The organism is Azospirillum aestuarii (genome assembly GCF_016632405.1).
In the GTDB taxonomy this organism is placed as follows: Bacteria; Pseudomonadota; Alphaproteobacteria; order Azospirillales; family Azospirillaceae; genus Azospirillum; species Azospirillum aestuarii.
Genome location: NZ_JAEPIV010000011.1, coordinates 57982 through 172704, shown reverse-complemented (window position 1 = coordinate 172704; position 114723 = coordinate 57982). Strand labels below are relative to the sequence as shown.

General features: G+C 69.8%; 96 protein-coding genes and 1 pseudogene (2 of these 97 cut by a window edge). 39 read left to right on the top strand and 58 right to left on the bottom strand.

Translation table 11 applies throughout. From position 1 onward, the window contains the following. From JJL56_RS19510 to JJL56_RS19475, 8 genes are all read right to left on the bottom strand, one after another. Window positions 1-641 carry the 5' portion of a hybrid sensor histidine kinase/response regulator gene (locus JJL56_RS19510; RefSeq protein ID WP_345772609.1) on the bottom strand. It extends 883 nt beyond the left edge of the window, so 641 of the gene's 1524 nt are visible here — the first part of the coding sequence; its start codon is at window positions 639-641; the stop codon falls past the left edge of the window. 149 nt (window positions 642-790) lie between these two features. After that, a complete protein-coding gene (locus JJL56_RS19505; RefSeq protein ID WP_200485996.1) occupies window positions 791-1606 on the bottom strand; it encodes a response regulator in 816 nt (271 codons plus the stop codon). Further along, on the bottom strand, window positions 1603-2715 hold the full coding sequence (locus JJL56_RS19500) for a chemotaxis protein CheB (RefSeq protein WP_200485995.1): 1113 nt from the start codon (window positions 2713-2715) through the stop codon (window positions 1603-1605). The genes JJL56_RS19505 and JJL56_RS19500 overlap by 4 nt, the downstream gene beginning before the upstream one ends. Then, complete coding sequence (locus JJL56_RS19495; RefSeq protein ID WP_200485994.1) at window positions 2712-4967, bottom strand: hybrid sensor histidine kinase/response regulator; 2256 nt, start codon at window positions 4965-4967, stop codon at window positions 2712-2714. Before JJL56_RS19495 ends, JJL56_RS19500 begins: the two co-directional genes overlap by 4 nt. A gap of 61 nt (window positions 4968-5028) precedes the next feature. Further along, window positions 5029-6708: a methyl-accepting chemotaxis protein gene (locus JJL56_RS19490; RefSeq protein WP_145626964.1), complete on the bottom strand. Its 1680-nt coding sequence runs from the start codon at window positions 6706-6708 to the stop codon at window positions 5029-5031. Further along, the gene (locus JJL56_RS19485) at window positions 6705-7343 is read right to left on the bottom strand and encodes a chemotaxis protein CheW (protein ID WP_200485993.1); all 639 of its coding nucleotides are present in this window, start codon (window positions 7341-7343) and stop codon (window positions 6705-6707) included. Before JJL56_RS19485 ends, JJL56_RS19490 begins: the two co-directional genes overlap by 4 nt. Then, a complete protein-coding gene (locus JJL56_RS33725) occupies window positions 7343-8758 on the bottom strand; it encodes a CheR family methyltransferase (protein ID WP_200485992.1) in 1416 nt (471 codons plus the stop codon). The genes JJL56_RS19485 and JJL56_RS33725 overlap by 1 nt, the downstream gene beginning before the upstream one ends. Beyond that, window positions 8755-9249 carry a chemotaxis protein CheW gene (locus tag JJL56_RS19475; protein WP_345772608.1) on the bottom strand — a complete coding sequence of 165 codons (495 nt, stop codon included), beginning with the start codon at window positions 9247-9249 and terminating at the stop codon, window positions 8755-8757. Before JJL56_RS19475 ends, JJL56_RS33725 begins: the two co-directional genes overlap by 4 nt. Window positions 9250-9565: 316 nt before the next feature. Between JJL56_RS19475 and panD the strand changes: the two are divergent. From panD to JJL56_RS19460, 3 genes and pseudogenes are all read left to right on the top strand, one after another. Continuing rightward, window positions 9566-9964 (top strand): annotated as a pseudogene (gene panD, locus JJL56_RS19470) (aspartate 1-decarboxylase); the annotation flags it as partial. Between the two features lie 218 nt (window positions 9965-10182). Next, complete coding sequence (locus tag JJL56_RS19465) at window positions 10183-10425, top strand: hypothetical protein (protein ID WP_040134698.1); 243 nt, start codon at window positions 10183-10185, stop codon at window positions 10423-10425. Between the two features lie 70 nt (window positions 10426-10495). Next, on the top strand, window positions 10496-11065 hold the full coding sequence (locus JJL56_RS19460) for a hypothetical protein (RefSeq protein ID WP_200485990.1): 570 nt from the start codon (window positions 10496-10498) through the stop codon (window positions 11063-11065). On the opposite strand, the gene JJL56_RS19455 is transcribed toward JJL56_RS19460, so the two are convergent. From JJL56_RS19455 to dacB, 4 genes are all read right to left on the bottom strand, one after another. Next, on the bottom strand, window positions 11020-12042 hold the full coding sequence (locus JJL56_RS19455) for an endonuclease/exonuclease/phosphatase family protein (protein ID WP_145626969.1): 1023 nt from the start codon (window positions 12040-12042) through the stop codon (window positions 11020-11022). The genes JJL56_RS19460 and JJL56_RS19455 overlap by 46 nt on opposite strands. Next, complete coding sequence (locus JJL56_RS19450; protein ID WP_200485989.1) at window positions 12039-12860, bottom strand: class I SAM-dependent methyltransferase; 822 nt, start codon at window positions 12858-12860, stop codon at window positions 12039-12041. The genes JJL56_RS19455 and JJL56_RS19450 overlap by 4 nt, the downstream gene beginning before the upstream one ends. 5 nt (window positions 12861-12865) lie before the next feature. After that, window positions 12866-13498, bottom strand: a complete 633-nt coding sequence (locus tag JJL56_RS19445) for a chemotaxis protein (RefSeq protein WP_145626971.1) — start codon at window positions 13496-13498, stop codon at window positions 12866-12868. Between the two features lie 93 nt (window positions 13499-13591). Then, the gene (gene dacB, locus JJL56_RS19440) at window positions 13592-15055 is read right to left on the bottom strand and encodes a D-alanyl-D-alanine carboxypeptidase/D-alanyl-D-alanine endopeptidase (protein WP_200485988.1); all 1464 of its coding nucleotides are present in this window, start codon (window positions 15053-15055) and stop codon (window positions 13592-13594) included. A 299-nt stretch (window positions 15056-15354) separates the two neighbouring features. Between dacB and JJL56_RS19435 the strand changes: the two genes are divergently transcribed. After that, on the top strand, window positions 15355-17076 hold the full coding sequence (locus JJL56_RS19435; RefSeq protein ID WP_345772607.1) for an FHA domain-containing protein: 1722 nt from the start codon (window positions 15355-15357) through the stop codon (window positions 17074-17076). Here JJL56_RS19435 and JJL56_RS19430 read toward each other — a convergent pair. Further along, a complete protein-coding gene (locus JJL56_RS19430; protein WP_200485986.1) occupies window positions 17066-17779 on the bottom strand; it encodes a 4'-phosphopantetheinyl transferase family protein in 714 nt (237 codons plus the stop codon). The two genes, JJL56_RS19435 and JJL56_RS19430, sit on opposite strands and share 11 nt — an antisense overlap. A gap of 96 nt (window positions 17780-17875) precedes the next feature. Between JJL56_RS19430 and JJL56_RS19425 the strand changes: the two genes are divergently transcribed. From JJL56_RS19425 to mnhG, 9 genes are all read left to right on the top strand, one after another. Next, the gene (locus JJL56_RS19425; RefSeq protein ID WP_145626975.1) at window positions 17876-18859 is read left to right on the top strand and encodes a phosphoribosylaminoimidazolesuccinocarboxamide synthase; all 984 of its coding nucleotides are present in this window, start codon (window positions 17876-17878) and stop codon (window positions 18857-18859) included. Further along, entirely contained in the window at window positions 18859-19803 is a 945-nt protein-coding gene (locus JJL56_RS19420) for a D-2-hydroxyacid dehydrogenase family protein (protein WP_200485985.1), read from the top strand. Before JJL56_RS19425 ends, JJL56_RS19420 begins: the two co-directional genes overlap by 1 nt. Window positions 19804-20308: 505 nt before the next feature. Continuing rightward, the gene (locus JJL56_RS19415) at window positions 20309-20797 is read left to right on the top strand and encodes a PTS sugar transporter subunit IIA (RefSeq protein ID WP_200485984.1); all 489 of its coding nucleotides are present in this window, start codon (window positions 20309-20311) and stop codon (window positions 20795-20797) included. Window positions 20798-20900: 103 nt separating this feature from the next. After that, window positions 20901-23882: a monovalent cation/H+ antiporter subunit A gene (locus JJL56_RS19410; protein WP_247890420.1), complete on the top strand. Its 2982-nt coding sequence runs from the start codon at window positions 20901-20903 to the stop codon at window positions 23880-23882. Beyond that, window positions 23882-24226 (top strand): Na+/H+ antiporter subunit C, encoded by a 345-nt coding sequence (locus JJL56_RS19405; RefSeq protein ID WP_014197933.1) that lies wholly within the window; start codon window positions 23882-23884, stop codon window positions 24224-24226. The genes JJL56_RS19410 and JJL56_RS19405 overlap by 1 nt, the downstream gene beginning before the upstream one ends. Continuing rightward, window positions 24223-25854, top strand: a complete 1632-nt coding sequence (locus JJL56_RS19400) for a monovalent cation/H+ antiporter subunit D (RefSeq protein ID WP_345772606.1) — start codon at window positions 24223-24225, stop codon at window positions 25852-25854. Before JJL56_RS19405 ends, JJL56_RS19400 begins: the two co-directional genes overlap by 4 nt. After that, window positions 25851-26339, top strand: coding sequence for a Na+/H+ antiporter subunit E (locus JJL56_RS19395; protein ID WP_200485983.1), 489 nt, complete (start codon window positions 25851-25853; stop codon window positions 26337-26339). The genes JJL56_RS19400 and JJL56_RS19395 overlap by 4 nt, the downstream gene beginning before the upstream one ends. Further along, window positions 26336-26617, top strand: coding sequence for a K+/H+ antiporter subunit F (locus JJL56_RS19390; protein WP_145626980.1), 282 nt, complete (start codon window positions 26336-26338; stop codon window positions 26615-26617). Before JJL56_RS19395 ends, JJL56_RS19390 begins: the two co-directional genes overlap by 4 nt. After that, entirely contained in the window at window positions 26614-27006 is a 393-nt protein-coding gene (mnhG, locus tag JJL56_RS19385) for a monovalent cation/H(+) antiporter subunit G (protein WP_145626981.1), read from the top strand. Before JJL56_RS19390 ends, mnhG begins: the two co-directional genes overlap by 4 nt. A 46-nt stretch (window positions 27007-27052) precedes the next feature. Here mnhG and JJL56_RS19380 read toward each other — a convergent pair whose 3' ends face one another. The 30 genes from JJL56_RS19380 to JJL56_RS19235 form a co-directional block, all read right to left on the bottom strand. Next, window positions 27053-27475, bottom strand: coding sequence for a VOC family protein (locus JJL56_RS19380; protein WP_149166111.1), 423 nt, complete (start codon window positions 27473-27475; stop codon window positions 27053-27055). 145 nt (window positions 27476-27620) lie between these two features. Further along, window positions 27621-28805, bottom strand: coding sequence for a porin (locus tag JJL56_RS19375; protein ID WP_247891151.1), 1185 nt, complete (start codon window positions 28803-28805; stop codon window positions 27621-27623). A gap of 61 nt (window positions 28806-28866) precedes the next feature. Then, a complete protein-coding gene (locus tag JJL56_RS19370) occupies window positions 28867-29697 on the bottom strand; it encodes a hypothetical protein (protein ID WP_200485982.1) in 831 nt (276 codons plus the stop codon). Then, entirely contained in the window at window positions 29694-30113 is a 420-nt protein-coding gene (locus tag JJL56_RS19365) for an SET domain-containing protein (protein ID WP_200485981.1), read from the bottom strand. The genes JJL56_RS19370 and JJL56_RS19365 overlap by 4 nt, the downstream gene beginning before the upstream one ends. 24 nt (window positions 30114-30137) lie before the next feature. Next, a complete protein-coding gene (locus tag JJL56_RS19360) occupies window positions 30138-31304 on the bottom strand; it encodes an SDR family oxidoreductase (RefSeq protein WP_200485980.1) in 1167 nt (388 codons plus the stop codon). 82 nt (window positions 31305-31386) lie between these two features. Then, the gene (locus JJL56_RS19355; protein WP_200485979.1) at window positions 31387-33051 is read right to left on the bottom strand and encodes an ATP-binding cassette domain-containing protein; all 1665 of its coding nucleotides are present in this window, start codon (window positions 33049-33051) and stop codon (window positions 31387-31389) included. A 7-nt stretch (window positions 33052-33058) separates the two neighbouring features. Next, window positions 33059-34387: a prohibitin family protein gene (locus JJL56_RS19350; protein WP_145626987.1), complete on the bottom strand. Its 1329-nt coding sequence runs from the start codon at window positions 34385-34387 to the stop codon at window positions 33059-33061. 1 nt (window position 34388) lies between these two features. Next, window positions 34389-36110: an ATP-binding cassette domain-containing protein gene (locus JJL56_RS19345; RefSeq protein ID WP_200485978.1), complete on the bottom strand. Its 1722-nt coding sequence runs from the start codon at window positions 36108-36110 to the stop codon at window positions 34389-34391. Between the two features lie 9 nt (window positions 36111-36119). After that, window positions 36120-36881 carry a substrate-binding periplasmic protein gene (locus tag JJL56_RS19340; RefSeq protein ID WP_200485977.1) on the bottom strand — a complete coding sequence of 254 codons (762 nt, stop codon included), beginning with the start codon at window positions 36879-36881 and terminating at the stop codon, window positions 36120-36122. Continuing rightward, complete coding sequence (locus JJL56_RS19335; RefSeq protein WP_014197919.1) at window positions 36878-37048, bottom strand: hypothetical protein; 171 nt, start codon at window positions 37046-37048, stop codon at window positions 36878-36880. Before JJL56_RS19335 ends, JJL56_RS19340 begins: the two co-directional genes overlap by 4 nt. Window positions 37049-37090: 42 nt before the next feature. Next, complete coding sequence (locus JJL56_RS19330) at window positions 37091-37591, bottom strand: YcjF family protein (RefSeq protein WP_145626990.1); 501 nt, start codon at window positions 37589-37591, stop codon at window positions 37091-37093. Between the two features lie 381 nt (window positions 37592-37972). Next, window positions 37973-41221: a type VI secretion system protein gene (locus tag JJL56_RS19325; protein WP_247891150.1), complete on the bottom strand. Its 3249-nt coding sequence runs from the start codon at window positions 41219-41221 to the stop codon at window positions 37973-37975. Beyond that, the gene (locus JJL56_RS19320) at window positions 41209-41937 is read right to left on the bottom strand and encodes a DotU family type IV/VI secretion system protein (RefSeq protein WP_200485976.1); all 729 of its coding nucleotides are present in this window, start codon (window positions 41935-41937) and stop codon (window positions 41209-41211) included. The genes JJL56_RS19325 and JJL56_RS19320 overlap by 13 nt, the downstream gene beginning before the upstream one ends. Continuing rightward, window positions 41934-42407, bottom strand: a complete 474-nt coding sequence (locus JJL56_RS19315) for a hypothetical protein (protein ID WP_200485975.1) — start codon at window positions 42405-42407, stop codon at window positions 41934-41936. Before JJL56_RS19315 ends, JJL56_RS19320 begins: the two co-directional genes overlap by 4 nt. A 1-nt stretch (window position 42408) precedes the next feature. After that, a complete protein-coding gene (locus JJL56_RS19310; protein WP_211111914.1) occupies window positions 42409-42783 on the bottom strand; it encodes a hypothetical protein in 375 nt (124 codons plus the stop codon). A gap of 14 nt (window positions 42784-42797) precedes the next feature. Next, complete coding sequence (locus JJL56_RS19305) at window positions 42798-45881, bottom strand: ABC transporter substrate-binding protein (RefSeq protein WP_200485973.1); 3084 nt, start codon at window positions 45879-45881, stop codon at window positions 42798-42800. Window positions 45882-46080: 199 nt separating this feature from the next. Then, window positions 46081-47469 (bottom strand): HlyD family type I secretion periplasmic adaptor subunit, encoded by a 1389-nt coding sequence (locus JJL56_RS19300; protein WP_200485972.1) that lies wholly within the window; start codon window positions 47467-47469, stop codon window positions 46081-46083. Beyond that, entirely contained in the window at window positions 47466-49163 is a 1698-nt protein-coding gene (locus JJL56_RS19295) for an ATP-binding cassette domain-containing protein (protein WP_200485971.1), read from the bottom strand. The genes JJL56_RS19300 and JJL56_RS19295 overlap by 4 nt, the downstream gene beginning before the upstream one ends. After that, entirely contained in the window at window positions 49160-50494 is a 1335-nt protein-coding gene (locus JJL56_RS19290; protein ID WP_247891149.1) for a TolC family protein, read from the bottom strand. Before JJL56_RS19290 ends, JJL56_RS19295 begins: the two co-directional genes overlap by 4 nt. A gap of 197 nt (window positions 50495-50691) precedes the next feature. Then, window positions 50692-58410, bottom strand: a complete 7719-nt coding sequence (locus tag JJL56_RS19285) for a hypothetical protein (protein ID WP_200486013.1) — start codon at window positions 58408-58410, stop codon at window positions 50692-50694. Between the two features lie 334 nt (window positions 58411-58744). Continuing rightward, window positions 58745-59965 carry an ABC transporter ATP-binding protein gene (locus JJL56_RS33720; RefSeq protein ID WP_200485970.1) on the bottom strand — a complete coding sequence of 407 codons (1221 nt, stop codon included), beginning with the start codon at window positions 59963-59965 and terminating at the stop codon, window positions 58745-58747. Window positions 59966-60025: 60 nt separating this feature from the next. Continuing rightward, window positions 60026-60847, bottom strand: a complete 822-nt coding sequence (locus JJL56_RS19275; RefSeq protein WP_145626998.1) for a carbohydrate ABC transporter permease — start codon at window positions 60845-60847, stop codon at window positions 60026-60028. Window positions 60848-60851: 4 nt separating this feature from the next. Continuing rightward, window positions 60852-61790, bottom strand: a complete 939-nt coding sequence (locus tag JJL56_RS19270) for a carbohydrate ABC transporter permease (RefSeq protein WP_109469572.1) — start codon at window positions 61788-61790, stop codon at window positions 60852-60854. Between the two features lie 203 nt (window positions 61791-61993). Beyond that, a complete protein-coding gene (locus JJL56_RS19265) occupies window positions 61994-63259 on the bottom strand; it encodes an ABC transporter substrate-binding protein (protein ID WP_145627000.1) in 1266 nt (421 codons plus the stop codon). Between the two features lie 100 nt (window positions 63260-63359). Then, the gene (locus JJL56_RS19260) at window positions 63360-64940 is read right to left on the bottom strand and encodes an aldehyde dehydrogenase family protein (RefSeq protein ID WP_200485969.1); all 1581 of its coding nucleotides are present in this window, start codon (window positions 64938-64940) and stop codon (window positions 63360-63362) included. 31 nt (window positions 64941-64971) lie between these two features. Continuing rightward, the gene (locus tag JJL56_RS19255; RefSeq protein WP_200485968.1) at window positions 64972-66156 is read right to left on the bottom strand and encodes a fumarylacetoacetate hydrolase family protein; all 1185 of its coding nucleotides are present in this window, start codon (window positions 66154-66156) and stop codon (window positions 64972-64974) included. A 31-nt stretch (window positions 66157-66187) separates the two neighbouring features. Continuing rightward, window positions 66188-66985 carry an enoyl-CoA hydratase/isomerase family protein gene (locus JJL56_RS19250; RefSeq protein ID WP_051140522.1) on the bottom strand — a complete coding sequence of 266 codons (798 nt, stop codon included), beginning with the start codon at window positions 66983-66985 and terminating at the stop codon, window positions 66188-66190. Between the two features lie 10 nt (window positions 66986-66995). Continuing rightward, on the bottom strand, window positions 66996-68147 hold the full coding sequence (locus JJL56_RS19245) for an ABC transporter substrate-binding protein (protein WP_200485967.1): 1152 nt from the start codon (window positions 68145-68147) through the stop codon (window positions 66996-66998). After that, window positions 68129-69376 carry a CaiB/BaiF CoA transferase family protein gene (locus JJL56_RS19240; RefSeq protein ID WP_200485966.1) on the bottom strand — a complete coding sequence of 416 codons (1248 nt, stop codon included), beginning with the start codon at window positions 69374-69376 and terminating at the stop codon, window positions 68129-68131. Before JJL56_RS19240 ends, JJL56_RS19245 begins: the two co-directional genes overlap by 19 nt. 69 nt (window positions 69377-69445) lie before the next feature. Continuing rightward, on the bottom strand, window positions 69446-70210 hold the full coding sequence (locus JJL56_RS19235) for an SDR family oxidoreductase (protein WP_200485965.1): 765 nt from the start codon (window positions 70208-70210) through the stop codon (window positions 69446-69448). Window positions 70211-70540: 330 nt separating this feature from the next. On the opposite strand from JJL56_RS19235, the gene JJL56_RS19230 reads away from it, so the two are divergent. The 8 genes from JJL56_RS19230 to JJL56_RS19195 all read left to right on the top strand — a co-directional run bounded on the left by JJL56_RS19230 (window position 70541) and on the right by JJL56_RS19195 (window position 79820). Further along, window positions 70541-71602 (top strand): LacI family DNA-binding transcriptional regulator, encoded by a 1062-nt coding sequence (locus tag JJL56_RS19230; protein ID WP_145627010.1) that lies wholly within the window; start codon window positions 70541-70543, stop codon window positions 71600-71602. 281 nt (window positions 71603-71883) lie between these two features. Next, window positions 71884-74367, top strand: coding sequence for a TonB-dependent receptor (locus JJL56_RS19225; protein ID WP_247891148.1), 2484 nt, complete (start codon window positions 71884-71886; stop codon window positions 74365-74367). Window positions 74368-74394: 27 nt separating this feature from the next. Continuing rightward, window positions 74395-75123, top strand: a complete 729-nt coding sequence (locus tag JJL56_RS19220) for a cobalt ABC transporter substrate-binding protein (RefSeq protein ID WP_200485964.1) — start codon at window positions 74395-74397, stop codon at window positions 75121-75123. Then, the gene (locus tag JJL56_RS19215; RefSeq protein ID WP_200485963.1) at window positions 75120-75401 is read left to right on the top strand and encodes a DUF3649 domain-containing protein; all 282 of its coding nucleotides are present in this window, start codon (window positions 75120-75122) and stop codon (window positions 75399-75401) included. The genes JJL56_RS19220 and JJL56_RS19215 overlap by 4 nt, the downstream gene beginning before the upstream one ends. Window positions 75402-75414: 13 nt before the next feature. Next, a complete protein-coding gene (locus tag JJL56_RS19210) occupies window positions 75415-77049 on the top strand; it encodes a PepSY-associated TM helix domain-containing protein (RefSeq protein ID WP_345772605.1) in 1635 nt (544 codons plus the stop codon). Window positions 77050-77051: 2 nt separating this feature from the next. After that, entirely contained in the window at window positions 77052-77339 is a 288-nt protein-coding gene (locus tag JJL56_RS19205) for a DUF3325 domain-containing protein (RefSeq protein ID WP_145627015.1), read from the top strand. A 144-nt stretch (window positions 77340-77483) separates the two neighbouring features. Continuing rightward, a complete protein-coding gene (locus JJL56_RS19200; protein WP_200485961.1) occupies window positions 77484-79550 on the top strand; it encodes a carbon starvation CstA family protein in 2067 nt (688 codons plus the stop codon). 66 nt (window positions 79551-79616) lie between these two features. After that, window positions 79617-79820: a YbdD/YjiX family protein gene (locus JJL56_RS19195; protein ID WP_014197888.1), complete on the top strand. Its 204-nt coding sequence runs from the start codon at window positions 79617-79619 to the stop codon at window positions 79818-79820. A gap of 140 nt (window positions 79821-79960) precedes the next feature. Here the strand turns inward: JJL56_RS19195 and JJL56_RS19190 are convergent, their stop codons facing one another. Together JJL56_RS19190 and JJL56_RS19185 are read right to left on the bottom strand one after the other, a co-directional pair. Beyond that, window positions 79961-80488 (bottom strand): cyclase dehydrase, encoded by a 528-nt coding sequence (locus JJL56_RS19190; RefSeq protein ID WP_200485960.1) that lies wholly within the window; start codon window positions 80486-80488, stop codon window positions 79961-79963. Between the two features lie 14 nt (window positions 80489-80502). After that, on the bottom strand, window positions 80503-81675 hold the full coding sequence (locus JJL56_RS19185; protein WP_200485959.1) for a zinc-dependent alcohol dehydrogenase: 1173 nt from the start codon (window positions 81673-81675) through the stop codon (window positions 80503-80505). A 366-nt stretch (window positions 81676-82041) separates the two neighbouring features. On the opposite strand from JJL56_RS19185, the gene JJL56_RS19180 reads away from it, so the two are divergent. The 5 genes from JJL56_RS19180 to JJL56_RS19160 all read left to right on the top strand — a co-directional run bounded on the left by JJL56_RS19180 (window position 82042) and on the right by JJL56_RS19160 (window position 85678). Then, window positions 82042-82719 (top strand): GntR family transcriptional regulator, encoded by a 678-nt coding sequence (locus JJL56_RS19180; protein WP_145627020.1) that lies wholly within the window; start codon window positions 82042-82044, stop codon window positions 82717-82719. A 47-nt stretch (window positions 82720-82766) separates the two neighbouring features. Then, on the top strand, window positions 82767-83558 hold the full coding sequence (locus JJL56_RS19175) for a transporter substrate-binding domain-containing protein (RefSeq protein ID WP_094305081.1): 792 nt from the start codon (window positions 82767-82769) through the stop codon (window positions 83556-83558). 80 nt (window positions 83559-83638) lie between these two features. After that, window positions 83639-84310 carry an amino acid ABC transporter permease gene (locus tag JJL56_RS19170; protein ID WP_200485958.1) on the top strand — a complete coding sequence of 224 codons (672 nt, stop codon included), beginning with the start codon at window positions 83639-83641 and terminating at the stop codon, window positions 84308-84310. Continuing rightward, window positions 84307-84966, top strand: coding sequence for an amino acid ABC transporter permease (locus JJL56_RS19165; protein WP_200485957.1), 660 nt, complete (start codon window positions 84307-84309; stop codon window positions 84964-84966). The genes JJL56_RS19170 and JJL56_RS19165 overlap by 4 nt, the downstream gene beginning before the upstream one ends. Continuing rightward, window positions 84944-85678 (top strand): amino acid ABC transporter ATP-binding protein, encoded by a 735-nt coding sequence (locus JJL56_RS19160; RefSeq protein ID WP_040134624.1) that lies wholly within the window; start codon window positions 84944-84946, stop codon window positions 85676-85678. Before JJL56_RS19165 ends, JJL56_RS19160 begins: the two co-directional genes overlap by 23 nt. A 52-nt stretch (window positions 85679-85730) precedes the next feature. On the opposite strand, the gene JJL56_RS19155 is transcribed toward JJL56_RS19160, so the two are convergent. Beyond that, window positions 85731-86486 (bottom strand): SGNH/GDSL hydrolase family protein, encoded by a 756-nt coding sequence (locus JJL56_RS19155; protein WP_200485956.1) that lies wholly within the window; start codon window positions 86484-86486, stop codon window positions 85731-85733. A gap of 395 nt (window positions 86487-86881) precedes the next feature. Between JJL56_RS19155 and JJL56_RS19150 the strand changes: the two genes are divergently transcribed. Both JJL56_RS19150 and JJL56_RS19145 read left to right on the top strand, forming a co-directional pair. After that, window positions 86882-88375: a carbon-nitrogen hydrolase family protein gene (locus JJL56_RS19150; protein WP_200485955.1), complete on the top strand. Its 1494-nt coding sequence runs from the start codon at window positions 86882-86884 to the stop codon at window positions 88373-88375. Then, window positions 88372-88875: a hypothetical protein gene (locus tag JJL56_RS19145; protein WP_200485954.1), complete on the top strand. Its 504-nt coding sequence runs from the start codon at window positions 88372-88374 to the stop codon at window positions 88873-88875. Before JJL56_RS19150 ends, JJL56_RS19145 begins: the two co-directional genes overlap by 4 nt. 3 nt (window positions 88876-88878) lie before the next feature. On the opposite strand, the gene JJL56_RS19140 is transcribed toward JJL56_RS19145, so the two are convergent. The 7 genes from JJL56_RS19140 to JJL56_RS33205 all read right to left on the bottom strand — a co-directional run bounded on the left by JJL56_RS19140 (window position 88879) and on the right by JJL56_RS33205 (window position 97486). Beyond that, window positions 88879-90954, bottom strand: coding sequence for an NAD(+) synthase (locus tag JJL56_RS19140; protein ID WP_200485953.1), 2076 nt, complete (start codon window positions 90952-90954; stop codon window positions 88879-88881). A 144-nt stretch (window positions 90955-91098) separates the two neighbouring features. Next, entirely contained in the window at window positions 91099-92793 is a 1695-nt protein-coding gene (locus JJL56_RS19135; RefSeq protein ID WP_145627031.1) for a methyl-accepting chemotaxis protein, read from the bottom strand. Between the two features lie 30 nt (window positions 92794-92823). Beyond that, a complete protein-coding gene (locus JJL56_RS19130) occupies window positions 92824-93810 on the bottom strand; it encodes an ornithine cyclodeaminase family protein (protein ID WP_200485952.1) in 987 nt (328 codons plus the stop codon). Next, the gene (locus JJL56_RS19125; protein WP_200485951.1) at window positions 93807-94655 is read right to left on the bottom strand and encodes an alpha/beta hydrolase fold domain-containing protein; all 849 of its coding nucleotides are present in this window, start codon (window positions 94653-94655) and stop codon (window positions 93807-93809) included. Before JJL56_RS19125 ends, JJL56_RS19130 begins: the two co-directional genes overlap by 4 nt. A gap of 35 nt (window positions 94656-94690) precedes the next feature. After that, window positions 94691-95461 (bottom strand): ABC transporter ATP-binding protein, encoded by a 771-nt coding sequence (locus JJL56_RS19120; RefSeq protein ID WP_200485950.1) that lies wholly within the window; start codon window positions 95459-95461, stop codon window positions 94691-94693. A gap of 133 nt (window positions 95462-95594) precedes the next feature. After that, on the bottom strand, window positions 95595-96599 hold the full coding sequence (locus tag JJL56_RS19115) for an ABC transporter substrate-binding protein (RefSeq protein WP_145627037.1): 1005 nt from the start codon (window positions 96597-96599) through the stop codon (window positions 95595-95597). 65 nt (window positions 96600-96664) lie between these two features. After that, on the bottom strand, window positions 96665-97486 hold the full coding sequence (locus JJL56_RS33205) for an ABC transporter permease subunit (protein WP_200485949.1): 822 nt from the start codon (window positions 97484-97486) through the stop codon (window positions 96665-96667). Between the two features lie 157 nt (window positions 97487-97643). Between JJL56_RS33205 and JJL56_RS19105 the strand changes: the two genes are divergently transcribed. Then, the gene (locus JJL56_RS19105) at window positions 97644-98318 is read left to right on the top strand and encodes a GntR family transcriptional regulator (RefSeq protein ID WP_211111913.1); all 675 of its coding nucleotides are present in this window, start codon (window positions 97644-97646) and stop codon (window positions 98316-98318) included. Between the two features lie 20 nt (window positions 98319-98338). On the opposite strand, the gene JJL56_RS19100 is transcribed toward JJL56_RS19105, so the two are convergent. After that, complete coding sequence (locus JJL56_RS19100; RefSeq protein ID WP_186452984.1) at window positions 98339-98515, bottom strand: hypothetical protein; 177 nt, start codon at window positions 98513-98515, stop codon at window positions 98339-98341. 99 nt (window positions 98516-98614) lie between these two features. On the opposite strand from JJL56_RS19100, the gene JJL56_RS19095 reads away from it, so the two are divergent. Then, a complete protein-coding gene (locus tag JJL56_RS19095; RefSeq protein WP_200485948.1) occupies window positions 98615-99094 on the top strand; it encodes a VOC family protein in 480 nt (159 codons plus the stop codon). 17 nt (window positions 99095-99111) lie between these two features. On the opposite strand, the gene JJL56_RS19090 is transcribed toward JJL56_RS19095, so the two are convergent. Further along, a complete protein-coding gene (locus JJL56_RS19090) occupies window positions 99112-100554 on the bottom strand; it encodes an MFS transporter (RefSeq protein ID WP_211111912.1) in 1443 nt (480 codons plus the stop codon). Between the two features lie 81 nt (window positions 100555-100635). On the opposite strand from JJL56_RS19090, the gene JJL56_RS19085 reads away from it, so the two are divergent. From JJL56_RS19085 to JJL56_RS19045, 9 genes are all read left to right on the top strand, one after another. Then, on the top strand, window positions 100636-101577 hold the full coding sequence (locus JJL56_RS19085) for a LysR family transcriptional regulator (protein ID WP_345772604.1): 942 nt from the start codon (window positions 100636-100638) through the stop codon (window positions 101575-101577). Window positions 101578-101766: 189 nt separating this feature from the next. After that, the gene (locus tag JJL56_RS19080) at window positions 101767-103671 is read left to right on the top strand and encodes an ATP-dependent nuclease (RefSeq protein WP_200485946.1); all 1905 of its coding nucleotides are present in this window, start codon (window positions 101767-101769) and stop codon (window positions 103669-103671) included. A gap of 422 nt (window positions 103672-104093) precedes the next feature. Next, on the top strand, window positions 104094-104978 hold the full coding sequence (locus JJL56_RS19075) for an AraC family transcriptional regulator (RefSeq protein WP_200485945.1): 885 nt from the start codon (window positions 104094-104096) through the stop codon (window positions 104976-104978). A gap of 196 nt (window positions 104979-105174) precedes the next feature. Beyond that, window positions 105175-107328: a TonB-dependent siderophore receptor gene (locus JJL56_RS19070; protein WP_200485944.1), complete on the top strand. Its 2154-nt coding sequence runs from the start codon at window positions 105175-105177 to the stop codon at window positions 107326-107328. A gap of 234 nt (window positions 107329-107562) precedes the next feature. Continuing rightward, a complete protein-coding gene (locus JJL56_RS19065) occupies window positions 107563-108354 on the top strand; it encodes an ABC transporter ATP-binding protein (RefSeq protein WP_200485943.1) in 792 nt (263 codons plus the stop codon). Then, the gene (locus tag JJL56_RS19060) at window positions 108342-109247 is read left to right on the top strand and encodes an iron-siderophore ABC transporter substrate-binding protein (protein WP_211111911.1); all 906 of its coding nucleotides are present in this window, start codon (window positions 108342-108344) and stop codon (window positions 109245-109247) included. The genes JJL56_RS19065 and JJL56_RS19060 overlap by 13 nt, the downstream gene beginning before the upstream one ends. Continuing rightward, window positions 109240-111228, top strand: a complete 1989-nt coding sequence (fhuB, locus tag JJL56_RS19055) for a Fe(3+)-hydroxamate ABC transporter permease FhuB (protein ID WP_211111910.1) — start codon at window positions 109240-109242, stop codon at window positions 111226-111228. The genes JJL56_RS19060 and fhuB overlap by 8 nt, the downstream gene beginning before the upstream one ends. 41 nt (window positions 111229-111269) lie before the next feature. Further along, window positions 111270-112946 carry an ABC transporter ATP-binding protein gene (locus JJL56_RS19050; RefSeq protein WP_200485942.1) on the top strand — a complete coding sequence of 559 codons (1677 nt, stop codon included), beginning with the start codon at window positions 111270-111272 and terminating at the stop codon, window positions 112944-112946. A 95-nt stretch (window positions 112947-113041) separates the two neighbouring features. After that, the gene (locus JJL56_RS19045) at window positions 113042-113545 is read left to right on the top strand and encodes a hypothetical protein (protein ID WP_200485941.1); all 504 of its coding nucleotides are present in this window, start codon (window positions 113042-113044) and stop codon (window positions 113543-113545) included. Between the two features lie 35 nt (window positions 113546-113580). Here JJL56_RS19045 and JJL56_RS19040 read toward each other — a convergent pair whose 3' ends face one another. The 3 genes from JJL56_RS19040 to gyrB form a co-directional block, all read right to left on the bottom strand. Continuing rightward, window positions 113581-113802: a hypothetical protein gene (locus tag JJL56_RS19040; RefSeq protein ID WP_200485940.1), complete on the bottom strand. Its 222-nt coding sequence runs from the start codon at window positions 113800-113802 to the stop codon at window positions 113581-113583. 216 nt (window positions 113803-114018) lie between these two features. Beyond that, window positions 114019-114531: a GNAT family N-acetyltransferase gene (locus tag JJL56_RS19035; RefSeq protein WP_200485939.1), complete on the bottom strand. Its 513-nt coding sequence runs from the start codon at window positions 114529-114531 to the stop codon at window positions 114019-114021. 167 nt (window positions 114532-114698) lie between these two features. Further along, window positions 114699-114723, bottom strand: partial view of a DNA topoisomerase (ATP-hydrolyzing) subunit B gene (gene gyrB, locus JJL56_RS19030; protein WP_145627056.1) — the end only. 2459 nt of this gene lie beyond the right edge of the window; 25 of the gene's 2484 nt are visible here — the last part of the coding sequence; its start codon lies off the right edge, out of view — the gene reads right to left on this strand; it ends in the stop codon at window positions 114699-114701.

The window sequence follows — 114723 nt, the reverse complement described above, 5'->3', positions numbered from 1 at the left end:
AGCTCGTCCAGGGAAACCGTCTGCGGGTCCGGCGTCACCGTGCCGGCGTCCAGCGTGGAAATATCGAGCAGCGCGTTCAGCAGCCGCTCGCCCGCCGTCATGGCGTTGCCCAGCATCTCCGCGGTGCTCAGCGCCTTCTCGTCGCTGATCTGGCTGCACAGCGCGTCGAGGAACAGGCGCATCGCCTGGAAGGGCTGGCGCAGGTCGTGGCTGGCCGAGGCCAGGAAGCGGGAGCGCGCGGCGGTGGTCCGTTCGATCTCCGCGCGCATCGCCCGCTCCATGCGGGCGACGACCCGGTCGTCGGGCGCCGCCTGGGTGGCCAGGGCCAGCATGCCGACCGTTCGTCCGTCCTGAGTCAGCGGCACGCCCTCGAACGCCGCGGGGTCGGCGTCGCCCACGGGCAGAAGCTCGATGCCGACCGGCTCCTCGGTGTCGCCGGAAAACAGCGGATCGACGGCGCCCAGAACCGCCGGCCAGACCGGTCCGAACCAGGCCGGGGCCGACTGCCCGCCCGCCGCCGGCTCCTTGCCGAGCAGGGTGCACAGCGCGTCGTTGGCGAAGAGGGTGGCGGCGTGCGGCGGTCCGGTCAGGACGAAGGCCGGCAGCGCGGCGGCGCGGCAGATGCGCAGCGCGTTCTCCACGCACTCCGTCTCCGCTGGCGCGGCGTCGATGCTGGTCCTGTTCCTGTGCCGAGGCGTCACGTCGGTCTCTCTAACCGCTGGAGCTGAAGGTGTAGCACCTTAACCTTTGGTGTGCTGGGGATGAAAGCACCTGAAAGCCCTATCCGCTCCTATGCGGAAGGCATTGGGGCCGAAGGCATTGGCGGGGACAGGCGGGCGAGTTGGTCCTCCACCATGTATTTCCGGCGGAGCAGGGCCATCAGGCGGATCTTCAGGATGTCCATCGGCTGCGACTTTCCGACGAAATCGTCGGCGCCGGCGGTCAGGCTGGCGGTCAAACGATCGTCACCCTCCTGACTGGTCAGGATGACGATATGGAAGAACAGGCCGCGGCGCCGGCGGAAGCGGTCGAACCGCTCACACAGCTGGGTGCCGCTGGTGCCCGGCATCACGAGGTCGAGGATCACGCAGTCCAGCCCGCCGTCTTCCAGCGCCGCCACCGCCTCGTCGGCGTTGCGCGCGGCGACGACATGACAACCGTCCTCCTCCAACTCGGCGCGCAGGAATTCGCGGTAGGTCGCGCTGTCGTCCACCACCAGGATGCGCGCCCGCCGCAGGATGTCGGACACGGTCGGCGGCGCGTTGCGCCGGTCGAGCAGCGCCATGGCCTGCTGCACCACGCCCTGGGTATCGGCGGAGTCCACCCAATGCACGTCGGCGGGAACGCCGGCTTCCGCCACCCGTTCCGCCGAACCCAGCAGCATGGCGGGGGCCGGGCAGCGCCGCCGCAGCTCCGTCAGGGTGCGGGCGGCCTCGCCGTCGGCCTCCACCATCAGCAGGTCGAAGGGACGGCGCGACAGCTCCGCGACGGCGGGTTCCACCGTGTCGACGCAGCTCGCCTCGATGCCCTGCTCCTCCAGCATCAGCTTCAGGAGAAGTCCCTGCGTTTGCGAGGCGATGACGATCAGCGCCCGGGGTCCACTCATGAGGGCTCCACTCCCGTCGAAACCAGTTCCAGCAAACGGGCCGCCACCTTGTCGATGGGCAGCTCCTCGGTAACGCCTCCCAGCCGGACCGCGGTCCCCGGCATGCTGTGGATGACCGCGGTGGAGGCGTGCTCCGCGATGGTGTAGGCGCCCGCCCGGTGCATGGCGGTGAGGCCGCGCGCCCCGTCCTCCCCCATGCCGGTCAGCAGCACGCCGATGGCGGCGGCGCCGAAGGCCGAGGCCAGAGAGGAGAACAGCACGTCCCCGGACGGCCTCTGGCCGCAGACCGGATCGCCGTGGACCAGCCGCATCCCGCCGGGTTCGGCGGTCAGATGAAGCTCGCCGGGGGCGACATAGACGTGGCCCGGCCGGTGCGGCGCGTCGGAGGCCAGCGCCACCGGCAGCGGCGTGACCGACCCCAGCCAGGAGGAGAAACCGGCCACGAAGGGCGCGCCGATGTGCTGCACGACGAAGACGGGCAGGGGGAAATTGGTTGGCAGCCCGCGCAGCAGCTTGACCAGCGCCGCCGGACCACCCGTCGAGGCGGTGATCCCCAGCGCGCGGAATTGCCGCTTCGCCATTGACGGCGGCAGGGGCGGCGGCAAGGGCGTTGTCGTTGGGACGGCGGCGCCCCTGCGGCGGTCGGTGGGGCCGCCCGGCTCCTCGTCGCCGTTCCGCGGGCGCCCGCGCTGCCGGATCACCTTCACCTGGCTCATGATGGTGAGTTGGGTGCAGAGATGCCGGGCGACGGTCTGATAGTCGGCGCGGGCCATGCTGCCCGGCTTCTCGACCACCGCCAGCGCCCCGGCCTGGAGCGCCCGCATGGGGATGTCCAGGTCGCGCACGTCGGAGGCGACGACGACGATCGGCACGGGATGGTCGCGCATCAGCCGCTGGGTCACGGCGAAGCCGTCGATCCCCGGCAGGCGGATGTCGAGCGACACCACGTCCGGCTTCAGCGACTCGACCATGCGCAGCGCCTGTTCGCCCGACGCGGCGATGCCGGCCAGCTCCAGCCGCGGGTCCTCGCCGATGACGTGGGCGAGCAGCTGCTGGACGACCGGCGAGTCCTCCACCACCAGGACGCGGATCTTGCGGGAGCCGGTCACAGCAGCCGCCGGATGCCGGCCAGAAGCTCGTTCTGGTCGAAACGGGTCTTGACGATGTAGGCGTCGGCGCCGAGGTCCAGCCCGCGCTCGCGGTCCTCGTCGCTGGCGCGCGAGGTGACCAGGATCACCGGCAGGTCGGAGGTCATGGGGTTGCCCTTGACGGCCTGGAGCAGGGTGAACCCGTCCATCCTCGGCATCTCCACGTCGCTGATGATCAGGTTCACATCCTCCAGTTCGCCAAGCGTTTCGACCGCCTCGCGCCCATCCACGCACAGCGTGACCCGGTAACCATGGGCTTCCAGGATGCTCTTTTCCAGGGTTCGCGTGGTGATGGAATCGTCCACCACCAGAATATGCGGGCGCCGCCGCGCCGTCTCGTCCACCGGGCGGACCAGCGGGGGCAGGGCCATGCCGGGGCGCGGCGACAGGGCGGCGGGATTCAGCACCAGGGCCGGCGATCCATCGTCCATCAGCACGGTGCCGAGGAAGCGGGCGGCGTCGATTCCCACCTCCTCTGCAGGGGTGACCACGGAGTCGCGGGTGGCCATCAGCGCGTCCACGACCAGCGCGATCCGCCGCCCGGCGGTGCGCAGGATGACGAGCGCCAGCGGCGCGCCGTTGCCCTGCGGCATGGCGCCGTCATAGCCGAGCAAGGCGGCCAGCGGCGTCACCGGAACGTCCTCCTCCTCCAGCCGGATGGTCGGGGCGGCGAGGTCGGTGAACAGCGTGTCCGCCGGGACGCGCAGCACGCGCGCCACGTCGTTGCTGGGGATCGCCAGGATGTCGTCCTGAACCGCCACAAAGACCAGCCGCTGGCTGAGCAGGCTGAGCGGCACCTCCACCGTGACGACGGTTCCGCCGCCCTCGCGCGCGGCCAGCGTCACCGAGCCCTGGAGCCGGGTGACCTCCCGCCGCACGATGGCGAGGCCCATGCCGCGCCCGGCATACTCGTTCGCGGTGGGGGCGGTGGAGAAGCCCGGCTCGAAGATCAGGTCGAGGAGCCGCTCCTCCGGTGCCGTGTCGGCCTCCTCGGCGCCCAACAGGCCGCGCTCGACGGCGTGGCGGGCGATGGCCGCGCGGTTCGGGCCGCGCCCGTCGTCCTCGATGCGCAGGACGAGGCGGCGGCCGACCACCGAGGCTTCGAAACGGACGGTCGCGGCGGCGCGCTTGCCCGCCGCCACCCGCTCCTGAGGGGTTTCGACGCCGTGGCTGACGGCGTTGCGGGCGATGTGCAGCACCGGGTCCTTCAGCCGTTGCAGGACCACCCGGTCGGCCTGGGTTTCCAGCCCGCGGATGTCCGCCTCGACCTCCTTGCCCTGGGCGCGGCTGATGTCGCGGATCATGCGGCCGAGGTTGCTGAACTGCGATTCCGCCGGCAGCATGCGGAGCTGCCGAACCTCGTCCTGGAACCCGCTGCCCCAGCGGCGCAGCGACCAGAGATGGCGGTCATGGGCGCGGTGCGCCGCGTCCAGCGAGGCGCCGAGCGCGCGGAACCGCCGCTCGAAGGAGGACAGGCGCAGGGCCGTCTCGTCGCCGGCGAAGCTGGTGGCGCCGGCCCCCGAGACATCGTGGGAGCCGCGGAGCAGGCGGGGCCTCATGGCGTGCCAGCTCCGTTCCAGTGCGCGCCATTCGCCGCGCAGCTCGCGCAGCTCGGCAACCAGGGCGGACTGGTTCTCGATCTCCGGCAGGAGGCCGGCGGCGGCGGTGAACAGCCGTTCCAGCCCGGTGGCGCGGATGCGGACCAGGGCCGCGCTCTCGGCGGGACCGGGGGAGCGGACCGGGCGCGACGCCCCGGCCGGAGGGGTGGCCGGAGGAGCGGCTCCCGCCTCCGCTGCGGCGGGGCGGCGCTGGACCGGCTCCGGCCCGCCGCCTTCGCCGCCCATGCGGGTCAGTTCGGCCAGAATCTCGGCGATGTCCACCGCACCGCCGCCGCGGGTCGCCCAGGCGACCACGTCCTCGATGGCGTCGAGCGCGCGGCGCACCACGTCGCGGGCCGCCGCGTCGAAGGGCACCGTGCCGCGCTGGATGGCCAGGAAGGCGGCCTCCAGCCAGTGGGACAGCCGCTCGACCTCCGGCAGGTCGACGGCGCGTGCGGCACCCTTCAGGCTGTGGGCGCGGCGGTGGATCTCCACCAGATCGGGGAGGTGCGCCGGGTCCTTCTCCACCGCGCGCAGGGCCTCGCGGATGGCCGCGAGATGCTCCTTGTGCTCCAGGTCGAAGGCGGCGAGCAAGCGCGTGCGGATGTCGTTCATGGCGCCCGCGCCTTCCGTGCGTCCTTGTCCGTGCCCTCGCCGCCGCGTGCCGTCGCCATGGTCACACGCGGTAGTTCCGCACGGCCTCGACCAGACCCTGGCCGAGATCGTTGAGGTTGGTGGCGGCCCCTTCGAGCTGGCGGGTGCCGGCGGCGGTCTGGCTGCTCGCCTCGCGGATGTTCTGCAGCGCCTGGATCACCTGCTCCAGGCCGATCTGCTGCTGGTTGGTGCCGGCGACGATCTGCTGGAAGGCGAGCACGCTCTCCTGCACGCTCTCGGCGAGGTCGCGGATGGTCGACTGGGTGGCGTCGGTCTGCCGCTTGCCGGCGCCGACGCGCTTCACCGCCTCCTCCGTCAGCATGACCGAGGCGTTGATGCCGTGCTGGATCTCGCTGAGGTTGGAACGGACCTGGGCGGTGGCCTCCTTCGACTGGTCGGCGAGGCTCTTGATCTCGCTCGCCACGACGGCGAAGGTCCGGCCGTGCTCCCCGGCGGCGGCGGCCTCGATGGCGGCGTTCAGGGCCAGCAGATGGCAGCGCTCGGCGATGTCGTTGACGGTCAGGATGATCTCGCCGATCGCCTGGGTGCGCTCCGACAGGATGACGATGTTCTCGGCGACCGCCTCCGCCTGTTCGCGGATGGCGTCCATCGCCTGGTTGGTGTCCTCCACCGCCTTCAGGCCGGTCTCGGAATTGGACGCGGCGACCTGGGCGTTCTGCGCCACGTCCTGGGCGCGGCGGTTGATCTGCGCGCCGGATTCGGTGATCTCGCTGAGCGTCGCCGTCGTCTCCTCGACCGCGGCGAGCTGCTGGGCGACGCTGGCCGCCTGCTGCTGGGTCGAGGCGCGGATCTGCGCGGTCGCGGCGTGCATGCTCTCCGCCGTGGCGCGGGTGGTCCTGGCCATGCTGCGCAGGTTGCCGGTCATCTCGTTCAGATGCGTGCCGAGTTCGGCCAGCTCGTCGTCACCCGGCACGACCACCGTCTTGGTCAGGTCGCCGCTGCCCACCTGGGTGACGTAGCCGATGGCGGTGCCGAGCCGCTTGGTGACCGAGCTGCCGATCAGGATGGCGATGGCGACGGCCAGGGCCACCACGATGACCAGCGCCAGGATCGAGGAGCGCACGGCGTCGTCGTAGAGCGAGCGGATGTTCTGGCGCCCGGCCTCCGACAGGCGGCTGATGTCGCTGTGCAGGCTGGCGAGCTGGCCCGCCATGGCCACCCGCATCTCCTCCACACGGGTCAGACGCGCCAATGACTCCGGCTCGTTCCCGGCGGCCACCCGCTCCATCAGCGTGTTGGCTTCCTCCAGCATGCGACGCGAATGCTGGTCGAAGCTGTTGATCTGGGCGACCAGCTCGCCCCAGATGCGGCGGCGGTCCTCCGTGGTGCCGTCCTCGGCCCGCGCGCCGGCGATCCTCTTGAGCTTGTCGATCTGCTCGAACATCACCGCCGAACCGTCACGATAGCGCTGGCGCAGCTGCGTGATGTCCGGCGCCGCCGCGCCTTGGACCTGGGCCAGCGCCGCGGCGTGGGTCGCCGCCTCGCGGTAGCTGCGCAGGTTGCTTTCGGTCACCTCGATCTCGCGCACCGCCTCCGACACCTGGATGTCGTAGGTGGCGATGCCCATCATGACCTTCATGCCGTCCGCGAAGCGCATCATCTGGAACGCCGCCAGCAGCCCGGTCAACAGGCAGACGACCCCGAAGCTGAGCATCAGCTTGTGCTTGACCTTCAGTTTCATTCTTCTTTCATGCTCCTCAGCGTCTCCAGGATCGCCGGTGCGTCCAGCACGGCGACGCGGCTCCGGGTGATGGCGGTGACGAAGGACCCGGCCTCCGGTGGAGCCTTCATGTCGGTTCCATCCAGCTCCATCACCGTGTCCACGGTGCGCAGGCGCAGCGCCACCGGACGCTCTCCGCCGCGCAGCACGACGGCGAAGCCGCCGCCGGCGGGAACAGCGTTGCGTCCGCACAGCCGGTCCACGTCGAACAGGCGCATCACCCGCCCGTCGATGGCGATCAGCCCCAGCAGTTCCGGCGGCGCGTGGGGCACGCGCGCCACCCGCGGCAGCGGAACGATGCGGGACAGGTGGCGCAGGTCCAGCCCGTACGACCCGTCCGCGCCGCGTCCGACCAGCAGGGTTACCGGCGCCTCCGCCTGCGCCGCGGCGTCGGCCTCGTCGGCGGAGGGGACAAGCGCCAGATCCTCGGCGCGGCTGCGCAGCAGCGCATCGGCCCAGGCGCCGCCCGGCGACGCGGCCGCTTCCAACTCCCCGCCCTGGCGGGCCAGGCGCGCACGCACGGCGTCCCAGTCGATGCCGGCTGTCTCCCTGGCCGTGTCCTTGGCCGAATCTCCGGTTCCGGTCCGGCTGTCCATCACGGCTCCTCACCCGAGAACCAGAGGTCGATCATGCTGCGCAGCTCGGCCACGGTCAGGCCGCCGCCCTCGGCCACCAGCTCCGTCGCGTCGTGGGCGGCGACGGTGGCGCGGGCGTTGCGGAAATGGCGCTGCGCCGGAGCCAGCTTGCCGCGCCGCCAGTAAGCCAGGGCGAGATGATAGTCGGCCAGCGCGAAGTCGGAATCCAGATAGAGCGCCCGCTTGAAGGCGGCGATCGGGTCGCCGACCCCCAGCTCCTCCTCCAGCAGGCCCAGCCGGAAATGGACCACGGGGTCGAGGCGGTTGCGCTCCGCCAGGGCGATGCAGGCGTCCAGCGCCGCCGCCCGGTCGCCGTCGGAGGTGGCCATGGGGGCGGCCGGGGATGGTGTCGGCTGCTGCGGCTGCGGGGAGGGCGCCGGCTTCGCCGCGGTGGCGCGCAGCCGCGCCACGGGGGGCGTCGCCGTGCTCCGCTTCTTCGCGGGCTTCGGCTCGGCGGCGGGGAGTGGTTCGACGGCGATGGTCGGCGTGAAAACGGGCGGGGCCGCCGCGGGGGCGCTGCCGGGCCGTGGCTTGCGGTAGATCGTGGCGCCCGGCACCGGCACGGGGGTGAACAGGCTGTTGACCTGCTGCCCCGTCTCCGCATGGCCGACCACCAGCCAGCCGTTGGGCACCAGCACCTCGTACAGGTTGTCCAGCAGACGGGTGCGCGTCGGCTCGTCGAAGTAAATCATGACGTTGCGGCACAGCACGACGTCCAGCGCGCCCAGGCCCCGCGGATAGTTGGGCAAAGGCCCGTCCACGAGGTTGAAGACCGAGAAGCTCGTCCATTCGCGAAAGCGCGGCTTCACCGCCCACAGTTCGCCCTGCCGGTCGAAGCATTCCGCCAGGACCGCGGGGTCGAGCCCGCGCACCGCCCAGTTCCCGTAGACGCCGCGCCGCGCCGTTTCGATGAAGCTGGCGTTCAGGTCGGTGCCGACGATGCTGACCTGCCAGTCGCGCAGCTGGTCGGCGAAATGCCGCTTCAGCAGGATCTCCAGCGTGTAGGCCTCCGGCCCGATCGAGCAGCCGGCGCTCCAGATGCGCAGCAGTCGGCTTTCCCGGTTGCGGCGCAGGCATTCCGGGATGGCGACGGCGCACAGCGCCTCGAACTGCTCGGCGTAGCGGAAGAAGAAGGTCTCGCCGACCGTCAGCTCGTTGATGAGCGCCTGATACTCCGGCCCGGTGGGGCCCTCCCCGGCGAGCTGCGCCAGATAGGCGGCGAGGCCGAGGGTCGGCTTGTCCGACAGGCGGCGGTTGATGCGCTCCGCCAGGGCGGCGTCCTTGTCGGCGTAGTAGGCCAGCCCGGTCGCTCCGATGACGGCGGCCTTGATCCGGGGAAAGACGGGGTCGCGCAGGATGGCGTCGATGCGGTTCATCGGGCCGCCTCCCCGGTCTTGGAATCGGGGGCGCCGAGCCGGGCCAGACGCTCGTCGGCCATGGCCTGGAAGGCGGCGAGCAGCCGGCCCTCGGCCTCGGTCAGCAGGCGGGACGGGTCGATCACCGTGGCCGTGCCGGCGCCGTGGGGGATGGTCGCCACGGCGCAGCCGTTGAAGGTCAGGCCGGGGTCGGCCGCCGTCCGCTCCGCGTCGGGGATCGGCAGGATGTTGAACACCCGCTCGGCCAGCAGGGCGAGCGGACGGCCGTCCCAGTCGGTCAGGAACAGCGGCGCGTACAGCTCCGGCGGCGCGGCGTCGAAGCCGAACAGAAGGTCGAGGCGCAGGACCGGGACGGCGCGGCCCTGGTAGCGGAACAGGCCGGCGACCACGGCGGGCGCCGCCGGCGGGCGGTCGAGCCGGGGCAGCGGCAGGAACCGGCGCACGGCGTCCGCCGGCAGGGCCAGTGTCCTGCCGGAAACGGAAAAGATCACGTACCGTGTCGCGGATGCCGTCGCAGCCATCGCGGGCGCACACCTTCCTATGTCGTCAGTCCGTTGCCGGGTCCGGGAAGCGCAGCCGGGCCCCGGACCCTATATCATCGGGTGGCGCCGGGGGCATGAAACCGGCGCAGAACATGCCGCATCGCACCTGGGATGGAAATACCACCAAAGGCAAAAGCCCCAGCCCAAGGTAGCGGTATGACGCCGGTCATACGGTGGGCGCCGGAACGCTTGCTGTTTTCGCAATTGCGGTTACAAACATCCCCCGGCCGCCGTCCGGCCCGCGGCCACCGACCGGAGGGGCTTCATGATCAAGGTTGTTCGAGCGAAACTGCACTGCCTGCGCGTCACCGACGCCAACCTGAACTATCAGGGGTCGATCACGCTCGATCCGGAGCATTGCGAGGCGGTCGGGATCTACCCGCTGGAGTTCGTGGAGATCTGGAACAAGAACTCCGGGGCGCGGATCAGCACCTACGTGATCTATGGCGAGCGCGGCTCGCGCTGTTGCGTGCTGAACGGCTCGGCGGCGCGGAGCTGTCAGCCGGGGGACGAGGTCATTATCGCCGCTTCCTGGTACTGCCAGCCGACGGAGCTGGCGACACTGCGGCCGCGCGTGCTGACCTTCAACGCCGACAACAGCGTCGACCGCTCGCTGACCTACGACGTGACGGCGCTGGACGGCGGGCGCTTCGATTTCGCGATTCGCGAGGGTGCCTTCCTGGAACCGGAACCGGCCTGACCCGTCGGCACCGACGTCCCGCAAACAAAGGAAGCGGTGTTGGGCGAGTCCACGCGCAAAGCGAGCGCATCGGTGACTTGCGCGTGTCTTGCGAGGGATAGGCGGTGAGTCCCACTTGAACGCGCGGCAATTTTTGCCTACTCTACCTGGGTGGGAGTGCGGACAGCGATGGAGTGCGTGTCATGGGCGTCAGCGGCATAGGGGGCTATCAACAACAGCCTTTCACGACACCGTTAAGCAGCGGGCCGGCGGCCCTGCAGCAGACACGGGGAACCGACGCGAACCAGCAGGCCCAGAAGGCCGAAGAGGATCGCCGTCAGCAGGTCCAGGCCCAGGACCAGCAGGCGCAGCAGAGCCAGCAGGCCCTGGCGTCGGGCGGCAACACCACCCCGACCCGCGGACAGAACCTCAACATCACGGTCTGATCGCGCGTCGTCCAATCGGGGCCCGCCCGGCTGGTCCGGGGCCGGGCCCGCAGGGGAAAGGCGGCCAGCCATGGACATCCGAAGCGTTTCCGGCATCCAGGCGAACCGGCCGACTCCGGCCTCGGCGGTCCCGACGCCGCAATCCGTGGCCGATGCCACGGCACAAACTTCCCAAACCGCCTCCAGTGTTGCGGACCAATCCGCTTCGGCGGCGTCTCCGTCCGACCCGGTGGTGGTGGCCGGCGGCTACATCAGCCCGGTCCTGCGCTACGACCAGGGCGCCCGGCTGGCCGTCATCTATTTCCGCGACCGATCCTCCGGCGAAACCCAGAACCAGATCCCGGCACAACAGGTGGTGGAGGAATACCGCCGCACCGCCAGCCGTCTGAGCGGCGCGACTGCGGAAGGTCCCGGCACGGGTAAAGGAGGCGTCGCATCCAGCGGCACCACCACGCCGGACGGCGCCGGACGGAGCGCTGGTCCGGGATTCGGTCCCCCCACGTCGAGCGGCGCCCCGTCCACCGGAACGCCGCCCGCGACGGACGCCGGTCCGACGGGAACCACCTCCACCGCCGTTCCCGGTGTCGCGGGGTCCTACGGCGCCGGTTCGCCGGGCGCCATCGTCTCCGTGACCGTCTGATCCGGCAGCTCGAAGCGGGCGACCAGCGGCGCGTGGTAGCTTTCCGGGGAATGGCTGACCGTGGCGTGGGCGACCAGCTCGTCGCCCAGCGCCTCGTTGTGGATTTCGGCGGAGCGGAACCAGCCCAGCAGGGCGCGCGACACCAGCAGATGGTCCAGCATCACCGCGTCGCCGCCGTGCAGCACGGTGAAGCGCCGCTCCTCTGGGACGGAGCGCTCCAGCGGCACCAGCGAGCGCCCGGCGAGATGCCCGTTGCCGGTCTCGTCGAGGTCGGCGCGGATGATGCGGACAGGGGTCTGCTCGATCTCGGCGTTCAGGTCGCCGGCGACCAGGATCAGCGCCTGCGGGTCGGCGTCGAACACCCGCTCCACCGCCAGCCGGGCCTCCAGCGCCTGCCCGGCCCGCTTGATCGAGGCCAGATAGAAGCCCTCCGCCCAGCCGCCGACGCTCTTCCAGGTGGAGGCGTTCTTCTTCTGCCCCGGCACCGGCGCGGCGATCGGCGCGCGCAGATGCAGGTTGAAGACGTGCAGGCGGCGTCCGCCGGGCAGCTCGATCTCGCCATGCAGCACGGGGCGGTCCCAGGTCACGGCGTCGCCGCCGGGCTGGGCGGGGTCGGCGGTGATCATGCGGACCTGCGGGGACGGCACCAGATCGTGCCGGTACTGCCGCGCCGCCAGGATGGGCCAGCGGCTCACCAGCACGAGGTTGTGGCGGTCGGCCAGCTTGGTCCCCTCGCCGCCGGAGGTCCGGTGGAAAGCGGCGTAGGGTCCGCCCTCCAGCAGCCGGGCCAGCGCGCGCAGGGTCCTCGGCTCTCCCTTCGCCGCGCGCTGGCCGTTGACCTCCTGAAGGCACAGGATGTCGGCGTCCAGCCGCTCCAGCTGCGGGCGCAGCACGGCGGCGCGCTCCTCGAAGGACAGGTCGCCGGTGTCGTCCAGGCTTTCCAGGTTGAAGGTGGCGATGCGGATGCTGCGGCTCATGACCCCTCCCCGGACGCCCGGCCCGCCGCGGCGCGCGGGCGCGCCAGGAACAGGTGGTTGCGGTTGATGCGCCGCCGCCGCCGCCGGTGTGCGCTCAGCATCGCCGTGGAGGCGACGAGCGTGGCGTCCAGCCCGGCCTCGGCCATGCGCTGGGGGGTATCCGTACCATAAATCCGGTAGTGATAGGGATGGCCGAAGGCGGCCAGCCGCTTGGCGGGGGTGTCCATCGCCGGGTCCTCCCGCGTCGGCCCCTTGGGGTCGTAGGGGAACAGCAGGACGGCGCGGCCGGAGGGCTTCAGCACGCGGGCGATCTCGCGCAGCGCGGCGCGGTCGTCGGGGACATGCTCCAGCACATGGCTGGACAGAACGAGATCGAAACGGCCGTCCGGGAAGGGCAGGTCGGTCAGGTCGGCCTGTACGTCGGCGGCCGGGTTGAAGCGGTCCAGCGTGACGTAGCGCCGGCCGTGCCGCGCCCGCAGCAGCGGCTCCAGGCAGGGTTCGGGGGCGGTGTGCAGGATGCGCAGCGAGCGGCGCAGCACGTCCGTCCGCTCCGCCAGGAAGCTCCACAGGAAGCGGTGGCGCTCCAGCGACCCGCAGTCCGGGCAGCGGGCGTTGCGCCGCCCGCCCAGTCCGAAGGGCAGGAAGCGCGCCGCCTCCCGCCCGCAGAGCGGGCAGAGCAGAGGACCGGCGGCGGGGATCAGGCCGTGGGCGCCCTCGTAGCGTGGGCGTTCGTAGAGCGACTCCCGCCGGTAGACGGCGGCCTCGTCAAGGTTCTGGTCCGCGATGGCGGGCAGCAGGCGGGACAATCCATGGAGCATGGGGATCAGAACAGTTCCACGTCGCCATCGATCCCGGTCTTGCGCAGCCGGTCCATGAAGGAGGTCTCGGACCGCGCGATGTCGCGCACCGTCTCCTCCCCGATCAGGCGGCGCTGAGTGCGGCCCGAGGTGGGGTAGAAGCGCACCGCGCGGGCCGCCGTGCCGCCGACGTCCCAGCTCATCGTCGGGATGCCTTCGGCCGCCAGATACTCCATGACGAACTCGACGTTGCGCTGGCCGATGCCGGCGCTGCGCGGGGCGCCGTTCACGCTGGCGCCGCCGAAAATCTTGGCGCGCAGCCGGTCGCGCCGCCCGGTCGCCGCCAGCAGCCGGTTGATGAGCTGCTCCATGGCCGCACTGCCGTATCGGGAGGAGATGGACAGCCGGTCGCCATTGTGGTCGGGCAGCAGGAAGTGGTTCATCCCGCCGATCGCCGCGACGGGGTCGAACAGGCAGGCGGCGATGCAGGAGCCCAGCGTGGTGGTGATGACGACGTTTGCGTCGTCGCTGACCACGCAGCCGCCGACCACGATGTTGACCACCTCCGCGCCCAACTGCCGGTCATGGTAGCGGTTGGCCGCGATGTCCGGCGTGTCGGAACCCTGCTGATATCGGCGCGCGCGCGGGCTGATCGGCATCCAGAACCTCGGTGGGACATTCAGTCGCAGTGTACAACCGTCCCTCGCCCTCCGCCAAGCGTTGTGGTTGCGGACCCCTGCAATCGGCGGCCCTTACAAGCCGGCAATCCACACCTCAAGCAGATCGGCCTGGAGCTTGCGGGCGCGGGCCAGCCAGGCGCGGGCCTCCGCCGGGATCTCGGCGATGCGGCGGTCCATCGTCCGGTCCATGGCGGCGCGCTGCGGCTCGTCGGTGACGAAGAAGGCGAAGCCGAGCGTGCGCCCGCTCGCCGTGGTCAGCGTTCCGGCCAGCGCCTTGGCGTAGGCCAGCGTGCCCGATTTGGCGCGCACGCCGGGGGGCAGGGCCTTGCCCTCGTCCTCGCCGGGGAGAAGGGCCAGCACCGCCGGGCCGGCGCCGCGGATCAGCGCCATGGTCTGGGCCGGGGTGATCCGCGACGCGGTGCTGAGGCCGGAATGGTTGAGCAGCCGCAGCCCCGTCCAGTCGGTGCGCGGGGCCGCCAGCATGGCCGGCGCCGTCAGCACCGCCGCCGACTCCGGCAGCGTCCGCACCGCCGGGTCCAGCCGCCGGGCGGCGGTCAGCCCGATCAGCTCCGCCGACAGGTTGTTGGAGTAGCGCAGGACCTGCCGGGCCAGGACCTCCAGCGGCTCGCTGCGGTGCAGGGCGGCGAGCGTGGCGGTCGGCGGCGCCGCGCCGGGGACCGGGGTGGGCAGGGCGATCCCCGCCTCCGCCGCCAGCCGGCGGAAGACGTGCGCCGTCGCCAGACCGGGCCGGGTGACCGGAAGCCACAGGCTGGCCGCCATGCCCGGCTGCGGGGCGAAGCGCCAGCGCTCGCCCTCCGGTTCTCCGTTGGCCGGTTGCCCGTCCGCGGCGACGAGCGGGGTGAAGGCGGCCCCGGACCCGGCGCCCAGTTGCACCGTCACGCTGTCCAGCGGCACGCGCCCGGTGTCGGACACCGACCAGGCGCTGACCCGCACCGGCTGTCCGGCGGCGGGGCGCGCCCAGTCGAAGCGGAAGCGGTTGAAGTTCAGCGAGAGCGCCCCGACCCCGGTGTTGTAGCCGGCGGTCCAGGGCTGTCCGGCGTCGATCTCCGGCATCTCGGGCAGGGCGGAGGTGTCGTAGAGGAAGCGCCCGGTCACCCGCGTGACGCCCAGCGCGCCGAGGTCGCGCAACAGCTCCGTCAGCCCTTCGCTGGACAGCGACGGGTCGCCGCCGCCCTTCAGGATCAGGTCACCGTCGAGCACGCCGTCTCCCAGCCGCCCAGTGACGTGCAGCGTGGTCTCGAACCGGTGCTCCGGCCCCAGCACCGCCAGGGCGGCGGCCATCGCCGGCAGTTTGGCGACCGAGGCCGGGGCGAAGGGCTTGGCCGGCTGCCGCTCCGCCAGCACGGCACCGCTGCCCGGATCGAACAGCACATAGCCGACGTCGTCGGGGGAGAAGCCGCTGCGGGCGATCGCCGCCCGGTCGTCCGGACCGGTGGCGGCGCTGGGGGACGCGCAGGCCGACACCGCGGTGACGCAGGCCAGCAGGAGCAGGATGGAGAAGGTCGGAAGCCGCATGATGCACAGTCTAGCGCAAAGCCCCCCGGCCGCATCTGCGTCAATCCGGGGATGGGCAGGAATCTTGATGCGCGGACAGTCCGCTTCCCCTACCATAATGTCCGGAAACGACGCCAAACCCTTGGGAAAGAGCCGTAAAACCCATGATGTCAGGGCGCCGGAGCGTCACGTTCGAAGTGGTTGTCGAACAGGGCGGAAAACCCAACATCGACGGCGTCTTTCCCGACGAGGCCGCGGCCCGGGAACGCGCGGCGTATCTGCTTCGTCTTGCAAAATTTCCGGTTGTCCGAATTTTAAAGGTGAATCAGGCGGGCAAGGAAGAAGTCATCTTCCAGAAGTCCACCTCCGGCGGCGGGAAGCCGACCACCATCTCCACGATCGACGAGACCGACGTCGGCCCCGCCAATCTCTGCACCGACGCGCTCCAGCTCTTTTCCTACGAGAGCCGGATGCTGCTGCTGCGCCTGCTGCGCGGCTATTGGGACGATCAGGCGGTGATCCCGGCCGAGCAGCTCCACCGCTATTACCCGCTGCGCTATTTCGAGCGGGAGGCGCTGCTGTTCAACCCAGCGGTCAGCCGGCTGGCCACCCTCCAGGCGCCCTTGCTGGGCGTGAAGCCGTTCGACCGGCACGACCAGCTCCTGCGGATGTTCACCCGGCTGAAGGAGATGGCGCAGGCATCGGACACGCTGGCGCCCTTCGACGCGGCGCTGGCCCGCGGCGGGGTGGACGGCCTGCTGGCGGCGGCGGCGGAGCGCCCGCCGGAGGAGCGCGACCGGCTGGTCACCCACGCCTTCGCCGCGGTGCTGGAGCCCTGCCGCGACTGGCCCGGCAAGGTCAAGGCGCTGCTGCGCTTCCACCGCGAGGACGGGGAGGAGGAGGCGAACCGCCGCCTGCTCGACCAGATGCTGGCGGAAACGGTGGACGGGCGGGAGCCGGTGCGCGCGCTGATCGGCTACGCGCCCGATCTGGGGGCGGCGCTGCACAGCCTGATCGCGGCGGTGCACGGCGATCTCGACGACCGGCTGCCCCACACGGATGAGTTGCTGGCCCTGTCCAACGCGCTGGGCGGCGGCGGCTTCGACGAGACGCGCAAGGCCCTGCTGCGCCGCGTCCAGGGCGGTCTGACCGGCCTGACCCCGCTCACCCGTACCGGCACCGCCGCGGAGGGCAAGGCCTTCGGCCTCATCGTCGATCGGCTGACCAACTTCGACGGCTTCCTGGGCGGCGCCGGCATGGCCGAGGCGCTGACCCGGCGCGCCAAGACGGTGTGGAGTTCGGGCGGGCAGGATGCATCCTTCGACACGGCGGTGCAGCGTCTGGCCACCCGCCTGCCGGCGCCGGCCCAGCGCATCGGCTATCTGCTGGACCTCGCCACCAGCCCCTTCGGGCGCAACAAGCTCAGCGTCCTGATCCGGCAGGTCGCCACCGAGTTCGAGAGCATCACCTCGGCCCGCGAATTGGTCGCCCCCGGCGTCAGCACGGATGACGTGCGCAGCGGCCTGGGCCGCCGCCTGCGCGCCGCCGGCATCCCCCGCGCGCTGGCCGAGGGGCTGATCGCGAAGATCGCCGCGATTCCGGACGGCGAGCGGTCGCTCGGCATCCCCTTGCTGGCCGCTCCGAGTGGGGGGACCGTGACGCGGGCGACCCAGGAGACGATTCTGATCGACGTCCCGAAGGTGGCGGCGGAGCGGCTGGTGCTGTTCTGGCGTGGCCAGACGCGGGCGATTCCGGAGGACGGGACCCAGCTCGTCATTGGGCGCTCGTCGCAATGCCAGTTCGTCCTGGACATCGCCTCGGCCTCGCGCCGGCACGCGGCTGTGTCCCGTCAGAACGGAGTCTTCCTGGTGGAGGATCTCAGCCGCAACGGCACTTACCTTGCAGTGCCTGGGGTGGCGGAGCCGCGGCGGCTCAAGTCGGGCGAACCGCTGCCGCTGCCGCCGAGGGGCGAGATCGTCATCGGCTCCGCGGAGCTGGGCGAGGAGCCGGCGCGCATCGCCTGGGAAATCGTCAAGCGCTGAAGACTTCGTCCAGCGGACGGAACACGGGGCGCCAGCCGTCGCCGCGCACCGCCAGCGCGCCGACCAGCCCCGGCGCCGGGCGCAGGTCGAACAGCGACCAGTCCGTGGCGTTCCCGGCCTTCAGCCCGCCGTCCAGGCTGAGCAGGCGGGCGGGGCGGCCCGGCGTCAGCTCCACCGCGAAGCGGTCGAGCGGCGTCGACAGGCCCTGGCCGGTCGCCTTGATGAAGGCCTCCTTGCGGGTCCAGCCGTTCAGGAACGCCTCGTCCCGCAGCGCGTCGGGCAGGGCGGCGAAGGTGTCGCGCTCCTCCGGCGCGAAGAAGCGCTCGGCGATCCCGGCGGCGTCCGGCAGGCGGCGCAGCCGTTCGATGTCCACGCCCAACTCCACCGTTTCAAGGGGAGCGATGGCGATCAGCACATGATCCTTGCAGTCGGCGAGGTTGAAGGCCGGGCCGCCGGGAAGGAAGGGCTTGCCCATCGGCCCGTAGGCGAAGACCAGGGTCGCCGGGTCGCGGCCCAACACCCGCCCGAGGCGATGGCGCAGCAGCCCGCGCCGCAGGACGCAGCGGGTGCGCAGCTCCTCCGTCGCGAAACGGGCGGCCCGCGCCGTCTCATCGGGGGAGAGCAGGGCGCGGAACGCCTCCAGCCGGTGCGCCAGCCCGCGCAGGTCGGCATAACAGAGTTGAATTTCTTCCGTTTCCCGCATCGGATGTCCCCATTCCCCGGATTCGGGACTATAACCGCGCTGGCCCCGCGCGGCGATTGCGCTATCATGCGCCTCCCTTTTGCCGGATCTGGAACCATGGTCGATACCGCTCAGCTTGCTCCGCATCTGTCCAACGTCGTCAAGGACGCCGCCATTCCCGAGCTGCCCAACCACTACCGGGGCAAGGTGCGCGAGAATTACGACCTTCCTGACGGGCGGCGCGTCATCATCGCCACCGACCGGCTGTCGGCCTTCGACATCATCCTGACCGCCATCCCCTTCAAGGGGCAGGTGCTGACCCAGATCGCCCGCTACTGGTTCGAGGCGACCAAGGACCTCTGCCCGAACCACGTCCTGGAATACCCGGACCCCAACGTGGTGGTCGCCAAGCGGCTGACCATCATGCCGGTGGAGATCGTGGTCCGCGACTATCTGGCCGGCACCACCGGCACCTCGCTGTGGACGATGTACAAGAAGGGCCGGCGCGAGATGTACGGCCACGTCTTCCCCGACGGGCTGCGCGAGAACCAGAAGCTGCCGGACACCATCATCACCCCGACGACCAAGGCGTTCGACGCCGGCCATGACGAGGAGCTGACCGCCGCCCAGATCGTGGAGCGCGGGCTGCTGACCCAGGCCCAGTGGGACGAGGTGACGGAGAAGGCGCTGGCCCTGTTCGCCCGCGGGCGCGAGATCGCGGCGGCGCGCGGCCTGATCCTGGTCGATACCAAGTACGAGTTCGGCTTCGACGAGGCCGGCAACATCATCCTGGCCGACGAGATCCACACGCCGGACAGCAGCCGCTACTGGTTCGCCGCCAGCTATCCGGAGCGGTACGAGGCCGGGCAGCGTCCGGAGAGCTTCGACAAGGACTTCGTGCGGAGCTGGGTGACCCAGCGCTGCGACCCCTACAAGGACGCCATCCCGGAAATCCCGGCGGAGGTCGTGCTTGAGGCCGCCCGCATCTACATCGAGGCGTTCGAGACCATCACCGGCCAGACCTTCCAGGTCCCGGCAGAGGTCACGCCGGCGTTGGAGCGCATCCGGGCCAATCTGGCGCCCTATTTCGCGAAGCCGTGATGAAGATCGCCATCCTCGACGATTACCAGAACGTCGCGCGCGATCTGGCGGAATGGCATCGCCTGCCCAATGGCAGCGCGCTGACGGTGTTCGAACGGCCGATCCCGGCGGCGGAGGTGGCGGGCACGCTCGCCCCCTACAGCGTCCTGGTGATCATGCGGGAACGCACGCCGTTCCCCGCGTCGCTGATCGACGCGCTGCCGAACCTGCGGCTTCTGGTCACCACCGGGGGGCGCAACAACGCCATCGACCTGGAGGCCTGCAAGGCCCGCGGCATCACCGTCTGCGGGACCGGCATGGTCGGCACCCCGACGGCGGAACTGACCTGGGGCCTGATCCTGGCGCTGACCAAGCGCATCCCGCAGGAGGAGCGCGGCCTGCGCGCCGGACGCTGGCAGGCCGGCCTGACGCAGGGGCTGGCCGGCAAGCGCCTCGGCCTCGTCGGGCTGGGCAAGCTGGGCACCCAGGTGGCGAAGGTCGGTCAAGCTTTCGGGATGGAGGTGACGGCCTGGAGCCCCAACCTGACCGACGAGCGGGCGGCGGCGGCCGGCGTCACCCGGCTGGACAAGCGCGACCTGTTCGCCACCTCCGACATCGTCAGCGTCCATCTGGTGCTGGGCGAGCGGACGCGGGGCGTGGTCGGGGCGGACGACATCGACGCGATGAAGCCCTCCGCCTTCTTCGTGAACACCTCGCGCGCCGGTCTGGTGGATGGGGACGCCCTGCTGGCGGCCCTGCATGAACACCGCATCGCGGGCGCCGGGCTGGACGTCTTCCCCGTGGAGCCGCTGCCGGTGGACAGCCCCTGGCTGGAGGCGCCGAACACGGTGCTGACGCCGCATCTGGGCTATGTCACCCGCGAGAACTACGACGTCTTCTACCGCGACGCGCTGGACGACATCCTCGCGTGGCACGCGGGCGAGCCGGTGCGGATGCTCGCCTAGGAACCGGAGGGAGCCGCCCCGCCCTCGACCCATGGCATTGGGCGGGGCGGGCGTCCCGAATGGGCTCAAACCCCTGAAAGTTTTCAGGCTTCCACGCCTTGTCCGCATCGGCCATCGGTGCGGCGGCGGGCTGGTTTCGCCCCGCATCGCCCGTCCGTTTTTTCGCCCCCGCAACATGGATTGTGGGATTACAGCCGCGGCCAAGACGTAGATGGATGGCAACCCCGCCACTTGCGGGGCGCGATTCCATTCCCAAAATGGGTGTGAAGGCTGAGGCAAGGGCGGAGATGAACGAGTTTCGTTGCGAGGCGCGGGCCCTGCCGGGACTGCGTGTCCGTGGGGTGGGGCGGCCACCGGTCCCGGCGGCGATTGGCGCTGTGGACAAGGCGTGCCGAATTTGATTGGCCGAATTTGATTGGAAGTCTGTTTGGTTCACGGCCATCCCGGTACGGAACGCGGACGGCCGGGACAGGAGACGGAAGGTTTGCCACCCATGGAGACAGGAATGAACATCTCGGACCTCTTGTCCGCACACAACGTCATTCTCGATGCCGGGCCGGCCAACAAGGAAACCCTGCTCGACCTTCTGGCCGGCGAGGCGTCCAGCCGCATCGGGGCTCCCAAGGAGGACATTCTCAAGGCCCTGCAGGCGCGGGAGCACATCGGTTCCACGGCGCTGGGCAAGGGTGTGGCGCTTCCCCACACGGAGCTGCGCGGGACCGAGAGCCCGCTGGTGCTGTTCGCGCGGCTCCGCAAACCCATCGATTTCGAGGCTCGCGACGACGAGCCGGTGGACCTCTTCTTCCTCGTGCTTTGGCCGACCGCGACCCGCAAGGGCCTGCTGCCCGTCATGGGCGAGATCTGTAAGGCCCTGCGCGACCCGCAAGCCCTGCGCAAGCTGCGTCAGGCGGAGACGCCCGACGCGGTGGTCCAACTCGTCCGGCAGGCGCTTCCCCCCAACGCCGAACGGGAGCCTGACGACGAGGATTTCTGACCGGACGACGTCCGGCTGGCGCGGCGAGGGACCTCCATCCTTCCTATATTCGTAAAGCCGACAGTTCTCAGCATTTTGGCCCCTCCGATTGCCCGAGACCCCCTTGTCACAGACCATGTCCGACGCCCTGTTGCTCCTGGCCGCCACCGGCCTTCCGTTCGTCGGCGCGATTGTCGCCGGGATGCTGCCGACGCACGCGCGCAACACCGCGGCGTGGCTGGCCGGTGCGATCGCGATCATCGGGCTGGGGTTGGTGTGGGCCGCCTATCCGACGGTGGCGGCGGGCGGGGTGATCCGCCATTCGATGGCCTGGATGCCGTCGCTCGGCCTCGATCTCGTGCTGCGGATGGACGGCTTCGCGTGGCTGTTCGCCGGGCTGGTGTTCGGGGTCGGCGCGCTCGTCGTGCTGTACGCGCGCTATTACATGTCGGCGGACGATCCGGTCCCGCGCTTCTTCGCGTTCCTGCTGGCCTTCATGGGATCGATGACAGGGGTGGTGCTCTCCGGCAATCTGATCCAGCTCGCCTTCTTCTGGGAACTGACCAGCCTCTTCTCCTTCCTGCTGATCGGCTACTGGCACCACACGGCGGCGGCGCGCGACGGCGCGCGCATGGCGCTGACCATCACCGCGACGGGCGGGCTGTGCCTGTTCGCGGGCGTGCTGTTGCTCGGCCACATCGTCGGCAGCTACAACCTCGACGTCGTTCTGGCCTCGGGCGACAAGATTCGCGGGCACGCGCTCTACCTGCCGGCGCTCGTCCTCATCCTGATGGGCGCCCTGACCAAGAGCGCGCAGTTCCCGTTCCATTTCTGGCTGCCGCACGCCATGGCGGCGCCCACCCCCGTCTCGGCCTATCTGCATTCGGCGACCCTGGTGAAGGCCGGCGTCTTCCTGATGGCCCGCCTGTGGCCGGTGCTGGCGGGGACGGAGGCGTGGTTCTGGATCGTCGGCAGCGCCGGTCTGGCCACCCTGCTGATCGGCGCCTATGTGGCGATCTTCCAGAACGACCTGAAAGGACTTCTGGCCTATTCGACCATCAGCCATCTCGGGCTGATCACGCTGCTGCTCGGCCTCAACAGCGAACTCGCCATGGTCGCGGCGATCTTCCACATCCTCAACCACGCCGCCTTCAAGGCGTCGCTGTTCATGGCCGCCGGCATCATCGACCATGAGACGGGAACCCGCGACCTCCGGCGCCTGTCCGGCCTGAACCGCTTCATGCCCTTCACGACCCGGCTGGCGATGGTGGCTGCCGCCGCCATGGCGGGCGTGCCGCTGATGAACGGCTTCATCTCGAAGGAGATGTTCTTCGCCGAGACGCTGACGGCCCAGGGGTCCGTGACCTTCCTGCTCGACATCCTGCCCTTCGCCGCGATGGTGGCGAGCGCCTTCGCCGTGGCCTATTCGCTGCGCTTCATCCATGGCGCCTTCTTCGGTCCCGACCCGGTCGACCTGCCGCACCTGCCGCACGAGCCGCCGGCCTGGATGCGCCTTCCGGTCGAGATCCTGGCGCTGGCCTGCATCATCATCGGCCTGCTGCCCGCGGCCACCGTGGGGCCGTATCTGAACATGGCGGCGCACGCCGCGCTCGGCGCCGCCACCCCCGAATACAGCCTGGCGGTCTGGCACGGCTTCAACACGCCGCTGGTGATGAGCCTGCTCGCCCTGGCGGCCGGTGTGACGCTCTACTTCCTGCTGCAGCCGCTGTTCCGGCGGAACATCGAAGGCCCGCCCTTCATCAGCCGCCTGGAAGGCCGCCGCATGTTCGAGCGCAGCATGGTCTTCCTGTCCTGGCGGCTCGCCCGGTCGTTGGAAGGGCTGCTGGGCACCCGGCGTCTGCAGCCCCAGCTCCGTCTGGTCGTCTGCGTCGCCATCCTGGCCGCGGGCTGGGCGGTCTACCGGCGCGGCCTTGGCCCCGGCAATCTGGTGCCGCAGGGCATCGACCCCGTGCTCGCCCTGATCTGGGTGATCGGCGCGGCCTGCGCCCTGGGCGCCGCGTGGCAGGCCAAGTTCCACCGCCTCGCCGCGTTGATCCTGCTCGGCGGCACCGGGCTGGTCACCTGCGTCACCTTCGTCTGGTTCTCCGCCCCCGACCTCGCGCTGACCCAGCTTCTGGTCGAGATCGTCACCACGATCCTGCTGCTGCTCGGCCTGCGCTGGCTGCCCAAGCGGCTTCCCGGCACCGGCACGTCGGAAGTGATGCGGACGGGCCGCCGCCTGCGCGACCTCGCCATCGCCATCACCGCCGGCCTCGGCATGGCGGGGCTGGCCTTTGGCGTGATGACCCGCTTCCCGCCGGAGATCCTGGCGCAGCATTTCCTGGAGCGCGCCTACACCGAAGGCGGCGGCACCAACGTCGTCAACGTGATCCTGGTCGACTTCCGCGGCTTCGACACGCTGGGCGAGATCGCCGTTCTGGGCGTGGTGGCGCTGACCGCCTACGCGCTGCTGCGCCGCTTCCGCCCGGCCCCCGACAGCGTGGACGTGCCGGAGCAGCAGCGCGACCAGAGCGCCTACGACATCGCCCGGCCGGAGCGGCGGGAGGGCGACACGGTGGCCGACTGGCTGCTGATCCCGTCGGTGATCGCGCGCCTGCTGTTCCCGGTGGTCGGGATGGTCGCGCTGTTCCTGCTGCTGCGCGGCCACGACCTGCCCGGCGGCGGCTTCGCCGCGGGGCTGATGGGCTCGATCGCCATGATCCTGCAATACATGCTGGGCGGGACGCAGTGGATCGAGGCGCGTCTGCGCGTGCTGCCGCTGCGCTGGATGGGCCTCGGGCTTCTGCTGGCCGCCGGTACGGGCCTGGGCGCCCTGCTGTTCGGGCGGCCCTTCCTGACGACCTATTTCGCCTACGCGGACCTGCCGCTCATCGGGGAGATCCCGACGGCCAGCGCGCTGCTGTTCGACATCGGCGTGTTCGCTCTGGTCATCGGCGCCACGATGCTCACCCTGATCGCGCTGGCCCGCCAGTCGGTCCGCGGCCATCGCGCCGCAGCACCCCGCGCAACGGCGGCCGCGAGCGCGCCGCCCGCGTCCGCTCCGGTCCCGACCGGCGCACAGACCGCCGCAACCGGAGACGACTGATGGAACTTATCCTCGCCCTCGGGATCGGGGTGCTGACGGGCTCCGGCGTCTGGCTGCTGCTGCGTCCCCGCACCTTCCAGGTCATCATCGGCCTGTCGCTGCTCTCCTACGCCGTCAACCTCTTCATTTTCTCGACCGGCGGCCTGCGCACGGGGGCGGCCCCGGTGCTGGAGCGCGGCATGGCCGGCAGCCTCGCCACCCACGCCGACCCGGTGCCGCAGGCCCTGGTCCTCACGGCCATCGTCATCAGCTTCGCGACGACGGCGCTGTTCCTCGTCCTGCTCCTCGCCGCGCGGGGCCTGACGGGAACCGACCATGTGGACGGTAAGGAGAAGTCCCGGTGAACGGGTGGATGGATCATCTGGTGATCGCGCCGATCATCATCCCGCTGCTGGTCGGCGCGCTGCTGATGCTGATCGACGAGCGTCGTCGGGCGCTGAAGGCCACGCTCGGCGTCGCGTCGGCGTCGGCGCTGCTGGCGCTGGCGGTGCTGCTGCTCTATCTGACGGACCACACCGCCACGGGGGCGGACGCCACCGTGCGCGTCTACCGGCTGGGCGACTGGCCGTCGCTGTTCGGCATCGTCCTGGTGCTCGACCGGCTGTCGGCGATGATGCTGGTGCTGACCGGCATCCTCGGGCTGTCCGCCCTGGTCTTCGCGCTGGCGCGCTGGCAGAAGGCGGGGGCGCATTTCCATTCGCTGTTCCAGTTCCAGCTGATGGGTCTGAACGGCGCCTTCCTGACCGGCGACCTGTTCAACCTGTTCGTCTTCTTCGAGATCATGCTGGCCGCCTCCTACGGGCTGGCCCTGCACGGCTCCGGCCTCGCCCGCGTCCGCGCCGGGCTGCACTACATCGCCATCAATCTGGCGGCCTCCCTGCTCTTCCTGATCGGGGTGAGCATGATCTACGGCGTGTCGGGCACGCTGAACATGGCCGAGCTGGCCGTGCGCATCGCCGCGGTGGCGCCGGAGGACCGCGGGCTGCTGGAGGCCGGGGCGGCGATCCTCGGCGTCGCCTTCCTCATCAAGGCGGGCATGTGGCCGCTGGGCTTCTGGCTGCCGAACACCTACACCACGGTCGGGGCGCCCTCCGCCGCGATCATCTCGATCCTCAGCAAGGTCGGCATCTACGCCATCATCCGGATCTGGCTGCTGGTCTTCGGCGACAGCGCCGGGACCTCGGCGGGGTTCGGCGGGCACTGGCTGCTGATCGGCGGGGTGCTGACCATCGCCTTCGGCTCCATCGCGGTGCTGGCGACGCAGAATCTGGCGCGGCTGGCCGGGGCCAGCGTGCTGGTGTCCTCCGGCACGCTGCTGGCCGCCGTCGGCGCCGGGCAGGTGGCGGTGACCGGCGGCGCCCTGTTCTACATGTCCAGCTCCGTCCTGGCGATCGCCGGGCTGTTCCTGCTGATCGAACTGGTCGAGCGCGGGCGCATGGTCGGCGCCGACGTGCTGGCGGTGACGCGCGAGGCCTTCGGCGAGGGCGAGGACGAGGAGTCGGACGACGACGACGCCATCGGCGTGTCGATCCCGGCGATCATGGCGATCCTGGGCATCGCCTTCATGGCCTGCGCGCTTCTGCTCGCAGGATTGCCGCCGCTGTCCGGTTTCCTCGCCAAGTTCGCCATCCTGGCGCCGATGCTCGCGCAGGGGGCGGAGGGGCTTCCCTTCACCACCTGGGCGCTGATGGCGGCGCTGATCCTGTCCGGGCTGGCGACGGTCGTCGCGATGAGCCGCACCGGCATCGACGTCTTCTGGGCGTCGCCCGCGGGCGAGCTGCCGCGCGTGCGACTTGTCGAACTCGGGCCGGTCATGATGCTCCTGGCGCTCTGCGTGGCGCTGACCGTCCAGGCCGGGCCGGTGATGCGCTACATGGAGGACACCGCCCGCTCGCTTCACGGGCCGGAACGCTACGTCCAGGGGGTGATGACAACCGCGGCGCCGGGGACCGGCAAGGGGGTCGCGCCATGAAGCGCTGGTTGCCCTTTCCGCTGCTGACCGCCGCGCTCGTGGCGATGTGGCTGCTGCTGACCGAGAGCGTGGCGCTCGGCTCCATCCTGATGGGGGCCATTCTGGCGACCGTCACGGTCTGGGGCTTCAAGGCGCTCGACCCGCCGGGCGGACGTCTGAAGCGGCCGCGCGCCGCCTTCGCCCTCGCCGCGCTGGTGTTCGCCGACATCGCGCGTTCCAACCTCGCGGTCGTCAAGATCATCCTCAACCCGCGGAAGACGGAGCGGGTGTCCGGCTTCCTGCACATTCCGCTGGACATGCGCGCCCCCTATGGTCTGGCGACGCTGGCCTGCATCATCACGGGAACGCCGGGGACGATCTGGGTGGAGTACAATTCCGCCAACAACACCATCCTTCTCCACATCCTCGATCTGGTCGATGAGAGCACCTGGATCGACACCATCAAGGGACGGTACGAGAAGCGCCTGATGGAGATCTTCGAATGACCGCCACGCTGCTGCTCTGGTCGATCTTCCTGGCGCAGATCCTGCTGGTCGCCGCGATGGCCTGCGCGACCTATCGCGTGCTGCGCGGGCCGCGGGCGCAGGACCGGGTGCTCGGGCTCGACACGCTGTACGTCAACGCCACGATGCTGCTGCTGACCTTCGGCATCCGCACCGGCAGCACGCTGTATTTCGAAGCCGCGCTGATCATCGCGCTGCTCGGCTTCGTCGCGACGGCGGCGCTGGCGAAGTTCCTCATGCGCGGAGAGGTGATCGAATGACCCATCTGGCCGACCTGCCGGTCTGGGCGGCGATCCCGGTGGCGCTGTTCCTGCTGCTCGGCTCGGCGCTGGCGCTGATCGGGTCCATCGGATTCGTGCGGCTCCGCAGCTTCTACGAGCGCGTCCACGCCCCGACGCTGGGCACCAGCATGGGCATCGGCTTCGTCCTGCTGGCCTCGATGCTGTGCTTCACCGTGCTGCAGTCGCGGCTGGTGCTGCACGAGATCCTGATCGCGGTCTCCATGCTCGTGACCACGCCGATCACGCTGATGCTGCTCGCCCGCGCCGCTCTCTACCGCGACCGCAGCGAGGGCAGCGACGACGTGCCGGCGGCCCCGCCGGTCCACACCGCTGCGCCGCCGGCCCAGGATTCCGCTCCGCCGGTGTAAGGTTTCCGGCGGCGCCGTCGCGTCAGGTCGCCTCGACCTTTGGCAATCAGGTCGCCTCGACCTGGGCGAACATGCCGGATTCGCTGGTGAAGCTCTTGAACTCCAGCCCGTTGCCGGAGGGGTCGAGGATGAAGAAGGTTCCCTGCTCCGACGGCTTGCCGGGGTAGCGGATCTGCGGCTCCAGGAGGAAGGTGGCGCCGGCCGCCTCCAGCCGTTCCCGCAGCGCGTCCCAGACCGGGCGCGGCAGCACCGCCCCGAAATGATGCAGCGGCACCGCCTTGCCATCGACCATGCTGGTCTCGGTCGAGCGCGGCTCGGACGAGCGGTGGGCGGAGATCTGGTTGCCGAAGAAGTCGAAATCGATCCACCGCTCGGTGGAACGCCCTTCGCGGCAGCCCAGGACATCGACGTAGAAACGGCGGGTTTCCTCGATGTCCCTGATGGGAAAGGCGAGATGAAACGCGAACACCGGCGCACCCTTCTGACGTTGGTTCGGGCGGCCAGGGTAGACCGTGATCCGCGGCGCCAACAAACGATTTAAGCGTGGGCCACGCGCGCAAAAACGCTGCGGCCCCGGTCCGGAACGCGAACCGGGGCCGCAGTGATCAGCGTGGTCAGAAGGCCAGACGGGTGTCGAGCATCAGGATGTGCGCGCGGTCCTTCAGGTCGCCGCCGTCGGGACGGCCCGCCTGCAGGGTGGATTGCACGTAATCGTATTCCAGCCCGGTGGTGAAGCCGGGGGCGACGGTCCAGGTGACGCCGCCCTGCCAGATGCCCGCCTTGCTCGGCGTGGACATGGTCGCGCTGTCGTTGCCCAGAGCCCGCAGGTAGTTGGCGGCGAACAGCATCGGCCCGGCGGTGTACTGCGCGCCGAAGATCCAGTTCTGCTGCGCCCGCGTCTGGGCGAGGCCCTCGGCGTAGCCGCTGTCGCCGCTGTAGGCGTAGCTGGCCCCGACCTTCACCGGGCCGTAGCCGACGTTGGCCCCGACATGGACGGAGTTCAGATCCTCGAAGGACTGGCTGACGACGCCGTCGGTCTGGCGCACCGCCTTGCCGGTCGCGTAGAAGGCGCTGCCCTCGATGCTGAAGTCACCGACCGCCGTTTGGAAGGCGGCGCCGGCCTCGACCACGTCGCGGAAGGACAGCAGGTCGCCCAGCGTGTCGGTCGTGCGGCGGTTGACCGACGTGTTGGAGTCGCCGCTGCGCGGCATGTAGGACACCGCCGCCGACAGGCCACCGAAGCTCGGCGTGATGTAGACGAACTTGGTCCCGGTGTCGTAGGCGATCAGCGTGCGCATGCTGGTGGCGGCCAGCGGCAGGGCGGCGAAGGTGGTCGAGCCGTTCAGGAACAGGATGCCGTTGCTGTCCGGGCTGCCGGCCACCCCCTCGACGTTCGGGCCGATCATCCCGTACTCGTCCGACAGGCCGTTGATGACGCCGGCCTGGATCGTGCCGAAAGCGCCGTTGGCGAAGAGGAAGGCGCGGTCGTTCTCGATGTTGCGGGTCGAGACGGTCGGGTCGCCGTTGCCCGCCACGATGCGCAGCCGCGCGCCGTAGGTCAGTCCGTTGTCGGCGGTGGCCGTCGGGGTGACGACCAGACGGTAGCGGTTGGCGAACTCCCGCGAGCGCAGGCCGTCGTCCTGCTGCTGGCGGATGTAGGCGCCCTGGAAATAGGCGTCGCCGCCGAGGATCAGGTCGAAGCTCGGCTCGGCCAGGGCTGGAGCCGACGTCAGGGCGGCGAAGGCGGTGCCGGCGAGGGCGGCGGCGCGAAGGGAGAAGGCGTTCATGGGCGTCGTCATTCCAGGGTCGAGGCTTGCGGGGGCGATGTTTTGGTATCCCCTCTCCCCTCCGGGGAGAGGGTTAGGGTGAGGGGGTTGCGCGTGGCGCTGTGTCCGGCAAAAGCGCAACCCCCTCACCCGCCCGCTTCGCGGGCACCCTCTCCCCGGAAGGGAGAGGGTTGTTAGGAAACCAGCGGCGGCCGAAGGCGGTTAGGTTGTCGTCCTCCAACCGGGCGAGGCAGAGGATCTCCACGCTGTCGGCCCAGCGCGGGTTGATGCGGCGGAACTGGGCGACCGCCGGGCTGTCCAGCTTGGCCTCGCTGATGGCGCGGGCCTCCTCGGTCAGGCCGTAGCCCTGCCACTGCCAGTCCACGGTGCCGGTGTCGGGGTCGTAGTACTGGGCGAAGCACTCCCGCCCGATGTGGTCGCGGAACGCCCGGTCCAAATCATCCGGGGGCAGGTCCGGATGGGGCGTGTGGCGGACGAACAGCATCGGCATGTAGCGGTAGGAGCGGTAGCCGACCGCGCTGTAGCTCCAGTACCACAGCCGTCCCGAACGGTCGGCGCGGGCGCGGGCGACCATTTCGGCGACCATCGAGCGCACCAGCTCGTTCGACCCCCAGAAGCGGCGCTCCAGGATGCAATGGGCAGTGTGGAAGGCGCCGACGGCGGTGCCGCCGATCTCCGTCGCCTGCCGGTAGACGGTGGCGAAGCCGACCAGCTCCCCGGTCCCGGCGTCCTCCTGCAGCACGCAGTGGTCGAGGTCTTCCAGCTCCTCGTTGAAATAATCCTCGCCGTAGCCTTCGAACCATACGCTGAGCAGGGCGAACATCGCCGCCCGCCGCTCCGGCGTCAGGGCCGCCGGCGCGACGAAGCTGGTCCGCAGGGGAGGGCGCGCCGCGGGCGTGGTCATCCCTCGGCCCCGGCCCCGGTCAGGTAGAGCGCCGCCCCGGCCTCGCGCACGTCGGCGCAGATGTCCTCATAGTTGCAGGTGATCTCCTCCCCGGCGGCGATGTCGCGGCGGGCGACGAAGCGCCGCCAGTCGCCGGGATCGGCCCGCCCGATGGATGGACCATCGGCGTGGTTGAGGAACCGGGCGTCGTCCCCCGGCAGAAGGACGCCGCCCCCCTCGATCACGCAGCCGTGGAAGTCGATCAGCCGGGCGACCTGCGGAAAGTCGGTCAGCACGGCGGCGTCGGGCTCCAGCAGGCGGTCGATGCGGGCGTCGAACGCCCACACCGGCGTGCCGGCGGCGACCGCCTCCTCGGCGAAGAGCCCCAGCCCGTGGATCGGGCTGGAGGCGAGGCGGGTGGCGATGAGGAGCGGCATGGCGTCCTTCTCCGGCGATGGGGCTTAGGCGGCGGCGGTGGCCGGCGACCCGGCCGGGGCCAGCGACTCGTCGAACTCGAAGCTGGCGGCGTCGTCGACGAACTGCTCGGCGATGGTCGTGCCGGGATTCGTCAGGCAGACGCCGATGTAGTCGGCGAACCGCGGCGGCGGGGCGAAGCCCTCGGCCAGCAGGCGGCTGTTGTCGAAGGCGATGTCCTGCGCGGTGAAGCGGTGGTACTTGCGCCCGCCGGCCATCATCGTGCGGTGCAGGATGTCGCGCTGCGGGAAGGCCAGCCGGAAGGCGCGGTCGAAGGGCTTCCAGCCCTCCGGCCCCTTCGGGTCGAAGAAGCTGTAGGGGCGGGTGCCCTCATGGCCGTGGGCGGCGAAGGCGGCCTGGAAGTCGCTCCACATCGTCCGGCTGCCGAGGCCGGCGGAGATGTGGTAGAGGTTGTGTTTCAGCTCGGGCTTGCGCAGCAGGTCGTGCAGCCGGGCCGAGGCCCAGTCCACCGGCACGATGTCGATGAAGCCGTCCGGCGAGCAGGGCAGGACGCCGGTGCGGTCGACCAGACGGAAGAACCAGAAGATGCTGGCGCTCGGGCGCACGCCCATCGCGGTGTGGCCGACGACGATGGACGGGCGGCAGACGACGATCGGCAGGTCGGGGAAGCCGGCGGCCAGGGCGCGCTCCGCCGCGGCCTTGCTGCGGGTGTATTCGACGATGTGCGGCGTGTCGTGGCCGGGGGCCGGGGCCTCCGCGACCATCTCCAGCCACGGCGTCTCGCCGCAGCAGAAGGCGGTGCCGATGTGCAGGAAGCGCTGGAGGTGCTTCATGCGCCGGGCGCGGGCGGCCAGCGCCAGCGTGCCGTCGACGTTGATCTGCCAGACCGAATGGCGGCTGTCGAAGGAGGTGTCGGCGGCGACGTGGACGATGTGGGTCACCGCGTCCAGCCGCGGGTCGGCGCTGGTCGCCAGCGACTGCAGGTCGCCCGGAAGGATCTGGCAGAGGTCGGCGTAGGCCTGGGCCGTGGCGCGGTCGACGCAACGCATGAGGTTGGTGGCGAGACGGGCGCGGCAGGCGGCCTCGTCGGCGCCGCGGATCAGCAGCAGGCAATCCGCCGCGGTCCCGTTCTTGACGGCGTCGAGGTAGAAGGAACCACCGAGAAAGCCGGTGCCGCCGGTGAGAAGGATCATGGTGTGCCTCGGTCTCGCGTCTGGGGGAGGGGAGGGTTCGGTTGGTGGCTCCGATCCGCTGGCCCCGATCCGCTGGTCTGGATCAGGCGGGCAGCAGGTCGGGGGCCGGAAGGGCGGGGGTGTCGAGCCGGCGGATACCGCCCTGCTCGACCTGGATCTGCACGTCGGCGGCGTCGAAATACGCGTCGTCGTGGGTCACGGCGATCACGGTGATGCCGCGCGCCTTCATCCAGGGAATGATCTCGCGGTAGAATTTCCGCCGGAAATAGGGGGACTGGTCGGCCGCCCATTCGTCGAGCACCAGCACGGGCTTGCGCTCCAGCAGGGCGGCGGCCAGCGCGAGGCGCTTCTTCTGCCCCTGCGACAGGTCAACCGTCGTGAAGGCGCGGTCCTCGACCGCCACCTTGTCGGACATCTCCAGCAGGTCGAGCAGCTCGTCGGCGAAGCCGTCTTCCAGCGACACCGCGCCGTAGAGCTGGCGGGTGACGTGGTTGTCGGAAAAGACGACGGAGAACAAGTCGCGGTAGGAGCCCAGCGTGTCCGCCGTCACCACCGTGCCGTCCACCGTCAGGCTGCCGCGCTGCGCCGGGTAGAGGCCAAGCAGCATGTGGATCAGCGTGCTCTTGCCGGCGCCGTTGTGGCCGGTGACGAAGACGACGTCGCCGCGCTCCACCGTCAGGTTGATGGGGCCGACGGTGAAGGAGCCGGTGCCGTCGCGCCCGGCGTGGCGGTACGACGCGCCGTCGAGCGCGATGGTGGCGAAGTCGGTGAAGCCGGTCGGCGGCGCGTCCTTGGCCCGGCGCTGCGCGGGGCGGGGCGGCGCCTTCAGCTCCGCCTCGACCGCCAGATAGGAGCGGGCGGCGGTCTCGGCGCTGATGTAGGAGGGGTAGGAGGCGACGATGGTGATGACCGGGTAGGCGATGAAGGCGGCGGCGTGGCCGGCCAGCACGACGGTCGCGATGTTGGTGCTCGTCACCGCCGGCAGCAGGAAGATGATTCCGGCCAGCGCCGCGTAGTAGGTCAGCTCGCTCAGCGTGAAGTAGTGGCTGTACTCGGCACCGAAGCGGTGGCGCTCCGTCCGCAGCGCCTCGGCGCAGGTGGTGGCGTCGGACAGCGCGTTGGCGGCGCGGCGGCGGTTCAGCTTGCACTCGCGCAGGGTCTGCAGGATGTGGTCCGACCGTTCGGACAGGGCGCCCTCGGCCTCGTGGATCGTCTCCGACAGCCGTTCCAGCCGCAGGACGGAGCGGGCGATCAGAATGCCGCCGATCGTCAGGAAGCCCAGCACGATCAGCACCGCGGCGTTCGACAGGGTGGCGAGGTAGAGCAGGCAGAGGATGATCGCCGCGACCGACTGGAAGCTGATGACCAAAGTCGGCACCGCCTGCGCGAGAAGCTGCAGCTCCGGCCCGGCGACCTGGGCGAGGCGGGCGGAGCCGACCGCCATGGCGTCGGGCAGGTCGGCGGCCACCGCCCGGCGCAGCAGGTCGACGCGCAGGATCGCCAGCGCCGCCTGCATCCGCTTGGACGCCGCGTTCATCATCCAGCCCTGGGCGAACCGCCAGGAGAAGGCGGACAGCAGGAAGATGAACAGCAGACGCTGCAGCCCCTCCGGATCGTCCATGATGACCAGCGCGCTGTTCAGCGAGGTCAGCAGGGCGAGGTTGAGGGCCGCCGCCAGCACCGCCAGCAGCAGCAGCGGCTGCATGTTGCGCAGGGCGTCGCGTCTCAGGATGCGCCAGAGATCCATCGCCGGCTCACTTGGACTGGATGAGGTCGAGCAGGCGGGACGGCGACATGGTCGACAGGATGGGGGCCGCGGCCGCCTTTCCGTCCTTGGCCGGTCCGCTGGCGGCCCCCGCCGGCTCGGGCTTGACGCCGGGAACCGGCGCGGTCGGCGAGCGGTGGGCAGCGGGTTCGGCCCCGGCGGTGTTCAGGCTGGGCATCTGGGCGACCGGCACCTGTCCGGGCGTGCCGTCGCCGCTCAGCGAGGGAAGCTGCGAGGCAGGCGGGACCGGCAGGCTGCTGGGCGGCAGGCTGCTCTGCGGCAGGGTCACGGTACCCGGCGCACCCGCGTGCGGCGCGCCGGGGGCGGGGGGGGCCGGCATCGGAAGGGTGGCGCCCTGGCCCGAGGCGGCGTCGAGGATCAGCGGCAGCCCGCCGCTGGCGGCGTTGCCGATGACGACGATCTTGGCGTTGGGCGAATGGGCCAGCTCCAGCGTCGCCTCGATGCCCCGCCAGCGCAGGTAGTTCTCGGTCAGGTTGGCCTGTACCGTCTCCTGGAAGGCGCGGATGCCCTGGCCTTCGAGCTGCTTGCGCTGGCTCTCGAACAGCTCGCGCTGCAGGCGGAACTGGTATTCCTGGGCGGCCTGGTCCTGCTGGATCTTGCGCTCGATCGACACCATGATCGCTTCGGGCAGCGAGACGTTGCGGATCAGGATGTCCTGGATCAGGACATAGCCGGTCTTGGTCCGCCCGTCCGGCTTCGGCGTGTCCTCGGCCCCGATGATCTGGGCGTACATCACGCGGTCGGCGACCTGCTCGAAGGTCTCGGTCTGCACGCGCAGGCGGCGGTGGGCGTAGAGTTCGTCGGCCTTGAAGCGCGACACGATCTCGCGCGACACCGACCCGACCTCCGGCACCAGCAGCACTTCCAGGTAGTTCGGCCCGACGTTCTTGTGCAGGGCGGCCAGCATCTCCGCGTAGGGGCGGTAGCGCACCGTGATCTCGATGCTGACGTTCAGGCCGTCGTTGGCGATGGCGGAGTAGGAGCGGGTATCCTCCTGCAGGCGCAGGTCGTAGACCTCGATCTTGTCCCAGGGGAAGATGACGTGCACGCCCTCGGCCAGGGCCGGAGCCATCTGGGTGCCCTGGTGGAAGCGCTTCCACAGCACGCCGCCGTGGCCGGCCGGGATGAAGACGACGATGGACGGGGCGAAGTAGAGGAAGATCAGGACACCGACCAGCAGCGTGCACAGCAGCGACCGGCGGTGCTCCTCGTACCAGTTGCCAAGCAGCGCGCGCAGGCGCGACTTCGGCTGCGGCGTCGCGTCGGCGTCGTCGTAGGTGAAGGCCTGGTCAGCCATGTCACGCGGTCTCCTGGAGCAAAGCCGTGGCGGGGCGCGGGGCGTCCGTCCGCTCATCGGTCATTTGGCTGTTGGTCATCTGGCCGTTGGTCATGTGAATGGTCACGTCGCAGACCGACGAGACGTTGCCGTCGTGCGATACGAAGATCACGGTGCGGCCCAGCGACCGCAGCTTGCCGATGATCTCGTTGGTGAAGCGGGTGCGGAACTCGGCGTCCTGGTCGGACGTCCATTCGTCGAGAATGATGATCGGACGCCCCTCCGCGACCGCGACGGCCAGGGCGACGCGGCGGCGCTGGCCCTTGGAGAGGTCGCGGTTCAGCAGGCCGTCGCCGGTCTCCGGAACCAGATGGTCGATCTTCAGATAGGCCAGCATCTCGCGGAACAGCTCGGCGTCGAAGGTCGGCCCCTGCGGCAGGCGGGTGAACAGGTGGTGGTCCTGGAACACCGCGCAGAACAGGTCGCGGTAGGATTCCAGCCGGTCGCCCTCCACTTCCTGCCCGTCGAGCAGGACCTGCCCCTCGTCCGGGCGGAACAGCAGCGGGATGACGCGCAGCAGGGTGGACTTGCCCGACCCGTTGGCCCCGACGATGCCGACGACGCCGCCCGCCGGGATGGTCATGTCGATGGGGCCGATCACGAAGGGCTCGGGCCGCAGCCCGGCGCGGTAGGCGAAGCGCACGCCGCGCAGCTCGATGGCGGAGAAGCGGCGCGGCGCGCGGGCCAGCTTCGACGGCGCGTACTCCGCCGCCGGCATGGCGGCCAGCAGGGTGGTGAGCTGGTTCGCCGCATCCTCCGCCGCGATGTAGTCGGGCACGGCGTTGAGGAACTTCGACAGCGGCCGGGCGAGGAACAGGATGACCGAGGTCACCAGCGGAAGCTCTGCCGCCGACAGCGCGCCCATGCGCGGGAAGATGAAGACGAAGACCGCGGAGAAGCCGATGACGATGGTGGCGATCCAGGAGAACAGCTCCCCCAGATTGCGCCCGTGGCGCCGCTTCAGATCCTCCCAGCGGGCGACGTCGGCCTCGACCGCCTGGGTCAGCTCGTCGCGCCGCGCCTTGCCCAGCTTGATCTCGGCGTTGCCGCCGACGATCTCGGAGAAGCCCTGGAGCATCCGCACCTCGGACTCCTTGGCTTGGCCCAGCAGGGCGCGGGTCCGCTGCGCCTCGCGCACGTACCAGCCGCCGATCATCGCGCCGGCCACCAGGAGCAGCGTGGCGCCCACCGTGGTCAGCGTCCACAGGTAGAGGTAGGCCACGACCGCCACCAGCATCATGTTGGCGGCGATCGACAGGTTGGGCAGCAGCGCCGCGATGCGCTCCAGATGGTGGTTGCCCAGATCGAAGGAGCGCCGGGCCTGCATGTCGAGGATGTCGGCGTGGTTGCCCAGCGTGACGGTCTGCAGGAAGCGCCGCCGCACGCCGGCCAGCGCGCTGAAGGCGGTGGTCAGCACCAGACCGACGAAGCGCTTGCTGAAGGCGTAGGAGACCAGCAGCGACAGGCAGAAGATCAGGAAGGGGGTGTCCAGCACCTCGCCGCGCATCCAGCCGTTCAGCTCCGCGCTGAGGCTCATCAGGCTGATGAGGTTGGCGGCCGCGGCGACGCAGCCGGTGACCACCAGCCGGGTCAGGATCTCACGGTCGGCCAGCCCGATCAGGGGCAGCAGGGCCGAGACCGGCCGGCTGGGGGCGACGCGCTTGCTTGTCTTGCTTTTGCTCATCGATCCGCCTCACTCCGCCAGCCAGGAGTCGAGGATGCGGGTGATCGTGCCGTTGTCGCGCAGCTTGACGAAGGCGGCCTGCAACCGTTCCGCCTTCTCCTTGCGCGCCTTGGGCATGGCGATGTAGCGGGGGATCAGGCCCAGCGGCTTGGGCAGGACGCGCACGTCCTTCAGGCGCCCGTCCTGCTTGGCCATGTGGTTCAGCACATGCAGGTCGCCGACGATCACGTCCACCCGGCCCAGGATCAGGCGGCGGAAATTGACCACGTTGCTGCTCGACGGGACCTTTTCCAGATAGGTCGCGGCGTCGAAGTCCGGCGCGTAGGCGAAGCCGTCGACCACGCCGATGCGGTAGGGGGTCAGATCCTCCAGCCGCTCGAAGGCGATGGGGGAGTCCTTGCGCACCATGAAGACGGTCGTGCCGGTGCGGAACGGCCCGATCATGTTGTACTGCGCGAAACGGGAGGGCGAGGCGATGAACTGGAACCCGACGTCGGCGGTGTTCTCGTCCATCGACCGGACGACCTCGGTCCAGGACAGCGGCCGGTGGACCGGGGTGATGCTCAGCTCCTTCAGCAGGGCGACGACGATCTCGGTGTCGATCCCCGTGCGGGTGCCGTTGAAGGAGTAGTTGTAGGGCGGAAAATGGTCTTCCGACGCGATGGTCCAGTATTCGGCGCGCGCCGGAAGGATCGCGGCGCACAGCGCCAGCAGGACCGGCAGCAGGAGCCGCAGGACCGGACGGAGGATGGACGCCGTCGCCGCCGTCATGCCTTCGCCCGCTTCTTGCCGCGGGTGGTCAGCAGGATCATCACGAGAAGGGCGCCCGGCGGCGTCAGAACCACCGCCAGGAAGGCGTAAAGCAGGAAGCCGCCGCGGCGGCCGATCCCCAGAAACCCGACCAGCAGGCAGAGACCGATGTAGATCAGCTCGAACACGGCGATGCTTCCCTTGTTGCCCGGCGCCCCGGCGTCGTGCCCTTAGCCGGCCTTCTGGACCGGCTGCTCTTCCATCTGCGGCGCCGCGGCGGGAGCCTCGCCAGCGTCGCCCTTGGCGGCCTCGAACTCCTTGCGGAAATGCTCGCGCATCGTCTCGACGTCGAAGTCCAGCAGCGTGCCGCCGGTCTCGAAATGCTGCGCGAACACGCGGCCGAGCGCCTGGGTGGCGGCCAGCGACAGGGCCGGCATGACGGCGACGCCCAGCGCCGTGCCGATGAACGGAACGGCCTTCACGGCGGAGCCGAGCACGCTGGAGCTGAGGGCGCCGGGCATGACGCCGCCCATCAGCGCGCCGACGATGGCGCGGGTGCGCTCCTGAGCGAACTCGATCTCATAGAGCTTGGCGAGCTTATGGATCAGGTTGAGCTGGGCCACGCTGACCGCGGCGACGTCCGCGCCGGGAACGGGGATGAGTCCGAAGGCGCCCGAGGCGTAGCTGTGATACTTGATCAGTTCCTGGGCGCGCTTCTTGCGGTCTACCATGATCCGAAACCTTTCGAGGGTCAGGTGAGGTTGATTTCAGGTGGAAACGGGGAGCTTTGACACACGTCAGAGGACGTTATTCGTCGCAAATTTGGCATTCCGAAAGAAACAAAGCATCGCCAATCAACCGCTGTCTAAGCGATTGGTAAAAGAATGCCCCTATTGTCGCTGGTAAATTACGCGGTGGTCTTCAGGACTGGCGTCGAGCAGAGAATGACTGCCTAACGATCCAATATGCCCCAACGACTTGATACATTTTCAGTACTTAACAACGCATTAAATGCCTATGACCGTCGTCAGTGTTTTTGTCGGAACGTGCGTCATCTTTCTGCGAATTGTAACAAAGTTCATCATGAGCTTTTCTTTGTGTATTGAACGCCGCTACCTTTGCGGGAAGCGCGCCGGCAGGTCGAGGGCGCGCGCCGGAAGCTCGTTGCGCGCCCCGGCGCTGACCGCCGCGCCCAGCACCAGGACGGTGTCGCGCACGGGTTCCCCGTCGATGGTCTGCGTGGGCAGGGCGACGCGCAGCAGCAGGCCGTCCCGCGACGACGACGGGGCGTGGCCTTTCAGCAGGCGCAGCAGCGCCCACGGCCCGCGCTCGGCCAGGGTGATGGTGTCGCCGGTCGCCGCGGCGGTTCCGCCCGCCGGCGCACCTTTCGGACGGAAGGGCGACCCGGCGGCCCAGCGGGCGCTCAGCAGGACCGGCTGGCCCGGCGTCCAGGCGAGGGTCCCGCCGTTGGCCGTCGCCCCCACCGCGCTGGCGCCGGAACGCACCGACCAGTCGATGATGTGCTCCGCCCCGACCTCCTGCGCGCGGTTCGCGCCGTAGGTGAGGCGGACGCTGACGGGGGCCGGGCGCGCGATGGCCTCCAGCAGGGGGCGGGCGGCCTCCATCCGCTCCATGAAGGCGGCGACCTCGGGGGTCGCGGTCCGCATCACCGCCGCGCGGTGCTCGTCGAGCTGCCGGAAGAAGCGGCGGACGTCCTGCGGGTCGGCGTCCGGCGCGCCGCGCGCCTGTTCGGAGCCGACGAAGGGGAAGCGCCCGGCGAGGGTCTGCGCGAAGGCGCTGGACAGCTTCGACAGGGCGGCGTCGCTGTCCGGGACCGGGGCCTCCACCGGCATTCTGGGCAGGATCGGCAGATGCGCGACGACGGCAGGCGCTTCCACGACGGCGGGCGGCGGAGCCGCGGGTTCCGGCGACGGGGCCGGGCGCGGGGGAGGCGGGGGGGCTGCCGCGACCGGCTTGGCCGGCTCTGGTTTTGGCGGCTCCGGCTTTGGCTCACCGGGCTTTGGCTCGGCCGGCATGGCGGCCTCGGCGGGTGGAGCGTCCGGAACCGGCGCGGGCAGGGCGGCGGCCAGGGCGTCCGGCAGCGCGGTCACCGCCGGGTTGAGAACCAACGCTCCGCCGTCACCCACCGCGAACAGGGCGCCGGTCTGCGGCGCGTCCAGCGCCAGGACGGCGGCGCGGGCGCCGGTCGCGGCGGTGGACAGGGCCTCGGTGATGCGGTCGGTGGTGTCGCGCCCCGGCAGATCGGCGATGGCCGCCTTCTGAAGCATCACCCGGATCGCGTCGGGCAGGCCGCGGGCGGGGTCCTGCAGGGCGCCGGCGATCGGCCAGGCGACGGCTTCGGCGACCGCTCTGGTCAGGCGGCGGACATCCTCGACATCCTCGGCGGTCGGCGTCTCCGACAGGCCGCGCAGCCGCTCGGCCAGGGCTTCGGCGCGCTGACGCAGCGGGTTGCGGCCGTACAGCTCCTCGGCCAGCGGGGCGGCGAGCTGCACCGATTCCGCACGCACCGCCGCGGCGATGGTCCGGGCGTCCAGGTTGGGCAGGTCGGCGCCCGCGGCGATGCGCGTGATGTAGCCGTCCGTCGCCGTCATCGGCGACTTGGGAACGGCGCCGTAGACGCTTTCGGCCAGCGCGTTCAGCTCGTCGAAACCACTGTTGCGGCGGAAGCGGTCGTAGCGTTCCAGCGCGTCGCGCCGCCCGCCGATGCGGTCGAGCTGCTCGGCGAGCCGGCGGAAGGCCGGAAGATCCTCCACGCGCTGCGGGTTGGCGACCGGCGGCAGGTCGGCCATGGTGGCGCTGGGCAGCAGGGCGTCGCGGATCGGCCGAAGCACCGAGCGGCGCAGCGTGACCGAGGCGAGCCGCTTCTTGTCCTCGTCGAAGCCGCTGAACAGCGAGGTCGGCAGCAGCGGCGTGGCGAGGGGACTGCGCTCCATCACCGCCGTGGCGGCGATCACCCGACCGGCCAGAGCCCCGTCGGTGACGGCGTCGCGCGCCAGCAACGCCCGGCGCAGGTCGGCGGTGGCGGCGGCGACCGGCGGGCTGCCGGCGGACACGCTGGAGACACCCTGCCAAGCGGCGACCGACAGGCCGGCGACCGAGGCGGCGAGCGCGGCCTGGGCCATCCGGCGGCGCTTGTGGGCCTGCTGATAGGCGGCGTCGGACGGCCGCCCGTAGCCCGCCTCGGCGAAGGCCCGGCCCGGCAGCAGGTTGCGGGCGAAGACCGGGCGGCGCCCGCCGGTGGCCGGGGCGTAGGCGCCGGTCAGGGCGATGCCGCGCAGTGGGAAGGGCTCGCTCTGGTTATCTCCTCCCAGGGCGCCGTCGAGGAACAGCGCCAGCGGATGGCGCAGCGTGTCCAGGGCCGAGGGAAGCAGCGGCAGGCGCACCCCGGCGGTGCCGGCGGCGAAGGCGTCGGCCTCCAGCATGGCGATATCGGCGGCGATGGCCTCGAACGCCTCGTCGATGCGGCGCGGCTCGAAGGGCTTGGCCCAATCCTGGGGGTTGGTCCATCCCAGCACGCCGTCCAGCAGGGCGGAGGGCACGGCGGCGCAGAGGTCGGTGAAGCCGTCCAGGGCCTCGGCGCGGACCACGACCACATGCACCGGGCCGACCACGCCGAGATCGTCGCGCAGCGTCCGCAGACGCTCCCGCAGGGCGGCGCCCCGCTTGGCCAGCGCGTCGCGCGGTCCGGGGCGTTCGGCGGCGGCGCGCAGCTCGTCGGCGCCGACCATCAGCAGGATGCCGTCCAGCGGGCGGCGCATCGGCCGCTTGCGCATCGCCGCGACCAGCGCCGGCCAGGACGCGCCCAGCCGGGAGCCGTCGGCGGAGTCGGAGCCGGCATGCAGGATCGCCGCCCCTTCGCAGAACCACCAGCAACCGTTCTCGCCGTTGCCGTTCTCGGGCCAGCGGACATGGGTCGGGTCGGTGGCGAGCAGGGCCGGACCACCGACGCCGAAGGCGAGGAACCAGGGGATGTCGCCGCGGCGCAGGGGACCGCGCATCTGCCGCGTCAGGATGTCCAGCCCCTCGCCGTAGATGCGGGCGTTCGGCAGCGCGTTGGCGGCGGCCTTCGTGGGGGGAGGCGCTTCGGCGCGGACGCGCAGCGGCGCCGGCGGGGCGGCCCGGCGCGCGGGCGCCTTCCGGCCGGCGGCGGCCTTGGCGGCGGGCTTGCGCCGCCAGCCGCGCAGCGTCGGCCAGACCATCCGGCCGAGGCGGTAGAAGATGTAGAGCGGCAGCGCCAGCAGCGCGTAGGGCGCCAGCGTCACGGCGAAGGACAGCAGGTAGACGATGGCGGAGCCGATGGCGGAGAGCACCAGCTCCAGCGTGAGCATCAGTAGGACCATGACAGCCCCATGTCCTCGACCGCGGCGCGGGCGCCACTCAGATCGCGTTGAATGCCGCCGACGGCGCCGGCCCACAGCAGGTGCGAAACCACGAGGAACAGCACCGCGGTCCCGCCGACCGCCCACCACCAGCGCCGCCCGGACGGCGCGAGGTAGCCGGGCACGGCGCCGTCTGGCGGTTCGCAGGCGCGCGGGCTGGGATGGCTGGCCGCGGCGCGCTCGCCGACGACGATGCGGTGCAGGGCCGGGCGGCGGGCGGTCGCCTGGGCGTCGTCGGGAAAGCCCAGCGCCAGCGCCGCAAGATAGACGGCGGCCAGCCCGCGGTCGGCCTTGGCGCCCTGACGGATCAGGTCGTCGGCCTGGACGAACAGGGTTTGCAGCGTGGCGTTCGCGCCGAACAGGCGGCTGGAGAGCACGGCGTCGGCGGGCCGCGTCTGGGCCAGCGCGCGGTCGGCCAGCATGGCCATGGCGAAGACCGCCTTGACCACGGTGCCGTGCGCCCCCGGCCCCTGCGAGACGGCGCCGCCGCTCATCCCATGGAGCGTGGCGGTCAGACGGTCGGCAACCGTCCCTGCCGGGGCCTGCGTGTCGGCGCAGCCGGCGAGCAGATCCTCCTGGAAGGCGCGGAACAGGGCCAGCGTGCCGGCGGGCTTGGCCCCTGTGGGCGCCATCTTCGGCGCCGGAATGGGGTGGGCCGGGGCGAGTTGGGCGGTCACGGCATTCCCTCCGTCAGCGGGGCCACGGTGAAGGTCTCCCGTCCCAGCCGCACGTCCAGGGCGCCGGCGCCGTCCAGCGTCTGCCGGTGGGTGCCGGGCGCGCCGTACAGCGCGTAGACGAGGGTCCGGGTCGGGGTGCCAGGAGATGGGGCGAAGGGGGGAAGGCTGTGCAGGAGCACGCTCTGGCCCGGCACCATCTCCCAGGAGGCGATGGCGATCCGGTTCCCGGCCTCTGCGCTCAGCGCCTCGCGGTTGCGGAACCAGCCAGCGGCGTCGAGCCCGGCGAGCCGTCCGGCCACCGCCGGATCGGCGACCCGCACCACGTCGACCGCCACCGGGCGGCGCCCGTTGGCGTCGGGCTCGGCGACGATGCGGAGCACCGGCGCGTCGGCGCGTCCCGCGCCGGGGGCGGGCGTGCCCGCGGCGCAGCCGGCGAGCGTCAGGGCGAGGAGCATGGCGAAGCGCTTCATCTCAGCCACCCGTGCCGGGCGCCGATTGGCCGACGCAGACGTAGCCCGCCGGGGTGTGGCGGTACCAGTTGCCGGTCGCCTCGGCGCAGGGGGCGAGCACGCGGTCGTTGCGCTGGGGCGCTGCCACCGGTGCCGGGGCGGTGTCCACCTCGCGGGCACCGGCGGGACGGTTGGTCACGACGAAGCCGTCCTCGTCCTCCTCGACGATCATCACGTAGCGGGCGCGCTTGGCGGGGTAGCGGATGCCGACGTCGTAGTCGCCGTCGGCCACCTTCTCCAGGATCGCGCCGGGGCGGTCGCTGCCGAGCGGCGCGCAGCCCGTTCCGGCGAGCAGAACCGGCAGCAGCGCCGCCGCGGCGATCAGGGTTCGGATCATCGGAATGTTCCTGCTCATGCCGGGATCGCCTTGCGCTGGGCGTTGACCGCGGCGGCGGGGCCGGCGGCCTCCATCAAGTCGGGCGGGGTCGGCTCGATGCCGGCCTCGGCCAGCGTGCGGTAGACGGACCGCCAGACCAGCTCCGGCACGACGAAGCTGGCGTCGTAGTCCTCGACCCAGAAGAACAGGTTGTATTTGCACAGCCATTGGCCGTTGACGCCGCGGATGCCGTCGTAGCGGACGAAGGCCGGGCCGCCGGTGGCGCTGGGCAGCACCTTGTCGGCGTTTTGCAGGGCGGTGGTCAGCAGGCCGCCCATCCGGCCGGGGTCGTGGCGGGCGTCGGCGTAGTATTCCAGCTTCATCGACACCCGGTCGACCGCGCTGAAATTGACGACGGTCGCCTCCGACACCTTGGCGTTGGGCATGGCGACGATGAAGCCGGCGACGTTGCGGATGCGCACCGTGCGCCACGTCATGTCCACCACGACGCCGCGCACCAGATCGGTGATCTGGATGCTGTCGCCGATCTGGAACGGCCGCTCGATGTTCAGGACGATGCCGGAGAAGACGTTGGCGATGTTGGCCTGGATGGCGAGGCCGATGACCATGCCGACGAGGCCGGAGGCGGCGAGCAGGCTGGTGATCGGCTGCTTCAGCACGAAGGCGATGATGCCGCAGCCGGCGAAGCCGAAGACGATCAGGGTGGAGAAGCGGCGGACGATGCCGGGGATCTTGCGCTGGGTGCGGATCTCCAGCGGGGTCCAGACGAAGCGCTCCAGCGTGCGGTCGACCAGGATGGCCGGCACGATCCACCACAGCACGTTGACGCCGTTCACCACCATGGCGATTCCGCTGGCTGGCAGCGTCGCCACTGCCTGATCCAGCACGATGTTGCCGGCGGACATCAGCAGCAGCGGCCAGGACAGGATGCGCATGAACAGCGTCTGGATCTTCCAGAACTGGCCACGGTCGCGGCGGTCCATAAAGGCGGCGAAGACCGCCAGAACGGCGCTGAAGATGGCGATGTAGACGAAGAAGTCGCGGTGGATGAAGTCGCGCGCCGCCGGGGAATCCGCTGCCGCGACCACGCCGAAGTCGACGCGCGAGAAGTCCGGCTGCGGACGGCCGAAACCGACATAGTTGGGATCGCCTTCGCTGCCGACCGAGGCGACGTCCTGCGAGATCCAGGCGCGCGACAGGCGCCAGCCGGGCGACGGCGCCAGCACCCGCTTGGCGCGGAGCTGGTCGAGCAGGGTGGAGCTTTCGCTCTCGCCCTCCAGCGCCCGGCGGAAACGGTCGGCGAGGCCGGGATCGGCGGCGGACGCGGTCTCCGCCGCGGCCATCGCCTTCAGCTTCTCCACGAAGTCGTTGGTGTCGACCAGCGACATGCCGAGCACGTCGGTGACGAACATCACCGTGTTGCGGTTCTGCGTCCGGTGGCGGAAGCTGACGCCGACCGTCTGGCTGCCGTAGGGCGGGCGCTGGTCGAAGACGTTCAGGGCGAAGCGCCCCTCGATCCGGTAGGCGACGTAGGTGGTGACCTCGCCGCGCTCCTCGCGGTAGGGCTTGCCCAGCTCGACCGGCTTGACCGCGTTGGTGAAGACGACGTCCGCCGGGTTGAAGGCGCCGCGGTAGCGGAACCAGATCGTCAGGTTCAGCGTCGCCTCGTTGGCGTCCGGATTGAGGTCGCGGATCTCGTGGAGCTGGACGCCGGTGTAGATGACGTCCGTCTTGTACATGAAGCGGTCGTTGACGTAGAGCGCACGGCCCTTGGTGACCTCCTCCAGGAAGTTGGAGACGCCGGCCTCGCGGATCGGCTGGAGCTGGGTCAGCGCCGCCACCGGGTTCAGGCCGTTGTAGGAGGCCATCATCACCGGCAGGGTCGCCTGTCCGCGATTGTCGAAGGTCCAGGTGCCGACTGTGCCCTGGAAGGCGGTCTCGGCGCGGTCGTGGTCGGCGATGGCGCGGCGCAGCGCCTCGCCGTCCGGCTTGCCGGTGGTGACATTCGTTCTGGCGATCGCTCCGGCGATGAGGTCCACGCCGTCGGCGCCCAGCGCCGCCGCCCAGTCGGGCACCGCGTTGAAGCGCTTCACATACTGGCCGTAGAAGCGCTGCGCCCGCTCGTTCGCGGTGTCGAACAGCACGGGCGAGGACACCAGCAGGCCGTGGCCGTAGGCTTCCGGGGTCAGCGCCTTGGGGTTGGCCTGCGCCTGGGCGACGATCTCGGTGCGGAAGGCCGAGCTGGCCATCTCCGAGCTGCCGGCGATCAGGTTGCGCACCCCGGCGTCGCGCAGCGCCACCACCACCCGCGCGCTGTCCACCGCCGACCCGATGACGACGACGGCGCCGGTCGGCATTTTCTCTTTCACCGCCTGGGCCAGCGCCGGCAGGGTGGAAGCGCCGCTGCGGCCCGGCGCGAAGGTCCATTGGCCGACCAGCCTGGTGCCGAAGCGCTGGAGGATCGCGTCGAACTGCCCGGCCTGGGCCGCCGCCTGCTCGCTGTCCTCGCGGACGATGGCGACGGTCGGCTCGCCCACCACGTTGCGCACGTAGTTGGCGAGGAAGCGCGTCTCGTGCGTGCGGTCCAGCGTGATGCTGAACAGCCAGGGGCTGGGGGCGGCTTCGGCCGGGCGGACCAGCGGGCGCGGCGCGATCAGCGGGATCTGCCGCTGGGCGTAGATCGCCGTCGCGCTGTCGGTGGCGTCCGGCGTGTGGCCGATCACCGCGAGGATGGTGGGATCGTTGGAGACGCGCCGGGCGATCTCCAGCGACTTGCCCTTGTCGCCCTCGTCGTCGAAGGGCTTGACAACCACGGGACGGCCGGCGATGCCGCCCGCCGCGTTGATCGTGTCGGCGCGCAGCGCCGCCCCCTTGCGCAGCGCCAGCCCGAGCGCCGCGTCCGGCCCGCTGAGCGGCCCGACGACGGCGACGGTCAGCGGCTCGCGCGCGCTGTCGCCGAGGAAGCCGGCGCGGACGACCAGGGAGACCAGCACGGTGACGAGCATCGCCGCCGCCAGGATCAGCGCGAAGCGCGCCTTCTTGGTCAGGTGCGACCAGCGCAGCGGCGGCCGGGAGCGGGGCTGGAGCGAGCTCAGCATGGGGTGGGCCTCGGGCGGTCCGTGTCGGGGTGGAGCAGGGCGAGGGGGATGTAACCCTCTCCCCTCTGGGGAGAGGGTGCCCGCGAAGCGGGTGGGTGAGGGGGATGTGCGTGGCGGTTCGTTCGGCACACGCCCACCCCCCTCACCCCAACCCTCTCCCCAGAGGGGAGAGGGAGAAAAGCAATCGGGCCGGCCATCCTCATTGCTCCTGCATCGCGTGCTGGAGGCCGTTGAGGACCGGCGAGAACACATAGTCGAGGATGGTGCGCCGCCCGGTCAGGATGCTGCAGGTCACGCGCACGCCGGGGAACAGCTCGTAGGTCTTGCCGCCGTAGTCGAAGCGGGTCACCGGCAGCTCGACGCGGACCTTGTAGTAGGACTGTTTGTTGGCATCGAGCAGCGTGTCGGGGCTGATCGTCCGCACCCGCCCCTCGATGTGGCCGAAGCGCGAGGCGTCGCCGCCGGCGAGCGTCACCACCACCGGCTGGTCGGGGCGGACATAGCCGATGTCCTGCACCGGCAGGCGGGCGTCCACCACCAGCTTGCCGTCGCGCGGCACCAGTTCCACCACCGTCTCGCCGGCCTTGACCACGGCGCCCTTGGTGGAGACGGCCAGCGTCTTGACGATGCCGTCCATCGGCGCCCGCAGGCTGCTGCGGTCCAGGCTGTCCTGATAGCGGGTCAGCCGCTGCGACAGCTCGTCGTGGTTGCGGCGGGCCTCGTCGAGGGCGTTGCGGCTCTCTTCCTCGTATTTGCGGCCGATCCACACCAGCTTGCTGCGTGCCTCGGCCAGCGCCGCCTCGGCCTGGGCGAGCGTGGCGCGGTCCTCGGCGATGGCGCTGCTGACGCGGGCGTCGTCACGCAGCAACTCCAGATGCTTCATGCGGTTGGTGATCTCGCGCTTCAGCAGGGTCTCGCTGATGGAGAGCTGCTCGCGGATCAGGCCCTGCGCCACCTGGGAACCGCCGATGCGCGCCCGCACGGCCGCCGCCTGCTGCTCGCGCTGGGCGATGTCCTGGCGCTGGATGTCGAGGTCGGAGGCCAGCCGGTCGCGGCGGGCGCGGAACAGGTCGCGGGTCTGCGTCACCAGATCGGGCCGCTCGCGCAGGAGCCGTTCGGGGAAGATTATGGCCTCGCGGCGCCCGACCTCCGCCTCCAGCCGCGCGGTGTCGGCGGACAGCGAGCCGAGGCGCAGCTTCAGCTCCTCCAGGTCGGCGCGGATCTTGGTCTGGTCAAGCTCGACCAGCGCTTGGTCGGCGGTGACCGAATCGCCTTCCTGCACCAGGATGTCGCGGACGATGCCGCCCTCGAAATGCTGGACCGACTGGTTGTAGGACAGCGGCACCACGTCGCCGGGCGCGCTGCTGGAGACGTTCAGCTCGGCGATGGCCGCCCAGCCGAGTGCGGCGAGGAAGGCGGCGATGCTGACCGCGAACAGGCCGTCGCCGAAGCGGCTTTCCGTGTCCGTGGGCTGCGAACCTGTCAGAGAGGCCGGGAGGACGGCCGGGATGCCTGTCGGAATGGCGGGCGGCACGGCCGCGGCGGGTGCGGCGGTGGGCTTGCGGGTCAGCAGGGGAAGCGGCTTCATGGCGTCACCAGCCCCGCCGGGTCGCGGACCATGGCCGCGCCGTTCGGCACCGCGCCGTTCGGTTGGTCGAGGTCGAGCACCAGCGAGGCGCCCTGGAGGATGCGCGGGTCGTGGGAGGCGATGATCACCGTGTGGCCGCTCCGCGCCAGCTCGATCAGCGTCCGGTAGACGGTGGCGGTACCCTCGGAGTCTAGCCCGTCGGTCGGCTCGTCGAGCAGGATCAGCCGACCGCCGACCGCCAGGGCGCGGGCCAGCGCCAGCCGGCGGCGGTGGCCGGTCGGCAGCTCATGGCCGAAGTTGCGCAGCGGCGTGTCGAGCCCCTGGGCGCAGTCGGCCACCGTGCGGTCGGCCCCGGCGCGGTGCAGGACGGCGTGCAGCTCCGCCTCCGACAGGCGCGGGTTGGCGAGCAGCAGGTTCTCGCGGATCGTCCGGTTGAGGAACACCGGCTCCTGCGGCAGCAGCCCGATCTGCTGGCGCCACCAGGAGGGGGCGAACTTGCGGATGTCCACCCCGTCGGCCAGCACGGCGCCCTCCTGCGGGTCGGCCAGCCCGGCGATCAGGCGGATCAGCGTCGATTTGCCCGAGCCGTTGCGGCCCTTCAGCACCAGGATGTTGCCGGCGGGCACCGACAGGTTCAGCCGGCGCAACAGCGGCGTGACGCCGCCCGGCGGGGTGAAGGTCAGGTCGCGCAGCTCCAGCGTGCCGGCGTAGCGGGGCAGGCTGGTGCCGCCGGTCGGCTCGACCGCGGTGCGGGCGAACTGCTCCAGCCGGACCTGCGCCTGCCGGGCCATCGCCAGGGACTCGCCGATCTGGGCCAGCCGGGTGAAGGGCGCCAGCGCGCGGCCGACCAGCAGGTTGATGCCGATCAGCGACCCGACGTCCAGCTCGCCGCGCACCACAAGAACGGCGCCGGTGGCGATCACCGCCACGCCCTGGAGCGCCTGGAGGCTCTGCGCCGCCGACTGGGCGCGGCCCTGGCGCATCGACATGCGCTCGCGGACCACGCGCAGGGCCTTGGCCGCGCGCTGCCAGTCGCCGAGGAGCGGCTTGGCGCCGCCGAACAGCGCCACCGCGTCGCGCCCGACGATGGCGGTGGTGACCAGCCCCTGGGCGTCGGCGCCGGCCTGGGCGAGGTCGCGCCCGACCGCCCGCATGTCCGCCTGGGCCAGCAGCCCGGCGGCGATGGCCAGCAGCGTGAAGACGAGGCAGATCGCCGCCAGCGGCCAGGAGATCAGCGCCACCACGAGGATGAAGCCGAGCGCGAAGGGCAGGTCGAACAGAGTCGCGAGGTTGGCGGAGCCGAGCGCGGAATCGATCTGCTCCGGCGCCCGCAGCGCCTCGCGCCGCGCGGCGTCGCCCTCCGCCGAACCGGCACCGCTGCGCGCGGTCATCAGGATGCCGAAGGCCCCGGTGGTCAGCCGCTCGTGCTCGGCGCGTCCGATGCGCCCGGCGATGCCCAGCCGGACGTGGCGGAACAGATGCTCGAAGGCGATTGAGAGGACGACGCCGACGGTCAGCGCCGCCAGCGTGGAGTCGACGCCGTGCGTCACGTACCGGTTCAGCACCAGCATCGTGTAGAAGGACGAGGCCAGCCCGAGCAGGTTCGCCGCCAGCGACGCCGCGAAGACGCGGGCGGTCAGCCGCAGGTTGGCGCGCAGCCGTTGGATCAGCATCCCGATGGCGCCGCCGCTCATCGCTGGTCTCCCGTGCCGCGTCGGCCTGGATCGCGCCCACCCTGATCGCGGAAGGCGCCGCGGCCCATCGGGGCCAGCTTCGGCATCGGCTTGGTCTGGATGTCAGTCGCGTTCAGCCGGCCCATGGCGGCGAGCAGGCGGTAGCCGGCCAGCACCAGCTCCGTCTCCGCCGCGGCGGCGTCGCTGCGCGCGTTGATCAGCGTCGTCTCGCCCGACAGGATATCGATCAGCGACCGCGTGCCCAGCTCGCGCTCAGACCGCGCCACGTCGAGGAAGCCGGCGGCGAGGCTCGCCTGATCGTTCAGCAACTGCACCTGGGTACGGGCGCTTTCCAGGCGGTTCCAGCTGTTGCGGACGGTCTCCAGCACCGTGCGCTCCTGGTCGGCCCAGGTCGCGTCGGCGGCCCGCAGGTCGGCCTCGGCCAGCCGGATGCTGTTGAGCGCGGTCAGGCCGGTGTTCAGCGAGAAGGTGACCTGGAGCTTGAACAGCAGCTCGTTCTGCCGTCCGGACTGGCCGGCGACGTCGCGCTTGATGTTGTGTTCCACGAAGCCGTCGATCCGCGGGTAGAGCGTGCGGCCGCGCACCGAGGTCACCGCCTCCTGCGCCGCCGCGGTGGTCAGGGCCAATTCCTGGAGACGCGGGTTGTGGCGGCGCGCTTCCTCCACCGCCGCATCCATCGAGACGGGCAGGCCGGCGCGCGTCATCGCCAGGACCTGGGCGTTGCTGACCTGGAAGGGGACATGGCCGAAGAAGGCCTGGAAGCGGCTCTGCGCGTTCTGCGTTGCCTCCTCCGCCGCGACGCGGCGCGCCTGGGCGCCGGCCAGCTGGCTCTTGGCCTGGAGAACGTCGGTGGAGAAACCGAAGCCCTCCTGAAGCCGCACCTCCTCCAGCCCGGTCTGGCGGCGGATGTTGTCCTCGGACTGGCGCGCGAAGGCGAGGAGCTGGTGGGCGCGGACGAGGCCGGCGTAGGCGGTGAGTCCCTCCACCAGCAGCTCCTGCCGGGTGCGCTCGACCCCGATGTCGGCGCGGACCAGCGTCACCTGGGCGCGCCGGATGTCGGCGTTGGTCGCGTCGAAGTCCCAGATCAGCTGCGTCGCCCGAGCCGAAAATTGCGAGGCGTTCATGTCCGTGTTGGGCAGGCCGGCTGGCTTGGTCGTGCTCTCGCGCCCGCCGTTGGCCGACAGGCTCAGCGTCGGGAACCAGCCGCCATGGCTGATCCGCAGGGCGTTGCGGGCCCCGTCGGCGACGGCCTCCGCCCCGCGCAGGCGGTCGTGGGTCTCCGTCGCCTTGCCGATCAGCGCCACCACCTCGTCGCGCGGTGATGCAATCAAAGGTTGTGGCGCTCCGGTCAGGAGCGGAAGCGCAACCGTGGCGATAAGACAAAACTTGTGCATGAGGGTCCTGGAGATCGCCGCATGTTTAGGCCGTTCGACCTACAGCGATGATGATCTTAGTCGAGAACTCTCATATTCATTTAGGACAAAACAGTATCCAAATACCTAAAAATGCGTCGAATTCTGTCGGTCGATCATGAATTTTCTGCGACCGGCACAATCGTTGATGCATGGGTTGTGACGTGGTGTGTGTCGGCGGTGTGGGCGGTCATGGCCCAATCGCCGCTGTGCGCATCCAGGCTGTTTTGCACAACCGGAACGGTGTCCGGCAGGCCCAGGCCGGAGGAGAGAAGCGCCGCGTAGTCGAAGCGCCCGTGATCGGCCTGAGACGACGGAGATGGCGACGCGGCCAGCGGCTGGCTGTGCAGCTGCCCCGCGGCGGTGGCCTGCGCGTCGAAGGCGACGCCGGCCACCAGGCGGCTGCTGCCGTCGGCCATGGTCATGCTGGTGGTGCCGAGGACGTGGTTGCCGGCCAGCGTCGTGTCGGTCGGGGTGGCCGTGGTGGCGATGGACAGGATTCCGGCCTCGGACAGCGTGCGCAGTTCGCCCTGCTGGCTCACCCCGTCGCCGTCGGCGTCCTGCCAGACCTGGAGCGTGGCGAAGCTCTCGTCCGCGGCGTCCAACCGCCCGTCGTGGTTGCTGTCGAGCGAGGCGAGCGCCTCCAGGCTGCTGTTGAAGCCCTTTCCGAAATGCTCCGACACCAGCTCGCGCCCGTCGTCGATCTGCCCGTTGTGATTGTCGTCCCGCACCAGCAGCGCGTTGCCCTTGCCGACCCAGCCGGTCCGGTCGGCCACGCCGTCGCCGCTGACGTCGAACAGGACGCCGTCGGTCAGCGCCCGCAGGGCCAGCCCGTCGCCGGCCATGTCCAGCACGATGGGGTCGCTGGCGACGGTGGTCAGCTTGATGTTGTCGACGCGCAGGATCGGGTTGACGCTGTTGTCGCTGGTGTCGGAGGTGCCGAAGCCCAGCGACAGGGTGCTGTTGGCCGCGATCACCACGCTGAACTTGCCGCTGGCGCTCGCGTCCTTGGCGAGCAGGGTCACCACGCCGTTGACGCTGACGAAGGCGAAGTCGTGATAGCCGGGGTCGGAGAAGATGAAGGTCCAGTCGAAGGTCAGGATCGTGTCCTTCGTCACCGTGACGGTGCTGGCCAGCTTCATCGCGTTGCCGAAGGACGGGATGGTCCCGGTCGCCGTGGCGATGGAGCCGTGGGCGAGGCCGAGGAAATCCTCGAGCTGCGTCGGCGTCCGGCCGCCCGCGGAGGTCAGGGTTCCCTCATGCCCGTCGCCGGTCGCGCCCACCGTGGCGCCGCCGGTGTAGCTCCAGCCGGTCAATCCCTTGTCGAAGGAGCCGTTGGGGATCAGCACGCCGGGATGAAGGGTGACGGTGTCGGTGGCGGCGGAGAAGGCGCTGCCGGCGCCGAGGGTGACGGCGGCCTTGGAACCGGCGCTGCCCGTGGTCTGGTCCCAGGCGCGGATGGTCAGGGCGCCGTTGACGGTGGCCGGCACCGCGGCGTCGGGCTGGAAGTACAGCCGGTCGGTGGCGCGCAGCAGAAGGGCGGAATCGCTGTCGTTGACCGCGCCGACGAGGCTCCAGCTGGCGCCGTTGTCGGTGGAGAACCACCAGCGGCCATAGCTCTCGCTGGTGCCGGTCAGGGCGATGCCGGTGAGGGCGCCCGCGTCGGCGTCGGTGACGTTCGCCGGGCCGCTGCCGTTCAGCCCGACCAGCTTGGACACCGCGAATCCCACCGTGCCGGCGGTGGGGGCGGCCAGGGCCTCCGCCGCCACGGTCACGTCGAGGTTGGTGTCGATCAGGACGGGCGAGGCGTTCGGCGGCGCCACGGTGACGCCGATGGTCGCGGTGGCGGTCAGCGGCCCGCCGGCCCCGCCGTTGCCCAGGTCGTTCACGACGATCCGGATGGCGTCGGCCCCGGTGTAGGCGCTTGCCGTGTAGACGAGCCCGTTGGCGGCGCCGAGCAGCCCGTTGATGGTGGCGAGCGTCGCGCGGATGGTGACGCTGTCCGTTCCGTTGCCGGTGATGACGGCGTCCCACCCGGCGTCGGCCAGAGTCAGCGTGCCGTGGCCGGCGCTCAGCGTAACCAGCATCGGCAGCGCGCCGGCGTCGACGTCGGACACCGACAGGCCGGTGACCGCCACGGCCACGCCCTTCACCGTCGCCAGCGCCGCCGTGCCGGCGGTGATCTGCGGCGCGTCGTTGACGGGGGTGACGGTTCCGGTCAGGGCGATGGTGTCGGCGCTGTAGACGGTGCTGCCGCCGACGCCAGCCGTCAGGTCCACGCGGCCGCCGGTGACGACGGGGGCGCCGCCGTCCTCGATCAGCCGGACGGTCAGGGCCGGGGTGGTGCCGTTCCAGTCGGCGGCGGGAACGAAGCGCAGCAGCGCGCTGGCCGCGACGACCAGCGCCGCCCCCTCCGCCACCGCGCCTACGGTGATCCAGGCGGAACCGGACCAGTATTGCCAGACGCCCTGCGCGGCGGTCGCCGCGTTGCCGACGATGGCGACGCCGGCGAAGCCGTTGGCGGCGGACCCGCCGCTCACCGCGTCCGCCGGGTCGGAGAACAGATGGCCGAACAGGGCGGTGACGGTGGTTCCCGCGGGGTTGGCGGTGTCCTCGGCGATGGTCGGCAAAGTGGCCGTCGTGCTCGTCGCCACCGGGGCGTCGTTGACGGAGGTGATGGTTCCGGTCAGGGCGATGGTCCCGGCGCTGTAGCGGCTGTCGCCGCCGACGCTCGTCGCGTCGATCCGCTCGCCGCTGGCGATCGGGCCTTGCGACGTGTCGACCAGCCGGACGGTCAGGGCCGGGGTGGTGCCGTTCCAGTTGGCGGCGGGAACGAAGCGCAGCGCGGTGTTGGCGGAGAGCAGCAGGCCGCTGCCGCCGCTGACCGCGCCGATGTCGGCCCAGGCCGTTCCGGTCCAGTACTGCCACGCCCCCTGCGCCGCGGCGGCGTTGCCGACCACCACCACGCCGGCCAGCGTGTCGGCGGCCGACCCGCCGCCCACCGCGTCGGCGGCGTCGGAGAACAGGTGGCCGAACAGGCTGGAGACGGTGGCGCCCGCCGGGTTGGCGGTGTCCTCCGCGATGGTCGGCAGGGCGGCCGCCGTGCCGGTGGCGACGGGGGCGTCGTTGACCGCGCCGACCGTGGTGGTCAGGGCGACGGTGCCGGCGCTGTAGCGGCTGTCGCCGCCCACGCTCGCCAGGACGGCCCGCCCGCCGCTGGTCACGACCCCTTGCGAGTCGTCGATCAGCCGGACGGTCAGGGCCGGCGTCGTGCCGTTCCAGTTGGCGGCGGGAACGAAGCGCAGCATCGCGCTGGCGGCCAGCAGCAGGGTGTTGCCGTCAGAGGCCGCCCCCACGGCGGTCCAGGCCGTGCCGGTCCAGTATTGCCAGACGCCCTGCGCGGTGGTCGCCGCGTTGCCGACAATGGCGACGCCCGCGAAGCCGTTCGCGGCGGACCCGCCACTCACGGTGTCCGTCGCGTCGGAGAACAGGTGGGCGAACAGGGCGGTGATGCTGGCACCGGCCGGGTTGGTGGTGTCCTCCGCGATCGCCGGCAGGACGGCGGTCGCTCCGGTGGCGACCGGTGCGTCGTTGACCGGGGTGACGGTTCCGGTCAGGGCGATGGTCCCGGCGCTGTAGACGGTGCTGCCGCCGACGCCATCGGTCAGGTCAACCCGCCCGCCGGTGACCAGCGGCGCACCGCCATCCTCGACCAGCCGGACCGTCAGGGCCGGGGTGGTGCCGTTCCAGTTGGCGGCGGGAACGAAGCGCAACGCGGTATTCGCCGCCAGCAGCAGCCCGTTGGCGTCGCTCGCCGCGCCGACATTGGCCCAGGCCGTGCCGGTCCAGTACTGCCACGTTCCTTGCGCCGCGGTGGCGGCGTTGCCGACCACGACCACGCCGGCCAGCGCGTTGGCCGCCGACCCGCCGCTCACCGCGTCGGCGGCGTCGGAGAAGAGGTGGCCGAACAGGCTGGAGACGGTGGCGCCGGACGGGTTGACGGTGTCCTCGGCGATGGTCGGCAAGGTGGCGGTCGTGCCGGTGGCGATGGGGGCATCGTTGACCGCGCCGACCGCGGTGGTCAGGACGATGGTGCCGAGGCTGTAACGGCTGTCGCCGCCCGCGCCCGTCACGTCCGCCCGCCCGCCGCTGGTCACGGCCCCTTGCGAATCGTCGATCAGGCGAACCGTCAGGCTCGGCGGCACGCCGTTCCAATCGGCGGCGGGAACGAAGCGCAGCTTGGCGTCGGCGGACAGCAGCAGGGCATCGCCGTCCGAGGCCGCCCCTACGGCGGTCCAGCTCGTGCCGGTCCAGTATTGCCAGACGCCTTGCGAGGTCGCCGCGTTGCCGACGATGGCGATCCCGGCGAAGCCGTCCGCGACGGAACCGTCCGTCACGGCGTCCGCCGGGTCGGAGAACAGGTGGCCGAACAGGGTGGTGACCGTGGCACCGGACGGATCGGTGGCGTCTTCCGCAACCGCCGGCAGGAGCGCGCTCGTTCCGGTGGCGACCGGCGCGTCGTTGACTGGCGCGACGGTTCCGGTCAGGGCGATGGTCCCGGCGCTGTAGATGGTGCTGCCGCCGACGCCGGTCGTCAGGTCCACGCGGCTTCCAGTGACCAGAGACACGCCGCCATCCTCGACCAGCCGCACGGTCAGGGCCGGGGTGATGCCGTTCCAGTTGGCGGCGGGCAGGAAGCGCAGCGCCGTGTTCGCCGCCAGCATCAGCCCGTCGGCGTCGCTCGCCGCGCCGATGCCGGCCCAGGCCGTACCGGTCCAATACTGCCACGTCCCTTGTGCCGCGGTGGCGGCGTTGCCGACCACCACCACGCCGGCCAGCGTGTTGGCCGCCGAGCCGCCGCCCACCGCGTCGGCGGCGTCGGAAAAGAGATGACCGAACAGGCTGGAGACGGTGCTTCCCGCCGGGTTGACGGTGTCCTCCGCGATGGTCGGCAAAGTGGCCGCTGTGCCCGTTGCCACTGGGGCGTCGTTGACCGCGCTGACCGACGTGTTCAGGGCGATGGTGCCGAGGCTGTAGCGGCTGTCCCCTCCCGCGCCCGTCACGTCCGCCCGCTCGCCGCTGACAACCGGTCCTTGCGAATCGTCGATCAGGCGCGCCGTCAGGCTTGGCGGCACACCGTTCCAGTCGGCGGCGGGAACGAAGCGCAGCTTGGCGTCGGCGGCCAGCAGCAGGGCGTTGCCGTCCGACACCGCTCCCACGGCAGTCCAGGCCGTGCCGGTCCAATACTGCCATTGCCCCTGGGTGGCGTCCGCGGCGTTGTCGACCAGCGCCACGCCGGCGAAGCCGTTGCCGGCGGAGCCGAACAGCGCGTCGGTCGGGTCGGAGAACAGCCCGCCGAACAGCGACGCCACGCTGGCGCCCGCCGGGTCGGCGCTGTCCTCCGCGATGGTCGCCAGGACCGCCTGCGGGCCGGTCGCCACCGGGGCGCCGTTCACCGGGGTCACCTCCAGCGCCAACGGGGCGACGTCCGCCGACAGCGGGGTGGTGCCGCCGACGCCGGTCAGCGTGAACAGCCGGTGTTCGGCGCCGCTGAAGCCCTCGGCCCATTCGCTGTTCACCGCCCGCAGCCCGAGCGACGGCGCGGTGCCATTCCAGTTGGCGGCCGGCAGGAAGCGCAGCAGGGCGCTGCCCGGAAGAACGAGGGCCGCCCCGTCGCCGACTGTGCCCACCGCCAGCCACGCGCCGCCGTCCACGCTGTACTGCCAGACGCCGAACGGGGAGTCCGGATTCGCCACCACGGCGACGCCGGTCACGCCGCTGCCGGCCTCGCCGGGCCGGAACATCGCCTCGATCAGGGAGAAGACGGCGAAGCCGGCCGGGGCCGCGGTGCCCTCGGCGATCGCCAGGGCCTTCGCGAAGGCCGCCGCGTCGAAGCCGGCCGCGAGGGTGGGGGCCGCCACCGGCGGCACCGTCGCGGGCAGGGCGTTGGCCGCGCTCTCGATGGCACGGACCACCTGCTGCTGGATTTGCGCCGCGACGGCGAAGGGATCGCTGGTCAGCGATTTGGTGACCGGCGGGGCGGCGGCGGGCGCGGTGCTGGTGGATGGCGCGGGAGCCGTGGCGCTCGGCGTGGCGGTGTCGGCGCTCTTGGCGGTTCCGGCCGCATCGAAGCTGATCGGCTTCAGCGCGGGTTCGCTTCCCATGCTGGATTTGGCCGCGGCCGGAGACGCCTCACCCTCCACCGAGGACGTGTCGGCGGTGACCTTGTCGCCGGCTTCGCCCTTTGCCTCCTCCTTGGCTCCATCCTCCTTGGCGCCTTCCTCTTTGGCGTCGTCCTTCTCGCTGCCCTCCTCCTTGCCCTCGGCCGGGGCTTCGGCGACCTGCTCAGCGGCCTTCTCCCCGCCGCCCTTGTCGCCGTCTTCCTTGGCGCCGTCCTTGGCCGCCTCTCCCGCGGGCGGCGGGTTGGCGAGATCGGCCAGCGCCTTGTTCTCGGCGGAAACCGGAACCTCGCTGCCCTGGGCGTTCTGCTGCACGGTCTCCGCGGTCTGGCGGGCGGCGGCGAGCGCCGATCCGGGGGCGCGCCCGTCCGCCAGCGCCTGACCCAGGGCGGCGTTGAAGGCGGCGCCGGACCCGCCCAGCGCCTGGACCGCCTGCTGCACGTTCTGCCCGCTGGCGAGCGCCGCGATCAGCCCGTCGCTCTTCACGCCCTTCGTCGTTTCCGCCGACAGGGCCATCGCGGTGGACACGTTCTGCTGCGCCGACCCCAGCGCGCCGGACATCTCCTGCCCGGTGGACAGGGCGCGCCCCAAGGCGTCGCCGAAGCCGCCGGACGCCGCGCCGTCGAGCCCAGCGGCGGCGGCGAAGGTCTTGACGGTGGCCGCCACATTCTGGCCCGACGACAGCGAGGCGACCAGCGCGTCCGCCGGCTTCGCCGGAACTGTGGCGGCCTCCTGGCGGGCCGCCATGTCCGTCTGCGCCCGGGCTGAGGCGCCGAGCGCCGCGTCGGGCGGTGCGCCCTGCGCCAGCGCGTCGTTCAGGACGCTGGTGAAGGCTGGGTTGCCGGCCAGCGCGCCGCTTGCGCCGTCCGTCTTTCCGGCGGCGAGGGCGCCGAGCAGGCGCGCGCCGTCGGTCTGCTCGACCGCGACGGAATTGGACTGGACCGCGCTGGCGGCGCTCTGTGCCTGTGCCTCGGCAATGGCGCCGGCGGCGTCGGCGCCGCTGGACAGGGCGTGTTCCAGCGCTTCGGCGAAGTGACCGCCCGGAGCGGGGCCGAGCGCCGTCACCGCATCCTGCACCCCGACGCCCGAGGCGAGCGCCGCGGCGAGCTTGTCGGACGGCGAGACGGGAACGGCGTCCGCCGCCGCGGGGGCGGTTGGGGGAGCGATCAAGGCCTGCGACAGGGCGGCGATGGGGTCGACGGCGCCCGCGGGGCGGGCCGCCGGGTCCATGACCCCGTTGAACAGCGCCGCCGACAGGTCGGACGCCGCCTTGGGATCGTTCGCGCCAGCCGGCCCCAATCCCTGCCCCTGGGCCAGGGCGACGGCCAGGCGCTGCTCGCCGGTCAGCGCCGCGGTTTCCTGTGCGGCTTCCGCCATGCGCGCCGCGGTGCCAGCGGCGATCCGGCTCGCCTGCGCAATGGCGTCGTCGGGCGTGGCGCTGGCGCCGACCCCCGCCGCAACGTCGCGCATCCAACCGTCCGCCACGCTGCCCGCGGCGCCTTCCGGCAGGCCCTGTCCGGTCAGCGCCGCCGCCAGCTTCTCCTGCACGGCTTTCAGCGCGCCGGGATCGCCGCCCAGCAGCACCGCCGCCGCTTCGGACGCCAGGGCATCGGGGATGGTCAGGAGCGGGGCGGTGGCGTCCAGGGTGTCCGGCATAGTGGCCCTCTCGCCATCGCGGCGGTCGCGTATCGGGAAGGCCAATAACAAAGGGATTTATTAAAGAAATTCTGAATGCTGCCGTTCTTTTGGTCGATCGGAAGTTAATTTTGCTTGGATCGGCGGTCATACAACAACGAAATCCCCGCAGAGCGGCGATGGTTACTGCATGAATTTTGGTTCATGCGGCAGCAAATTGTCGATTATTGATACATTTGAGGATCGGGTTGTAAAAGTGATGAATGTGTCTTTCTGAAAAGTGGTGTTCGGGAACGGCGCCGCACCCGCCAACCCACCCTGGGATGGAGGGGAGGCGCCGTTCGCACGGATGGCGTCAGGACGCCGTGCGGATGGTGCCGACGCGTCCGCCGGCCAGGAAGTCCTCGGCGGCCCGCCCGCCGACGCGGACGCCGCTGTCCTTCTCGAACAGGGAGAAGTCCTTCAGCAGGCAGTCGATCCCGACCGCCTCGCCGACGCGCAGCTCGCTGTAGCCGGGGACGGACACCATCACCTCGTCGGTCAGGCCACCGTCGTCGTCATGGGCGGTGTGGACGCCGGACAGCTTGACGGAGATCAGCGATTCCGCCCCCACATGCTCGACCAGGGTGACGGTGCCCGGCAGGCTTTTGCCCTGGCCCGGCGGCACGATGGCGAGCGCGCCGGGGCGCAGCCCCAGCCAGACCTTCATGCGGCTGGTGCCGCCCGGCCGCTCGGCCTTGTCGGGCAGCGGCAGGACGCTGGAGCCGATGCGAACGGTCATGCCTTCGACCTCGGCGTCGATCAGGTTCATCGGCGGCGTGCCGATGAAGCGGGCGACGTAGGTATTGGCCGGCTTCTCGTAGATCTCGCGCGGGGTGCCGTACTGCTGGAGGTGCCCGTCGCGCATCAGCGCGATGCGGGTGCCCATGGTCATCGCCTCGATCTGGTCGTGGGTGACGTAGACGAAGTTGCCGCCGACCCGCTGGTGGAGCTGCGTGATCTCCGCCCGCATGGCGGTGCGCAGCTTGGCGTCGAGGTTCGACAGCGGCTCGTCCATCAGGAAGGCCGACGGCTCGCGCACCATGGCGCGGCCGAGCGCCACGCGCTGGCGCTGGCCGCCCGACAGGGTGCGCGGGTGGCGGTCCAGCACCTTGGTCAGGGCCAGCGTGTCGGCGGTGCGCTCCACCAGACCGCGCACCTCCGGCGAGTTCTCGATGCGGCGCTTGAAATAGTCGCCGATGAAGGGGACGTGGAACCACCAGCGGAACTGCCGCATGATCAGCGGGAAGGCGATGTTCCGCCGCACCGTCATGTGCGGGTAGAGCGCGTAGGACTGGAACACGAAGGCCATGTCGCGGTCGCTGGGCGGCAGCTGGTCCACCCGCTTGCCGCCGAGATGGATCTCGCCGCTGGTCACCGTCTCAAGCCCCGCGATCATGCGCAGGATGGTGGACTTGCCGCAGCCCGACGGGCCGAGCAGCACCAGGAACTCGTCGTCGCCGGCCTCCAGGCTCACGTTGTCGATCACGGTCAGGGAACCGAAGGACTTCGTGACGTTCTGCAGTTTGATAGCCATGGGCTTTTCCCTTTTATCTCTCGGGCGTGTCGTTGCAAGGGGGGCGGGATCGGCCCACGGTCAGCCCTTGACGCCGCCGGTCGTCATGCCGGCGACCACGTAGCGTTGGACGAACAGGTAGAAGACGACCGCCGGTAGCGTGTAGATGAAGCCGACCGCCATGACCGTGTGCACCGGCGTGCTCAGCTCGCCCACGAAGCTGGCGAGGCCGACCGAGGCGGTGCGCAGGGCGTCGTCGCTGATGAAGGTCTGGGCGAAGACATACTCGTTCCAGCCGTGGAAGAAGGCGATCACCGCCGCCGCCGCCAGCGTCGGCGCGATCAGCGGAACCACCACCGCCAGCACGATGCCCAGGCGGGAGCAGCCGTCCACCCTCGCCGCCTCCTCGATCTCCGACGGCACGCCATCGATGGCGCCCTTCAGGATCCAGGTCACCACCGGCACCGTGAAGGCCGTGTTGGCCAGGATCAGGCCGAGCAGCGTGTTGAGCAGCGACAGCTTGGTGAAGATGTCGTAGAGCGGCACCACCAGCATCGCTTCCGGCAGCATCTGCGTCATGAACAGCGCGAAGCCGAGCAGCAGCTTGCCGTTGAAGGTCAGCCGCGACAGCGCGTAGGCCGGCAGAACCGACAGCAGGATGCTCAGCACCGTCGTGCCGACCGCGACGATCAGGCTGTTGATCAACCATTGGCGCAGCGAGGTTTCGGTGAAGGCGGCGGCGTAGGTGCCGATCTGCGACAGCGTCGGCAGCAGGTTCGGCGTGGCGTCGAACAGCCGCTCCGACGGGGTGAGCGAGGTCACCAGCATCCAGTAGAGCGGGAAGGCCGCCACCCCGAGGAGGACCAGGACGGCGAGCGTGCGGGCCGTGGAATTGTGCTTCATGGGATCACCGCTTTCCGGCGGCCTTTTCCGCCCGCGTCGTCAGCCAGAAATAGACCAGCGTCACCAGGATCGCGACGACCAGCCCGATGATGCCCACCGCCGCCGCCCGGCCGAGGTCGAGATAGACGAAGGCGCGGCGGTAGAGGTCGATGACCAGCGTGTTGGTCTCGCCCAGCGGGCCGCCCTGGGTCATCAGCCAGATCACGTCGAAGCGGCGCAGCGACCACACGGTGATGAGCAGGGTCAGCAGGGCCACCGAAGGGCGGATGGTCGGCCAGGTGACGGCGCGGAAGATGCTCAGCCGGTCGGCTCCGTCGATCACCGCCGCCTCGCGCAGCTCCGACGGCACGCCCTGAAGGGCGGCCAGGATGACGACAGAGGAGAAGGGGAAGATCTGCCAGATCGTGGTGATGAGAATGGCCGGCAGGGCGAAGGACGGCTCGTCCAGCCAGTTCACCCCGCCCTCGGCGAAGCCCAGGAACTGGGCGAGGTGGCTGAACAGTCCGTACTGCGCGTTGAACATCCACACGAAGATCAGCGCCGCGGCGACCGGCGGGGCGGCCCACGGAATGGTGACCAGCGCGCGGGCGATGCCGCGCCCCCGGAAGGTGCCGTCGAGCAGCAGCGCCGCCAGCAGGCCGAGCCCGATGGAGGCGACCACGCAGACCAGCGTGTAGACCGCGGTGACGCGCAGGACCTGATGGAACTCCGGGTCGAAGACAAGCTCGCGGTAATTGTCCAGCCCGACGTAGGTCTGCTGGCCGGGCGAGAGCAGCGAGGTTGAGGTGACGCTGAGCAGGAATTCCTGCACCAGCGGGTAGCCTTGGAAGACCAGGAGATAGAGCGCCACCGGGGCGACGAAGAGTGCGGGGACCCAGCGGCCATGGTCGATCGGCGCGCGCCGCGCGGCGGCCCTGGGCTGGCTCACGGTCCTGCTCATCATGATGCGGTATCCGGAGTTGGGACCACGGCGATGGCATTCGTTATCCCCTCTCCCCCTGGGGAGAGGGTTAGGGTGAGGGGGTTGCGCTTGTGCCGGACGTACCGGAAACGCGGGACCCCCTCACCGGCCCTGCGGGCCACCCTCTCCCCAGAGGGGAGAGGGTTAAGGATGTCGAATGCGATCGCCCTGGAGTTGTTTGGGCGTTATTTCTGGGCGAGCACGCGGGCGGTGATCTGGCGCTGCGCCTCGTCCATGGCGGTCTGCGGGGCGACGCCGCCCTGGAGCACCTTGAGGAGCTGCTGGACGATGATCTGCTGGATCTCCGGCGCCTTGGTCTCAAGCCCCTGCGGCAGGGCGGGGACGCTGTTCGGGGTCTGCGCGTCGTAGACCTTCAGCCAGGGCATGGCCTGAAGCTCCTCCGGCGTGCGCTCCACCGTCGTGGCGACGTTGGCGGCACCCAGCAGGGTCTGGAGTTCCTGCTGCTGCTGGGGCTGGAGCGCCCATTGCAGGAACTTGCCGGCGGCGTCCTTCACCTTGGTGTTGGCGTTGATGGTCACCGGAGCCAGGATCATGCCCTGCTCCTTGTGCGGGAAGGGCGACGGGGCGGCGGCGATGGGGTGCGCCTTGCCCTGCGAGGTCAGGATGGTGGCGACGCCGCCGTTGTCGATCTCCATGGCGACTTTGCCTTCCCAGAACATCCGCCGGTAGGTGGCGGCGTCGGTGCCCTTGGGGATCATGCCGGCGTCGTAGACGGTCTTGTAGGCGGCGACACCCGCCACGACCTCCGGGCTGTTGAAGGTCGGGGTGCCGTCCGGCTTGGACCAGCGCCCACCGAAGCCGTAGACGAAGTTGGTCAGGTCGTACCAGACGCCGCCGCGCTCGGCCATCGTGGCGCGGAAGGCGAAGCCGTAGTTGCCGTCCTTCGTCGCCTCCTTGCCGAGCTTCACGAACTCCTCGAAGGTCTTGGGCGGCGTGCCGTTGGGCAGCAGCGCGGCGTTGTAGACCATCGCGTAGTTGGCGGTGTCGAAGGCGAAGCCGTAGCGCTTGCCCTCGACCTTCATGTACTGGTCGGCGGCGGTGAATTTGTGGGCGCCGTCCTTCACGATGTCGTCGATCGGCAGGACCGACTTGGCGGCCACCGCGGCGTAGAACTCCGGCAGGTCGAAGCGGATCACGTCGGGGCCGCCGTTGCCGCCCATCTGCGTGAAGATGGTGGTGGCGAAGGAGGAGAAGGGGATGGTGACCGGCTTCACCTCGATGTCCGCTTGGGACTGGTTGAACTTCTCCACCCAGGCCTTCAGCCGGTCGCCGCGGCCGACCTCGGCGAAGTGGGACGCAGCGAAGGTCACCACCGTCTTTCCGGATGACTGGGCCAGGGCGACCGACGCGGTGCCCAGCGCCAGGGCGGCGGCCAGCCCGCCGGCCAGGATGGGGGTGATGCCCGTGATTGCGCTCAGAAACGGCTTCATGCTGCGTCCTCCTCTGAATTTGTTCGTTTACTGTCTTTTTTGGTTGGTTTGGCCCGCAATCCCGGAACCATACCAGAGTATGCGGGCCGGTGGTCGGGGTTCAGTGCCGGCCCAACGCTCCGTCGACCCGGCGCCACAGCCCCAGCGGGTTGCCGTCGCGCAGGGATTCCGGCAGCAGGCCGGCCGGGATGTCCTGGTAGCAGACGGGCCGCAGGAACCGCTCGATGGCCGCCGTGCCGACCGAGGTCGTGCGGCTGTCGGATGTGGCCGGGAAGGGGCCGCCATGCACCATGGCGTGGCAGACCTCGACGCCCGTCGGCCAGCCGTTCGCCAGGATGCGGCCGGCCTTGCGCTCCAGCGTCGGCAGCAGCGCCGCCGCCGCTCCGGCGTCGGCCGCGTCCATCTGCAAGGTCGCGGTGAGCTGGCCGTCCAGCCGCTCCGCCACGGCGCGCAAGGACTCCAGATCCGGGCAGCGGATGAGCAGCGAGGCGGAGCCGAACACCTCCTCCCGCAGGGACGGGTCGTCGAGGAAGGCGTCGGCGGTCGTGGCGAACAGCGCCGCCCGGCATTGGTTGGGGCCGTCGCCGTCCAGCCCGCGGGCCAGCGTCGCCACGAGGGCGTTGTCGGCCAGCGCCGCCACCCCGGCGTCGAAGGCGGCGTGGATGCCCGGCGTCAGCATGGTCGGCGCCGCGCTGCCGCCCAGCGCCTCAACGGCGGCCGCGACGAAGCGGTCGAGGTCCGGCCCGTCCACCGCCAGCAGGATTCCGGGGTTGGTGCAGAACTGCCCGGCGCCCAGCGTCAGCGAGGCGACGAAGCCCCGGCCCAGCGCCTCCGCCCGCGCGGCGAGCGCCGCGGGCAGCAGGAAAGCCGGGTTGATGCTGCTCATCTCCGCGTAGACGGGGATCGGTTCCGGGCGCTTGGCCGCCACCTCCATCAGCGCCACGCCGCCGCGGCGCGAGCCGGTGAAGCCGACCGCCTTGATGCGCGGGTCGGCGACCAGCGCCGTGCCCACCGACGTGCCGGCGCCGAAGATCAGCGAGAAGACGCCCTCCGGCAGGCCGCATTCCGCGACGGCGGCCTGGACGGCGCGGCCGACCAGCTCCGACGTGCCGGGATGGGCGGAGTGGGCCTTGACCACCACCGGGCAGCCGGCGGCGAAGGCGGACGCGGTGTCTCCCCCGGCCACCGAGAAGGCCAGCGGGAAGTTGCTGGCGCCGAACACCGCGACGGGGCCGAGCGGGATGCGGCGCTGGCGCAGGTCGGGGCGGGGCAGGGGCGCGCGTTCCGGCAGGGCCGGGTCGATGCGGGCGCCGATCCAGCTTCCCTCCCGCACCACCGCGGCGAAGAGGCGGAGCTGGCCGACGGTGCGCCCCCGCTCCCCCTCCAGCCGGGCGCGCGGCAGGCCGCTTTCGGCCACGGCGCGGACGATCAGCTCGTCGCCGAGGTCGAGGATGTTGCGGGCGACCGCCTCCAGGAAGACGGCGCGGTCCTCCGGTGCGGTCTCGCGGAAGCGGTCGAAGGCGTCCCAGGCAAGCTGGCAGGCGCGGTCAACCTCCGCCGCCCCGCCGCCGCCGAAGGCGGGGTCCAGGGCCGCCCCGGTGGACGGGTCGATGGCGCGGATCTCGCCGTTGCGGCCGCGGTGGCTCTCGACGCCGATCAGCATCATGCCGGTGAGGGTCACGGGCGGGTCCTTTCTTGTTCTCGGTGCGGCATCAGCCGAGCAGGCCGCGGCCCGCAAGGTTCCGCATCAGCGCGGCGGCGCCGAAGTCCCAGGGCGCGCAGTCGGCGCAATGGCGGACCCGGTTGGTCAGGCTGCCCAGCGCCGGGGCGGTGATGGTCACCACGTCGTCCAGCTTGTGGGTGAAGCCCTCGCCCGGACGGTCGCGGTCCTCGACGGGCGCGAACATGGTGCCGAGCAGCAGCACGAAGCCGTCCGGATACTGGTGGTTCTCGCCGATGGTGGCCTCCACCAACTCCACCGGGTCGCGGCTGATCTGCGACATGGAGCTGGAGCCCTCCAGCCGGAAGCCGTCGCTGCCCTCGACCACCAGCCCAAGCTCGGCGCTGCGCACGCCGTCGAGCGTGAAGCGGCCGTCGAACAGGCGGATGAACGGGCCGATGGAGCCGCTGGCGTTGTTGTCTTTTGCCTTGCCGAGCAGCAGGGCGGAGCGCCCCTCGACGTCGCGCAGGTTCATGTCGTTGCCGAGCGTGGCGCCGACGATGTCCCCGCGGCTGGAGGCCAGGACGGCGATTTCCGGCTCCGGGTTGTTCCACACCGAGCTGGGCGGGATGCCGACATGGGCGCCGGTGCCGACCGCCGACATCGGCTGGCCCTTGGTGAAGATTTCGGCGTCGGGGCCGATGCCGACCTCAAGATACTGCGACCACACCCCGCGGGCGATCAGCGCCTTCTTGACCTCCATGGCCTCCGGCGAGCCGGGCTTCAGGCTGGACAGGTCGCGCCCGATCAGCGCGTCGATGTCGGCGCGGATCGCCAGCGCCTTTTCCGGGGCGCCGCGCGCCTGCTCCTCGATGACGCGCTCCAGCAGGCTGACCACGAAGGTCACGCCGGACGCCTTCACCGCCTGAAGGTCGATGGGGGCCAGCAGCCAGGGCCGCTCCGGGTCGCGCCGGTCCTCGTCGGAGTTGGCGAGGATGGCGGCGGCGGTGCCGATCCACTCACCGGGGATGTCGCGGGCGAGATCCGCGGCGGCGCCGGTCTCCACCAGATCGCGCACGGTGGGCGCGTCGCGGCTGGTGATGTCGAAGACGTCCCGGCCGCGCACGGCGATGACCGAGGGGCCGACGCCGGGCCGCCATGCGCGCCCGACCAGAAGCGCGCCCTCGTCCGCCGGCAGGGCGGCGGCGGGGTCGAGGGGAAGGGGTCGCTTGCTCATGGTTTCCGCTCCTCTTGCTTGCGCCGGGTCGTTACTTGCGCCGGAAGACCGGGCTGCGCTTTTCCTTGAAGGCGGCGCGCCCCTCGGCGGCGTCCGCCGTGGCGAAACAGATGGTCTGCAGGTCGCGCTCGTACTCGATGGCCTTTTCCACCGGCATGGTGTGGGCGGCCTTCAGGTTCAGCTTCGCCGTCTCCGCCGCGATGGGGGCGCGGCTGGCGACGATGGCGGCGATCTCCTGCGCGCGGGCGAGCAGCCGGTCGGCGGGCACCACTTCGCTGACGAGACCCCAGGCCAGCGCCTTGTCCGCCGGGATCGGGTCGCCGGTCAGGATCATCATCGCGGCGTTGGAGGTGCCGATGGAGTGCGAGAGGAAGGCCGCCACGCCGCCGCCACCGATCCAGCCGAGCTTGATCTCCGGCGCGCCGAACTGGGCGTTCTCCGACGCGATGCGGATGTCGCAGCTCATCGCCGTCTCCAGCCCGCCGCCGAAGGCGTAGCCGTTGACCGCGGCGATGCTGGGCTTGCGCAAGCCGCGGATGGCGTCGCAATAGTCCTCGCGGTTGCGGAAGTTCCAGGCGGTGTCGTAGCGGTCCAGCTCGCGGATGTCGGAGCCGCAGCAGAAGGCGCGCGGCCCGGCGCCGGTCAGCACGACGCAGCGGATGTCGTCGTCCGCGTTGCAGCGGGCGACGGCGGCGACCAGCTCCGCGGCCATCTCCGGGGTCACCGCGTTCAGCTTCTGCGGGCGGTCGAGCGTGATGGTGGCGACGAAGCCGTCCACCGTGACGGTGACCGCGCCAAGCGCCGGATCGGGGGTGTTGAGCGAGTCCATGGAATGGGCCTTATCGTTCAGCGCCAGCAACAGGGCGGCTGGCGGCGTAGCGGTGTTGCAGACGGTCGAGCAAGGCGGCGTGCGGCGTGCCATCGGCCAGCGCGTCGCGGATCATCGCGGCGGCTTCGGCCTGGAAGGCGATGTAGCCGGCGTGGCGCGGACGGACATAGGCGGCCTCCAGCGTCGCGGCGGTGCTGCGGTAGAAGCCGCCCCAGCGGGCGTTCACCGCCTCGTCCGCCCAGGCGTCGCGGCGGCTCGGCTGGCCGTCGTGGGCTGGGATGAAGCTCCGCTGCGCCTCGGCGCCGAGCAGCCAGCGCAGATGGTCGAGCAGGGCGGGCGTCACCTCGCAGCGCACGGAGACGCCGATGCCGGTGCCGCCCAGCGTCGAGCCGGGACGCCCGTCCGCTGTGGCGCGTGGCGCGTCGGCGAAGGTGACTGGCTTGTCCCCCGCCACCGTCGGGGCGGCGTAGTTGACGTAACCGTAGACCAGCGGGCAGAGCGCCACGTCATCGGTGCGGGCCATGTGGCCGAGCAGCCCGATGGGGTTCAGCCCGCGCACCGCTGCCGGCATCCGCCCGGCCAGAGTCGCCATGAGGTCGAGCACCTGCGTCCCCACCTCGGCCGAGACCAGCCGTTCGGGATCGGCCACCGCGGGCGGATCGCCGAAGGCCGCCGCCATCGACAGGAAGGTCAGGCAGGCGTGCGGTCCGGCCAGCGACAGGGCGACCGGCGTCCGCTCGGACAGACTCGCCACCTCCGCCCAGGTGACGGGGATCGGCCCGTCCAGAAGGTCGGCGCGGCAGGCCGTGACCTGCGTCGCCGCGTCGAGCGGCAGGGCCCAATGCCGGTCGGCGAAGCGGTAGCTGGCGAAGCTCGGCCCGATGCTGTCGCGCTGCCAGCCGGCGAGGTCCTCGGCGGTGAACAGGTCCTCCAGCGGGATCAGGCCGCGGTCCGCGACGGCTTCCCCGACATGGGGATGGTCGAGGACGATCAGGTCGTAGCGGGCGCAGAGGTCGCCGATTGGATGGGCCTCGAAGCCTTCGAGCGGCTGCTTGTCCCAGTCGATCGCAAGCCCGTCGCGCCCCTCGTCCAGCCCGGCCGCCGCGGCGGCCAAGGCGTTGTAGCCGCGCGGGTGGTCCCAGGTCAGCGCGCGGTAGCGCATGCCCGAACCTCCTCTTCCTCCGCCTCCGGCTCGGTGGCGGCGACGACGCCGGCGGCCAGCAGGCGGTCGATGGCCTCGGCGGTGAAGCCGGCGGCCTCCAGCACCTCGCGGGTGTGCTCGCCGGTCAGGGGGGCGCCGCGCTCGACCTCCGACGGGGTCTTGGAGAAGCGGATGGGGAAGCCCGGCGTCTTGACGCGGCCCTCGGTCGGGTGGTCGTACTCGACGAAGGTGCCGTTGTGCTTGATCTGCGGGTCGTTCACGAGGTCGGCGTAGCCGTAGACCGGCCCGGCCCAGACCCCGGCGGCGTTGAACAGCTCCAGCCATTCCGCGGAGGTCCGGGCGGTCAGCCGGGCGCGGGTCTTGGCGAAGATCTCGTCGCGGCGCGACCAACTGTCGGTCTCGTCCTCCATGTCGAGGAAGGACGGCTCGCCGATCAGTTCGCCCAGCAGCTTCAGCGGCGGGAAGGCCACGATGATGAAGCCGTCACTGGTCGCGAAGGCGCCGTAGGGGGCGCGGATGTAAACGTGGGCGTGCGGCTCGGCGGAGCGGGTCTGCGGCTTGCCGCCGACCGTGAAGACCGACAGTTCCTGCATCTGGATCGTCGTGATGGCGTCCAGCATGTTGACCTGGACGAGCTGGCCCTCGCCGGTGCGCTCGCGGTGGAGCAGGGCGGCCAGCACGCCTTCGAAGGCGGTGTAGCCGGTGATCGCGTCCACCAGATACTGGCCGGCGGGGGTCGGGGCCTCGCCCTCGCGGCCCGCCGACAGCATGGCGCCGGACATGCCCTGCAACAGCAGGTCCTGGCCCGGACGCTGGACGTAGGGGCCGGTCTCGCCATAGCCGGAAATCGACAGGTAGATCAGGCGCGGGTTGATCGCCGACAGCGATTCATAGTCCACGCCCAGCCGCTTGGCGACGCCCGGCCGGTAGTTCTGAAGGAACACGTCGGCGGTCTTGACCAGCTCCATGAGCAGGGCCTTGCCCTCGGTGTTCTTCAGGTCGACGGCGAGCGAGCGCTTGTTCCGGTTCAGCGACAGGAAGGAGACGTTCACCTTGTTGCCGGTGATGCCGCCCGCCGCGGTGTGGCGCTGCCACTCCCCGGTCACCGGCTCCACCTTCACCACGTCGGCGCCGAGGTCGCCCAGGCGCTGCGCCGCCAGCGGGCCGGCCATGGCGATGGAGCAGTCGAGCACACGGTAACCGCTGAGGATGTTGCGTTTCTTGTCCATGATGTCCGGATCTTGTTGCCGTGGGTCCGCCGGCCATGGCGGAGGGATGGGGCGTAGGGATGGATTCGGTCAGCCGTTGGTCGCCGGAGCTTCGGTGAAGAAGGCGCGGTTCCAGACGGGGCTGATGAGGATTTCGTTGACGCAGACGTGGGGCGGCATCTCGGCCACGAAGCGGATGGTGCGGCCCAGATCCTCGGGCTGGAGCAGGCGCTCCATCTCCTCCGCCGGGGGCGGGGAGGGGCGCTGGCCCAGCAGGTCGGTCGCCACCTCGCCCGGCATGACCACGCAGGAGCGCAGGCCGTTGCGCCATTCCTCCATGTTCAGGCTGTGGCTCAGCGTCACCAGCGCCTGCTTGGTCGCGTTGTAGCCGGGGCCGCCGAGGACGAGCGCGTGCCGCCCGACCCAGGAGGACACGATGATGACGGTGCCGGACCGGCGCTCCCGCATCGCGGGCAGCACCGTCTGGATGGCGTGCATGGTGCCGTTGAGGTTGACGTCGATCAGCCGCCGCCAGCCCTCCGCCCCGACCGTGCTGAAACTGCGGTTGGGCAGGTTCATCCCGGCGCTGGCGACCAGCGTGTCGATTCGCCCGTGGCGGTCGAGGATCGCCGCCGCCACGCGCCGCACCGCCGCCTCGTCGGCCACGTCGAGGACCGCGGTCTCGGCCTTGCCGCCGGCGCCGCGGATGGACTCCGCCACGCGGTGGAGCGCGTCCTCGCGCCGTCCGGACAGGACGACGGTGGCGCCGCCCTGGGCCAGCGCCCGCGCGCCGGCTTCCCCGATTCCGCTGCCGCCGCCGGTGATCCAGGCGACGCTGTCCGCAAGAACGTTCATGTCTTGCCCGCTTCGTTGCTTGTCTTTGTTGCTTGCCCGCCGGCGGCCGTCGGGCCGCCGCGGTGGTCCTCCCCGCGGCCCCCGGATCGTCCGCCTTCGCGTCCGTTCCGAGTGACCGCTAACGTGACCGGTAACATGATTGGTTGGGGCAATCAAGCATCTTTCGTGAGCGTTAGCGTTATCGCTCACGTGACCGCTAACATGAAAAGCGCTATGGTTTCGGAAACGGCGCCGCGCCCGGCTTGCAACGGAGGGCGCGGCCATGCACAAGAAGGCGGCCGGTTCGTGTCCGAAGGCGGGCCGGCGGAGGCAGGAAAGAGGTCATCCCAGGTGTCGGACGAAGGACAGCTTTCGCTCAGGAAGGCGGATTCACGGCGGCGCTCCGCGACCCGCGCGGTGACGATGGCCGATGTGGCGCAGGCCGCCGGAGTCTCGACGCAGACGGTGTCGCGCGCCTTGCGCGATCCGCGCAGCGTCGGTCCCGACACGCTCGCCCGCATCGAGGAAGCGGTGCGCGAGACCCGCTACGTGCAGAATTTCGCGGCGAGCCACCTCGCTTCCAACCGCAGCATGACGGTGGCGGCGATCATCCCGACCATTTCCGCCTCGATTTTCGCGGAGACCATCCAGGGCCTGACCGACGTCCTGTTGCCGGAGGGCTATCAGGTCTTCCTCGGCCACACCGACTACATGGCCGGGCGGGAGGAGTCGCTGGTCCGCAGCTTCAGCGGGCGGCGCCCCGACGGCTTCTTCATCATCGGCACCCGCCACACCCAGGAAACCACCGCCCTCCTGAAGCGCACCGGTGTGCCGGTGGTCGAAAGCTGGAGTTGGACGAACCGCCCCGTCGACATGCTGGTCGGCTTCTCCAACCACGCCGCCCTGATGAGCGTGGTCGATCATCTGGTGGGGCGCGGTTACCGCCGGCTGGCCTTCACGGGCGTCATGAAGCCGGGCGACCACCGCGCCAAGGAGCGTCTGAAGGGCTTCCAGGACGCCCACGAGCGTCATTTCCCGGGCGTGACGCCGCGCGTCGTCACCGTTACCAGCGGACCGATGGTGATGGCGACCGGCGTAGAGCTGCTGAAGCTGGTTCGGGAGCAGCATCCCGACACCGACGCGGTGGTGTTCGTCAGCGACGTGCTGGCCTCCGGCGCCCTGCTGGCCTGCGCCGGCATGGGAATCTCGGTGCCGAAGGATCTGGCCATCACCGGCTTCGGCAACTACGACATCGCCGGGCAACTGACGCCGGGCCTGACCACCATCGCCATCGCCAGCCGCAGGATCGGCACGGAATCCGCCAACCTCCTGCTTCGGCGGATGCAGGGCGGCGATGTGGAGAACCGCACCCAGGATGTGGGGTTCGAGCTTCTGGTGCGGGGCAGCGCCTGAGCCTGTCGGCGCGGCGGTCAATCCTTCTCCCGCCTCTCACGCCCGCATGCGGGCGCTGATGTCGCCAGTGAAATTCCCCTAGAGAAATCACGGACATAAAGACGCGAACGATCACCGGGACGGTGACGTTGCCCCCTTGCGCAATCCGCCGCCCGATGCTTAGAATGAAAATCATTCGCATTCAGGCGATCAGCTCAGATGTTCGGCTTTTTTGAAACGGACAGGGTGCCGGTCGCTGACGCTACGCCACATATACACCCTTTGGTAGAGGAACTGGCTCAATGTCTCAATCTTGCGGCAAGGACGCTCTGCGCCTGACCGTCCGCCGCCGCGGCGCCGCGCATGACGTCTTCGCACCGGGTCTGCGCCCGGTCGCCATGGCCGTTTGCTTTGCCAGCGCCGTCCTCGCGGGTGGCCTTCCCTTCGCCCCGGCCGCGCAGGCCCAGACGGCGGCGGCCCGTACGGTCGACGCCAACGTGCCGCCGGGCCCTCTGGACGCTGCGCTGCGCAGCTTCGCCGCCCAGGCCGGGGTGAGCGTCGCCATGGACCCGGCGCAGGTCCGGGGCAAGACCTCCCAGGGTCTGCGCGGAACGACGACGGTCGAGGACGGCTTCCGCCGCCTGCTGGACGGCAGCGGTTATCAGATCGCGGGCACGTCCTCGGGGTACGGCCTCGTCGCGCAAGGGTCGACGCCGGTCGTGAGCGCCCCGGCCGGGGCGACGGTGCTGCCCTCCGTTCAGGTTTCCGCCAGCGCCGGCGCGCTGCCGGGCGAACCGCCGCCGCCCTACGCCGGCGGTCAGGTGGCGCGCGGCGGGACGCTGGGCCTGCTGGGCACCAGGAACACGCTGGACACGCCGTTCAGCACGACCAACTACACCTCCGAACTGATCGAGAACCAGCAGGCGCGCACGGCGGCGGACACGCTGGTCAACGATTCGTCGGTGCGCACGACCACCGGCGGCAACGGATTCGACGACACGTTCCAGATCCGCGGCTTCGCCGTTCCGTCCGGCGACGTCGGCTTCAACGGCATGTATGGGCTGGTGTCCTCCAACCGCGTGCCGTCGCAGATCATCGAGCGGATCGAGCTGCTGAAGGGGCCGGGCGCGCTGATGAATGGCATCGCCCCCGGCGGCAGCATCGGCGGCGGCATCAACATCCTCAGCAAGCGGGCCGGCGACCAGCCGCTGACCCGCGTGACCGGGCTCTACCAGAGTGATGCCAATTTCGGCGTCCATGTCGACACCGGGCGCCGCTTCGGCGAGAACAACGCCTGGGGCGTGCGCTTCAACGGCCTGCTGCGCGGCGGCGAAGCCTCGATCGAGGACGGCGACGTGAAGACCGGCCTCGGCTCGCTGGCGGTGGATTACCGGGGCGAGCGGCTGCGCTGGTCGCTCGACGGCATCATCCAGCGTGACGACACCGACAATTTCCGCCCGCAGATCAGCATCCTGTCCACGACGACGGCCATCCCGTCGCCGCCCGACGCGCGGAGCAACTGGTACCCGAACACGACGCTGGTCCAGAAGGACAAGACCATCGCCTCGAACATCGAGTTCGACGTGACGGACTGGCTGACCGCCTACGCCGGCATCGGCTACCGGGACGGCACGAACGATCAGGTGTTCCCGCAGTCCAACCCCGCCGTGAACGCGCTCGGCAACTTCACGGTCCGCAACTCCTACTACGACTCCTACAGCGAGACGGTCAGCGGCACGGCCGGTGCGCGCCTGCGCTTCGAGACGGGTCCCGTCCGCCATCAGGTCAACATCGGCTACACCGGCTTCCAGCGGGAGGAGGGCAACGCCTACATCCAGGCCGCCGGCTCGGCCCCGTCAAACATCTACAACCCGGCGCCGCTGCCCGTCATCACCGCGCCGCGCACCGACCCGCGCAAGTCGGCCGAGACGACGCTGAGCAGCATCGCCATCGCCGACACGCTGTCTTTCGTCAATGACCGCGTCCTGCTGACGCTCGGCGTGCGCGACCAGACGGTGAAGGTGAAGGGCTACAGCACCACGACCGGCGCGCAGACCAGCAACTACGACGCCAGCGCCACGACGCCGCTCGCCGGTCTGGTCGTCAAGCCGCTGGAGAATGTCGCGGTCTACGGCAACTACGCCGAGGGCCTGTCGCGCGGCACCATCGTCGGCGCCGGCTACGCCAACACCGGCGCGGTGCTCGAACCCTACAAGTCGAAGCAGCTCGAAGGCGGCGTCAAGGTCGATTGGGGGACCATCACCACGACCGCCGCGGTCTTCCAGATCACCCGCCCCAGCTCGATCCGCACCGCGTCCAACGAGCTGGCCTATGACGGCGAGCAGCGCAACCGTGGCCTGGAGCTGTCCGCCTACGGCGAGATCCTGCCCGGCTTGCGCGCCATGGCCAGCGCGACCTTCCTGAAGCCGGAGCTGACGAAGACCGCCGTCGCCTCGGAAGAGGGCAACGACGCCGCCGGCGTGCCGGACAAGAGCTTCTCCGCCAGCCTGGATTGGGACACCCCGTGGGTCGAGGGTCTCGCCCTCAACGGGCGCGTGATCCACACGTCCGGCTCCTACCTGACCAACGCCAACACGCTGCGTTTCGACGGCTGGACCCGCTTCGACATCGGTGCCCGCTACAACACCGACGTGTCGGGCAAGCCGGTCGTGCTGCGCGCCAGCGTCGAGAACCTTTTCGACAAGGAGTACTGGCTGACCACTGGCACCTACGTGACCGTCGGTTCGCCGCGCACCGTGCTGCTGTCCGCCACCGTCGACTTCTGATCCCTCACGCCCCTTTTGGATTTCGTCATGAACAAACTGTCGCTTGCCCTCATCGCCGCGCTGGGCTTCGCCATGCCTGCCCAGGCCCACCAGATCTGGATCGAGCAGCCCGAGCAGGGCAACGCCACGATCCGCTTCGGGGAGTTCGGCGAGAACCTGCGCGAGGTCTCGCCCGGCCTGCTCGACAAGTTCGGCAAGCCGGCCGGCACCCTCCTCTCCGCCAAGGGGGAGCGGAAGGCCGAGGCCGCCAAGACCGCGGACGGCTTCGCGCTGCCCTTCAAGGCCGCCAACGGCGAGAGCATCGTCGCCGAGGACACGCTCTACCCGCTCTACAGCTGGAAGCAGGGCGACAAGGAAACCACCAACTGGTTCCACCCCGCCGCGCGCCTGATCACCGGCTTCGCCGAGCAGGCGCCGAAGCTGACGCTGGATCTGGTGCCCACCGGCAAGCCCGGCCAGTTCAAGCTGGTCTTCCAGGGCCAGCCCAAGGCCAAGACCAAGGTGATGCTGGTCACCCAGTCCGGCTGGGCCAAGGAGGAGCACAGCGACGAGCAGGGTCTGGTCACCTTCGACCTGCCGTGGAAGGGCACCTACGTGGCCGAGGTCAGCCTGAACGAGCGCACCCCCGGCGAGCGCCAGGGCGCCAACGGCGCCGAGAAGTATGACGGCGTCAGCTACGTCACCACGGTGACCTACGTCCACCCCGACGGTTTGGCGCCGGTCCCCGCCGGCCCGGCGGCGACGCCCAACAAATGACCTCCGTGGCCGGACGGGTCCGTTCCGCTGGACCGCTTGTCTCGCGCATAGCCGCCGCCCTGTTCGGCGGCTATGCGCTGGCCGCGCTCGCCAGCGTGGCGGTGCTGGCGCTTCCCATGAGCACGCCGCAGGCGGTGCTCACCGGCCAGTTGGCGAGCTTCGTCATCTACGCCGCCGCCGTGATCTGGGTCTTCGCGGTCCGCAGCGCGCTGCGCGCCTGGGCGGGCCTTCTTGTCGTGGCCGCGCCGCTGCTTCTGTCGGCGTGGTCGGTCTGGTGATGGGGAGCCGAGCGTGAAGACGGATCAGCAAGCGCGCCCCGACGGCCGCGGCCTCCGCCAGAGCATGTCCGACCTGCACACGTGGGTCGGGCTGCTTCTCGGCTGGGTGCTCTACGCGATGTTCCTCACCGGGACGGTGTCCTATTTCAAGGACGAGCTGTCGCAATGGATGCGTCCCGAACTGCCGGCGCAGAGCGGGGTGCCGGATCAGGCCGTAGTCGCCCAGCGGGTGGCCGACGAACTCGTCGCCCTCGTGCCGAGCAGCCCGCAATGGAGCCTGCGCCTGCCGGACGCCCGCAACAACAGCGTCTACGCCTTCTGGCGCACCGCCGGGGCGGCTCCCGGCCAGCGCGGCTTCGGCGAGGGCAATTTCGACCCGGCGACCGGGCAGACGGTGTCGTCGCGCGCGACGCTGGGCGGCGACTTCTTCTACCGCTTCCATTTCCAGTTCCATTACATGCCGGTGGTGTGGGGGCGCTGGATCGCCGGCATCGCGGCCATGTTCATGCTGGTGGCCATCGTCAGCGGGGTCATCACCCACAAGAAGATCTTCGTCGATTTCTTCACCTTCCGCTGGGGCAAGGGGCAGCGCTCCTGGCTCGACGCGCACAACGCGCTGTCGGTGTTCGGGCTGCCGTTCCACGCCATGATCACCTACACCGGGCTGGTGACTCTGATGGCGCTCTACATGCCCTGGGGCCAGCAGGCGGGGATCAAGACCGCGGCGGACCGCCAGCAGCTCAACGCCGAACTCAGCGCCTTCATCCAGCCGGGCAAGCCCAGCGGCGAGGCGGCCCCGCTTGCCTCGATCGAGGAGATGGTTCGCCACGCCCAGGAGCGTTGGGGCCGCGACGGCGTCGGGCGGGTCACCGCCACGCATCCGGGCGACGCGGCGGCGCGGGTTGCGGTGGCGCGCGGCGACGGCGGGCGCGTCTCGATGAGCCCGCAATATCTGGAGTTCGAAGGCACCACCGGCAAACTGCTGGCCGTCCATGAAGGGGTGGGACCGGCGGCGGAGACCCGCGGCGTGCTCTACGCCCTGCATCTGGGGCGTTTCAGCGACTCGGTGACGCGCTGGCTCTATTTCCTCGTCAGCCTTGCCGGCACCGCCATGGTGGGCACCGGTCTGGTGATGTGGACGGTGAAGCGCCGGCAGAAGCTGCCCGATCCGGCCCGGCCCTACATCGGCTTCCACGTCGTGGAGCGGCTGAACATCGCCAGCATCGCCGGCCTGTCGGTCGCCATGGCGGCCTTCCTGTGGGCGAACCGCCTGCTGCCGGAGACCCTGGCGGACCGCGCCAACTGGGAGATCCACAGCTTCTTTATCGTCTGGGCGCTGACGCTGCTGCATGGCGTGCTGCGTCCCGCGAAGAAGGCCTGGGTCGAGCAGCTGTGGCTGGCCACCGCGCTGCTGGCGCTGCTGCCCGTGCTCAACGCCGCGACCACGCACCGACCGTTCTGGCGCAGCCTGGCCGAAGGGGACTGGGTGTTCATCGGCATGGACCTGATGTGCTGGGCACTGGCGGCGCTTCACGCCGTGCTGGCGGTCCGCACGCTCCGCCACCAGCCCAAGACTCGGGCCGCCCGCAAGCCGGCCCGCGAAACCGTCAATAAGCCGGCCGGCGGCGCCGTCCTGCGCGAGGGATGAGCATGATCCATCTGTCGTCTTTCATCCTGTGCCTGACGGGCTTCGCCGCGCTGGCCTTCGCGATGGACCGTCCGCAGCACGACCTGTTCGGACGGTCCCTGCCAGCCCCCGCGACGGTTGCTTTGCGCGTCGGCGGGGCGGCTTCCCTGCTGGGGGCGCTTGGCCTCCTCGTGACGTGGCAGGGCTGGGGACTCGGCCTCGTCATGTTCAGCGGCCACACCAGCCTGGGCGCCGGCCTCGTCCATGGCGCCCTGATCGTCCAAGGGCGGCGGGCTGCCCGCCCAAATTGAGGCTACGCCTTATTTTTGACCCATTTTGTCGCGACCGGGCAGTTTGCTCTTTCCGTGCGGGCGCGTTGGGAGGATGATTCTCCGCCGTATTCATCAGGTTCATCGTGCTTTTCGACGATTGCGCATCGTTTGGGAGGAGTACGCATGCCCCGCATCCTCAATCATGCACCGTGGTTGGTTCTCGCCGTGTTGGGAGCGTTCGCGCTCGGCACCGTCGCCCTGGCGCGCGGCGAGACCATCAACGCCCTCTGGCTGGTCGTGGCCGCCGTCTGCACCTATTTGGTGTCCTACCGCTACTACAGCCTGTTCATCGCCACCCGCGTCATGCGGCTGGACCCGGCGCGCCCGACGCCGGCGATGCGCCACAACGACGGGTTGGACTATGTCCCGACCAACCAATACGTCCTGTTCGGCCATCATTTCGCGGCCATCGCCGGCGCCGGCCCGCTGGTCGGCCCGGTGCTGGCGGCCCAGATGGGCTATCTGCCGGGCATGCTGTGGATTCTCGCCGGCGTGGTGGTCGCCGGGGCGGTCCAGGACTTCATGATCCTGTTCATCTCGATGCGCCGCGACGGGCGGTCGCTCGGTGAGCTGATCAAGGCCGAGCTGGGGGACATCCCCGGCGTCATCGCGCTGTTCGGCACCTTCATGATCATGGTCATCATCCTGGCGGTGCTGGCCCTGGTCGTGGTCAAGGCGCTGACCAACAGCCCGTGGGGCTTCTTCACGGTCGCCGCGACCGTGCCGATCGCCCTGTTCATGGGCGTCTACATGCGCTTCCTCCGCCCCGGCCGGATCGGCGAGATCTCCATCATCGGCTTCTTCCTGCTGATCGCCGCCATCCTGCTCGGCGGGCAGGTGGCGCAGAGCGAGACCCTGGCGCCGATGTTCACGCTGACCGGGGTGCAGATCACCTGGATTCTGATCGGCTACGGCTTCGTGGCGTCGGTGCTGCCGGTGTGGCTGCTGCTGGCGCCGCGCGACTATCTGTCGACCTTCCTCAAGGTCGGCACCATCGTGATGCTGGCGCTGTGCATCCTGCTGGTGGCGCCGCCGATGAAGATGCCCAGCGTCACCCGCTTCGTCGACGGCACCGGCCCGGTGTGGTCGGGCAGCCTGTTCCCGTTCCTGTTCATCACCATCGCCTGCGGCGCGGTGTCGGGATTCCACGCCCTGATCTCCTCCGGCACCACGCCGAAGATGGTGGAGAACGAACTCCACACCCGCTTCATCGGCTACGGCGGCATGCTGACCGAGTCCTTCGTCGCCATCATGGCGCTGGTCGCCGCCTCCTGCATCGAGCCCGGCATCTACTTCGCGATGAACAGCCCGCCCGCGCTGCTCGGCACCACGGCGGAGTCGGCGGCCCAGGTCATCAACAACTGGGGCTTCGTCATCACGCCGGAGATGATCACCCAGACGGCGCAGGACGTCGGCGAGGTGAGCATTCTGTCACGGGCCGGCGGCGCGCCGACGCTGGCGGTCGGCATGGCGCAGATCTTCTCCGATCTGTTCGGCGGCAAGGCGATGATGGCCTTCTGGTACCATTTCGCCATTCTGTTCGAGGCGCTGTTCATCCTGACCGCCGTTGACGCCGGCACCCGCGCCGGGCGGTTCATGCTCCAGGACCTGCTGGGCGTCTTCTTCAAGCCGTTGCAGCGCACGGCGTCCTGGGCCGGCAACCTGATCGCCACCGGCCTGTGCGTCGCCGCCTGGGGTTACATCCTCTATCAGGGCGTGATCGATCCGCTGGGTGGCATCAACACTTTCTGGCCGCTGTTCGGCATCTCCAACCAGATGCTGGCGGGGATCGCGCTGATCCTGGCGACGGTGGTGCTGTTCCGGATGAAGCGCGAACGCTATGCCTGGGTGACCATGGTGCCGGCGGCGTGGCTGCTGATCTGCACCCTGACCGCGGGCGTGCAGAAGGTCTTCCACAGCAACCCGGCGATCGGCTTCCTCGCCCACGCCGAGCGTTTCAGCACCGCCGCCAACGAGGGCCGGCTGCTCGCCCCGGCGACCTCGATGGAGCAGATGCGTCAGGTGATCTTCAACGATTACCTGGACGCGGCGCTGGCGTCGCTGTTCGTCCTGGTCGTTCTGGCGGTGCTGGTCTTCGGCATCCTGTCCTGCCTGAAGGCGCTGCGCAGCGACCGCCCGACCACGCGGGAAATCCCGACGGGCGGCGCCACCGCGCGCGCCGGGGATTGAGTAGGGGCACACCGTTCCGTCACCCCCTCGGGGATGAGGGAGCGGCATTTTGGAAAAGGACGACCGATGAGCGGCTTGAAAAGCAACCTCAGCCGGTTCCGCGGTTACTTCGAGCAGACGGCCAAGCTCATGATCGGGGTGCCGGATTACGACACCTACCTGGAGCACATGCGGACCCGGCATCCCGACCAGCCGGCGATGACCTACACCGAGTTCCTCGACAATCGTCTGCAGGCCCGTTACGGCGCTGGGAAGGCGGGGTGTTGCTGATGGGAGGCGTTGTCCCCTCTCCCCTCCGGGGAGAGGGTTAGGGTGAGGGGGGTGCGCATGGCGGTACGTCCGGCAAAAGCGCAACCCCCTCACCGGCCCTCCGGGCCACCCTCTCCCCAGAGGGGAGAGGGTTATAAGCGCTAATTCGCCCCCACGGGTTCGAAGCGCAGGATGTCCGGGGTCTGCATGTCGGCGGGGATCGGGGCGTCCTTGGCGGCGCCGCGCATGGCGGCGGGCGGGCGCGGCAGGCCGCTGCGGTCGCTGTAGTCGCGGGGAGGCGTCCAGGCCATCGCCTCCTCCCGGTGCAGCATCGCCGTGCACAGCACGTCGAGCGCCGTCACCGCCGCGACCGCGCCCAGCGCCGTGGCGACGTTCTCCCGGCGCGGGTTGCCGTCGTGATGCGCCGCCGCCAGCGTGCCGATGTCCAGCGCGTCCCCGGCGATCCGTCCCCACATCCAGGGGCGGGCGTCGCCCATCGCCAGCAGGCCGACGCCGGTCGCCACCTCGCGCGCGCCGTAGGCGCGGATCAGGCCGGCCTGATCCTCCATCCCCATCCAGCGGGCGAGGCGCCGGGCGGCCACCAGTTCGGCGACTCCCAACCCGATGCTGAACCAGCCCAGGCCGCGCGCCATCCGGTCCGCGGACGAATTCCGGCGATAATACGCCATGGTGCGCCTCCCTGTTACGGCTTGAGCACGACCTTGATGCAGCCGTCCCGCTTGTCGCGGAAGGTCTCGTACATGCCCGGCCCCTCGGCCAGCCCCACGGTGTGGGTGATGACGAAGGACGGGTCGATCTGGCCCTCCTGGATGCGGCGCAGCAGGTCGTCGGTCCAGCGGTTGACGTGGGTCTGGCCCATGCGCCAAGTCAGGCCCTTGTTCATCGACATGCCGAAGGGGACCTTGTCGATCAGCCCGCCATAGACGCCGGGGATCGACAGCGTGCCCGCCGGGCGGCAGACATACATCATCTCGCGCAGCACATGCGCGCGGTCGGACTCCAGCATCAGCGCCTGCTTGGCGCGGTCGTAGATGGAATCGAGCGTGGCGGTGGCGTGCGCCTCCATGCCGACGGCGTCGATGCACTTCTCCGGACCCTTGCCGCCGGTCAGCTCGTTCAGCCGCTCGACGACGCTTTCCTCTTCGAAATTGATGGTGATGGCGCCGCCGGCCTTGGCCATGGACAGGCGCTCGGGCACGCGGTCGATGGCGATGACCTGCTTGGCGCCCAGCAGGACGGCGCTGCGGATCGTCATCTGCCCGACCGGGCCGCAGCCCCAGATCGCCACGGTGTCGGTCGGCTGGATGTCGCACTGGGCCGCGGCCTGCCAGCCGGTGGGGAAGATGTCGCCGAGGAACAGCACCTGCTCGTCGCTCAGCCCGTTCGGGATCTTCACATGGGTGCGGTCGGCGAAGGGAACGCGCACATACTCCGCCTGCCCGCCCGCATAGCCGCCGGTCAGGTGGGTGTAGCCGAACAGCCCGGCGGTGGCATGGCCGAACAGCTTGTCGGCCATCGCCTTGTTGCGGTTGGAGCGCTCGCAGACCGAATAGTTGCCGCGGCGGCACTGGTCGCACTCGCCGCACCAGATGGTGAAGGGAACGACGACGCGGTCGCCGACCTTCAGGGCGCTCTTCGCCTCGGCCCCGACATCGACGACCTCGCCCATGAACTCGTGGCCCATGATGTCGCCCTTCTCCATGCCGGGCATGACGTGGTCGTAGAGATGCAGATCCGAACCGCAGATGGCGCAGGACGTCACCTTGACGATGGCGTCGCGGGGCTGCTCGATCTCGGGATCGGGGACGGTGTCGTAACGGATGTCCGCGGTGCCGTGCCAGACCAGGGCTTTCATGGGGGTGCTCCGTGGCGGGGGTGGGGAGGGGAGTAGCCGGCACGTCCTGTCGATGGCGGTGCCGGCAGGCCCGAACCGTGCCTGCCGGCACCGCCGTTTTCTGAAGAAGTGGGATATCCCAAGTCCAACTGGATCTGACGGCCGAAGGTTCCGCCGTTCCAGCCGCCGCCATTTCTGCCGCCGCCCCGGCCGCGCAGCGGAACCGCAGCGGAGCGGTGCCGCAATTTCATGCATAAGGTTTAATCAGGTCGGGGTGCTGCCTGCTCTTTGATCAATTGTGGAGCGGCTGCCCAGCGTTTCCGCGCCGTTCCGGCTGGCACGCCTCTTGCTCAACAGTCTTGTATACAAGATTGGTGCGGCAGCCTGATGACCCAGCTTCCCGACAGCATCGAAGACAGCGTGATCTCTGCCATCCTGGGCGGCCGGCTGCGGCCCGGCACCCGGCTGGGCGAGGCGAAGCTGGCCGAGGTCTACGGCGTCTCCCGCACCCGCGTGCGCGAGGCGATGATGCGGCTGGAGACGCGCGGCATCGTCCATGTCAGCGCCCGGCGCGGCTGGTTCGTCGTGGAACCCTCGGCGACGGAGGCGCGGGCCGCCTTCCAGGCGCGGCGGGTCATCGAGACCGGCATGCTGCGCGATCTGCACACGCTGCCCGGCGACGCCGTCGCCCACCTGCGCGCCCACGTCGAGGAGGAGCGCGAGGCGCTGCACACCGGCCATGTCGGGTCGCGCACCTGCCTGCTCGGCGACTTCCACATCCACCTCGCCCACGCCTTCGGCAACGCCTTCCTGACCGATATCCTGCGCGACCTGACCGCGCGCACGACGCTGGTCTCGATGCTCTACCAGTCCGACCAGGACGCCGCGGCGTCCAGCGACGACCACGCCGGCATCGTGACGCTGCTGGCCGACGGCGATTTCGCCGGCGCGGCGCGGCTGATGGACGAGCACATCCGGCGCGTCGAGGACGGCCTCGACCTTGCCGCCGCCCCCGATCCCCTGGCCGGCCTGCGCGAGATCCTCTCGCCCGGCGCCCCCGCCTGAACCCTTTCAAGCAACCCATTCCATCCAGAACCGGAGGAGTTAGAGACATGAAGCGCAGGACCCTGCTCGCCCTGGCCGTCGCCGCCGTCGCCGGCCTTTCCATCGCCCAGGCCCCGGCCGCGCGGGCCGACGCCCTTCAGGACATCACCACGCGCGGCACGCTGCGCGTCGCCGTCCCGCAGGACTTCCCGCCCTTCGGCTCGGTCGGCCCAGACATGGCCCCGCTCGGCTACGACATCGACGTGGCGAAGCTGATCGGCGCCAAGATGGGCGTGAAGGTGGAGCTGGTGCCGGTGACCAGCGCCAACCGCATCCCCTTCCTGCAGACCAACAAGGTCGATCTGGTCATCTCCAGCCTCGGCAAGAACGCGGAGCGCGAGAAGGTCATCGACTTCACCGACGCCTACGCGCCCTTCTTCAACGGCGTCTTCGCCCCGGCCGGCGTCACCGCCTCGAAGCCGGAGGAGCTGGCCGGCAAGACGATCGGCGTGACCCGCGGCGCCATCGAGGATCTGGAGCTGACCAAGATCGCCCCGGCCGACGCGGTCATCAAGCGCTACGAGGACAACAACGGCACCATCTCCGCCTTCCTGTCCGGTCAGGTCGAGGTGGTGGCGACCGGCAACGTCGTGGCGGCGGCGATACTCGCCCGCAACCCGCCGAAGCGGCCGGAGCTGAAGTTCCTCATCAAGAACTCCCCCTGCTACATCGGCCTGAGCAAGGAGCAGCCGGCCCTGCTGGAGAAGCTGAACGGCATCCTGGCGGCGGCCAAGGCCGACGGCTCGCTGAACGCCATCGCGCAGAAGTGGCTGTCCGCCGACCTGCCGAAGGACCTCTGACGACGACAAGGGCCGGGGCGCCGCGGGTGGCTTCGGCCCCCACGGCGTCCCGGGGTACGGGGGGCTGACCGGAGGGCCGCATGACCTACCGCTTCGATTATTCGTGGATCGCCGAATACTGGCCCGTCATCCTGAAGGGGCTGGTGACGACGGTTGAACTGACCCTGATCGGCACGCTGTTCGGGGTGGCGCTGGGCATCGCCTGCGCCTGGACGCGGTCGCTCGGGCCGCGCTGGCTGCGCCCGCCGGTCGTCGCCTATGTCGAGCTGATCCGCAACACGCCCTTCCTGATCCAGCTGTTCTTCATTTTCTTCGGCCTGCCGTCGCTCGGCGTGCAGATGACCGAGTTCCAGGCGGCGGTTCTGGCGATGGTCATCAACCTCGGCGCCTACAGCGGCGAGATCATCCGCGCCGGCATCGAGGCCACCCCGCGCGGCCAGTTCGAGGCCGGGGCCAGCCTCGCCATGACCCGCTTCGAGACCTTCCGCCACGTCGTGCTGATCCCGGCGCTGCAACGGATCTGGCCGGCGCTGTCGTCGCAGATCGTCATCGTCATGCTCGGCTCGGCGGTGGTGTCGCAGATCGCGGCGGAGGACATCACCTTCGCCGCCAACTTCATCCAGTCGCGGACCTTCCGCGCCTTCGAGAGCTATTTCCTGACCACCGGCCTCTACCTGCTGCTGGCGCTGGCCCTGCGGCAGGCGCTGCGCGGCGTCGGAAAAATGCTGTTTCCGCGGAGGGCCGCGCGATGATGACCTTCACCCTGTGGGACATCCTGCGCAACCTGCTGCTGGCGGCGCGCTGGACGGTGGTCCTGTCGCTCGTCTCCTTCATCGGCGGCGGGCTGCTGGGCATGGCGCTGCTCTACCTGCGGATCGGCAAGGCGCGGGCCGGACAGATGGTCGTCCAGGGCTATGTCGAGCTGTTCCAGGGCACGCCGCTGCTGATGCAGCTCTTCCTCGCCTTCTTTGGGCTCGGCCTGTTCGGCATCGACGTTCCGGCCTGGCTGGCCGCCGGGTTGGCGCTGATCCTGTGGACGGCGGCCTTCCTGGTGGAGATCTGGCGCGGTTGCGTGGAATCGGTCGCCCGCGGCCAGTGGGAGGCGTCGGCCAGCCTCGGCATGGGCTATGTCCAGCAGATGCGCTACGTGATCCTGCCCCAGGCGGTGCGGGTCGCCGTCCCGCCCACCGTCGGCTTTTCCGTGCAGGTGGTGAAGGGCACGGCGCTGACCTCGATCATCGGCTTCGTGGAGCTGTCCAAGGCCGGCACGGTCGTCACCAACGCGACCTTCGAACCCTTCACCGTCTACGGGCTGGTCGCCCTGATCTACTTCGCGCTGTGCTGGCCCCTGTCCAAGAGCAGCCAGATTCTGGAAAGGAAGCTCAATGTCGCTCATCGCAATCACTGAGGTGAAGAAGCGCTTCGGCGACGTCGAAGTCCTGAAGGGGATCAACCTGGACGTCGAGCGCGGCGAGGTCGTCGCCATCATCGGCAAGAGCGGTTCGGGCAAGAGCACGCTTCTGCGCTGCGTCAACGGGCTGGAGATGATCGACGACGGCTCGATCATGGTGGCCGGCGCCCAGCTCATCAACGACGACCTCCACCTGAAGGCGCTGCGGCTGAAGGTCGGCATGATCTTCCAGCAGTTCAACCTGTTCCCGCACCTGTCGGCGGGGCGCAACGTCATGCTGTCGCAGATGGTCGTCAAGAAGACGCCGGCGGGCGAGGCGGAGGCGATGGCCCGCCGCATGCTGGAGCGGGTCGGGCTGGGCCACAAGTTCGACGCCTACCCCGACCAGCTCTCCGGCGGGCAGCAGCAGCGCGTCGCCATCGCGCGGGCGCTGTCGATGCAGCCGATGGCCCTGCTGTGCGATGAGATCACCTCCGCGCTGGACCCGGAGCTGGTGAACGAGGTGCTGGCGGTGGTGAAGGAGCTGGCCGCCGACGGCATGACGCTGATGATGGTGACCCACGAGATGCGCTTCGCCCGCGAGGTCTGCGACCGGGTGGTCTTCATGCACCAGGGCCGCGTGCACGAGATCGGGCCGCCCGAGGAGGTCTTCGGCAACCCCCGCACCCCGGAACTCCGGCAGTTCCTGGGGGCGCAACTGGTCGTCTGACTGGGGAACGATATCCCCTCTCCCGCCCCGGGAGAGGGACTATCGGATAGTCTCAGCGCGCCGCGGTCTTCTCGCTCACCACCCGCGGGGTGTCGATCATGTCGGCGACGAACTCCGCCAGACAGCGGTAGCTGAGGTCCTTCAGGTGCAGGCCGTCGGTGCTCAGCACCTGATCGGCGGCGAAGTGCCGGCTTTCCAGCCACCACGCCATGATGCGGTAGCGGTCGAGCACCGGCACGTCGAGTTCGCGGCCCAGCGCGACCACGGTGGACGCGTAGGCGGCGTAGGAGTCAACCTTGACTTCGCCGGGGAAGGACTGCGGGTTCATCAGAATGACGTCGGCGCCGGTCTTGCGGATTTGGGCGATGCCGTCGCGCAGGGTGGCGGCGAAGGCGTCGAGCGGCACCTTTTGGAAGCTGTCGTTGGTCCCGACCTGCCAGACCACGAGATCCGGCTTGGCGGCCAGCACGTCCTTATCGAAGCGGACGAGGTTGGCCCCCGCCGTTTCGCCGCCGATGCCCTTGTTCAGGACCTGGATGGCCGAGGCGGCGTGACGCTGCTCCAGAATGGCGTCGAGCTGGGCGGGGTAGGCGGCGGTGATGGTGGTGGCCCCGACGCCTTCCGTGCTGGACGATCCCATCGCCACGACGGTCAGCGGGTGTCCGGCGGCCAGGGCGGCCCGGCTGTGCGTCAGTCCGGCGGCGGCTGAATTCGCACCGGGCGGGACCGGGCAAAGGGCTGACGCGGCCGCGGCACCGCTCCACAAGACCCAAGCGGCCAACACTCCGCCAAGCACCCGTCCCGTCATGAGCCACGCTCCCCTGGTTCGCCTCGTCGAGGCGTTCTGTCTGGGAGCCATGGTCCGGTGATCATGGTTAATGCATCGCTAAGCGAGGGGGCGGCTAACCCCATTTCGGTCCTCGTCAAAAGGGATGCTTTGCCGGGTTCGTCTGTATTCGGAATACGGACGAATGGGTGGGGCGCTGGCCATTCTGGTCACGTGGCTGCTGTCCGCCAACGTCGGGGCGTGGGGAGGTCCGGCGCGCGATCACCTGACAACGCAATCGCGAAACCAAGCCGCCGTTGTGCTGTTCAACAGGACGGATGCGGGTGCTTCAGCTGATCCAGCCCTCTCCCCAAGGGGGGAGAGGGGATGCCGATCGCGTCCGCTCGTCCATCCCGTCGCTTCGCGTGGTTGAAGGCATGCAACTGGCTGATCTGTTCGTTGCGCTGCGGCACCAACTGGATCGAGACCCGAAAGAGACCGAACGCGCCGCACAGCGCCTGGAATTCGCGCCGGACGATGCGGGCAGTGTGCTGCGTCGTCTGGCAGAGTTGTTGGAGGCTGACGACGGCGCCGATGCGCTCAAGTCTTGGGTCGACACGTCCGACGAGGGGATGCCGCTGGACCGGCGCGTGCTGGCGGCCCAGGCCATCGACCAATGGTTCGCGCCGCTGGCCTCGCGCTTCCTGGCGCGACGCGCGCTGTCCGATGGTCATCTGCGGGCGCGGCAATGGTACAAGCGGCACGGGCGTCTCAACGGCGACGCCGCCGACGGCCAGCTCATCCTGCGGCCCGGCCTTTTCGACCGCTCGGTGAACATCCGGGAGGTCACGCCCATGCGCGAGTCCTTCGACGTGGCCGACCTGTTCCACACCCTGCTTCTGCTGCCGCCGACCCTCGCGGCGGAGTGCCCCCATGGGGAGGACGGTGAGCGGCCCGTCTCGCTGGCCTTCCATCGCGTCGCCGAGGTCGCCGACCATTGCCCCAGCGATCCCGACTGGGCGCCCGTCGTCGGCGTGGTCCCGCTCGCCCTCGCCGAGGACGACCTCGCCCTGCGGACCTTTTTCAAGGATGGCGCGGACTGGTACGCCGCCGTTCCCGGCGACCTCGGCGCCCGCGCGGCGGCGGCCATCGACGCCTTGGCTGGCGAAGGCGCGACCATCGTCGTGTTTCCCGAGGTGACCGCCGATCCCGCGACGCTCGACGCCATCAAGACGGCGGTGCGGCGGCAGGCTGTGGACGGGCCGATCCGTTATGTCCTCGTCGGCGTCCGCCAGGACGGGGAGATGGATGCTAAGCCGCGCAGCACGGCGGCCCTGCTCGACCGGACGGGAGCCGAGATTTTCCGCCAGACCAAGCTGCACTGCTGGGACCTCGACTCCGACCAGTGCCGCTCCTACGATGTGTGCGGCCCGGACGGGCGGCTGCTCGACGAAGCGAAGGAGTTCATCGCGCCGGGGGATGGCGTCACCATCGTCGAGCTGCCCAACATGGGCCGGCTGGCGGTGATGATCTGCGAGGATCTCGGGCGCGAGCGGCCGGCGGCGTGGCTGTGCCGGGCCAAGCTGCTGGACTGGATCGTCACCCCCGTCATGGATGCCGGCCTGACGGAGGAGCGGTGGCAGGCCCAGGCCGGCGACGAGTCCTCCCGCACCGGGTCGTGCCGGGTGGTGGTGGCGAACAGCATGACCTTCTCGCACCGCTTCAACCGCGTCTGCGACACCGACGGGCAGGAGGACAAGCGCATCACCGATTGCGGGGTGGCACTGTTCTTCCAGCCGCGCGCCGACCCGGCGCAATCCTCGCGCATCCGTCGGCTGTCGCTTCCCATCGACGCGCCGGAGCCCGGCTGCGTCGCGGCGAGCTGGGAGCCGCAGACTTGGCCGGAGCTGAACACGGAGGGCTGTCCATGAGCGGGGAGGCGTATCGGACACTGGCCGATGGAATCCGGGACGCCGTCGAGGCCGGCCGCTGGGACGAGGCCGACGCGGACCTGGACACCCTGGCGGAAGAGGCGGCGCTGTGCCTCGTGCAGGATCGCACCGCCGACCTCGCCGCCCTGGCGCGGGAGGTTGCCCGTTGCCACACGGCGCTGGCCCTGCGCGAGGACCGCAGCCCCGAGGCAATGCATCGGCTGGGGCAACTCCGCGCCATCGCCGCGATGGTTGCCGCCGGCCGGGCAAATCGGCCCGCCCGCAGCGAGGCGGCACTCGCCCAGGCCGGAACGCCGACCGCGGCGGTGCTGCGCGCCTTGGGCGACGGTGCGAAATCCGGGCCGGCGCTCGTCGAGGCGACGGGCCTGTCGCACGATACGGTGGCCCGCGCCCTGCCGGAACTGCGCGCCGCCGGGCTGGTCCGCTCCTGGCCGGTCGGGCGGCTGGTGATGAACGAGCGAACCGGCGCCGTGGGGTAGCGGTTACTCCTTCGGCACCTCGCGCTCCAGCTCCGCCAGCCAGATGCGGGCGTTGCCGTCGGACGGGGCGCGCCAGTCGCCGCGCGGCGACAGGGAGCCGCCCGCCGTCACCTTCGGCCCGTTGGGCATGGCCGAGCGCTTGAATTGGCTGAAGCCGAAGAAGCGCTGGATGAAGACGCGCAGCCAGGAATGGATTTCGGCCAGCGTGTAGGCGCTGCGCTTCTCCATTGGATAGCCCGCCGGCCAGTCGCCGCGCGCCGGATCGGACCAGGCGTGCAGGGCGAGGAAGGCGATCTTCGACGGGCGCAGACCGTAGCGTAGCGTGAAGAACAGGTGGAAGTCCTGAAGCTCGTAGGGACCGACGACGGCCTCCGAACTCTGCAGGGCGCGATCGCTGCCGGCGGGGACCAGCTCGGGCGAAATCTCGGTGGACAGGATGTCGCCCAGCGTGTCCAGAACCTCGTCCGGAAACTGGCGGGAGCCGATGACCCAGCGGATCAGATGCTGGATCAGCGACTTCGGGACGCCGGAATTGACGTTGTAATGGGCCATCTGGTCGCCGACGCCGTAGGTGCACCAGCCGAGCGCCAGCTCCGACAGGTCGCCGGTGCCCAGAACGATGCCGCCCCGCTGGTTGGCGAGGCGGAACAGATAGTCGGTGCGCAGCCCCGCCTGGACGTTCTCGAAGGTCACGTCATACACCGCCTCGCCGCGGGCGTAGGGGTGGTCCATGTCCTTGAGCATCTGGTTGGCGGCGGGGCGGATGTCGAGTTCATGGTGCGACACGCCGAGCGCGCTCATCAGGCGGAGCGCGTTGCCCTTGGTCTTGTCGCTGGTGCCGAAGCCCGGCATCGTGAAGGCGAGGATGTCGGTGCGCGGCCGGTCGAGCAGGTCCATGGCGCGGGCGGCGACGATCAGGGCGTGGGTGGAATCCAGCCCGCCCGACACGCCGATCACGATGCGCGGCATGCCCGTCGCCCGCAGCCGCTGGACCAGCCCGGCGACCTGGATGTTGTAAGCCTCGTAGCAATCGAGTTCCAGACGCTCTTGCGCCGCCGGGACGAAGGGGAAGCGGGGGACGTTGCGGCGCAGCCCGACGTCTCCGCCGGGCGGATCGACGCGGAAGGCGACCCGCCGGAAGAAACCGCCGGTGGCCGTCCCGTGCAGGCGGCGGTTGTCGTCGAAGGTGCCCATGCGCAGCCGTTCCTGGCGCAGCACGTCGAGGTCGACGTCGGCGACGGCCATCTGGGCGCCCTTGGGGAAGCGTTCGGTCTCGACCAGCGTCTCGCCGTTTTCGAAGATCGACGCCTGCCCGTCCCAAGCCAGATCGGTGGTCGATTCCCCGGCGCCGGCGGAGGAGTAGAGATAGGCGGCGATGCAGCGCGCCGACTGCGATTTGCAGAGCAGGCGGCGGGTTTCCGCCTTGCCGATGGTGATGTTGCTGGCCGACAGGTTCGCCAGCACCGTCGCCCCGGCCAGCGCCGCCTCGGAGCTGGGCGGGACGGCGACCCAGAGGTCCTCGCAGATCTCGGCATGGACCACCAGCCCGTCCAGATCCTCCGCTTCGAACAGCAGGTCGGGGCCGAAGGGGGCGCTGAGGGCGCCGATGCGGATCGTCCCGCCCTCGGTGCCGGCGCCGGACGCGAAATGGCGGCGCTCGTAGAATTCCCGGTAATTGGGGAGATGGACCTTCGGCACCACCCCGAGCAGACGGCCGCGATGCACGGCGACCGCGGTGTTGTAGACGCGGCCGGCGTGGCGCAGCGGCGCGCCGACGAGGATCAGCGGCATCAGGTCGCGCGACCGCTCCACGAGGTGGACGACGGCGTTCTCCACCGCGTCGAGCAGGCAGTCCTGAAGGAACAGGTCGTCGATGGCGTAGCCGGACAGGGCCAGCTCGGGGAACAGAGCGACGGCGACGGCCTGTTCGTCGCACTCCCGCACGCTGTCCAGAACCGCCGCGGCGTTCGCCATGGGGTCGGCGATCGTGCAGGGCGTCGTGCAGGCGGCGACCCGGGCCATCCCATGGCGATAGAGTGATCCAAAGCTCAGGGTCCGAGCCGCGCCGTCAACCGTCATCGTGATCCTCTCCCAACCGGTCCTGCGGTAAAGCCCACAGGAGGGAAACCGGCGGAGGCCGCCGGTTGTCTCGCCCGTCGCATTCTGGCGGTTGCCGGCGCGGTGCTCAACCCATTGATCATGGCCGATGGATTGAGGAAGGGATCAGGCCGTCTTCACCTCGGCGATGAAGGCGTCGACGCTGCCCTTGAGGGCCACGGCGCGGCCGGCCACCTCGCGGGCGGATTGCAGAACCTGCGCCGATCCGGCGGCGGTCGATTCGGAGGCGACGCGCAGCGTGCCGATGGTCCCGGTCACCTCCGCCGTGCCCTGCGCCGCCTGGACGGCGTTGCGCCCGATCTCGGCGGTGGCGGCACCCTGCTGCTCGACCGCGGCGGCGACGGCGGTGGCCATCTCGTTCAGGCGGAAGATGACCGTGGCGATCGTCTGGATGGCCGACACCGCGCCGCCGATGGTCTCCTGCATGGAGCCGACCTGGCTGCGGATCTCGTCGGTCGCCTGCGCCGTCTGGTTGGCGAGCTGCTTGACCTCGCTCGCCACCACGGCGAAGCCCTTGCCGGCCTCCCCGGCGCGGGCCGCCTCGATGGTCGCGTTCAGCGCCAGCAGGTTGGTCTGGCTGGCGATGCCCTGGATGAGGTCGATCACCTCGTTGATGCGCTGGCCGGATTCGGTCAGGGCGCCGACCCGCTCCTGGGCCTGCTGGGCCTGCCGAGTCGCCTCGTCGGCGAAGCCGCGCGCCTCGTTCATCTGGCGCGACACCTCCTGCACGGTGGCGGTCATCTCCTCCGTCGCGGCGGCGACCGTCTGGACGTTGGCGGCGGTCTGCTCGGCGGCCGCACCGACGACGGTCATCCGTTCCGACGCCTGCTCGGCTCCGGCGGACAGGGAGTTGGCGGTGGCCTCCAGCGCGGTGGCGGCGTCCTTCATCACGTGCAGGGCCTCGCCGACCTCGCGGTCGAAGCGCAGGATCGTCGCGCCGACCGCCTCGGCGCGGTCGAGCTTGTGCCGGGCCTCGGCCTCCTGCTCCGCCTGGATGCGCTGGCGGTCGAGCGCGTTGTCCTTGAAGACGGCGAGCGCCCGCGCGATGTCGCCGACCTCGTCGCGGCGGTCGGCGCCGGTGATGACTACCGTCAGGTCGCCGCCGGACAGACGGCGCAGGCAGGACACCGCCTCCACGATGGGGCCGACGATGCCGCGCGCCGACAGCCAACGCCCGATCAGCCCGCTGGCGAGGATGCCGAGCAGGGCGACCGCGGCGATCAGCCACGTGGTCCGGTCGGCCAGAGCCTCCGCCTCCTCGGAGATCCGCGCCGTCTTGGCGACGGTGAGGCCGTTGTAGTCCTGGACGGCCCGGATCAGCGCCTCGACCTGCTCCTGGCTGCCGGAGACGTTGTTCAGCACCTCGCGCCGGGCGTAGGTGATGCCCATGTCGGCGTGCTTCTTCGCCGCCGCCACCGTGGCGTCCAGGCTGCCGACATAGGCGGCGTATTTGCTTTCGATGCCGTCCAGCAGCGGACGCTGCTGCGCGTCGGCGGCGGCGCGGGCGTGCTCCAGATGGGCGCGGACCTCGGCCTTGCGGTCGGCGACGACCGCCTCGATGGTGGCGACGCTGGCCGGGTTGGCGCCCATCTGATACTCGGCGCGGCTTAGCTCGACCAGATAGCGGTTCAGCCGGGCGCCCTGCGTCGCCTCGCGGCCCGCCTCCTCGACCCGGTTCAACTCCCCGCCGAGCGTGGCGAGGCCGTAGCCGCTGACCAGGGCGGTGGACACCGAAACGGTCCCCAACACCACGACGATGCCGAGAATCTTCCCGGCGATGCGCACATTCTTCAACTGCATGTCGGCCTCGGGCGGCGCCCTGTTTGGGTGTTAACGCGCTAAATCGATGCGGTGGATGGTGGAGCCGGCCTGGGTACCGGCGTCGCTGTCTGCGGCGCGGACGGCCCAGGCGGCGATCGCCAGATCCTGGATGCCCATGCCGGTGGAATCGAAGACGGTGATCTCGTCCGCGCTGGCGCGGCGGGGCGCCTTGCCCTCCAGCACGTCGCACAGCGTGCCGCGGATGGACTCGCGGGTCAGGCCGTGCGCCAGCGCGTGCTGGCATTCGCCGAGTGCGGCGGCCTGCGCCCAGTCGTCCACCCAGACGGCGGCGTTGAGGAGGATCGCCGGGTCCAGCTCCTGCTTGCCGGCGGTGTCGGCGCCCATGGCGCAAATGTGCGTGCCGGGGCGGACCCAACCGGCCTGGACCACCGGCTCCCGCGCCGTCGTCAGGGTGACGAGCACGTCGGCGTTGCGCGCCGCGCTCTCGGCGTCCACGACCTCGACGGGCAGCGGCCCGCCGAAGGAGGCCGCCAGCTCCTCGGCCCGCGCGCGGTCGCGGTTGGCCACCAGGATGCGGTCGAAGTCGCGGACCAGAAGCGCCGCCTCCAGATGGTGCGCCGCCTGCCCGCCGGTGCCGATCAGGGCGAGCACCCGCGCGTCGGGCCGGGCCAGCTCGCGGATGCCGATGGCGCAGGCGGCGGCGGTGCGCAGCCCGGTCAGGTGGTTGGAGCTGACCAGCGCCGTCGGGCAGCCGGTCTCCGGGTCGGTCAGCACGGTGGTGGACTGGTGGTTGGTCAGGCCGCGGGCGCGGTTGCCCGTCCAGTAGCCGCCGATCTTCAGCCCGAGCAGCCCGATGGCGAGGTCGCCGCCGGCTTTGATGCCGTAGACGTCCGGTCCCGGCAGCAGCCGCTCGCGCACCACCGGGAAATTGCGGGCCTGCCCGCGGGACACCTCGCGGAAGGCCATGTCCATGGCCTCGATGGCGTCGGCGGGGGACACCAGACGGCGGGCGGCGGTTTCATCGATGACGATCATTCTTTTACTCCAGCCGCATCCAGCACCAGCCGCGACAGCGCGTCGTCCGGCCTCTCCATCCGTGCCATGATCGAGAAGTGATCCTCCCCGGCCAGCGTGTGATAGGCGCAGCGCGACCCGCGGCCCCGGCACAGCGTGGCGAAGTCGCGCGACTGGGCGATCCAGGCGGGCGTCTCCGCCGAACCGACGACGACCGTCAGGGCCGTGGCGGTGGACGGCGGGTGGCGCATCGGGCTGACCCCGTCGACCATTTCCGGGCGCAGCCCGATGGTCTCGTTGACGGTGATGTCCAGCACCGGCGCCAGCTCGTAGATGCCGCTGATCAGGACGGCGGCCTTGATGGCGCCGTCCTCCAGCCGGTTCGCCCCGGCGTCGTCGGCCAGCGCCATGGCGATCAGATGCGCCCCGGCGGAATGGCCCGACACAGTGAGGCGGTCGGGATCGCCGCCCAGCGAGGCCGCGTTGCGGTGAATCCAGCGCAGCCCCTCGCGGGTGCGTTGCGCGATCTCCGGCAGGGTCGCCGCCGGGCACAGGTCGTAGTTCATGACCACGGTCGTGACGCCGCGCGGCACCAGCGCGTCGGCGACGTAGCTGTAATCGGCCTTGTCCCGCCCGCGCCAGTAGCCGCCGTGCAGGAAGACGTGCAGCGGGGCGCCGGGCGTTGCCGCCGGAAACACGTCGAGCGTGGACAACGGGCTGTCGCCGTAGGCGATGTCGCAGCGCGCGGCGCGGCGCTCGCGGGCGGCGCGGCTTAGCGCGGCGGCGCGCTCGGCGTGACGCGCGAAGTCGGGGACGGAATGGCGGGGGTTGTACTGCCACTCGTGATCGTCAGGGACGACTGACACGATGGGACCTCCTGGGTTCCGGAGAAGGGGGGCGCTCAGACCAGATCCATCAGCTGGGTCCACAGCTGGTGCCGCTTGGCGACGTACTCCGGCGTGTCGCGCAGCGCCTCGCCCAGGCTGGCGCGCGGGCGCGGGATGTCGATCGGCACGATCTCGCGGATGCGGCCGGGGCGGGGCGACATGACCACCACCCGGTCGGCGAGGCAGACGGCCTCGTCCACGCTGTGGGTGACGAAGAGGATCGTCTTGCCCATGCGCTCGGTCAGGCCGAGCATCTCGTTCTGCAAAATCTCGCGTGTCAGCGCGTCGAGCGCGCCGAACGGCTCGTCCAGCAGCATGATCTCCGGCTCGATCGCCAGGGCGCGGGCGATGCCGACGCGCTGCTGCATGCCGCCGGACAGCTGGTGCGGGAAGCGGTCGCCGAAGCCCTTCAGCCCGACCGTGGCGAGCACGCGCTCCGTGGTCTCGCCTTGGCGGGCGGCGGGGATGCCCTTGGCCTCCAGCGCGAAGCCGATGTTCTGGGCGGCGGTCAGCCAGGGCAGCAGGCCGTACTGCTGGAAGACGAAGCCGCGGTCGTGGCCGGGGCCGGTGACCGGCTTGCCGTCGATGAGGATCTCGCCGCTGGTCGCCGTCTCCAAACCTTGGATGATGCGCAGCAGAGTGGTCTTGCCGCAGCCGCTGGGCCCGACGAAGGCGACGAACTCGCCCTCCTCCACGTCCAGGTCGACGCCGTCGAGCGCCGTCATCGACGGCCCTCCGGACACCGGGAAACGCTTGGTCAGGTTGCGGACGGACAGCTTGGGCATGGGACGGCACCGGGTCTTGAAGCGGGACGGCGGGCGGAATGTGGGAGGAAGCGGTCGGGGCTATCGCATTCGGCCTTGATAGCCCTCTCCCCGCAGAGGAGAGGGAACTCCGAATGCGATAGCCTTGGGAGGATTACGGCTGCTTGTAGGTGCCGATTTCCGCCAGCACTTCCTGGACGATGCTGGTGTCCAGCACCTTCTCGGCCGGGTGGACGGCCTTCTGCAGGCCGCCTTCGACGTTCAGCTCCTGCATGTACTTGGCCTGATCGGCGGTGACGGTGCCGTTCGGGTTCCAGATGCCGCCGACCTTGTAGAACTCGTAGAACTCGGCGAGCTGCTCGTCGTTGTAGTCGAAGTGCTTCTTCGCGACGTCCAGCGCGCCCTTCTCGTTGTCGAAGATCCAGCGGGTCGCCTCCAGCTCCGCCTTGACGAAGCGCTTCAGCACGTCGCGCTTCTTGGCGATGGTCTGGTCGTTCACGTCCCAGGGGGTCATCACGTAGTTGGGCAGCTTCTTGGAGACGACGAACAGCACCTTGGCGTTCTTGTCGTGCGCGGCCTTCGGGTCGTAGTTGGAGACGGTCGCGTCGATGGTGCCGGTCAGGATGCCGTTGATGCGGGCCGAGGAGCCCTTCAGCGAAACCCACTGGACCGACTTGATCTGCTCCTCGGTCATGCCGGCCTGGCGCATCAGGGCGGTGATGACGACGTGCGGCAGCGAGCCGGGGGAGGAGATGCCGACCTTCTTGCCCGGCAGGTCGGTGACGTCCTTCACGCCCGACGCGGCGTTGGCGTAGAAGGCGTAATGCAGGCCGGTGTGGACGCCGCCGATGGTCTTCAGGGTGCCGCCCTTGTCGGCCGCCGCCAGCGTCTCCGACATGCCGGCCTGGCTGATGTCCAGCTCCCCGGCGATCAACGAGCGCACGGGGATGGAGCTGTCGGCGATGTGCACCAGCTCCACCGTCAGGCCGTTCTTCTCGTAGAAGCCCTGGTCCTGCGCGACAAACTCGACGAGGTTCAGGAACATCTTGGCCGGCATGCCGATCTTCAGCGCGTCGGCGGCGAGCGCGGCGGTGCTCATCGCCACGGAGAAGGCACCCGCCAGCAGGGCGGCCTTCAGCGAACGGGACATCATGCTCATGATCCCTCTTCCTTCTTCAATCCGGTGTGGTGTGGGGCGCGTGTGGTGTGGGGGAGGCGGGCCGCTCAGCGGCGGCGCCAGCGGCCGAAGCGCTCTTCGACCTTCTGAACCAGGATGGTCAGCGCGTTGGCGAGCAGGGCCACCACCAGGACCGGGGCGAAGGCCTTGGCCGTCTCGAACGCGTTGGTGTAGTTGATGATCAGGCCGCCGAGGCCGGAGATGGAGGTCAGGAACTCCGCCACGATCATCGCGATGATGCCGCGGCCGAGCGCGATGCGCAGGCCGCTCGCCACGTAGGGAAGGGCGTAGGGCGCGATGATCTTGCGGTAGACCATGAGCCGCGAGGCCATGAAGGCCTTGCCGATGTCCAGGTAGTGACGGTCGACGTTCTTCACGCCGGTGACCGTGTTGATGATCACCGGGAAGACCGCGAACAGGATGATGATCGTGATCTTCGCCAGGAAGCCGATGCCCACCCACAGCATCAGGATGGGGATCAGCGCCACCAGCGGCATGGCGTAGAGCGCGTTGATGTAGGGATCGAGAATCACCTCCACCGTGCGGTTCGTGCCCATCGCGAAGCCGATCACGATGCCGATGACCGAGGCGATGATGAAGCCCAGAACGAAGGTCGACATGCTGTCGATGGTCGCCGAGAAAAGCTCGCCGTTCAGCAGCAGTTCCCAGGTCGCCACGGCGATGTCGCTGGGCACCGCGACCAGCAGTTTGTTCGCGTCGCGCGCCGCGAATTCCCAGACGGCGAGCAGCAGGACCAGCGTGCCGAGTTGAAGCAGCCGTTCGCGGCGCCTCTGCCGGTTGGGGTCGGACGCCGCCGCAGGCTCGTCGGCGCTCTTCGAAACGGCGCCCGCTTGTGCACTCCGCTGCACGCCTGCCTCCTGTGTGCGAGGTGATGGTATGGTGTGGTGGGTGTGGCGTTTGCCGCCATGGGCCGCCGCTCTGGGCCACCGTTGATACGTATGCTAATCGAAGGTGGTAGTGTGGCGCAAGCAGATCGTCATACTGTCTGACAAGAAGAGAAATTTTATGTCAAATTTGCCGATAAATATCGTCCGCGTCGCCGCTCCCCTGCGCCAGCAGGTGATCGACCTGTTGCGCGCGGCCATCGCCGATGGGCGCTATTCCCCCGGCGACCGGCTGGTCGAGCGCGAGCTGTGCGAGACGCTGCAGGTCAGCCGCCCGATCCTGCGGGAGGCCCTGCGCCAGCTGGAGGCGGAGGGGCTGGTCCACAACGTGCCCCAGCGCGGGCTGGAGGTGGTGACCCTGACGGCGGAAGATGTCCGGCAGATCTATCAGGTGCGCGGCGCGCTGGAGAGCCTCGCGGCGGCGGAGTTCATCGCCCAGGCCAGCCCGGAGCAGTGGGCGATCCTCGCCGACGCCATGGCGGCCTTCGAGGCGGCGGCGGTGGAAGGCGTGCCGTCGCGCATCCGCACGGCGAAGACCATGGTCTACGACACGCTGATCGCCGGCTGCGGCAACCCGACGATGGCGCAGATCCTGAAGGCGCTGCACAACCGCATCCAGCTGCTGCGTGGGGTGTCGCTGGCCGAGCCGGGGCGGCTGCCCAACACGATCCGCGAGATCCGCGAGATCTACGAGGCGATGACCGCCCGCGACACCGCCCGCACGCGCCAGCTCTACGACGAGCACATCGCCAGCGCCGCCCGCGTCACCATGCAGGCTTTAACCGCCGGACGCTGATTGGACGGCGCCGATGGCGATCAGGCGCCGCCGATGCCCTCGGTGAAGGTTTCGCCGGTCCTGGGGTCGATGTCCTCGCCGGTTCCCGGCGTGCCGGGCGCGGCCTCGTCGCGCTCACCGACTGGCTTCCGGCTGTTCGGGTCGTAGCTGCGCGGGGGATGGATGCCGGTGTCGTCCGGCTTCTTCGGGTCGCTCATGCGCCACCTCTGCGAAAGGGATTGCAACCTTCCCGTCAACAAGGGCGGCGGCGTATCCTCACGCAAGCCGGCGACGCGCCGACAGGGAAGGGACACACCATGACGACCGCCAAAAACACCATCTGCCTCTGGTACGACAAGGACGCGGAGGCCGCGGCCCGCTTCTACGCCACGGTCTTTCCCGACAGCGCGGTGGGGGCCGTTCACCGTGCGCCCGGCGATTACCCGTCCGGCAAGGCGGGCGACGTGCTGACGGTGCAGTTTACGGTCGCCGGCATTCCCTGCCTCGGCCTCAACGGCGGGCCGACGTTCAAGCACAATGAAGCCTTCTCGTTCCAGATCGCCACCGACGATCAGGAGGAGACCGACCGCTATTGGAACGCCATCGTCGGCAACGGCGGGCAGGAAAGCGCCTGCGGCTGGTGCAAGGACCGCTGGGGCGTCTCCTGGCAGATCACGCCGCGCGTGCTGACCGAGGCGCTGGCGGCCGGCGGCGACGAAGCCGGGCGCGCCTTCGCGGCGATGATGGGCATGACGAAGATCGATGTCGCGGCGATCGAGGCCGCAAGGCGCGGCTGACGATCCCTGGAGCGGGCTCAGCGGCCCGAAGCCGGCGCCTCCACGGCATCCACAGCCTCGGTCGCGCCGCGCGCGGGAACGCGCAGCAGGCTGGTCAGGCCACCCGCCAGGGTGAGGGCGGCGGCCAAGCCGAGGCCGAGGCGCGGCGCCGCCTCCGGGCCGGACAGCAGCGAGAACAGCACGGTCATGAGCACCGCGCCGGCGGTCTGCCCGACCAGACGCGCGGTGCCCTGCATCCCTCCGGCGGCGCCGCTGCGCGCCTTGGGCACGGTCAGCAGCATGTTGCGGTTGTTGGGCGTCTGGAACAGCCCGAAGCCGAAACCGCACATCACCATGAAGGCCAGCAGCGGCCGCGGGTCATCCCCGAGCGGCCAGACCGCCGCCAGGGCGAGGCCGGCGGCGAGGAGCAGGCCGCCCACGGCACACAGCCAGCCCGTCCCCACGCGGTCGGACAGCCGGCCCGCGATGGGTGCGGCGACGGCAGTCGCCAGCGGCCACGGCACCAGGAACAGCCCTGCCGTGACGATGTCCTGCCCGAGCCCGTGCTGCAGGTGGAAGGGCAGGGCCACGGCGGCGGCCATCTGGCCGGTGAAGCAGAGGACGGAGGCGACCACCGACAGGCGGAAGGAGCGCACCCGCAGCAGATCGAGCGGCACCAGCGGGGCCTCGCGTTTCTTTTCGCGCCGGACCAGTCCGGCGAGGCAGAGCGCCGCGGCCAGCAGCAGCGCGCCGCCGCGCAGGGGCTGCGCCGCGACGGTCTCGGCCCCCATCACCAGGGCGGCGAAGAATCCGGCGTTGAGGGCGACGCTGGCGGGATCGAGGCGGCGCCTGGTTCCCGCGACGGCGGGCAGCGCGCGGGCGGTCACCAGAACGACGAGACCGACCGGGATATTGACCGCGAACAGGAACGGCCAGGGGGCGACGGCGAGGATGCCCGCCCCGATCGTCGGCCCCGCCGCCGAGGCGAGCGCGATGGCCAGCGCGTTCCAGCCGATGGCGGCTCCCAACAGCCGCTGCGGATAGACGAAGCGCAGCAGCGCGACGCCCAGCGCCATCACCGCCGCGCCGCCGAGCCCCTGCACGAAGCGCGCGGCGATCAGCCAGGGCAGCGTCGGCGCCAGGGCACAGCCGGCGGAGGCCGCGGAGAACAGCAGCACCCCGCCGGTGAACACCCGGCGGTGCCCGAGACTCTCGCCGAGGGCGCCGATGGGCAAGAGTGCGATCACCAGCGCCAGCTGGTAGGCGGTGATGATCCAGACGGTGTCGGCGGGCGGAACCCCGAGGGTGCCGGCGACGGTCGGCAAGGCGATGTTGGCGATGGCGCCGTCGAGCACGACGAGCACGATCGCGGCGATGACGGACGCGGCGGCCACGGCGCGGCGGGGCATCGGCAGCCCGTCCGGATTTGGGCCATCCGGATGCGGGGTATCTGGTGTTCGGGCGATGGCGGAACGGGGCATCGGCGTCTCCAACGGTGGTTGGATCAACTATGCCCGCCGCTGGAGATGGCGGAAGACGCCGCCTATGCAGGTTATTCCTGCATGGAACGCCATGTGTTAGCCTTGGCGCCGATGGCCGATCCCGATCTCAACCTTCTCATCGCGCTCGACGCGCTGTTGGCGGAGGGCAGCGTCGTCAAGGCGGCGCGTCGGCTCGGCCTCAGCGATTCCGCGATGAGCCGCACCCTGGCGCGCCTGCGCGAGGTCACCGGGGACCCGCTGCTCGTCCGGGCCGGGCGCGGCCTCGTCCCGACGCCGCGGGCCATCCAGTTGCGGGAGCGGGTGCCCGGCCTCGCCGAGGAGGTCCGCGCGGTTCTGCGTCCGGCGGAAGCCATCGACATCGCCCGGCTGGAGCGCAGCTTCACCCTGCGCGCCAGCGAGAGCTTCATCGAGGTCTACGCCGCCCGGCTGGTCGGCCGCGTCGCCGCCGAAGCCCCCGGCGTCCTGCTGCGCTTCGCGCCGCGGGGGAACCGCGACGCGCAGGCGTTGCGCGACGGTCTGATCGACCTCGACATCGGGGTGCATTCGGAAACCACGCCGGAGCTGAAGGTGCAGAGCCTGCTGCGCGACCGGCTGGTCGCCGCCGTGCGGGAGGGCCATCCGCTGACCCGGCTGGAGACGGTGACGCCGGAACAGTACGCCGCCTGCGGCCATGTGCTGACCTCGCGGCGCGGGCTGGTGCGGGACCGGATGGACGAGGCGCTGGCCGCCCTCGGCCTTGCCCGCAAGGTGGTGGCGGTGGTGCCGAGCTTCCCGGCGGCCCTGGCGATCGTCCGCGCCTCCGACCTGACCGCCCTGGTGTCCGAACGTCAGGTCGCCGCGGGCGTGGCCGGGGTGAGCATCCTGCCGCTTTCCATCGCCCAGGATGAGGTCGTGGTGACGCAGATGTGGCACCCCCGGCAGGACGCCGACCCGGCCCACCGCTGGCTGCGCGGGGTGGTGCTTGGCGCCTGCCGGGAGTCGGCGGGGCCGGATGATTTTTAACGGTAAGCTGATCAGCTGTCCGGGGGACAGTGAGGGGGCCGGATATTTGCAATGCGCCGCGAGCGAACGGCCGCATCGCTTTGGAGAAAAAGTTGCCCTTGCCTATCCGCTCTCTTATGCCTTAGCTATCAGTTAAATCTCAGAGCTGTTGGGCTCGGAGGGCTTTTCGCGTTTTTGGGCTGGGGTCACATGGGTAACTTGGTTAACGAGGCTGGAGCGGTTGCCGAGTCTGCAAGCCTGAAGAGTATCGAGGAGATTACGCCAACCTTGGCTCTTGTGGAGTCCCATCCCCTTGTTAGCGAAGGGCCTCGAGCTGACAAGGCGGATGAGGAACTCCAACCCGCTCCAGCTAACGCTTTGGATATTACGGATACTAGGTCAACCAAGGCTCGCCGTTGGACTCCCCTAGAGTCCATAACTGTTCATAACTTTAAGGCAACTGAAGAGGCGATAATACCAGTTGGCCGTGTGACGATTCTTGTCGGCCCGAATGGCTGTGGAAAGTCGTCTGTTCTGCAAGCAATTCATTGGGCGGCTCGTGCGGCAAGTTACGTTCTACCTAAGAATACAAAGGAAATGATTTCTTTTGAGCGTCTTGACTACGTTCCATCAAGCGAACCGCTCAAGACTCTTCACAAAAGTGAACTCAAAAGTGACAGCAGCTCAACTCCGGTCGAGGTGGTGTTCTCACACCAACCAGTTGGGGAAGAAGCGATTCAAACGACTGTGCGCATACGTGCTGCTCGAAATCGTGGTGGCATCACAGCCTATATGGACGGTGGCGGCGCAGTTACTCCTTACAAACAGCGCTTTCAGTTCATTACAGCATACATCCCAGGGCTGGCCGGGTTGTCCGAAAAGGAGACGATCTTGGCCCAGCCGACCTTGCGTCGTCAAGCAGCAAGCGGTGATGCGGGCGGCGTTCTGAGAAATATTCTTCTCAATCTTCGAAGCAGGAAAACAGGCGAATCTGATGATACTGGTGGTCGGGAGCGGCTTCGTCGTCTAAACGATTTGGTAAACGAAGTACATCCGGGCGTGTCTATTGATGTTTCATTTGATGAGCGTGAGGATTACCATATATCAGCATCGCTTCTGACCGAAGGTCTTGCGGGTCAGCAATGCCCTCTTGAGACGGCTGCAACTGGATTTCTGCAGGTTGTTCAAATATTTGCTTATTTAATACTATTTGAGCCAAAGGTTATGCTGATTGATGAGCCTGATGCGCATCTTCATCCGGATAAGCAAGAGCGCCTTATTGAGGCACTCGAACGTGCTGCTACTACCTATGATACCCAAGTTATTCTTACGACACACAGCCCGCACATTGTAAGAGCGGCTAGTCCGTCAGTGAAGCTGGTGTGGATGAAGAATGGTCGTGTACAGACTGAGGATGATAACGCGATCCGCCGGATGCTGGGATGGGGCGGGCTCGATAAGTCGGCCCTATTTTTCGTCGAAGATGAAAACGACAAGCCTCTTCGGGCAATATTACGGCAATGGCCTGATATCAGCCGACAAGTAGCAGTATGTCGCTGCTTTGGGATAGACAATCTTCCACGTGATAAATTGCTCAAAGGATTGCTTGTTGATGGAGAACTGAAAGTAAACGCTATTATTCATCGGGATGGCGATTTTATGACTGATGAAGAATCAGAAAAATGGAAGGAATCGTTCCAGACAGACGGTGTGTTTCCTTGGGTTACTGCAGGGTCTGATATGGAGGGGTACTTTTCTACTGCATCTTATCTTTCGGCTTTGTTTGGAATTCCATTAGATGAAGCTGAAAATTGGCGGGTTGAGGCTGCTAACTCTGTCGGCGGTGCGCGTGATGCCTTTCTTTCAAAGCGGCAGACCATTGTTCGAGCTATATGGCCGAACGGGGGGTCGCCCAACGCTGAGGCGATGTGGGACGAAGCGGGCGGAAAGTCTCCATCCACTGTAAAAGGAAAGAAGCTGCACTCTGCTTTAAAAGGCGTGGCAAAAAAGTACCGCAAGGACGACAAGTTGCTTGATGCCTTTACGATCCCGGAGGGGTTTGTTGTGGCGGAGGATTTAAGAGAGATTATCGAGGAAGCGATAAAAGACAGTTAGTTAGAACGAAATTACTTGGTAAATAACCTCGTTGATAGTTCACAATTGAGAGTCTGCGTGCGCCAAGTCTATGTAGTTGAGAATATTCCTGTTTTTTTGACTGTCGAGAGGTGGGTTTGGAGGGCATCCACCCCACTGAAGGTCCTATCTGGCGAAGATACGTTACAAGTTGGTCATACATAAATGGTTGCTTTGGGTTATAACCGGGGCCCAGCATGCGCTCATAAATTCGCGCTTTGATGCCCATAGGCATGCGCATTGTCGTCCTGATCCAGCGCCCAGCCGCCCCCTGCGCCTCGACCGCGTGACACGGCGCAAGATAAGAATGCGACTTGTTCGCAATTGCATATTGCCCTATAGGTCTGGCGGCTCGGGGGAGGATTCCGGGGGTCTGTTCAATCCGGTGGCTGGGAGGCCGATCCATGCCGTTCCATCCCAGAATGCAAAGCAGCACGGAAGGGTTCACCATCCTCGGGGACCTTCAGTGGCGCGCCTGGAACGGGATGATCGCCGACATCTGGAACGTCGCCTGCGATCGGAACGGTCAGGGCGAGTATGTGTCCGAAGCCCCGCGGCTGGTGGTGGTCCTCGATCAGGTGGGGGAGGGCGGGCTGCACGTCACCGCCTCGCCCGGCCGCGGCGAGTCCGGCCGGCTCAGCCGGCGCGAGCCGCTGAGCTATGTGCCCGCCGGCCTGCGGGTGTGGTCGCGCACGGTGAACGTCCGCCGGCTCACCCATCTCGACCTCCATTTCGACATGTCCGTTCTGGGGGGCCGCTTCGTGGACGGGCTGGACATCCGGGGCATGGACCGGCCGCGGCTGAATTTCGCGGATGACCGCCTGTTCGCGCTGGCCCGCCTGATCGCTGCGGAATGCCGGACGTCGGCGAACCTGCACGACCTCTATGGCGAGAGCCTGATGGCCGCGCTGTTCGTCGGCCTTGCGCAGGCGGAGCCCGTCGCCGACCGCAAGCGGGGGCAATTGCCGCCGCGCCAGTTGAAGCGCGTCACCGACTACATCGAGGAGCATTGCGGCCGACCCATCCGCCTGCAGGAACTGGCCGAGCTGACCGGCCTGTCCACCACCCATTTCTGCACCGCCTTCAAGGCCTCGACCGGCCTGCCGCCCCACAAATGGCAGATGCGGGTCCGCGTCGAACGGGCCAAGAGTCTGCTGACCGGATCGGACATGACGCTAGCCGCCGCCGCGGTGATGGCGGGCTTCTCCGATCAGGCGCACCTGACTCGCGTCTTCCGCCAGATCGTCGGCACCACACCCGCCGCGTGGCTGCGCAACCAGTGCGGCTGAGGCGGGGCATCGCCCGACGCACCGCCCGACGTGCCCTGGGACCGACGAATGCCGGAAGATCGTCCAACCCGTCCAAAGACCGTTCAATCGCGCCGCTTCATGCACATGCTAATCATTCGCAACAACGAGGGCGCTTCGGGACCCGCCGGTCCGAAGGCGTTTCGCGGATGCCGCATACAGTCCGAGGCCGATTGCGATGAGTGATATTTCCAACAAGCGACTGACCCGCTTCCTTTTGAACGGCACGGCGCTCGCCGCCCTGCTGGTGCCGGCGCTCGCCCAGGCGCAGGGAACGACCGCTCCGGCGGTTCTGGCTCCGGTGACCGTCGAGGGCGACCGGTCCGCCGACACCGCGACCAGCCCGGTCCGCGGCTACGTTCCCGGCCGCTCGGCCACGGGGTCCAAGACCGACATTCCGCTGGAGGCGGTCCCGCAATCCGTCTCGGTGATCGGGCGCGAGGAGATGGACGACCGCGGCGCGCAGAAGGTGGACGAGGCGCTGCGCTACACCCCCGGCGTCTTCAGCCAGCCCTTCGGCCCGGACAGCGACACCAACTGGATCTTCATCCGCGGCTTCCAGGCGACGCAGACTGGCATCTACCAGGACGGGCTCCAGCTCTACAGCTACGGCTTCGGCGGCCAGTTCGTGGACAGCTACACGCTGGAGCGGATCGAGGTGCTGCGCGGCGCCTCGTCCGTGCTCTATGGCGGCAGCAACCCCGGCGGTCTGGTGAATTACGTCTCCAGGCGGCCCGGCGACACGCCGGTGCGCTCGGTCGAGGCGGGGATCAACCAGCACGGCACCGCCCATCTCGGCCTGGACGTCGGCGGCGCCATCGACCCGACGCTGAGCTACCGGCTGACCGGGCGCATCGCCGGCGGCGACAGCTACACCGACTTCGCGGACGGCTTCCGCGGCACCATTTCGCCGAGTTTCAAGTGGTCGCCGAACGAGCGCAGCACGCTGACGGTGCTGACCAACTACACCGACATCGACGAGACGCACAACGGCGGCGCCTTCCTGCCCTATGTCGGCACGGTGAAGCCGGCCCCCTTCGGGCGGATCGACCGCAAGGCTAACTTCACCGAGCCGGACATCGACACCTACCGGCGCCGTCAGGCCTCCATCGGCTACGAGTTCGAGCACCGCTTCGACAACGACCTGACCTTCCGCCAGAACGCCCGCTACGGCTACAGCCGGGTCCACGAGGTCACGGTCTATCCCTTCGGCTACAACGGCTTTTCGGCGGTGCCGACCGATCCGAACAACCTGCTGTCGCGCATCAATTTCGAGCACACGACCAAGGTCAACACCTTCCTGATCGACAACCAGCTCGAATCCAAGTGGCAGACCGGTCCGGTCGCCCACACGGCGCTGGTCGGCGTCGATTACAAGTATTTCAAGATGGATCAGGTGCAGGCTTCGGGCTCGGCCACGCCGATCAGCGCCACCAACCCGGTCTACGGCGCCGCGCAGGGCCAGCGCTTCTCCTACATCGACCAGGAGCTGACGATGGGTCAGCTTGGCGTCTACCTCCAGGACCAGATGCGCTTCGGCCAAAGCTTCCTGGTGACGCTGAACGGGCGCTACGACATCGCCTCGACCGACGCCGACGGCACGCCCGCCTACGACGGCAAGGACGGCAAGTTCAGCGGGCGCGCCGGTCTGGCCTACGAGTTCGCCAACGGCGTGACGCCCTATGTCAGCGCCTCCACCTTCTTCAACCCGGTGCTGGGATCGTCGGCGGTGGCCGGCGTGTTCAAGCCGGAAACCGGCCAGCAGTACGAGGTCGGCGTCAAGTTCCGCCCGGCCTGGATGGACGCCATCTTCACCGCGGCCCTGTTCGACCTGACGCGCACCAACGTGGTGACCGGTCCCTTCAACGCCGAGACGCAGCTGGGCGAGGTCAATTCGCGGGGCATCGAGCTTGAGGCCAAGGCCAACATCACGCCGAACCTGAAGGCGGTGGCCTCCTTCACCGCGCTCGACCTCGACATCAAGAAGGACGCCAACCCGGCGCTGATCGGTAAGACCCCCTACATTGTGCCGCAGGTCCAGGGCTCGGCCTTCCTCGACTACACCTTCCGGGAAAGCGCGCTGGACGGCGTGTCGGTGGGCGGCGGCGTGCGCTACGTCGGCTCGTCCTGGGCCGACAACGAGAACACGCTGAAGGTCCCCGCCGCCACCGTCTTCGACGCGCGGATCGGTTACAAGCCCGCCGCCTGGGGCGTGAACCTCGCCGTCACCAACCTGCTCGACAAGGAGTATGTGGCGAGCTGCCAAACCCAGTTCTCCTGCGGCTACGCCGAGGGTCGGACCGCTCTGCTGACCGTCAACATGACGTGGTGACCAGGTTAATCCCCTCTCCCCTCTGCTCACGCGCAAACACAGTTTGCGCTGACGCGACAGGCGGACCTTTGGTCCGCCGAAAGCGGGGAGAGGGTTAGGGTGAGGGGGTTGCGCTTTTGCCGAACGTGCCGCCACGGACATCCCCCTCTCCCTCCCCACGCCTGCGGCGCGGGTCCCCTCCCTCTCCCCGGAGGGGCGAGGGATATAGAGGTAGGGATATAGAGGTGAAGACCGATGAGCCCGGACCAGACCCACCCCCTCTACGAGCTTGAAAGCGTGAGCTTCTCCGTTGCCGGACGGGCGATCCTGTCGGGACTGTCGCTCCGGCTGGAGCAGGGGCGGATCTATGGGCTGGTCGGCCCCAACGGGTCGGGCAAGAGCACGCTGATCCGCCTGCTGGCCCGCCAGCAGCCGCCGGGCGGTGGCACCATCCGCTGCCTGGGAACGGACCTCGCGCGGATCGGCGACCGCGACTTCGCGCGCACCGTCGCCTACATGCCGCAATTCACCCCGCCCGCCGAAGGCATGACGGTGCGGGAGCTGGTGGCGCTCGGCCGCTTCCCCTGGCACGGCGCGCTCGGCCGCTTCGGGGCGGAGGACGCCGCCAAGGTGGCGGAGGCCATCGCCGAAACCCACCTGGACGCCTTCGCCGACCGGCTGGTCGACAGCCTGTCGGGCGGCGAGCGGCAGCGCGTCTGGCTGGCGATGATGCTGGCGCAGGACACGCGCTGCCTGCTGCTCGACGAGCCGACCTCGGCGCTGGACATCGCCAGCCAGGTCGAGCTGCTGGGGCTGGTGCGCCGGCTGAGCCGGGCGCGCGGCATCGGCGCGGTCATCGTTCTCCACGACATCAACATGGCGGCCAGCGTCTGCGACGAGATCCTGGCGATGCGCAACGGCGCGCTGATCGCCCAGGGCACGCCGGATGCCATCATGACCGGCGAGACGCTGGGGGCCATCTACCGCCTCGCCATGACGACCGTCCCGCACCCGGTGACCGGCAAGCCGATCGGATGCGTGCTGTGACGGGACGGGCGACGATCACCCGCCGCCACGCGCTGGGCCTCGCCGCCGGAGCGGTGCTGCTGCCGTGCCTCGGGCACGCCGCGTCCGGGCGGCGGGTCGCCGCCATCGACTGGGCGGGGCTGGAGACGGCGCTGGCGCTGGGCATCGTGCCGGTCGCCGCGACCGAGCTGATCCAGTTCCGCAAGACCGTCGTTGAGCCAGAGGTTCCGGACTCGGTGATCGACCTCGGCCTGCGCGGCATGCCGAATTACGAGGCGCTGACGCTGGCCGAGCCGGACCTCATCCTCACCTCCAACTATTACGAGGGTCAGCGGGGCAGCCTGGAGCGGGTGGCGGAAACCCTGTCGCTGCCGATCTACCAGCCGGGCGTTCCGCCCTACGGGCTGGCGGCGGAGGCCGCGGTGACCCTTGGCCGAGCGCTGGGCCGAGAGGCGGAGGCCCGCGCCTTCGTCGCCGGGGCGGAGGCGGAGATCGCCCGGCTGGGCGACTCCCTGCGCGGCGTCGTCCGCCGTCCGGTTCTGGCGATCAACTTCGGCGACGCCCGCCATGTCCGCGCCTTCGGCGACGACAGCATGTTCGGCGCGGTTCTCCAGCGGCTGGGGCTGCGCAACGCCTGGGCCTCGCAATCGAGCTACAGCGCCGCGGCGCCGCTGGGGATCGAGGCGCTGGCCCGGATGCCGGACGCCATCACCGTCGTCGTTCCGCCGCTGCCGCCCGATGTGGTGCGCGGGCTGGACGACAGCGCCCTGTGGCAGGCTCTGCCGATGGTGCGGGAGAAGCGGGTGAGCGTGATCGGGCCGGTCAACCATTTCGGCGGGCTTCCGGCCGCCCTGCGTTTCGCCCGCCTCGTCACCGCCGCCCTGCTGTGGCCGGAGACCGCCCGCCATGGCTGAGCGCGTGGCCGTCAACCGCATCCTGCTGTGGAGTGGGCTGGCGCTGGCCGCCGCCGCGCTGTCCATCCGGCAGATCGCCGGGCACGCCGCCGCGCCATCCATTCCCCTGCCGCCGGACGCCGCGTGGCTGGACGGCGTCATCCTCTACCACAGTGTGCTGCCGCGCATCGCGGTGGCGCTGGTCGCCGGGGCGGCGCTCGGCCTGTCGGGGCTGCTGCTCCAGCGCGTGTTGCGCAACCCGCTGGCCGAGCCGTCGACGCTCGGCGTGTCGGCGGGCGCCCAGCTCGCCCTGACGCTGGGGATGCTCTATGCCCCGGCCTTGATGAATCACGCGCGGGAGGGGGTGGCACTGGCCGGCGGGCTGGCCGCGGTCGGGCTGATCCTCGCCATGACGTGGCGGCGCGGGCTGGAGCCGGTGGCCGTCGTGCTGGCCGGGATGATGGTCGCCCTGACCGCGACCATGGGCAGCGCCGCGCTGATCCTCGCCAACGGCGAATACCTCTTCTCCATCTTCCTCTGGGGCGGCGGGGCGCTGGCCCAGCAGAGCTGGGGGCCGACGCTGACCATCGCCGTCCGTCTGGCGATCGGCGCCGGCGCCGCCGTCCTGCTGATGCGCCCGCTGGCCATCCTCGGGCTGGACGACGCCAGCGCCCGCAGCCTGGGCGTCGCCCTCAACGCCACGCGCTTCGGCGTCATCGGGGTCGCGGTCTGGCTGGCGGCCAGCGTGACGGCGGAGGTCGGGGTGATCGGCTTCGTCGGTCTGGCCGCCCCGGCGCTGGCGCATCTGAGCGGCGCGCGCACTCAGGGCCAGAGGCTGATCGCCGCTCCGCTGATCGGTGCACTCCTGCTCTGGCTGACCGACGGGCTGGTGCAGCTCCTCGCCGGGGTGGACGGGGAGCGGGTGCCGACCGGGGCGGCGACGGCGCTGCTCGGCGGCCCGCTGCTGCTCTGGCTGCTGCCGCGCCTGCGCATGTTCGAATGGCCGTCGCTGAACAGCCGTCCTGCGCCGTCGCGCCGCAGCGCGCGCCCTTACCGGCTGATCGCCCTGTTCGCCATCCTCGGCGCCGTCGCCGTGGGCCTCGCGCTCACGGTCGGCTACGGGCCGGGCGGCTGGACGCTGTCCACCGGCCCGCTGCTCGACACGCTGCTGGGCTGGCGCGGCCCCCGCGTGGCGGTCGCGGCGGCGGCGGGGGCGATGCTGGCCGCCGCCGGGATGCTGTTGCAGCGGGTGACCGCCAACCCGCTGGCCAGCCCGGAAATCCTCGGCGTCGGCACGGGGGCGGGCGTTGGGTTGACCGCCGCGCTGTTCCTCGTCACCGCACCCGGTTTCGGCGTGCAACTCGCCGCGTCGGCGGCCGGGGCGGTGCTGACGCTGGCCGCCATGCTGGCCCTGTCGCTGCGCGCCGGCTTCGGACCGGAGCGGCTTCTGCTGGCCGGCATCGCCATGAGCGCCCTGTGCAGCGCCGTCCTGACCGCGGTCATCGCCACCGGCACGCCGCAGGCCTTCGCCCTGCTGCGCTGGCTGAGCGGCTCGACCAACGAGGCCGGTCCGGGCGACGCTTGGTTCTGCGTCGGGGCGGCGGCGCTACTGCTGGCAACCCTGCCGCTGACCGCCAAGTGGCTGGAGATCCTGCCGCTGGGGGACGTGACGGCGCGCTCCATGGGGTTGCCGGTGCGGCGCTGCCGCGTCCTGCTGGTGCTGCTGGCCGGGCTGCTGACCGCGGCGGCGGCGCTGTTCGTCGGACCGCTGAGCTTCATCGGCTTGATCGCGCCGCATCTCGCCCGGCTGGCCGGGCTGGGCCGTCCGCTTCAGCAGGGGATCGGGGCCGTCCTGATCGGCGGCGGGCTGATGGTGGTGTCGGACTGGCTGGCCCGCACCGTCGCCTTCCCCTATCAATTGCCGCTCGGCCTGTTCGCCGCTCTGCTCGCCGGCCCCTATCTGATCTGGCTGCTCGGCCGCTCCGACGCCCGCAGCCATTGACCACGCCTGACCCTTTCCGCCGTTCCGCAATGAGAAGAGCCATGCTTCGCCGCTTCCTCTCCTACTACCGTCCCTTCACCGGCCTGCTGGTCCTCGACATCGTCTGCGCCGTCCTGTCGGGCCTGCTGGAACTGGGGTTCCCGATGGCCGTGCGCGCCTTCGTGGACCAGCTCCTGCCGACCCAGGACTGGCCGCTGATCGTCGCCGCCACCGTGGCGCTGCTGGCGATCTACATGGCGAACGGCGGTCTGATGGCCATCGTGACCTATTGGGGCCACATGCTCGGCGTGAACATCGAGACGGAGATGCGCCGCAAGAGCTTCGACCATCTGCAGAAGCTCTCCTTCAGCTTCTACGACAACAACAAGACGGGCCATCTCGTCGGGCGGGTCACCCGCGACCTGGACGAGATCGGCGAGGTGGCGCACCACGGTCCCGAGGACCTGCTGATCGCGGTGATGACCTTCGTCGGAGCCTTCATTCTGATGGCCGTGGTGCATCTGCCGTTGGCCCTCATCACTGCGGCCATCGTTCCGGTGATCGCCTTCGTGACCAGCCGCTACGGCGGGCGGATGACGAAGAACTGGCAGACGCTCTATTCCCGCGTCGGCGACTTCAACGTCCGCATCGAGGAGAATGTTGGCGGCATGCGGGTGGTCCAGGCATTCACCAACGAGGACCACGAGCGCAAGCTGTTCGCCGAGGACAACGCCCGCTACCGCAAGACCAAGCTCGCCGCCTACAAGATCATGGCGGCCTCGACGACGCTCAGCTACATGAGCATGCGGCTGATCCTGATCGTCGTCATGCTGACCGGCGCCCATTTCGTGCTGGTGGGCGAGCTGACCCAGGGCGGCTTCTTCGCCTTCCTGCTGCTGGTCAACACCTTCTTCCGCCCGATCGAGAAGATCAACGCGGTCATCGAGACCTACCCCCGCGGCATCGCCGGCTTCCGCCGCTACACCCAACTGCTCGACACCCAGCCGGACATCGCCGATGCGCCCGACGCCGTCGCGGCCCCGGCGCTGAAGGGCGACATCCGCTACGAGGGCGTGTCCTTCGGCTACGACCCGGCGCGCCCGGTGCTGAAGGGCGTCGATCTGACGATCAAGGCCGGCTCGACCGTCGCCTTCGTCGGGCCGTCGGGCGCCGGCAAGACGACGATCTGCTCGCTGCTGCCGCGCTTCTACGAGGTCATGGCGGGGCGCATCACCATCGACGGCCTGGACATCCGCGCCATGACGCTGGCCTCGCTGCGCCGGCAGATCGGCATCGTCCAGCAGGATGTCTTCCTGTTCGGCGGCACGATCCGCGAGAACATCGCCTACGGCCGTCTCGGCGCCGGCGACGCGGAGATCATGGAGGCGGCGCGCCGGGCGCATCTCGATGGGCTAATCGCCGCGCTGCCGGAGGGGCTCGACACCATCATCGGGGAGCGCGGCGTGAAGCTGTCCGGCGGGCAGAAGCAGCGCCTGACCATCGCCCGCATGTTCCTGAAGAACCCGCCGATCCTGATCCTCGACGAGGCGACCTCCGCGCTCGACACCCAGACCGAGCGGGAAATCCAGAAGTCGCTGATGGAGCTGGCGGAGGGGCGGACCACCCTGGTCATCGCCCACCGTCTGGCGACCATCCGCAACGCCGACGAGGTCTATGTCGTCGGCACCGACGGCGGGCTTCAGCGGATCACGCACGAGGAGCTTGCGGCGCGCGGCTGATCGCGCCGCGCCTCGGGGGGCAGAAACGCTCCTCGGCGCGGCACCATCGCTCTGTCGGCCTGTTTGTGGACGTGAGTCACAGGCAGGAGGGCGACATGGCATCGCGCGCCGAGCGCACCGACCCCCGTTTGTGGGAGACGGTGAAGACAAGCATCTTGAAAGGCGGCAAGGGCGGCGAGCCCGGCCAATGGTCCGCCCGCAAGGCTCAGATGGCCGTTCAGGAATACAAGCGGTGCGGCGGCGGCTACGCGGGGCCAAAAAGTGCGGACAACAGCCTGAGCCAGTGGACCGACGAGGAATGGGGCACGCGCTCCGGCAAGCCGAGCGCGGAAACGGGGGAACGTTACCTCCCCCGGCAGGCCCGCGAACACCTGTCCAAAGCGGATTACCAGCGCACCAGCGACAAGAAGCGCGCCGACTCGGAGAAGGGCAGGCAATTCTCAAAGCAGCCGGTCGACGTTGCCCGGAAGACGGCGCCGTTCCGGCATCATGCCGATGGGAACTGGACCCGCGCGGCCCTCTACGAGAAGGCAAAGCAGCAGAACCTGCCCGGCCGGTCCCGCATGAGCAAGGAGGAGCTGCAAAAGGCGCTCTCCTGACCCGCTCTCCTGACCTGGAGAGGGCCGTGCACGGATTACTCGCGCATCAGCTTCGGCAGATCCATGGCGACGCGGCCAATGTCCTCGCGTCGCAGGTCCCGCGCGGCCAGTTCGGCCCTGCTCAAAGCCGACAGCTCACAATAGACGGTATAGGCGGCGGATGCCTCGAACCAAGCGCTCACGAACTCGCGAACGCCCCTCGCGATACCCGACAGAAGACCGTCATGATCGGTGTGCGAAGCGGTGGTGTAAGCCATGGTGCATCTCCCTCATGTCTGATGAGGATGACTGTACACTGGCATACCAAATACCAGATGCGCTGAGTGCGCAACGCAGCGAGGCAAGAAAATTACAGCTATGTCAAGCGTTTTGTAGGTGAATTGTCAAAGATGCCAATAGTTCGGATATCCGCATAAATGCCTGATGTATGGGCATGACAAGTACCGAGACGCCCGGCTTGCCGGACGCCGTTGTCAGAAGGTCTTCCTCATGGCGCAACGCTGTGCGGTCGGGAGCCCAGATTGTTCCTCAGCGTCCAAAACAGCGCTCAGCCGGGGGCCTAGGTTTTCACCATCCAGCGTGATGAACCCAAGTCTTCGATAATAAGGTTCGTTCCACGGCACGTCCCTGAAGGTGGTCAAGGTCAGAGAATAGACGCCGTGATCGGCGGCATGGTGCTGAGCCGCTTCCATCAGCATCCGCCCGATGCCGCGCCGGTGCTGATCCCGATGGACGGCCACTTGCCAAATGTGAAGGGCGTCGGGCGTTGCCTCCCCATTCAGGAACGCGGCAATTCCACACCCTTCCAGGTCGGCGACAAGCGCAATGCCATGGGCGATCAGAGCGCGATGCCGTTCCTCCGATTGGACATTGTCGTCAGCGATCCACTCCAGCCCCGTCCATTGCCGAAAGGCCTCGCCGGCACTGCGCTCGATCTCTGGCAGAAGGGGGGCGTCGCAAGCGCGCGCAGGTCTTATCCGTATCATTTGCGTGGTCGACGGCCTGTCGGTCCATAAGCTGATCTCGGGCTCGTCATAAGGCCCCACTCTCGAGAAATGGGGGCCGCACATGAAGTAGGCGGAGCCTTGCAGCCCCGCCCAGCCTCACGTCAAGCGCCGATATGCTCAGGTTATGCGCAAACCTGCACGGCTTCTTAGACGTCCAGGTTGGCGACCTTC

Excerpts from the sequence above, each read along its gene's own strand:
- JJL56_RS19505 (WP_200485996.1), bottom strand. The coding sequence starts at position 1,606 with ATGAGTGGACCCCGGGCGCTGATCGTCATCGCCTCGCAAACGCAGGGA.
- JJL56_RS19495 (WP_200485994.1), bottom strand. The coding sequence starts at position 4,967 with ATGAACGACATCCGCACGCGCTTGCTCGCCGCCTTCGACCTGGAGCAC.
- JJL56_RS19490 (WP_145626964.1), bottom strand. The coding sequence starts at position 6,708 with ATGAAACTGAAGGTCAAGCACAAGCTGATGCTCAGCTTCGGGGTCGTC.
- JJL56_RS19485 (WP_200485993.1), bottom strand. The coding sequence starts at position 7,343 with ATGGACAGCCGGACCGGAACCGGAGATTCGGCCAAGGACACGGCCAGG.
- JJL56_RS33725 (WP_200485992.1), bottom strand. The coding sequence starts at position 8,758 with ATGAACCGCATCGACGCCATCCTGCGCGACCCCGTCTTTCCCCGGATC.
- JJL56_RS19465 (WP_040134698.1), top strand. The coding sequence starts at position 10,183 with ATGGGCGTCAGCGGCATAGGGGGCTATCAACAACAGCCTTTCACGACA.
- JJL56_RS19460 (WP_200485990.1), top strand. The coding sequence starts at position 10,496 with ATGGACATCCGAAGCGTTTCCGGCATCCAGGCGAACCGGCCGACTCCG.
- JJL56_RS19455 (WP_145626969.1), bottom strand. The coding sequence starts at position 12,042 with ATGAGCCGCAGCATCCGCATCGCCACCTTCAACCTGGAAAGCCTGGAC.
- JJL56_RS19450 (WP_200485989.1), bottom strand. The coding sequence starts at position 12,860 with ATGCTCCATGGATTGTCCCGCCTGCTGCCCGCCATCGCGGACCAGAAC.
- JJL56_RS19445 (WP_145626971.1), bottom strand. The coding sequence starts at position 13,498 with ATGCCGATCAGCCCGCGCGCGCGCCGATATCAGCAGGGTTCCGACACG.
- dacB (WP_200485988.1), bottom strand. The coding sequence starts at position 15,055 with ATGCGGCTTCCGACCTTCTCCATCCTGCTCCTGCTGGCCTGCGTCACC.
- JJL56_RS19430 (WP_200485986.1), bottom strand. The coding sequence starts at position 17,779 with ATGCGGGAAACGGAAGAAATTCAACTCTGTTATGCCGACCTGCGCGGG.
- JJL56_RS19425 (WP_145626975.1), top strand. The coding sequence starts at position 17,876 with ATGGTCGATACCGCTCAGCTTGCTCCGCATCTGTCCAACGTCGTCAAG.
- JJL56_RS19420 (WP_200485985.1), top strand. The coding sequence starts at position 18,859 with ATGAAGATCGCCATCCTCGACGATTACCAGAACGTCGCGCGCGATCTG.
- JJL56_RS19415 (WP_200485984.1), top strand. The coding sequence starts at position 20,309 with ATGAACATCTCGGACCTCTTGTCCGCACACAACGTCATTCTCGATGCC.
- JJL56_RS19405 (WP_014197933.1), top strand. The coding sequence starts at position 23,882 with ATGGAACTTATCCTCGCCCTCGGGATCGGGGTGCTGACGGGCTCCGGC.
- JJL56_RS19395 (WP_200485983.1), top strand. The coding sequence starts at position 25,851 with ATGAAGCGCTGGTTGCCCTTTCCGCTGCTGACCGCCGCGCTCGTGGCG.
- JJL56_RS19390 (WP_145626980.1), top strand. The coding sequence starts at position 26,336 with ATGACCGCCACGCTGCTGCTCTGGTCGATCTTCCTGGCGCAGATCCTG.
- mnhG (WP_145626981.1), top strand. The coding sequence starts at position 26,614 with ATGACCCATCTGGCCGACCTGCCGGTCTGGGCGGCGATCCCGGTGGCG.
- JJL56_RS19375 (WP_247891151.1), bottom strand. The coding sequence starts at position 28,805 with ATGACGACGCCCATGAACGCCTTCTCCCTTCGCGCCGCCGCCCTCGCC.
- JJL56_RS19370 (WP_200485982.1), bottom strand. The coding sequence starts at position 29,697 with ATGACCACGCCCGCGGCGCGCCCTCCCCTGCGGACCAGCTTCGTCGCG.
- JJL56_RS19365 (WP_200485981.1), bottom strand. The coding sequence starts at position 30,113 with ATGCCGCTCCTCATCGCCACCCGCCTCGCCTCCAGCCCGATCCACGGG.
- JJL56_RS19360 (WP_200485980.1), bottom strand. The coding sequence starts at position 31,304 with ATGATCCTTCTCACCGGCGGCACCGGCTTTCTCGGTGGTTCCTTCTAC.
- JJL56_RS19355 (WP_200485979.1), bottom strand. The coding sequence starts at position 33,051 with ATGGATCTCTGGCGCATCCTGAGACGCGACGCCCTGCGCAACATGCAG.
- JJL56_RS19350 (WP_145626987.1), bottom strand. The coding sequence starts at position 34,387 with ATGGCTGACCAGGCCTTCACCTACGACGACGCCGACGCGACGCCGCAG.
- JJL56_RS19345 (WP_200485978.1), bottom strand. The coding sequence starts at position 36,110 with ATGAGCAAAAGCAAGACAAGCAAGCGCGTCGCCCCCAGCCGGCCGGTC.
- JJL56_RS19340 (WP_200485977.1), bottom strand. The coding sequence starts at position 36,881 with ATGACGGCGGCGACGGCGTCCATCCTCCGTCCGGTCCTGCGGCTCCTG.
- JJL56_RS19330 (WP_145626990.1), bottom strand. The coding sequence starts at position 37,591 with ATGGTAGACCGCAAGAAGCGCGCCCAGGAACTGATCAAGTATCACAGC.
- JJL56_RS19325 (WP_247891150.1), bottom strand. The coding sequence starts at position 41,221 with ATGGTCCTACTGATGCTCACGCTGGAGCTGGTGCTCTCCGCCATCGGC.
- JJL56_RS19315 (WP_200485975.1), bottom strand. The coding sequence starts at position 42,407 with ATGAAGCGCTTCGCCATGCTCCTCGCCCTGACGCTCGCCGGCTGCGCC.
- JJL56_RS19310 (WP_211111914.1), bottom strand. The coding sequence starts at position 42,783 with ATGATCCGAACCCTGATCGCCGCGGCGGCGCTGCTGCCGGTTCTGCTC.
- JJL56_RS19305 (WP_200485973.1), bottom strand. The coding sequence starts at position 45,881 with ATGCTGAGCTCGCTCCAGCCCCGCTCCCGGCCGCCGCTGCGCTGGTCG.
- JJL56_RS19300 (WP_200485972.1), bottom strand. The coding sequence starts at position 47,469 with ATGAAGCCGCTTCCCCTGCTGACCCGCAAGCCCACCGCCGCACCCGCC.
- JJL56_RS19295 (WP_200485971.1), bottom strand. The coding sequence starts at position 49,163 with ATGAGCGGCGGCGCCATCGGGATGCTGATCCAACGGCTGCGCGCCAAC.
- JJL56_RS19285 (WP_200486013.1), bottom strand. The coding sequence starts at position 58,410 with ATGCCGGACACCCTGGACGCCACCGCCCCGCTCCTGACCATCCCCGAT.
- JJL56_RS33720 (WP_200485970.1), bottom strand. The coding sequence starts at position 59,965 with ATGGCTATCAAACTGCAGAACGTCACGAAGTCCTTCGGTTCCCTGACC.
- JJL56_RS19275 (WP_145626998.1), bottom strand. The coding sequence starts at position 60,847 with ATGAAGCACAATTCCACGGCCCGCACGCTCGCCGTCCTGGTCCTCCTC.
- JJL56_RS19270 (WP_109469572.1), bottom strand. The coding sequence starts at position 61,790 with ATGATGAGCAGGACCGTGAGCCAGCCCAGGGCCGCCGCGCGGCGCGCG.
- JJL56_RS19265 (WP_145627000.1), bottom strand. The coding sequence starts at position 63,259 with ATGAAGCCGTTTCTGAGCGCAATCACGGGCATCACCCCCATCCTGGCC.
- JJL56_RS19255 (WP_200485968.1), bottom strand. The coding sequence starts at position 66,156 with ATGAGCAAGCGACCCCTTCCCCTCGACCCCGCCGCCGCCCTGCCGGCG.
- JJL56_RS19250 (WP_051140522.1), bottom strand. The coding sequence starts at position 66,985 with ATGGACTCGCTCAACACCCCCGATCCGGCGCTTGGCGCGGTCACCGTC.
- JJL56_RS19245 (WP_200485967.1), bottom strand. The coding sequence starts at position 68,147 with ATGCGCTACCGCGCGCTGACCTGGGACCACCCGCGCGGCTACAACGCC.
- JJL56_RS19240 (WP_200485966.1), bottom strand. The coding sequence starts at position 69,376 with ATGGACAAGAAACGCAACATCCTCAGCGGTTACCGTGTGCTCGACTGC.
- JJL56_RS19235 (WP_200485965.1), bottom strand. The coding sequence starts at position 70,210 with ATGAACGTTCTTGCGGACAGCGTCGCCTGGATCACCGGCGGCGGCAGC.
- JJL56_RS19225 (WP_247891148.1), top strand. The coding sequence starts at position 71,884 with ATGTCTCAATCTTGCGGCAAGGACGCTCTGCGCCTGACCGTCCGCCGC.
- JJL56_RS19220 (WP_200485964.1), top strand. The coding sequence starts at position 74,395 with ATGAACAAACTGTCGCTTGCCCTCATCGCCGCGCTGGGCTTCGCCATG.
- JJL56_RS19215 (WP_200485963.1), top strand. The coding sequence starts at position 75,120 with ATGACCTCCGTGGCCGGACGGGTCCGTTCCGCTGGACCGCTTGTCTCG.
- JJL56_RS19205 (WP_145627015.1), top strand. The coding sequence starts at position 77,052 with ATGATCCATCTGTCGTCTTTCATCCTGTGCCTGACGGGCTTCGCCGCG.
- JJL56_RS19200 (WP_200485961.1), top strand. The coding sequence starts at position 77,484 with ATGCCCCGCATCCTCAATCATGCACCGTGGTTGGTTCTCGCCGTGTTG.
- JJL56_RS19195 (WP_014197888.1), top strand. The coding sequence starts at position 79,617 with ATGAGCGGCTTGAAAAGCAACCTCAGCCGGTTCCGCGGTTACTTCGAG.
- JJL56_RS19190 (WP_200485960.1), bottom strand. The coding sequence starts at position 80,488 with ATGGCGTATTATCGCCGGAATTCGTCCGCGGACCGGATGGCGCGCGGC.
- JJL56_RS19185 (WP_200485959.1), bottom strand. The coding sequence starts at position 81,675 with ATGAAAGCCCTGGTCTGGCACGGCACCGCGGACATCCGTTACGACACC.
- JJL56_RS19180 (WP_145627020.1), top strand. The coding sequence starts at position 82,042 with ATGACCCAGCTTCCCGACAGCATCGAAGACAGCGTGATCTCTGCCATC.
- JJL56_RS19175 (WP_094305081.1), top strand. The coding sequence starts at position 82,767 with ATGAAGCGCAGGACCCTGCTCGCCCTGGCCGTCGCCGCCGTCGCCGGC.
- JJL56_RS19170 (WP_200485958.1), top strand. The coding sequence starts at position 83,639 with ATGACCTACCGCTTCGATTATTCGTGGATCGCCGAATACTGGCCCGTC.
- JJL56_RS19165 (WP_200485957.1), top strand. The coding sequence starts at position 84,307 with ATGATGACCTTCACCCTGTGGGACATCCTGCGCAACCTGCTGCTGGCG.
- JJL56_RS19160 (WP_040134624.1), top strand. The coding sequence starts at position 84,944 with ATGTCGCTCATCGCAATCACTGAGGTGAAGAAGCGCTTCGGCGACGTC.
- JJL56_RS19155 (WP_200485956.1), bottom strand. The coding sequence starts at position 86,486 with ATGACGGGACGGGTGCTTGGCGGAGTGTTGGCCGCTTGGGTCTTGTGG.
- JJL56_RS19150 (WP_200485955.1), top strand. The coding sequence starts at position 86,882 with ATGCAACTGGCTGATCTGTTCGTTGCGCTGCGGCACCAACTGGATCGA.
- JJL56_RS19145 (WP_200485954.1), top strand. The coding sequence starts at position 88,372 with ATGAGCGGGGAGGCGTATCGGACACTGGCCGATGGAATCCGGGACGCC.
- JJL56_RS19140 (WP_200485953.1), bottom strand. The coding sequence starts at position 90,954 with ATGACGGTTGACGGCGCGGCTCGGACCCTGAGCTTTGGATCACTCTAT.
- JJL56_RS19135 (WP_145627031.1), bottom strand. The coding sequence starts at position 92,793 with ATGCAGTTGAAGAATGTGCGCATCGCCGGGAAGATTCTCGGCATCGTC.
- JJL56_RS19130 (WP_200485952.1), bottom strand. The coding sequence starts at position 93,810 with ATGATCGTCATCGATGAAACCGCCGCCCGCCGTCTGGTGTCCCCCGCC.
- JJL56_RS19120 (WP_200485950.1), bottom strand. The coding sequence starts at position 95,461 with ATGCCCAAGCTGTCCGTCCGCAACCTGACCAAGCGTTTCCCGGTGTCC.
- JJL56_RS19115 (WP_145627037.1), bottom strand. The coding sequence starts at position 96,599 with ATGAGCATGATGTCCCGTTCGCTGAAGGCCGCCCTGCTGGCGGGTGCC.
- JJL56_RS19105 (WP_211111913.1), top strand. The coding sequence starts at position 97,644 with ATGTCAAATTTGCCGATAAATATCGTCCGCGTCGCCGCTCCCCTGCGC.
- JJL56_RS19100 (WP_186452984.1), bottom strand. The coding sequence starts at position 98,515 with ATGAGCGACCCGAAGAAGCCGGACGACACCGGCATCCATCCCCCGCGC.
- JJL56_RS19095 (WP_200485948.1), top strand. The coding sequence starts at position 98,615 with ATGACGACCGCCAAAAACACCATCTGCCTCTGGTACGACAAGGACGCG.
- JJL56_RS19090 (WP_211111912.1), bottom strand. The coding sequence starts at position 100,554 with ATGCCCCGTTCCGCCATCGCCCGAACACCAGATACCCCGCATCCGGAT.
- JJL56_RS19085 (WP_345772604.1), top strand. The coding sequence starts at position 100,636 with ATGGAACGCCATGTGTTAGCCTTGGCGCCGATGGCCGATCCCGATCTC.
- JJL56_RS19080 (WP_200485946.1), top strand. The coding sequence starts at position 101,767 with ATGGGTAACTTGGTTAACGAGGCTGGAGCGGTTGCCGAGTCTGCAAGC.
- JJL56_RS19075 (WP_200485945.1), top strand. The coding sequence starts at position 104,094 with ATGCCGTTCCATCCCAGAATGCAAAGCAGCACGGAAGGGTTCACCATC.
- JJL56_RS19070 (WP_200485944.1), top strand. The coding sequence starts at position 105,175 with ATGAGTGATATTTCCAACAAGCGACTGACCCGCTTCCTTTTGAACGGC.
- JJL56_RS19065 (WP_200485943.1), top strand. The coding sequence starts at position 107,563 with ATGAGCCCGGACCAGACCCACCCCCTCTACGAGCTTGAAAGCGTGAGC.
- JJL56_RS19060 (WP_211111911.1), top strand. The coding sequence starts at position 108,342 with ATGCGTGCTGTGACGGGACGGGCGACGATCACCCGCCGCCACGCGCTG.
- fhuB (WP_211111910.1), top strand. The coding sequence starts at position 109,240 with ATGGCTGAGCGCGTGGCCGTCAACCGCATCCTGCTGTGGAGTGGGCTG.
- JJL56_RS19050 (WP_200485942.1), top strand. The coding sequence starts at position 111,270 with ATGCTTCGCCGCTTCCTCTCCTACTACCGTCCCTTCACCGGCCTGCTG.
- JJL56_RS19045 (WP_200485941.1), top strand. The coding sequence starts at position 113,042 with ATGGCATCGCGCGCCGAGCGCACCGACCCCCGTTTGTGGGAGACGGTG.
- JJL56_RS19040 (WP_200485940.1), bottom strand. The coding sequence starts at position 113,802 with ATGGCTTACACCACCGCTTCGCACACCGATCATGACGGTCTTCTGTCG.
- JJL56_RS19035 (WP_200485939.1), bottom strand. The coding sequence starts at position 114,531 with ATGATACGGATAAGACCTGCGCGCGCTTGCGACGCCCCCCTTCTGCCA.